Origin of the sequence: Streptomyces sp. BPTC-684 (genome assembly GCF_030028635.1) — a bacterium.
Taxonomy (GTDB): Bacteria; Actinomycetota; Actinomycetes; order Streptomycetales; family Streptomycetaceae; genus Streptomyces; species Streptomyces noboritoensis.
The window spans coordinates 1-113,440 of sequence record NZ_CP124863.1 but is presented as its reverse complement, the minus strand read 5'-3'; the positions used below and the strand labels follow the sequence as shown (position 1 = coordinate 113,440).

The following is a 113,440-nucleotide window of genomic DNA, read 5'->3' as shown; positions in this document are numbered from 1 at the left end:
ACTCCGTTCACACAGTCCTCCACGACCGCGTCGAGCGAGCGCGAGAGCTTCACCTCGGAGAGGTCGTGCTGGTACTGGCCGACGCCGATCGACTTGGGGTCGATCTTGACCAGCTCGGCGAGCGGGTCCTGGAGGCGGCGGGCGATGGAGACCGCGCCGCGCAGCGACACGTCCATGTCCGGCAGCTCCTGCGAGGCGAACGCCGACGCCGAGTACACCGAGGCGCCCGCCTCCGACACCACCACCTTGGTGAGCTTCAACTCGGGGTGCTTGGCGATCAGTTCACCGGCGAGCTTGTCGGTCTCGCGGGACGCCGTGCCGTTGCCGATGGCGATCAGCTCGACCGCGTGCTCCTTCGCCAGCCCCGCCAGCTTGGCGAGCGCCTGGTCCCACTTGTTGGCCGGGACGTGCGGGTAGATCACGTCCGTCGCCACGACCTTGCCCGTCGCGTCCACGACGGCCACCTTCACGCCCGTACGGAACCCGGGGTCGAGCCCCAGCGTCGCGCGCGTCCCGGCCGGGGCGGCGAGCAGCAGGTCGCGCAGGTTCGACGCGAAGACCCGCACCGCCTCGTCCTCGGCGGCCGTGCGCAGCCGCAGCCGCAGGTCGATGCCGAGGTGGACCAGGATCCGGGTGCGCCACGCCCAGCGGACGGTGTCCGCCAGCCACTTGTCGCCCGGCCGGCCCCGGTCCGCGATGCCGAAGCGGCGCGCCACCATGTTCTCGTACGCGGACGGGCCGGGCACGTCCGACGGCTCCTCGGGCTCCAGGACGAGGTCCAGGACCTCCTCCTTCTCGCCGCGCAGCATCGCCAGGACCCGGTGCGAGGGCAGCGCCGTGAACGGCTCGGTGAAGTCGAAGTAGTCGGCGAACTTGGCGCCCGCCTCCTCCTTGCCCTCGCGCACCTTCGCCGCGAGGCGCCCCTTCGTCCACATCCGCTCGCGCACCTCGCCGATCAGGTCGGCGTCCTCCGAGAACCGCTCGGTGAGGATGGCGCGGGCGCCCTCCAGGGCCGCCGCCGGGTCCGCGACGCCCTTGTCCGCGTCGACGAACGCGGCCGCGGCGGCCAGCGGCTCCACCGACGGGTCGGTGAGCAGCCCCTGCGCCAGCGGTTCGAGGCCCGCCTCGCGCGCGATCTGCGCCTTGGTGCGCCGCTTGGGCTTGAAGGGCAGATAGATGTCCTCCAGGCGCGCCTTGGTGTCGGCGGCGCGGATCTGCCGCTCCAGCTCCTCGGTGAGCTTGCCCTGCTCGCGTACGGAGTCGAGGACCGCCGTGCGGCGGTCCTCCAGCTCGCGCAGATACCGCAGCCGCTCCTCCAGGGTGCGCAGCTGGGCGTCGTCGAGCATCTCGGTCGCTTCCTTGCGGTAGCGCGCGATGAACGGCACGGTCGACCCGCCGTCGAGCAGCTCGACGGCGGCCTTCACCTGCCGCTCCCGTACGCCGAGTTCCTCGGCGATCCTGCCTTCGATGGACGTCGTCACGATCCCGTACCGCCTTCTCGCAGAGCTTGAGGCGCCATTGTGGCAGGCGGCACCGACAATCGGCGGTCAGCCCTTGCCGGTGAGGTCGGCCGGGAACGCGCCCGCCGCCAGCGCCGTCATCAGAAAGCCCCTGGCCAGCTCGGTCAGCCGGGCCACGCCGTCCGCGCCGAGCAGCTCGTACGGGGCCAGGTCGAGCCGGTCGGTGCGGTCCTCGACCTCGGCGCGCAGGGCGGTGCCCGCCTCGGTCAACTCGCCGTCGGCGTCCAGGATCCCGCGCTCGCGCAGCCGTCCGACGGCCGCGTCCCAGTCCGCGCGCCGCCAGCCGCGCGTGCCCAGGATCCAGCGCGGCGCCATGCCCTTGCCGGTGGCGGTGTGGCTGACCAGCGCCTCCAGCGGGTCGAGTCCCGCGTCGAGCAGCGCCATGAGATGACCGTCGCCGCGGTGCTCGCGCAGCAGCGTCGCCGCGTGCCAGTACGCCAGGTGCGGCTCCTCGGGCACCGGCAGGTCGGCGTGGGCGGCGTACAGCGGCCGGGCGTGGCGGGTGCAGCCCTCGGCGGCGCGCAGGGCGAGGCGCGCGGCCTCGGCCATCTCCGGGGAGGCCACCACGTCCTCGCCGAGCAGCCGCCGCAGGGTGCTGTCGACGGCCCGCAGCCGGGCGGCGAGGACCGCCTCGGGGGAGGCGATGTCCCAGACGGCGGGCACGTGCAGGGCGACCAGCTCGTGGTTGAAGTTGTAGAAGGTGGCGGTGACCGTGCCGGGTCCCACCGCGCCCAGCGCGGCGGCGCGCCCGGCGAAGTAGGCGGCGCGCGCGTCCTCGATGCCGATCTCCGCGAGCTCCTTGGCGAGGTCGGGGGAGAAGTAGACCGTCGAGTGCAGCGGGTTGACGGAGTTGTGGCAGTGGCGGCCGGCGCGCGGCGGGAGAGACGTCATACCCGCAGGTTACCGACTGGTCGGTACGGCGTGAAGCCCCGGGAAGGGACGGGCGCGGCATGGCAGGAAAGGTGGGGTACTCGTCATTGCGGACACCACGGGCGCCCCGAAGAATCGTGGGCATGGCACAGCGAACCGTCCTCATCGTCCTCTTCGAGGACGTCCAGAGCCTGGACGTCACCGGCCCCATGGAGGTCTTCACGGGCGCCGGCCACTTCGCCCGGGCCGTCGGCGACGAGTACCGCGTCCGCACCGCCTCGCTGGACGGCGGCCCGGTCCGCAGCTCCAGCCGGCTCACCCTCGTCCCGGACTTCGCCCTGGCCGAGGCGCCCGAGCCGCACACCCTGCTGGTGCCGGGCGGCCAAGGCACCCGCGATGCGGACCCGGCCCTGATCGCGTGGCTGCGCGAGCACGGGCCCCGCGCCGAGCGGCTGGTCTCCGTCTGCACCGGGGCCGAGCTCCTCGCGGAGGCGGGGCTGCTCGACGGGCGCCGCGCGACCACCCACTGGGCGTACTGCGAGTCCCTCGCGCGCCGCCACCCGAAGGTCACCGTCGAGCCCGACCCCATTTACGTACGGGACGGGAACGTGGCCACCTCGGCCGGGGTGACGGCCGGGATCGACCTCTCCCTCGCGCTCGTCGAGGAGGACCTGGGGCGCGAGGCCGCGCTCACGGTGGCGCGGCACCTGGTGGTGTTCCTGCGCCGCCCGGGCAACCAGGCCCAGTTCAGCGCCCAGCTCTCCGCCCAGACCGCCCGACGCGAGCCGCTGCGCGAGGTGCAGCACTGGATCACCGAGCACCCCGGCGAGGACCTCTCGGTGGAGGCGCTGGCGGCCCGTGCCCGGCTCTCGCCGCGCCACTTCGCGCGCGCCTTCCAGGCCGAGACCGGGACGACGCCCGGCCGCTACGTCGAGCGCGTCCGCGTCGAGCACGCCCGGCGGTTGCTGGAGGACACCGCCGACGGAGTCGAGGAGATCTCCCGCGCCTGCGGCTACGGCACCCCGGAAGCCATGCGCCGCGCCTTCCTCAAGTCCCTCGGAACCGCGCCCGCCGAGTACCGGCGCCGGTTCCACCCCGCCAACTGACCCCCTGCCCGACCCACTCCGAGAGGAACCCGATGCAGATCGCCATCCTGCTCTACGACCGCTTCACCTCGCTGGACGCCATCGGCCCGTACGAGATGCTCTGCCGCCTGCCCGACACCGAGACGGTCTTCGTCGCCGCGCAGGCCGGTCCGGTGACCAACGACAGGGGCAGTCTGCGCATCATCGCCGAGAAGACCCTCGACGAGGTGCGCAGCCCGGACGTCGTGGTCGTCCCGGGCGGCCCCGGCACCGGCGACATCGCCCACGACGAGGCCCTGACCGGCTGGCTGCGCGCCGTCGACGCGACCACCACCTGGACGACGTCGGTGTGCACCGGTTCGCTGCTGCTCGCGGGGGCCGGGCTGCTCACCGGCCGGCGCGCCGCCACGCACTGGCTCGCCTACGACGCCCTGGCCGCGCTGGGCGCCGAGCCGACCGCCGAACGCGTGGTCACCGACGGCAAGTACCTCACCGCCGCCGGGGTCTCCTCCGGCATCGACATGGGGCTCACCCTGGTCGGCCGCCTCGCGGGCGACGAGTACGCGCAGGCCGTGCAGCTGCTGACCGAGTACGACCCGCAGCCGCCCTACGACGCGGGCTCGGCCGCCAAGGCACCGGCCGAGCTGGTGGCCAAGCTGCGCTCGGGGGGCCACCTCGTCGTGAAGTAGCCCGGCCCGCCTCAAAGGATCCGGCTCAGCCCGAAGCGGTCCAGCCGAAGCGCGGGGCCCGGCGCTCCAGGAACGCGGCGACACCCTCGGCGGTGTCGCCGCTGCCGCGCGCCTGCTCCCTCCAGTACGCGTCCCGGTCGGTGCGGCCGTTCGCGAACTCCTTGGCCGCCGCCTGGGTCAGCTGCGAGCGGGCGGCGAGGACCCGGGTGAACTCGGCCACCCGCTTGTCCAGTTCGCCCGCCGGCAGCACCTCGTCCACCAGGCCGGTCCGCAGCGCCCGTGCCGAATCGATCAACTCGGCCGAGAACAGCAGGTACTTGGCGGTCGAAGGCCCCACCAGGGCGGCCAGGCGCCGGGTCGAGGACGACGCGTAGACGATGCCGAGCTTGGCGGGCGTGATCCCGAACGAGGCGCCCTCCTCCGCGAAGCGCAGGTCGCAGGCGGCCGCGAGCTGGCAGCCGCCGCCCACGCAGTAGCCGCGCACGGCGGCCAGCGTCGGCTTGGGGAAGGTAGCGAGCGCCTCCTCGGCCGCCACCGCGAGCGACTGGGGATCCTCGCCCGGCCCGGGCGCGCGCAGCGAGGAGATGTCCGCGCCCGCGCAGAAGGTCGGCCCGGCGCCGGTCAGCACCAGGGCCCGCACCTCCGGGTCGGCGGCCAGTTCGTCGAGCAGCGGCGGCAGCGCCCGCCACATCCCGGCCGTCATCGCGTTGCGCTTGGCGGGGTTGCTGATGACGACGGTGGCCACCCCGTCCGCCACGGTGTGCTCCAGCTGCGGCTCCATGCGCCGGATGCTATCCGGGCGGGCCGCTCCTATGATCAGGAGGGGGCCGACCGGCGATGCCACGAGGAGACGCTGATGGCCGCACCCGCTACCGCACGCGACAGCAGGAAGCTCCGCCGCAGTTTCGGACGGCTGACCGTCCTCGGCGCGGTCCTCGCGCTCGCGGGCCTGGTCGGTCTCGTCTACACCGGCGTGGCCACCCTCACCTCGATGCTCCTGTTCGGCTGGCTGCTGCTCGTAGGCGGTGTGGTCGGTCTGATGCACGCGATCCAGTCGCGCGGCGCGAACTTCTTCTGGCTCGGCGTGGTGGTCGCGGCCCTGAACATCGCGGCCGGTGTGGTGGTCATCCGCCGCCCCGAGGGCTCGGCCGAGGCGCTGACCATGTTCGCCGCCCTGCTCTTCCTCACCGGCGGGGTGTTCCGGCTCGCGGGCAGCGTGGTGGTGCGCGGGCCGCAGATGGGCTGGACGCTGCTGCAGGGCGCCTTCGGCGTGCTGCTCGGGGTGCTGGTGCTGGCGAGCTGGCCGAGCAGCAGCCGTTATGTGATCGGCTGCTTCTTCTCGCTCGGCCTGCTCTTCGACGGCCTCGGCCTGATCGCGCTCGGCGTCGGCGGCCGGCGGATCGTGGGCCTGGTGACGGACGGGCGGCCGGACACCGACGCCCGGGAGTCCGAACCCGGACCGCAGACACCCCCGCAAGCCGTGGCAAAGCAGTCAGACAGCGATCAGGGACGCTTGGGGAAGTGACATCGGCGGGCGGTTGTGAGCAGAAGGCGTCGATACGCGCTGACTACTGTTCAGTCGCCCGGTCCGGACCATCCCACTCTCAACACTCGTTACCGAAGAGCCTGACAGCCGAGTGCGAGGGTGGGTGCCGGAACATGGAGATCCGCGGGAGCGTGCCACCCGACGCCGCGCCGGCCAGGCCGTTCCCGTACGAGGGAGTCTGGCGCTTCACGGCCCCCGCGGTCGACGCCTCGGTCCCGCAGGCCCGGCACGCCGTGCGCGACCTGCTGCGCCGACAGGGCGTGCCGGTCCACGACGACCTCGTCCAGGGCCTGCTCCTGATCGTCTCCGAGCTGGTCACCAACGCGGTCAAGCACGCGGCCCTGCTCTCCCCGCAGGTGGCCGTGGAGGTCGCCATCGGCGCCGAGTGGATCCGGGTCTCGGTGGAGGACAACCATCCCTACCGCCCCAAGGCGCTGGAGACCGACTACGGGCAGACGGGCGGGCGCGGACTCCTGCTGGTGCGCGAGATCACCTGCGAGGCGGGCGGGGCCTGCGACGTCGAGCAGACCGCGAGCGGCGGCAAGATCATCTGGGTGGCTCTGCCGCTGGCCCCGGTCTCCGGCGCGGTCACCAGCCCGCGGCAGGCCCTGTGAGCTCCCTGACCGCGGGCCGGGCCGCGTCCAGGACCGTCATGAACCACGCGGAGAACGTGGCCCGCTCGTGCAGCGCGGTCAGCTCCTGCGGCGAGACGAAGGCGGTCTCGTAGACCTCCTCCGGGTCCGCCTGCACCGGCGCCTGCACCAGACCGACGAAGAGGTGGTTGTACTCCTGCTCCACCAGGCCCGAGTCCGGGTCGGGGTGGTTGTAGCGGACCGTGCCCGCCTCGGCGAGCAGCGAGGGCGAGACGCCCAGCTCCTCGTGGGTGCGCCGGGCGGCCGCCGCGAAGGGGGACTCGCCGGGGTAGGGGTGCCCGCAGCAGGTGTTCGACCAGACGCCGGGGGAGTGGTACTTGCCGAGCGCGCGGCGCTGGAGCAGCAGCTTGCCCGTGGAGTCGAAGAGGAAGACCGAGAACGCCCGGTGCAGCCTGCCGGGGGCCTGGTGGGCGGAGAGCTTCTCCGCGGTGCCGATGGTATTGCCGCTCTCGTCGACCAGTTCGAGCATGATCTCTTCGGCGGTCCCGTTCGACGAGCTGTTCGCCGTAGTGGCTGGTGTGGTCGGCATAACCATCCTTCGCTTCGGTCCTCGGCTGCCAAGTCTGCCGTACAAAAGCGGCGTGTCCGCACTTCGACGGGCGGCGCATGTCCGTAATGCGTCGGGTGCGCGGCACCGCCGAAGAAGGGATCGTGCCCAGCCGTACCGGAGCGGAATCATCGAACGTGCGAGCGAGTAGGGGTGTCCGGCCCGCCGCCGGTCAGTGGCAGAGCCCGGCCTCGTGGGCCGCGTGGCCGCTCGGCTCCAGCTGGAAGGTGCAGTGCTCCACGTCGAAGTGATCACCCAGGCAGCCCTGGAGGTCGTGCAGCAGCTTCTCGTGGCCCACCGAGTCCAGGACCTCCTGGCTGACCACCACGTGGGCGGAGAGCACCGGCATCCCGGAAGTGATCGTCCAGGCGTGCAGGTCGTGGACGTCCTCGACGCCCGGCAGGGCCACGATGTGGGCCCGCACCTCGCCCATGTCGACGCCCTTGGGCGCGGCCTCCAGGAGCACGTTCAGCGTCTCCCGCAGCAGCTTCACCGTACGCGGGACGATCATGAGGCCGATCACGAGCGAGGCGATCGGGTCGGCGGCCTGCCAGCCGGTCGACATGATGATCACCGCCGAGATCAGTACCGCCACCGAGCCGAGCGCGTCCGCGAGCACCTCCAGGAAGGCGCCGCGCACATTGAGGCTGTCCTGCTGGCCCTTGATCAGCAGCGAGAGCGAGACCATATTGGCGACGAGGCCGATCAGGCCGAAAACGATCGTTGTCGGCCCCGAGGTGTCGGCCGGCTCGACGAACCGCTGGACCGCCTCGTACAGCACGTATCCACCGACGCCGAGCAGCAGCAGACAGTTGGCGAGCGCGGCGAGGATCTCGGCGCGGGCATAGCCGAACGTCCGGTTGTGACCGGCCGGGCGGTTGGCGAAGTGGATGGCGAGCAGCGCCATCGCCAGCCCGAGGGCGTCCGTCGCCATGTGCGCCGCGTCCGCGACCAGCGCCAGCGAGTCCGCGAGCATCCCGCCGACGATCTCGACCACCATCACGCCCAGCGTGATGCCCAGGGCCACCCGCAGTCGCCCCTTGTACGCCGCGGCGGCCGTCCCGGTGGGCGCCGGTCCGCCGTGCGCGTGTCCGTGGTCGTGCCCAGCCCCCATGGAAGGCCACCTCTCAGACTGTCGGCAAAAGGTTGTGCGATCTCCGTACGAGGGGTCAGTGAACTACGGGCGGGGGGTATGGGGCAACACGGCACTGAACACCGTTGTCATGTGCTCTGACCTGCGGAAACGCGCTCGCCGCGAGGTTTGTACGCCGTTCGCACAGGCGTCGCAGGTCAGAGCGGTGCGCGGCCGTCCGGGACGGCGCGGAGCCCCGGGGCCGACGGACGGGGGGCGGTTTGTGGGGCGCGGCCTTGATCGACGATGATGATCCACGCGGCGGTCCCCCGCCGCAGGGCCCGATCGGGGGCGTAAACAGGCGATGAACTCCCGGTTCCACGCATCCGATAGCCTCCCGATAGCCTCTGCCGACGTGCCGCCCGCCGCTTGTTTCCGGGCCGGGCCGTCGGACATCAGCCATGCCAGCTCCAAGGAGTGAGTTCGTCTGTCGACCGCCATCCTGATCGGGCTTCCGGTCCCCGGGTCGCAGCTCGGGCCCGAGCTGCGCTCGCTGGGCTTCGACGTACGGTCCGCCCAGCGGCCCGAGGACCTGCCCGGCCTGCTCGCCGAGGTCCCGCCCGGTGAGCGGGTCGCCCTGGTCGATCCGTCCTTCGTGGGCCACACGCACGCCCTGCGCCTCGCCCTGACCGACCCCCGGTTCCCGGCGGCGGCGGTCACCGGTGCCATGGCGGTCCAGGCGGAGGCCCGCCCCGCGCTCGTGCGCGCGCTCGCGGACCTCGCCGGGGCGCCCGCGCCGACCGCCGCCGGTGCCTCGGTCGCCGTGAACGCCCCGTCCACCGGGACCGGCGTCCTCGTCGACCGCGTCGCCTCCGCCATGGAGGACCGGGGCACCGCCGTGCACCGCCCCGAACTCGGCTCCCTGGTGGCCACCGTGCCCGCCGGGCCCGAGGCGGCCTTCGCCGCCCGCAAGGCCGTCGACGCCGTGGACGACGAGGCCGTCCGGCTGCGTACGGCGGTGAAGTCCCGCGACGGGTTCTTCACCACCTTCTTCATCAGCCCGTACTCGCGCTACCTCGCCCGCTGGTGCGCGCGCCGCGGCCTCACCCCCAACCAGGTCACCACCGCCTCGCTGCTCACCGCGCTGATCGCGGCCGGCTGCGCGGCGACCGGCACCCGGGGCGGCTTCGTCGCGGCCGGCGCGCTGCTGCTCTTCTCCTTCGTCCTGGACTGCACCGACGGGCAGCTCGCCCGCTACTCACTGCAGTACTCCACGCTCGGCGCCTGGCTGGACGCGACCTTCGACCGGGCCAAGGAGTACGCGTACTACGCGGGCCTGGCGCTCGGCGCGGCCCGCGGCGGCGACGACGTATGGGCGCTGGCGCTCGGCGCGATGGTCCTGCAGACCTGCCGCCACGTCGTGGACTTCTCGTTCAACGAGTCCAACCACGACGCCAGCGCCAACACCAGCCCCACCGCCGCCCTCTCCGACAAGCTCGACTCGGTCGGCTGGACGGTCTGGGTGCGCCGGATGATCGTGCTGCCGATCGGCGAGCGCTGGGCGATGATCGCGGTCCTGACCGCCGTCACCACGCCCCGTACCGTCTTCTACGTCCTGCTCGTCGGGTGCGCGTTCGCGGCCTGCTACACCACGGCCGGGCGCGTGCTGCGCTCGCTGACCCGCAGGGCGACCCGTACCGACCGGGCCGCGCAGGCGCTCGCGGAGCTCGCGGACAGCGGACCGCTGGCCGAGTCGGTCGCGCGGGGCTCCACCCGCCGCGCCCCGCGCGCCGGGTTCGTGGCCCCGCTCCTCGCCGCCTTCGGCGCGGCCGTCGTGCTCGTCGACTCGGCGGTCTCGGGCCCGTCCTGGGCCTGCGTGGGCGCGGCCGCGACCTACGCGTTCTTCTCCGGCCTCGCCGTCTCCGCCCCCCTCAAGGGCGCCCTCGACTGGCTGGTGCCGCCCTTCTTCCGGGCCGCCGAATACGGCACGGTCCTGATCCTCGCCGCCCGCTCCGAGGTGAACGGGGCCTTGCCCGCGGCCTTCGGGCTGGTGGCCGCGGTCGCCTACCATCACTACGACACGGTCTACCGCATCAAGGGCGGATCCGGCGCGCCGCCGCGCTGGCTGGTGCGTCTGACCGGCGGCCACGAGGGGCGGACGCTGGTGGTCGCGGTCCTCGCGGCGGCCCTCGCCACCCGCGGCACGGACTTCACCCTGGCGCTCACCGCCCTCGCGGTGGCCATCGCGCTCCTGGTGGTCGTGGAGTCCATCCGCTTCTGGGTGTCCTCCGGAGCACCCGCAGTACATGACGAAGGAGAACCCGCATGATCGGCCTCGTACTCGCAGCCGGTGCCGGACGGCGTCTGCGCCCCTACACCGACACGCTCCCGAAGGCCCTCGTGCCCGTCGACGGCGACACCACGATCCTGGACCTCACCCTCGGCAACTTCGCCGAGATCGGTCTCACCGAGGTCGCGATCATCGTCGGCTACAAGAAGGAGGCCGTCTACGAGCGCAAGGCGGCGCTGGAGGCGAAGTACGGCCTCAAGCTGACCCTGATCGACAACGACAAGGCCGAGGAGTGGAACAACGCCTACTCCCTGTGGTGCGGCCGTGACGCGGTCAAGCACGACGTGATCCTCGCCAACGGCGACACCGTGCACCCGGTCTCCGTCGAGAGGACGCTGCTCGCCGCCCGCGGCGACGGCAAGAAGATCATCCTCGCCCTCGACACGGTGAAGAGCCTCGCCGACGAGGAGATGAAGGTCATCGTCGACGACGAGAAGGGCGTCCAGAAGATCACCAAGCTGATGGACCCGGCGACGGCCACCGGCGAGTACATCGGCGTCACCCTCATCGAGGGCTCCGCCGCCGACGAGCTCGCCGACGCGCTGAAGACCACCTTCGAGCGCGACCCCGACCTCTACTACGAGGACGGCTACCAGGAGCTCGTCAACCGCGGCTTCAAGGTCGACGTCGCGCCGATCGGCGAGGTCTCGTGGGTCGAGATCGACAACCACGACGACCTCGCGAAGGGCCGTGAGATCGCGTGCCAGTACTGACCCGGCTCATCCCGTCGCCGGTCGTCGTCGACATCAGCCGGGGCGCCCTGGACGACCTGGCGGGCGTCCTGGCCGACCAGCGGATCTCGGCCTCCGGCAAGCTGGCGATCGCGGTCAGCGGCGGCTCGGGCCAGGCGCTGAGCGAGAAGCTGGCACCGGTGCTCCCGGGCGCCGACTGGTACCCGGTCGCGGACGGCACCATCGACTCCGCCGTGCAGCTCGCCGACGACATCAAGGGCAAGCGGTACGACGCGGTCGTCGGCCTCGGCGGCGGCAAGATCATCGACGTGGCGAAGTACGCCGCGGCGCGGGTCGGGCTGCCCATGGTCGCGGTCGCCACCAACCTCTCGCACGACGGCATCTGCTCGCCGGTCTCGATCCTCGACAACGACAACGGCCGCGGCTCCTACGGCGTGCCCACGCCCATCGCCATGGTCATCGACCTCGACGTCATCCGCGAGGCACCGGTCCGGTTCGTCCGCTCCGGCATCGGCGACGCGATCTCCAACATCTCCGCGATCGCGGACTGGGAGCTCTCGCACCAGGTCAACGGCGAGCCGGTGGACGGCCTGGCCGCCGCCATGGCCCGTACCGCGGGCGAGTCGGTGCTGCGCCACCCCGGCGGCGTCGGCGACGACGAGTTCCTCACCGTCCTGTCCGAGGCGCTGGTGCTCTCCGGCATCGCCATGTCGATCAGCGGCGACACCCGCCCCTCGTCCGGCGCCTGCCACGAGATCAGCCACGCCTTCGACCTGCTGTACCCCAAGCGCTCCGCGCTCCACGGCGAGCAGGTCGGCCTCGGCGCCGCCTTCGCGATGCACCTGCGCGGCGCCGCCGAGCAGTCCGGTCTCTTCACGGAGGTACTGCGGCGGCACGGCCTGCCCGTACTCCCGCAGGAGATCGGCTTCTCCGCCGACGAGTTCGTCCGGGCGGTGGCGTACGCGCCGCAGACCCGGCCGGGCCGTTTCACGATCCTGGAACACCTCAACCTGTCCACAGCCCAGATCAAGGACGCTTACGCCGACTATGCAAAAGCCATCGGTAGCTGAACTCCGCCCGGTCGTGCACCCTCCGGGCGTCAAGGACCGGCGGAGCGGCGAGCACTGGGGAGGCCGGCTCTACATGCGCGAGGTCTCCCTGCGCGTCGACCGGCACCTGGTGACCACGAAGGTCACGCCCAACCAGCTGACCTACGTGATGACCGTCGCCGCCGCCTTCGCGGCCCCGGCCCTGCTGGTGCCGGGGATCTGGGGCGCCGTGCTCGGCGTGGTGATGGCGCAGGTCTATCTGCTCCTGGACTGCGTCGACGGCGAGGTCGCCCGCTGGAAGAAGCAGTACTCGATGGTCGGCGTCTACGTGGACCGGGTCGCCGCCTATGTGCTCGACGCCGCGGTCCTCGTCGGCTTCGGGCTGCGCGCCGCCGACATCTGGGGCACCGGGCGGATCGACTGGCTGTGGGCCTTCCTCGGCACCCTCGCCGCCCTCGGCGCCGTGCTGATCAAGTCCGAGACCGACCTCGTCGGTGTCGCCCGGCACCAGCAGGGCATGCCGCCGGTCAAGGAGGCGGCGTCCGAGCCGCGTTCGTCCGGCGTGGCGCTGGCCCGCCGGGCCGCCGGCGCGCTCAAGTTCCACCGGCTGGTCATGGGCATCGAGGCGTCCCTGCTGATCCTGGTCCTGGCGATCGTGGACCACGTGCGGGGCGACCTGTTCTTCTCCCGCCTCGGCGTCGCCGTCCTCGCGGGCATCGCACTGCTGCAGAGCGTGCTGCACCTGGTGTCCATCCTCGCCTCCAGCAGGCTCAAGTGAGCGCCCCGCTGAAGGTCGGCGCGGTCGTCATCACCATGGGCAACCGCCCCGAGGAGCTGCGCGCGCTGCTCGACTCGGTCGCCAAGCAGGACGGCGACCGGGTCGAGGTGGTGGTGGTCGGCAACGGCGCCCCGGTCCCGGACGTCCCGGCGGGCGTGCGGACCGTGGAGCTGCCCGAGAACCTGGGCATCCCCGGCGGGCGCAACGTCGGCATCGAGGCGTTCGGCCCGTCCGGCGCCGAGGTCGACATCCTGCTCTTCCTCGACGACGACGGGCTGCTGCCGAACACCGACACGGCCGAGCTGTGCCGCCGGGCGTTCGCCGCCGACCCCGAGCTCGGCATCGTCAGCTTCCGCATCGCGGACCCGGAGACCGGGGTCACCCAGCGCCGCCACGTCCCGCGGCTGCGCGCCTCCGACCCGATGCGCTCCTCGCGCGTGACGACCTTCCTGGGCGGCGCCAACGCCGTACGGACCAAGGTCATCGCCGAGGTCGGCGGGCTGCCCGACGAGTTCTTCTACGCCCACGAGGAGACCGATCTGGCCTGGCGGGCGCTGGACGCCGGCTGGATGATCGACTACCGCGCGGACATGGTCCTGTTCCACCCCACGACGGCGCCCTCCCGGCACGCGGTCTACCACCGGATGGTGGCCCGCAACCGGGTCTGGCTGGCCCGGCGCAATCTGCCGGCCCCGCTGGTTCCCGTCTATCTGGGGGTGTGGATGCTGCTCACGCTCGCCAGGAAGCCCTCCGGGCCCGCCCTCAAGGCGTGGTTCGGCGGCTTCAAGGAGGGCTGGACCACTCCGTGCGGACCGCGCCGCCCCATGAAGTGGCGCACGGTCTGGCGGCTGACCCGGCTGGGCCGTCCGCCCGTCATCTGACACTCTCGGGTCTGAGCACATCGGGTGGGGGCCGTCGGGCTCCGGGCACTTCGGTCATCGGGCGTACTTCCTTGAAAGCGAAAGTTTCCACTTGTGAGTGACACAACTCTGTCCCCGGCGGACCTCGCCGCCAAGCACGGCCTGGCGGTGAGCGGCGCCCGGCCGGGGCTGTTCGAGTACTGCCGCCAGCTCTGGGGGCGGCGCCACTTCATCCTGTCGTTCTCGCAGGCGAAGCTGACCGCCCAGTACAGCCAGGCGAAGCTCGGCCAGATCTGGCAGGTGGCGACCCCGCTGCTCAACGCGCTGGTCTACTACTTCATCTTCGGCGTGCTGATGGACGCCAAGCGGGGCATCCCGTCGGACGTGTACATCCCGTTCCTGGTGACGGGCGTGTTCGTGTTCACCTTCACCCAGAACTCGGTGAACGCGGGCGTCCGGGCGATCTCCGGCAACCTCGGCCTGGTGCGCGCGCTGCACTTCCCGCGCGCCTCGCTGCCGATCTCCTTCGCGCTCCAGCAGCTCCAGCAGCTGCTGTTCTCGATGATCGTCCTGGTCCTCGTGGTGGTCGCGTCGGGGACCATGCCGATGGCGTCGTGGCTGCTGATGGTGCCGGTCCTTGCGCTCCAGTTCGTCTTCAACACCGGACTGGCGATGATCATGGCCCGGCTCGGCAGCAAGACCCCGGACCTGGCCCAGCTGATGCCGTTCATCCTGCGCACCTGGATGTACGCGTCGGGCGTCATGTTCAGCATCAAGGTGGTCCTCCAGGGCAAGCCGCACTGGCTGGCCCAGGTCCTCCAGGTGAACCCCGCCGCGGTCTACATGGACCTGGCCCGGTTCGCCATGATCGACGGATACGGTGCCCACAACCTGCCGCCGCACGTCTGGCTGCTGGCGGTCGGCTGGGCCCTCGTCGTGGGCGCGGCGGGCTTCGTGTACTTCTGGAAGGCAGAGGAGCAGTACGGCCGTGGCTGAGGACAACAACCGGCTCGCCGACGCGAGCGGCGAGCGCATCCCGACCGTCATCGCCGACGACGTGCACATCGTGTACACGGTCAACGGCGCGGGCGGTGGCCGGGGCAGCGCCACCGCCGCGCTGAGCCGGATAGTGAGGCGCGACACCGGCGAGTCCCGCGGCATGCGCAAGGTGCACGCCGTACGGGGCGTCTCCTTCACCGCGTACCGCGGCGAGGCGATCGGCCTGATCGGCACCAACGGCTCGGGCAAGTCGACCCTGCTGCGGGCGATCGCCGGGCTGCTGCCGCCGGCCAAGGGCCGGGTGTACACCAACGGCCAGCCGTCGCTGCTCGGCGTCAACGCCGCGCTGATGAACGAGCTGACCGGCGAGCGCAACGTGATCCTGGGCGGCCTGGCCATGGGCATGTCGCGCGAGGAGATCAAGGAGCGGTACGAGGAGATCGTCGACTTCTCCGGCATCAACGAGAAGGGCGACTTCATCACCCTGCCGATGCGGACGTACTCCTCGGGCATGGCGGCCCGGCTGCGGTTCTCCATCGCCGCCGCCAAGGACCACGACGTCCTGATGATCGACGAGGCGCTCGCCACCGGTGACCGCAAGTTCCAGATCCGCTCCGAGGAGCGCATCCGCGAGCTGCGCAAGCACGCGGGCACGGTCTTCCTGGTCAGCCACAGCATCGGCTCCATCAGGGACACCTGCAACCGGGTGCTCTGGCTGGAGCGCGGCGAGCTCCTGATGGACGGCCCCACCGACGAGGTCGTCAAGGCGTACCAGAAAGAAACGGGCCGCTAGGCGTTTCGCTGAAAATGCGGTGATTTCGGGTGCGGGCCGTCTGTGGCTGGTCGCTCCCCCAAGTTCTCGGCTTCGCTCGAACAGGGGGGACCCCATCGCGGCGGAGTCGCACATGTCACGGCCCCGCGCCCCTGAGTGGCCTCCCGTGCCGCCAGGCCCGGCCGACTTCCCGTAGGCCCCCGTCGATCAACCCCGGCGGGGGCCTTCGCGTCCTTCGGGGCGGCCCGCAGGACGGCCCGGGATGTCAAGGCTCCGTCAAGTCGCCTGCGCCGGGGGAAGGTTGGCGCGGATTGAAGTGTTCTTGTAATGCGCGCAACACCCCGACGTGTTGTCAGGCGTTGTACAACGTAAGCTGTACCGGTGTTGATCGTGACGGACGGGCGGTACCGCCCCGGGCACCCCGTGCGGGAGCCGTCCTCCACTCGGGAGGCTCGGCGGCGTGTCCGAAATGGGATGTTTTGGGTCGGCGGTGTAGAACGGGAGATGTGACGGCAATGGCTACGGGAAATCTCCAGCTACGAGAGACTTCCGCCGTTCCCGTACCGGGCGGCCCCCGGTGACAGGTGTCCGGGACGTGCGCACCGACTCCCCCTCGCGCACCACGCTCGACAAGGCCACGGAGGAGAACTTCCCGGTGGCCCCCTTCTTTCTGCCGCGCGCCTGGCGCGAAGACCTGATGGCGGTGTACGGCTACGCCCGCCTGGTCGACGACATCGGCGACGGCGACCTCGCACCCGGCGGCGCCGACGCCCGGCACCTGGGCGTGGCCCGCGCCGACGCGGACGACCGGCTCGTGATGCTCGACGCCTTCGAGGCCGATCTGCGCCGCGTCTTCGACTCCACCCCGCACCATCCGCTGCTCAAGGCCCTGCAGCCCACCGTCCGCCGCCGCTCGCTCACTCCCGATCCGTTCCTCGGCCTGATCGCGGCGAACCGGCAGGACCAGCGGGTCGGGCGGTACGAGACCTACGACGACCTGGTCGCGTACTGCGAGCTGTCCGCCAATCCCGTGGGGCGCCTGGTGCTGGCGGTCACCGGCACCGAGAGCCCCGAGCGGGTCCGCCGCTCGGACGCCGTCTGCACGGCGCTCCAGATCGTCGAACACCTCCAGGACGTCACCGAGGACCTCGGCCGGAACCGCATCTACCTGCCCGCCGAGGACATGAAGCGGTTCCACGTCACGGAGGCCGATCTGGCCGCGCCGCGCGGGGGCGCGTCGGTGCGCGCCCTGGTCGCGTTCGAGGCGGAACGCGCCGCGCAGCTGCTGAATGAAGGCACCCCCCTGGTGGGTAGCGTCCACGGCAGACTCAGACTGCTGCTGGCCGGATTCGTGGCCGGGGGACGCGCCGCGCTCGACGCGGTCGCTGCCGCCGGCCACGACGTACTCCCTGGACCTCCCAAGCCCACCAAGTCCAGTTTGCTGCGCGAAGTGGGAGCCGTGTTGCGTAGAGCGCGTAGAGAGGGGTGAGCCGGACCGTGGATCCACACGCACACGTGTCCGCGCCGGTACAGGCCGCGTACAGCTACTGCGAGGCGGTGACCGGACAGCAGGCGCGCAATTTCGCGTACGGCATCAGGCTGCTGCCGACCGACAAGCGCCAGGCGATGTCCGCGCTCTACGCGTTCTCGCGGCGCGTCGACGACATCGGCGACGGCGCCCTGCCCGCCGAGGCCAAGAAGCAGCGCCTGGAGGACACCCGCGCGCTGCTCGGCCGGGTCGCCGAGGGCGCGGTCGAGGAGGACGACACCGACCCGGTGGCCGTGGCGCTCGCGGACGCGGCGCGCCGCTTCCCGATCCCGCTGGACGGGCTCGACGAGCTCATCGACGGCGTCCTGATGGACGTGCACGGCGAGACCTATGAGACCTGGGACGACCTGAAGGTCTACTGCCGGTGTGTCGCGGGTGCCATCGGCAGACTCTCGCTGGGCGTGTTCGGTACACAACCGGGCGCACCGGGCACCGAACGCGCCGCCGAGTACGCCGACACGCTGGGTCTCGCGCTGCAACTCACCAACATCCTCAGGGACGTTCGCGAGGACGCGGGCAACGGGCGCACCTATCTGCCCGCCGACGACCTGGCGAAGTTCGGGTGCGCCGCGGGCTTCCACACCCCGGTGCCGCCCGCCGGCTCCGACTTCGCGGGCCTGGTCCACTTCGAAGTGCGCCGCGCCCGGGCCCTGTTCGCCGAGGGCTACCGGCTGCTGCCCATGCTCGACCGGCGCAGCGGCGCCTGCGTCGCCGCGATGGCCGGAATCTACCGCCGGCTGCTCGACCGCATCGAGCGCGACCCGGAAGCCGTGCTGCGCGGCCGGGTCTCGCTGCCCGGCCGGGAGAAGGCGTACGTGGCGGTACGCGGACTGTCGGGGCTCGACACCCGTACCGTCTCCCGGCAGACCGCCAGGAGGCGCGCCTGATGGCCCATGGGCACCTGGACGTGCGGCCGAGGAGCATTACGCGCGGAGGGTGTGCAACCCTCGCTCCGGCCGGGGCGTCCCTGACTGCGACGGCCGGGCGTGCGCACGACACCGGCACGGCCGGAGGGGAGGGCGCATGACAGCCCCGCAGCCCGAACGCGCGGTGGTCGTCGGCGGAGGCCTGGCCGGAATCACCGCCGCGCTCGAACTGGCCGACGCCGGCCTCGGGGTGACCCTGATCGAGGGCCGCCCGCGCCTCGGCGGCCTCGCCTTCTCCTTCCGGCGCGGCGAGCTCACCGTCGACAACGGCCAGCACGTCTATCTGCGCTGCTGCACGGCCTACGGCTGGTTCCTCGACCGGGTCGGCGGTACGCACCTGGCGCCCCTCCAGGACCGCCTCGACGTGCCCGTCCTGGACGTCGCCCACCCCGGCGGGCCCCGGCTCGGCCGACTGCGCCGCAGCGCCCTGCCCGTACCGCTCCACCTGGCCAGGAGCCTCGCCACCTATCCGCACCTCTCGCTCGCCGAGCGGGCCTCGGTCGGGCGTGCCGCACTCGCGCTCAAGCGCCTGGACCCGGCCGACCCGGCGCTCGACGGGGTGGACTTCGCGACCTGGCTCGGCCGCCACGGCCAGTCCGCCCGCACCGTCGAGGCCCTGTGGGACCTGGTCGGCGTGGCGACCCTGAACGCGACCGCGCCGTACGCCTCCCTGGGGCTCGCCGCGATGGTCTTCAAGACCGGTCTGCTCTCCGAGCCGGGCGCGGCCGACATCGGCTGGGCGCACGTACCGCTGGGCGAGCTCCACGACACGCTGGCCCGCAAGGCGCTCGCCTCCGCCGGGGTGCGGGTGGAGACCCGTACCAAGGCGGACTCGCTGTCCCGTACCGAGAGCGGCGCCTGGCGGGTCGAGGCGGGCGGCGAGACGCTGGACGCCGAGGTGGTCGTCCTGGCCGTCCCGCAGCGCGAGGCGCACGACCTGCTGCCCCAGGGCGCGCTCGACGACCCGGGCAAGCTGCTCGACATCGGCACCGCGCCCATCCTCAACCTGCACGTCGTCTACGACCGCAAGGTGCTGCGGCAGCCCTTCTTCGCCGCCCTCGGCTCGCCCGTGCAGTGGGTCTTCGACCGCACCGAGTCGTCGGGCCTCGCGGACTCTCCCGGCGGGCAGGGCTGCCAGTACCTGGCGGTGTCCCAGTCGGCCGCCGAGGACGAGATCGACGAGCCGGTGGCCGCGCTGCGCGCGCGCTACCTGCCCGAGCTCGAACGGCTGCTGCCCGCCGCGCGCGGCGCGGGCGTACGGGACTTCTTCGTGACCCGGGAGCGGACAGCGACGTTCGCCCCCACCCCCGGCGTGGGACGGCTGCGGCCGGGCGCGCGCACCAATGCGCCCGGCCTGTACCTGGCGGGCGCGTGGACCGCCACCGGCTGGCCCGCGACGATGGAGAGCGCCGTACGCAGCGGATTCAGCGCCGCGGGCGCGGCTCTCGCCGTACTCGGCCGCTCTCACGCCCACCCGCTTCAGGAGGCGGCATGACCCTTAGCAGCACTGGAACAAGAGGAGAGACTGTGCCGACTGTGCCTTCGGCGAACTCGGCTGTCGACACCGTGGACGTCGCCGCGCTTCTGGAGCGCGGGCGGACGCTGTCCACACCGGTGCTGCGCACGGCCGTGGACCGGCTCGCGGCCCCCATGGACACCGTCGCGGCCTACCACTTCGGGTGGATCGACGCCCAGGGCAACCCGGCGGACGGCGACGGCGGCAAGGCGGTGCGGCCCGCGCTCGCGCTCCTGTCCGCCGAGGCGGCCGGGGCCCGGCCCGAGGTCGGCGTGCCCGGCGCGGTCGCGGTCGAGCTCGTCCACAACTTCTCGCTGCTCCACGACGACCTGATGGACGGCGACGAGCAGCGCCGCCACCGGGACACGGTGTGGAAGGTGCACGGCCCGGCGCAGGCCATCCTCGTCGGCGACGCGCTGTTCGCGCTGGCCAACGAGGTCCTGCTGGAGCTCGGCACGGTCGAGGCGGGGCGCGCCACGCGCCGGCTGACCACCGCCAGCCGCAAGCTCATCGACGGCCAGGCCCAGGACATCTCGTACGAGCACCGCGAGCGGGTCACCGTCGAGGAGTGCCTGGAGATGGAGGGCAACAAGACGGGCGCCCTGCTCGCCTGCGCCTGCTCCATCGGCGCGGTGCTCGGCGGCGCCGACGACAAGACCGCCGACACCCTTGAGGCGTACGGCTACCACCTCGGCCTCGCCTTCCAGGCCGTCGACGACCTGCTCGGCATCTGGGGCGACCCGGAGGCCACCGGCAAGCAGACCTGGAGCGACCTGCGCCAGCGCAAGAAGTCCCTGCCGGTGGTGGCCGCGCTCGCGGCCGGCGGCCCGGCCTCCGAGCGGCTGGGCGAGCTGCTCGCCGCCGACGCCAAGAGCAACGACTTCGACACCTTCTCCGAGGAGGAGTTCGCCACCCGGGCCGCGCTCATCGAGGAGGCGGGCGGCCGCGAGTGGACCTCGCAGGAGGCCCGCAGGCAGCACGCCGTGGCGATCGAGGCACTGGGAGCCGTCGACATGCCCGAGCGGGTGCGGGCGCAGCTGACCGCGCTGGCCGACTTCGTGGTCGTACGGAAGAGATGATCACCATTCGCATATGACGCGACGTCGCCGGAGCGGGCCCGCCAGGGGGCCGCGTCCGACGGAGACCCCAGCACAGCAGAAGGACCACTGCACTTGCATTAAGGGGAAGCCATGACAGCGACGACCGACGGAAGCGCCGGGGCCCCGCGGCCCCCGGCCGCCGCGGCCAGCGGACCGACCGCACCGCCCGGCGCGGACGAGGTGCTCGACGCCGCCCGGCGGGCGGCGGACCGCGCGGTCGAGCACCTGCTGGGCAGGCAGGACGCCCTCGGCTGGTGGAAGGGCGACCTGGAGACCAACGTCACCATGGACGCCGAGGACCTGCTGCTCCGTCAGTTCCTCGGGATCCAGGACGAGAAGACCGTCCAGGCGGCCGCGCTCTTCATCCGGGGCGAGCAGTGCGACGACGGCACCTGGGCCACCTTCTACGGCGGCCCCTCCGAGCTGTCCGCCACCGTCGAGGCGTACGTGGCGCTGCGGCTCGCCGGGGACCGGCCGGACGACCCGCACATGGCGCGGGCCTCGGCGTGGGTCAGGAGCCAGGGCGGCATCGCCGCCTGCCGGGTCTTCACCCGGATCTGGCTGGCCCTGTTCGGCTGGTGGAAGTGGGACGACCTGCCGGAGCTGCCGCCGGAGCTGATCTTCCTGCCCAAGTGGTTCCCGCTGAACATCTACGACTTCGGCTGCTGGGCCCGGCAGACGATCGTGCCGCTCACGGTGGTCTCCGCCAAGCGGCCGGTGCGGCCCGCGCCCTTCGCGCTCGACGAGCTGCACACCGACGCGCGCGACCCCAACCCCGCCAAGAAGCTCGCCCCGGCCGCGAGCTGGGACGGCGCCTTCCAGCGGCTCGACAAGGCGCTGCACGTCTACCACCGCCTCGCCCCGCGCAGGCTGCGCCGCGCCGCGATGAACACCGCCGCCCGCTGGATCGTCGAGCGCCAGGAGAACGACGGCTGCTGGGGCGGCATCCAGCCGCCCGCGGTCTACTCGGTGATCGCCCTGCACCTGCTCGGCTACGACCTCCAGCACCCGGTGATGCGGGCCGGGCTCGAATCCCTCGACCGGTTCGCGGTCTGGCGCGAGGACGGCGCCCGGATGATCGAGGCCTGCCAGTCCCCGGTGTGGGACACCTGCCTGGCCACCATCGCGCTCGCCGACGGAGGGCTGCCCGCCGACCACCCGGCCCTGGTCAAGGCCGTCGACTGGATGCTCGGCGAGGAGATCGTCCGGCCGGGCGACTGGGCGGTGAAGAAGCCCCAACTGCCGCCGGGCGGCTGGGCGTTCGAGTTCCACAACGACAACTACCCGGACATCGACGACACCGCCGAGGTGATCCTCGCGCTGCGCCGGGTGCGCCACCCCGACCCCGAGCGGGTCGAGGGCGCGATCGGCCGGGCCGCGCGCTGGACGCTGGGCATGCAGTCGAGGAACGGGGCGTGGGGCGCCTTCGACGCCGACAACACCAGCCCGTTCCCCAACCGGCTGCCGTTCTGCGACTTCGGCGAGGTCATCGACCCGCCGTCGGCCGACGTCACCGCGCACGTGCTTGAGATGCTGGCGGTCGAGGGCCGGGCCCACGAGCCGCGCGCCCGTCGGGGCATCGAGTGGCTGCTCGCCGAACAGGAGGCGAGCGGCGCCTGGTTCGGGCGCTGGGGCGTCAACTACGTCTACGGCACCGGCTCGGTGGTGCCGGCGCTGACGGCCGCCGGCCTGCCCGCCTCGCACCCGGCGATCCGCCGGGCCGTCGGCTGGCTGGAGTCGGTGCAGAACGAGGACGGCGGCTGGGGCGAGGACCTGCGCTCCTACCGGGAGGAGGAGTGGATCGGGCACGGCGCCTCGACCGCCTCCCAGACCGCCTGGGCGCTGCTCGCGCTGCTGGCGGCGGGGGAGCGGGACGGCAAGGCGGTCGAGCGGGGCGTGGCCTGGCTCGCCGGGACCCAGCTGGCGGACGGCTCCTGGGACGAGCCGTACTTCACCGGCACCGGGTTCCCCTGGGACTTCTCGATCAACTACCACCTCTACCGCCAGGTGTTCCCGCTCACCGCGCTCGGCCGCTACGTCCATGGAGAACCGTTCTCCCCCAACGGCCACAAGGGGAAGTGATGGACGCACTCCCCGCCCTCCCCGAGCCCGTGCCGCTGCTGGTCGCCTGCGCGCTCACCATCGAGGAGCTGGCGCTGCGCAGCGGCGGCCGGGGCCGGACACCCGGCCAGGTGGTCACCGTGCTGCGCAGCGGCATGGGCCCCAGAGCCGCCGAGCGGGCCGTGCTGCGCGGCCTGGGCACCTCGGCCAACCGGGAGGCGGCCGTGATCGCCTCCGGGTTCTGCGCCGGCCTGGCCCCCGGGATGCACCCCGGGGACCTGGTCGTCGCCTCGGAGACCCGCGACCCGCGCGGCACCACCGCCTGCGTGGGTACGGAGGTGCTGGCCAAGGCGCTGACCGCGGCGCTGCCCGGCCGCACCGTGCACACCGGTCCGCTCACCGGCTCCGACCACGTGGTGCGTGGTCACGAACGGGCCGAGCTGCGCGCGACCGGGGCGATCGCCGTGGACATGGAGTCCGCGGCGACGCTGTGGAGCGCCGTCGGGGCCGGAGAGCGTCCGGTTGCGGCCGTACGGGTGGTCGTGGACGCTCCAGAACATGAACTCGTCCGGATCGGCACGGTACGCGGTGGAATATCTGCTTTCCGCGTTCTTCGTGCCGTCCTTCCCGCTTTCTTTGAATGGCACCGTTCTTTGCCGCTCCCCAGGAGGTGAGCCAGATGGCCATGCCGCTTCGCCAGTCCATCAGGGTCGGGACCTATCTTTTTGAACAGAAGCTCCGCAAGCGTGAGAAGTTCCCGCTGATCGTCGAGCTGGAGCCGCTCTTCGCGTGCAATCTGAAGTGCGAGGGCTGCGGGAAGATCCAGCATCCGGCCGGGATCCTGAAGCAGCGCATGCCGGTGGCCCAGGCCGTGGGCGCCGTCCTGGAGTCGGGCGCCCCGATGGTCTCCATCGCGGGCGGCGAGCCCCTGATGCATCCTCAGATCGACGAGATCGTGCGCCAGTTGGTGGCGAGGAAGAAGTACGTCTTCCTCTGCACCAACGCCCTGCTGCTGCGCAAGAAGCTGGAGAAGTTCACCCCGTCCCCGTACTTCGCGTTCGCCGTGCACATCGACGGGCTGCGCGAGCGGCACGACGAGTCGGTGGCGAAGGAGGGCGTGTTCGACGAGGCGGTGGCGGCGATCAAGGAGGCCAAGCGCCGCGGCTTCCGGGTCACCACCAACTCCACCTTCTTCAACACCGACACCCCGCAGACGATCATCGAGGTGCTCAACTTCCTCAACGACGACCTCCAGGTCGACGAGATGATGATCTCGCCCGCGTACGCCTACGAGAAGGCACCCGACCAGGAGCACTTCCTGGGCGTCGAGCAGACCCGCGAGCTCTTCAAGAAGGCGTTCTCCGGCGGCAACCGGCGCCGCTGGCGGCTCAACCACTCCCCGCTCTTCCTGGACTTCCTGGAGGGCAAGGCGGACTTCCCGTGCACGGCCTGGGCGATCCCCAACTACTCGCTCTTCGGCTGGCAGCGGCCCTGCTACCTGATGAGCGACGGGTACGTACCGACGTACCGGCAGCTCGTCGAGGAGACCGACTGGGACAAGTACGGCCGGGGCAAGGACGACCGATGCGCCAACTGCATGGCGCACTGCGGCTACGAGCCCACCGCCGTCCTCGCGACCATGGGGTCGCTCAAGGAGTCGCTGCGCGCGGTCCGCGAGACCGTGCAGGGAAACCGCGGGTGACGTGATGAGGACCGGAGAGCCCGTCTCCCTGGGTCTCCCCGCGCTGCCGGCCCGGCCGCTGGCGATGCGCCGCCCCTCGCGGCGCATCCAGGTCGGGTCGGTGGCCATCGGCGGGGACGCTCCTGTTTCGGTGCAGTCGATGACGACGACGCGTACGTCGGACATCGGTGCGACGCTTCAGCAGATCGCGGAGTTGACGGCGTCGGGCTGTCAGATCGTGCGGGTGGCGTGTCCGACGCAGGATGACGCGGATGCGCTGGCGACGATTGCGAAGAAGTCGCAGATTCCGGTGATCGCGGATATTCATTTCCAGCCGAAGTACGTGTTCGCGGCGATTGATGCCGGGTGTGCGGCGGTGCGGGTGAATCCGGGCAATATCAAGCAGTTCGACGACAAGGTGAAGGAGATCGCGCGGGCGGCGAAGGATGCGGGGACGCCGATTCGTATCGGGGTGAACGCGGGGTCGCTGGATGCGCGGTTGCTGAGGAAGTACGGGAAGGCCACGCCCGAGGCGCTGGTGGAGTCGGCGCTGTGGGAGGCGTCGCTGTTCGAGGAGCACGACTTCCGGGACATCAAGATCTCGGTGAAGCACAACGACCCGGTGGTCATGGTCGAGGCGTACCGGCAGCTGGCCGCGCGGTGTGACTATCCGCTGCACCTGGGTGTGACGGAGGCGGGTCCGGCGTTCCAGGGCACGATCAAGTCGGCGGTGGCTTTTGGGGCGTTGCTGAGTCAGGGGATCGGGGACACGATCCGGGTCTCGCTGTCGGCGCCGCCGGCGGAGGAGATCAAGGTGGGGATGCAGATTCTGGAGTCGTTGAATCTGCGTCAGCGTCGTCTGGAGATCGTGTCGTGTCCGTCGTGTGGGCGGGCGCAGGTGGATGTGTACAAGCTGGCTGAGGAGGTCACGGCGGGTCTGGAGGGCATGGAGGTGCCTTTGCGGGTCGCGGTGATGGGGTGTGTGGTGAACGGGCCGGGTGAGGCGCGTGAGGCGGATCTGGGTGTCGCCTCGGGCAACGGCAAGGGGCAGATCTTCGTGAAGGGTGAGGTCATCAAGACGGTGCCCGAGTCGAAGATCGTCGAGACGCTGATCGACGAGGCGATGAAGATCGCCCAGGAGATGAAGGGGGAGGGCGTCGCCTCCGGCGTCCCGAGCGTCACCGCACGGGGCTGACCGGCACCACCGAGAGCTGAACGGGATCCGAAGGGGGCTCCAGCGTGACGATCTTGGAGAATGTTCGGGGGCCGCACGACCTCAAGGCGCTGGACGGCGCCCAACTCACCGCGCTGTCCCAGGAGATCAGGGAGTTCCTGATCCACGCGGTGGCGCGGACCGGGGGCCATCTCGGGCCCAATCTGGGGGTGGTGGAGCTCTCCATCGCCCTCCACCGGACCTTCGACTCACCGGTCGACCGCATTCTGTGGGACACCGGGCACCAGAGCTACGTACACAAACTGCTCACCGGGCGCCAGGACTTCTCCAAGCTGCGCTCCAAGGGCGGGCTCTCCGGCTACCCCTCGCGCGCCGAGTCCGAGCACGACGTCATCGAGAACTCGCACGCCTCGACCGTGCTCGGCTGGGCCGACGGGCTCGCCAAGGCCAACACCATCCTGAAGAGGGACGCCCATGTCGTCGCGGTCATCGGCGACGGCGCGCTCACCGGCGGCATGGCCTGGGAGGCCCTCAACAACATCGCGGCCGCCCGGGACCGGCCGCTGATCATCGTCGTCAACGACAACGAGCGCTCCTACGGCCCCACCATCGGCGGCCTCGCCAACCATCTGGCCACCCTGCGCACCACCGACGGGTACGAGCGGTTCCTGGCCTGGGGCAAGCAGGTGCTCCAGCAGACGCCGGTGGTGGGGCGGCCGCTGTACGAGTCGCTGCACGGCGCCAAGAAGGGGTTCAAGGACGCGTTCGCGCCGCAGGGCATGTTCGAGGACCTGGGGCTGAAGTACGTGGGGCCCATCGACGGGCACGACATCGAGGCCGTCGAGTCGGCGCTGCGGCGCGCCAAGCGCTTCCACGGCCCCGTCCTCGTGCACTGCCTCACCGAGAAGGGGCGCGGCTACCAGCCCGCCCTGGACGACGAGGCCGACCGCTTCCACGCGGTCGGCGCGATGGACCCGCTCACCTGCGAACCGCTGACGCCGTCCAACGGCCCGTCCTGGACCTCGGTGTTCGGCAAGGAGCTGGCCGCGCTCGGCGAGGAGCGGCCGGACATCGTGGCGATCACCGCCGCGATGCTCCACCCCACCGGGCTCACCGAGTTCGCCGCGCGCTTCCCCGACCGGGTCTGGGACGTGGGGATAGCCGAGCAGCACGCGGCCGTCTCGGCGGCCGGGCTCGCCACCGGCGGACTGCACCCCGTCGTCGCCGTCTACGCCACCTTCCTCAACCGCGCCTTCGACCAGGTCCTGATGGACGTCGCCCTGCACAGGTGCGGAGTGACGTTCGTGCTGGACCGGGCCGGGATCACCGGGGTCGACGGCGCCTCGCACAACGGCATGTGGGACCTCTCCGTCCTCCAGGTCGTGCCCGGGCTGCGGATCGCCGCCCCGCGTGACGCGGCGCAGCTGCGGGCCCAGCTGCGCGAGGCGGTCGAGGTCGACGACGCCCCGACGGTGCTCCGCTTCCCCAAGGAGTCGGTGGGCCCCGACATCCCCGCGCTGGAGCGCACCGGCTCCATCGACGTGCTGCGCCGCGACGAGGACGCCGAGGTGCTGCTCGTGGCGGTCGGGGTGCTCGCGCCGGTCTGCCTCCAGGCCGCCGACCTGCTCGCCGGGCGCGGCATCCGGTGCACGGTGGTGGACCCCCGCTGGGTCAAGCCCGTCGACGCGCAGCTGGCGCCGCTGGCCGAGCGGCACGCGCTGGTCGCGGTCGTGGAGGACAACAGCCGTACCGGCGGCGTCGGCTGGGCCGTCGGGCAGGCGCTGCGGGACGTCGGGGTGGACACCCCGCTGCGCACCTTCGGCATCCCCGAGCAGTTCCTCGCGCACGCCAAGCGCGCCGAGGTCCTCGCCGACATCGGGCTCACCCCGGTGGAGATCGCGGGACGGATCAGCGCCGCGCTGGCGGCGCGCCAGGACGCCGCCGCGGCGGCCGAGAAGGAGAACGACGCATGACCGACGGCGAACCCAAGGGCTTCGACCTGGCCCGGCTCCTCGCCGAGCGCGGGGCCGAGCGCTACGAGCTGCACACGAAATACCTCAACCACCAGCTGCCGCGCATGCTGCACACCATCGGCTTCGACAAGGTCTACGAGCGGGCCGAGGGCGCGTACTTCTGGGACGCGGACGGCCAGGACTACCTGGACATGCTCGCCGGCTTCGGGGTGATGGGCCTGGGCCGCCACCACCCCGTCGTACGCAAGGCGCTCCACGACGTGCTGGACGCCTCGCTCGCGGACCTCACCCGCTTCGACTGCCAGCCGCTGCCCGGCCTGCTCGCCGAGAAGCTGCTCGCCCACAGCCCGCACCTGGACCGGGTGTTCTTCGGCAACAGCGGTACGGAAGCGGTGGAGACCGCCCTGAAGTTCGCCCGGTACGCCACCGGCCGCCCCAGGGTCCTGTACTGCGCGCACGCCTTCCACGGGCTGACCACCGGCTCGCTCTCGGTCAACGGCGAGTCGGGCTTCCGCGACGGCTTCGCCCCGCTGCTGCCCGACACGGCGGTCCCGCTCGGCGATCTCGCCGCCCTGGAGCGGGAGTTGAAGCGCGGGGACGTGGCCGCGCTGATCGTCGAGCCGATCCAGGGCAAGGGCGTCCACGAGGCCCCGCCCGGCTATCTGCTCGCCGCGCAGGAGCTGCTCCACAAGCACAAGGCGCTGCTGATCGCGGACGAGGTGCAGACCGGGCTCGGCAGGACCGGCGACTTCTACGCGTACCAGCACGACGAGGGCGTCGAGCCGGACCTGGTCTGTGTCGCCAAGGCGCTCTCCGGCGGCTATGTGCCGGTCGGCGCGACCCTCGGCAAGGAGTGGATCTTCAAGAAGGTCTACTCGTCGATGGACCGCGTCCTGGTCCACTCCGCCAGCTTCGGCTCCAACGCCCAGGCGATGGCGGCGGGCCTCGCGGTGCTCTCGGTGATGGAGGACGAGGAGGTCGTCGCCAACGCGCGCGTCACCGGCGAACTCCTCAGGTCCCGGCTGGCCGCGCTGGTCGACCGCTACGAGCTGCTGCACGACGTGCGCGGGCGCGGGCTGATGGTCGGCATCGAGTTCGGCAAGCCCTCCTCGATGCGGCTGCGCGGCCGCTGGACGATGCTCCAGACCGCCCGCAAGGGACTGTTCGCGCAGATGGTCGTGGTGCCGCTGCTCCAGAAGCACCGCATCCTCACCCAGGTCTCCGGCGACCACCTGGAGGTGATCAAGCTGATCCCGCCGCTGACGATCGGCGAGCGCGAGGTGGACCGGTTCGTGGAGGCGTTCACCGCCGTGATGGACGACGCGCACGGCGGGGGAGGCCTGATGTGGGACTTCGGCAAGACCCTGGTCAAGCAGGCGGTCGCCAACCGGTAGGGGTTTTGCCTCTGGGGCAAAAAATTTGCCCCAGAGGCAACCCGCTGACTGAATGGAGTGCATGAGCACTCCCGCCGAAGGCGCCGGGGAGCCGGCCGGCCCCGCGCTCCCCGATGTCGCCCCGCGCCTGCGCGACCTGCGGCGCCGCCGGGGTCTCACCCTGGAGGCCGCCGCCCCGCGGGCCGGGCTTTCGCCGGCGCACCTCTCCCGGCTGGAGACGGGCGCCCGCCAGCCCTCGCTGCCGATGCTGCTCGCGCTCGCCCGTACCTACGGTACGACGGTCTCCGAGCTGCTCGGCGAGATGCCGCCCGAGCGCGAACCCGTCATCCGGGGCGGCCGCGCCGAGCCCGCCGAGGCCGACGGCTGGACCTACCACCGGGCGGGCCACCCGGGCCGGGCCATGCAGGCCCTGCGGGTGGAGGTCCCGTACGGCACCCAGCGCGAGCTCGTCCGCGTCCACCCGGGCGAGGAGTGGCTCCACGTCCTGTCCGGGCGGCTGCGGCTCACCCTCGGCGACGCCACGCACGAGCTCGACCCCGGCGACAGCGCGCACTTCGACTCGCTCACCCCGCACCGGATCTCCGCCGTCTCGCACGGCGGGGCCGCGTTCCTGTTCGTCCACACCCTGCTCCAGAGCCCCGATCCGCATCCGCACCACCCGCACGGCTGAGAGGTACGACATGTCGCAGAACCAGGGACGGTCCGGCGAGAGCACCCAGGAGACGAAGTTCCCCCGGGGCCTCGTGATCCGGCTCTTCGCCTACTTGATCGCGGGCCACATCTTCGCGGCCTTCCTCTACCTCCTGTTCACGGTGGGCAAGTGAGACGTCGCACGGCTTACGCGGCGTCCTCGACCAGGCGGTCCTTGAGCCGCTCGCGCGTCTCCTCCGTCAGGCCCAGGCCCTCGGTCAGGTACCGGTCCGTGCTGCCCCAGGTCTCCTCGATCGTGTCGAAGGCCGCGTGCAGATAGCTCGCGCGGGCGTCGAAGAGGGGGTTGAGCAGCTCCACGATCTCCGCGTTCAGCCCGGCCGCCGAGGTGTCGCTGCGGTGCATCTTGTAGCGGCGGTGCGGGTCGTTGGACTTCAGGTAGTCCGCCTCGATGGCCTCCCGCTCGACGCCCACCGCCAGCAGCGACACCGCGATCGACAGGCCCGCGCGGTCCTTGCCCGCCGCGCAGTGCATCAGGGCCGGGACGCTGTCCTCGGCGAGCGCGTGCAGCACCCGGCTGTGCTCGGCCGTGCGCTCGCGGATGATCGTCCGGTACGAGCGGGCCATCCGGTCGGCGCCCCGGCCGTCGGACAGGACCGACCGCAGCTGGTTGATGTCGCCGTCGCGGACCATCTTCCAGAACTCGGCCCCGTCGGCGGGGTCCGTCAGCGGTATGTTCACATTGCGCACCCCCGGCAGGTCCACGTCCGGGCCCTCCAGCCTCTGGTCCGCCGCGTTGCGGAAGTCGAAGATGGTGTGCAGCCCCAGGGTGGCGAGGAAGGCCGCGTCCTGCTCGGTCGCGTGTGCCAGGTGGCCGCTGCGGAAGAGCCGTCCGTGCCGCAGCCGGCGGCCGTCCACGGTCGGCAGTCCGCCCACATCACGGAAGTTGCGCACCCCGGAGAGCTCGGGTTCGGTCGAAGGGATCTGCGGAGTCTGCTGCGTCACGTTGGCTCCTGATGTGGTTCGAAAAAAAGATCACGCCGCCTCGATCCGACGATACGACATGGGTTCCCGGGGCAATCATCTCGACGGCCGGACCGGAAGGCGACCCCCGCGCACCCGTTGCCCTCACGGGTGCGGCACCCCGATGCTGATGGTGGTGTTCGTGCCTGTGCGTACCTGTGCGGAACTGGGGGTCGGGGATGATCGAGACCGCGGACGGCGGACGGGTGTGGCTGCTCTCCGGCCGCACCAGTGGTTATGCGCTGCACCTCACGGACCACGGGGAACTCCTGCACCTGCACTGGGGCCCGCGGCTGGCCCTCGCCGACGCCGAGGCACTGGCAGCCCAGCCCCTCCCGCCCCACTGGCCCTTCGAGTCACCACTGGATGGTCAAGAGGAGTACGTGGTGGAGGGCGGGCCCCGTTTCGCGCGCCCCACGCTCTCCGTGCGCACCCCACAGACGCGCGGCACCGAGTGGACCTTCGCAGGCTCCGCGGTCGACGGCGACGAGCTGCGGCTGCGCTTCACCGACGCCGTGCACCGCCTTGGGCTCACCCTGCACTACCGGATGCGCGACGACGCCGACGTCGTCGAGCGCTGGGCGACTGTCGCCCACGAGGGCGCGGCCGGGGACCCGGACCTGGAGCTGCTGCGGGCCGACGCCGCCGTGTGGACGCTGCCGCTGCGCGACGGCTGGCGGCTCGGCCAGCTGCACGGCCGCTGGGCGGCCGAGTCCCGGCTCGTACGGGCCGAGCTCACGCCCGGCGACAAGGTGCTCGGCAGCCGCCGCGGCCACACCGGCCACCAGCACCTGCCCTGGGTCGCCCTGGACGCCGAGGGCGCCGCCACCGAGGAGGGCGGCGAGGTGTACGGGTGCGCGCTCGGCTGGTCCGGGTCCTGGCGCATCGCCGTACAGCACCTGCCGGACGGCCGGGTGCAGATCAGCGGCGGCGCCGGGTACGACGACTCCGGGTTGCTGTCGCTGGCGCCCGGCGCGTCGTACACCACTCCGGTCTTCGCCGGGCTGTGGAGCCCGGACGGCTTCGGCGGGGCCAGCAGGGAGTGGCACGCCTGGCAGCTGGCCCGGGTGATCCCGGGCGCCGAGCGGGTGCGGCCGGTGCTCTTCAACTCCTGGGAGGCCACCGGGTTCGCCATCTCCGAGCCGCAGCAGCGGGCGCTCGCGCACCGGGCGGCCGCGATGGGCGTCGAACTGTTCGTCATCGACGACGGCTGGTTCGGGGAGCGCACCCACGACGCGGCCGGGCTCGGCGACTGGACGCCCAACGCCGACCGCTTCCCCGGCGGCCTCAAGCCGCTCGCGGACGAGGTGCACGCGCTGGGCATGCGGTTCGGGATCTGGGTCGAGCCGGAGATGGTCAACCCCGACAGCGCGCTCTACCGGGCGCACCCGGAGTGGGCGCAGCACCAGAGCGGACGCCGGCGCACCGAGTTCCGCAACCAGCTGGTGCTCAACCTCGCCCGCCCGGACGTCCAGGAGTACCTCTGGGAGCAGTTGGACGGGCTCCTTTCGAGCGCGCCCGTCGACTATGTGAAGTGGGACTTCAACCGCTGCTTCACCGACGCGGGCTGGCCCGGCGAGGAGTATCCGCAGAAGCTCTGGATCGAGCATGTCCAGGCGCTGTACGGCCTGTTGGACCGGCTGCGGGCCGCGCACCCCTCGGTCGACTTCGAGTCCTGCTCGGGCGGCGGCGGCCGGATCGACCTCGGCATCCTCTCCCGTACGGACCAGGTATGGACCTCCGACAACACCGACCCGCTGGACCGGCTCGCCATCCAGGACGGCTTCAGCCAGCTGCACCCGGCCCGGGTGATGGCCGCCTGGGTCACCGACAGCCCCAACACCCAGCTCAACGGCCGCCGCAGCAGCCTGCGCTTCCGCTTCGTGAGCGCGATGGCCGGGGTGCTCGGCATCGGCGGGGACCTCACCCGGTGGAGCGAGGCCGAACTGGCCGAGGCGCGCGGGTGGGTGGAGCTGTACAAGGCGATCCGGCCGGTGGTGCAGCTCGGGGCCCAGTACCGGCTGCGGCCGCCGCGCGGCGGGCTCAGCGCCGTCCAATACGTGCGCGGCGACGACATCGTGGTCCTCGCCCACCTCCAGGCCCAGCACTACGGGGAGCGGCCCCAGGCCGTGCGGTTGCGCGGCCTGGACCCGGCGGCGGCCTATCGGTGCCTGGACACCGGGGCCGTACACAGGGGAGCGGTATTGCTGCACCGGGGTCTGGACACCGGGCTGCGGGGCGATCTTGATGCGGCGGTGTTCCGTTTCCGGCGGCTGGGCGCGCACCCGGCATAAGGAATTCGCGCTCTTGGTGAGGGAAGGAGCCCTATCGGGATGCACTGACCGAAACTGGACAGAGTGGGGCGATAAGTGGCGTGAAGGGGTGAATGGGTTGGAGCTTTCGCCCGGATTGGGCGATTTGATGATGCCTGTCCATCTCTCCGACGGGAAAAGGAAGTTGCCCGTGAGCAGCGTCATATCCGTGACGTTCCGTGGTGGCGGCCCCGAATGAATTCCCCCGTGCGGCGGGGCGTGTTGGGAATTCCGGTCGACGCAGGGTGACCGCAATTCCCGGCTGAATTCCCGGCCGGGAATGCCGAAGGCGAATGGGCACTTGTCGTGGCCCGCCGGGCTCGCTTACGGTCACCGCAATCCGGGTGGACCGCCGAATCCTGCCACCGCTCGGAATCCGCACCCATCCACGTGTGGCAGGAGCGGGGGACCCAGGTAAGCGCCGTCCGGAGTTCCGGCACGGCTCGGGGTGAAGCCGGAGCACCGCACGCGGTGCCCGGCCGGGCAGCTCCAGCCCGAACCCGACAGCTCACCTCGCAGGCGCCGGAGAGGAATCCGCCATGCCCGCGAAGGGTAAGCACCGCCGTCCCAAGTCCAGCCCGATATCCCGGGGCATGGTCGCCGCCGGTACGGGCGGCGCCGCGCTCGCCATCCCGCTGCTGGGCGCCACCGGCGCGCACGCCGCGGTGAAGACCGCCGCCCCCGCCGCCGCCCCGCAGCAGGCCGCCCGCACCTTCGCCGCCGCTCCGGCCGCCGCCCCGCAGGCCGCGCCCACCACGTACAAGGTCAAGAGCGGCGACTGTCTGTCGCAGATCGCCGAGGACCACCGGCTCGGCGGCTGGCAGCGGCTCTACAAGGACAACCGTGAGGTCGTCGGCTCCGACCCGTCGCTGATCCGCCCGGGCATGAAGCTCGTCCTCGGCGCGAAGGCCACGGGCGGCGCCACCTCGCACGGCTCCGCCAAGACGAGCGGCTCGCACGACTCCGGTACGAAGGCGTCGGCCACCCGCACGTCGAAGTCGTCCCGGGCCGCCTCCGCCCCCGAGGCGTCCACCGCCGACACCGCCCCGTCCACCACCGCGAACCAGGGCTCCGCCTCCGGCTTCAGTGCACCGCTCGACAGCGTGAGCATTGGCACCCCGTACCGCATGGCCGGATCCATGTGGTCCAGCGGCTACCACACGGGCGTCGACTTCGCGGCCGAGACCGGCACCACGGTGAAGGCCGTCGGCGCGGGCACGGTCGTCTCGGCCGGCTGGGGCGGCGCATATGGGAACCAGGTGGTCATCCGGCACGCCGACGGCATGTACTCCCAGTACGCCCACCTCTCGCAGCTCTCCGTCTCGGCCGGGCAGACCGTGGCCGAGGGCCAGCAGCTGGGGCTCTCCGGCGCCACCGGCAACGTCACCGGGCCGCACCTGCACTTCGAGATCCGCACCACGCCCGACTACGGCTCGGACGTCGACCCGCTCGCCTATCTCCGTCGGCAGGGCGCGAGCCTCTGACGGGCGTTGCCACGTCCGTAATTGGCGTGTATTCCCGCTGCGGGGATCTGACCGGGTGGTCTATATCACCCACCGTCAACCCCTCCTTACGGTCGCGTAGGTCACACCCGTAAGGGAAAGATATGGTCTCGTGGCAGACGATTCGAGATCATTCAACAGCGGTACGTTCGGGTCGTACACGGCGATCGGCGACAGCTTCACGGAAGGCGTCGGCGACCCCGGCCCGGACGGGGCGTTCGTCGGCTGGGCGGACCGGTTCGCCGTGCTACTGGCAGACCAGCGACCGGAGGGGGCCTTTCGCTACGCCAATCTCGCTGTCCGCGGCAGGCTCCTCGACCAGATCGTCGAGGAGCAGGTGCCGCGGGCCAAGGAGCTCGCGCCCGACCTGGTGAGCTTCTGCGCGGGCGGCAACGACATCATCCGGCCGGGCAGCGACCCGGACGACGTGGCCGAGCGCTTCGAGCGCGCCGTGGCCGACCTGAAGAGCGCGATCCCGACGGTCATGGTGACCACCGGGTTCGACACGCGCGGGGTGCCGGTCTTCAAGCATCTGCGGGGCAAGGTCGCCACGTACACCGCGCACGTGCGCTCCATCGCGGACCGCTACGGGTGCCCGGTGCTCGACCTGTGGTCGCTCAAGTCCGTGCAGGACAGGCGGGCGTGGGACGAGGACCGGCTGCACCTGTCGCCGGAGGGGCACACCCGGGTCGCGCTGCGCGCCGCCCAGGTGCTGGGGCTGCCGATCCCGGCCGACCCGGACCAGTCGTGGCCCCCGCTGCCGCCGCGCGGCACCCTGGAGGTGCGGCGCGACGACATCCACTGGGCGCGCGAGCACCTGGTGCCGTGGATCGGACGACGGCTGCGCGGCGAGAGCTCGGGCGACCACGTGGAGCCGAAGAGGCCTGACCTGCTGCCGCTCTGACGGTCCATCAGGTTCTGCTCCATCTCCTGACGGACCGTCGCACGGGTGGCTCGCCGCACGTACGGCCTAGCCGTGCAGCAGCTTGCGTTCCGTCTCCGGGTCGAGGCCGACCCGGGGGCGGTCCGGCCGCTGCGGCGGCTCGCCGCCGATCGACTGGAGCCAGGCCCAGGTGTCGGCGACCGTCTCCTCGACGGGACGGCAGCGCAGCCCCGAGAGCACGGCCTTCCACACGTTCGAGCCGTGCATCGTGCCGTGCAGCTCGCCCGGCGGGATCCACACGGGCAGGTGGTTCCACGGCTCGACCCCGGCGGCCAGGATCGGCTCCGGGTCCGTCCAGCGCAGCTCGGCGCCGCCGCCGGTGACCCGGGCGCACGCCTCAAGGAGCTCGCCCATGGTGGTGTGGTCCGGCGGGGAGACCAGGTTGTACGGGCCGCAGAGCCCGAAGTCGGCCGCGCTGACGATCCACTCCGCCAGGTCCCGGGCGTCGATGAACTGGACCGGCAGATCGCGCGGCCCCGGCGCGAGCACCTCGCCGCCGCGCGCCATGCGCCCCAGCCACCACGGCAGCCGCCCGATGTTCTCCCACGGGCCGAGGATCAGCCCCGCGCGCACCAGGAGCGAGCGGTCCGGGCCGAACTCCTGGACGGCGGCCAGCTCGCCGCCGCGCTTGGCCTGCGCGTAGGCCACCTCGTCCCCGTCGTCGGGGGAGCCGTCGACCGGCGTCGCGCCCTCGTCGGCCCCGGCCGGGACCGGGTGCTCGTACACGGACCGGCTCGACACGTACACGTACCGGGCGACGCGTCCCTGCGCGAGCAGCCGCGCGGCGTCGCGCACCGCCGAGGGCGCCCCCGACCAGGTGTCCACGACCACGTCCCACCGCCCGTCGGCGAGCGCCGCCAGACCGCCCTCGGCGGTCCGGTCGCCGATCAGCGCCCGCACGCCCGCGGGCGGCTCGTGGCGGCCCCGGTGGAAGACCGTCACCTCGTGCCCGCGCGCCACCGCGGCCTCGGCCACGGCGCGGCCGACGAATTCCGTACCACCCAGTATCAGCAGCTTCATGGCCGCAACTCTGCCTGCCGGAACGGGTTATGAGAACCGTTGCATGCTGAGGGCGAAATCGCGGAGGACGTCCACGTGCGGCGCGGGAGCGTCAGGGGCGGTAGAGCTGGCCGGGCTTCGGGGCGGCGGGGGAGAGCAGCTGGGGCACGGTCACGAAGGTGAAGCCGCGCGCCTTCAGGGCGTCGATGATCCCGGGCACGGCGGGCACGGTCCCGTCGTAGATGTCGTGCAGCAGGATGATGCCGTCGCGGTCGGCCTGGTCGAGGATGCGCTCGGTGATCAGGGCCGAGTCGTTGGTGGAGTAGTCCTTGGCGGTCGCGCTCCACAGGATCTGCGAGAGCCCCAGCTCCTTGCTGACCTTGGTGACTTCCTTGTTGGTACGGCCCTGCGGCGGCCGCATCAGGACCGGCTTGCGGCCGGTCAGCGCGGCCACCGCCTCCTGGGTGCGGTTGAGTTCGGCGCGTATCTCGGCGGGCTTCAGCTTGTCCAGGCGCTCGTGCGACCAGGTGTGGTTGGCGACCTCGTGGCCCTCGGCGGCGATGCGGCGCACGGTGTCGGGGTACTTCTCGACGTGGTTCTTGCCCAGCAGGAAGAAGGTGGCGTGCACCTTCTTCTCCTTGAGCGTGTCGAGCAGTTGGGGCGTCTTCGCGCCCGGCCCGGCGTCGAAGGTCAGGGCTATGCACTTGGCCTTGCGGCAGTCCACCCCGGCCGCGCCGCCCGCGTCGGCGCCCGCCGCGGCCTTGCTGTCGAGCGCGTCGCTGCGGGCGGAGCGGGGCGAGACGGCGCCGTCGGAGCAGCCGGTCAGCGTCAGACCGAGCGCGGCCACGGCGACCAGAGCGGCGGCCGCCCGTCCCCGGGCACGACGGACTTCGGAATTGCTGCTGCGCATGACGCGCCTCCCCTTCGGCCTGGACCAGAACATGATCCGGACTATACGCGAGGTGTATACACGGGGTTCATAGTGGGGTGGCGCAAGAGCGCAGGTGGGCGGGCGGCCGGCTACTTGCGGCGGGACCCGGCCGGGCCGGAGCCCCTGCGCCGGGAGGCGCCGGGCTTGCGGGAGGGGCCGCCCTTGGGGGCCGGGGCGGCGTCCTTGCGCCCGGACGGCGCGGGTGAGGCCGAGGCGCTCCAGTGCGACGGGCGCTCCAGGCCCGCCGGCAGGACCGTGCCCGCGTCGCCCCGCGCCGCGTTGACCTGCGACTGGGTGAGGAAGAGGCAGTCGGTGAGGTCCGCGCCGCAGAGGTCGGTGTCGCGGAAGTCCGCGCCGATCACATCGGTGAGCCGCAGATCCGCCCCGCTCAGATCGGCCGCGATGAGGTACGCCCCGCGCAGGTCCGCGCCGCGCAGATCGGCGCCCTTGAGCCGGGCCCCGAACAGATCGGCGCCCCGGCGGTCCTTCTTCTTGCCCGGCACCTCGGCGCGTACCAGCTCACTGGTGCGCAGCAGCAGCGCGTTCACCTCGGCGCGGTGCGCGGCGACGTCGAGCCCGAGGAGCGTGTCCACGTCGCTGAGCGTCAGCCGCTCGATCTTCTCGTACGCCGCCGCCACCTGCTGGTGGACCGGGCGCGCGGCCGGGCGGGCCTTCGCCTCGGCGAGGTACCAGAGCAGCTCGTGGAGCTGGCGCATCACCGGGAGCGCCGCGAACATCTGCCGCGACCCGTCCGGGGCCTCGCGCCAGTTCCGGCCGACGAAGGTGACCTGGGAGATCTTCTGGCCCGCGCCGAAGCAGTCGTACACCGTGCACCCCTGGAAGCCCTTGGGGCGCAGCTTGTCGTGGATGCCGCAGCGGAAGTCCTGCCCCAGGTTGGAGCAGGGGTCCCCGGCGGCCTTGTCGACGGCGAAGTCCGTGGACCGCGAGAACGCCAGCGCGACACAGCACAGGCCGAAGCAGTTCGCACAGTCGGCCCGCAGATCCGAGCGGTCGTCCGCCGGACCGGGCGCCGCGTCGGTCCGCTCACGTACGCGGTTCTCGGATGTCTCGGACAAGGCGGGCGTTCTCCTGCGGTGTGTCGGTCGGCCGGGCGGGCGGCCGCTGTGGGGTGCGCCGCAGGCCCGGCGCGGGCATATGTGCAGGTCGAGCCTATCGCCCGGGTCGCAGCGCCCAGGGGGCGGCGGGGGCTACGCGGCTTCGTCGAGATCGGCGGTCGTGGCCGCCGCCCACAGGGTGAGCAGCCGCTCGTACTCCTCCGAGGGCCAGCCGCCGTCCGGGTCCGCGCTGTCGACGAGGTCGCGGATCGCCGCGTTGGCGGCTTCGGCGTCCGGCAGTACGGAACCAGGGACGTGGGCGGAAGTGGACATGCGTCCAGCCTAAGCGCACGGTCCGACAATCGGCCCCGAATAGTCACTGCCAGGTCCATCACACGGTCATCGGCCATCCCCCACATCCCCTTCACCGCACCCGCGCGGGCGTGGGAATCGGAGGTGCGGTCGCGCTGTTCCAGTGGCCATGACGGCATTCGACGCACCCGAGGAAGCACTGCTCAAGCTGGTCGCGGCGGAGAAGGGCGGCGTCCTCGCCACCCTCAAGCGCGACGGGCGGCCGCAGCTGTCCAACGTGAACCACGCGTACTACGCGGACGAGGGCGTGATCAAGGTCTCCCTCACCGACGACCGGGCCAAGACGAAGAACCTGCGCCGCGACCCGCGCGCCAGTTACCACGTCACCAGCGCCGACCGCTGGGCCTGGACCGTGGCCGAGGGCACGGCCGACCTCTCCCCGGTCGCCGCCGACCCCCACGACGCGACCGTCGAGGAGCTGATCCAGCTGTACCGGGACGTCCAGGGCGAGCACCCGGACTGGGACGACTACCGGCGGGCCATGGTCCGCGACCGGCGCGTGGTGCTCCGGCTGCGGGTCGAGCGCGCCTACGGGCAGCCGCGCGCCTGAGCCGTCCCCGGCGGGTCGCTGCCGCGTAACGGCGCTGTTCCCGCGTTGTCGTACCCGCCGCACATAATGGAACGACCCCCGAGCCCCAGGAGGTGCCGTGACCGGCGCTGGTTCTCTGCTCCCACTCCGCTCCCGGCTGCGCGAGCTGCGCCCCGCCGCGTTCGGGGCCGACCCGGCGGGGGAGCGCCTGGAGCGGATCCGCCGCTCGCCGAACTTCGCGGACGGGGTCTTCCAGAACCCTCAGGGCGCGCGGACGCGGCCGTCCGGCTCGATGCTGGAGTTCGCCAAGATCTACTTCGAGAAGGAGCAGCGGGCCCTGCGCGCCCCGGTGGGCAACATCCCGGTGCACGCGACGACGCTCGCCGACCTCGCCAAGCCGCCCGCCACCGGACTGCGGCTCACCTGGATGGGGCACTCCAGCGTCCTGGCCGAGATCGACGGCCGCCGGGTGCTCTTCGACCCGGTGTGGGGCGAGCGCTGCTCCCCCTTCGCCTTCGCCGGCCCCAAGCGCCTGCACCCGGTGCCCGTCCCGCTGGCCTCGCTCGGCCCCGTCGACGTGGTGGTCATCTCGCACGACCACTACGACCACCTGGACCTGCCCACCATCCGCGGCCTCGCGGGTACGGGGACGGTGTTCGCGGTCCCGCTCGGCGTCGGCGCCCACCTGGAGTACTGGGGCGTCCCGGCCGACCGCGTCCACGAGCTCGACTGGAACGAGTCGACGAAGGTCAACGGGCTCACCCTCACCGCCACCCCCGCGCGCCACTTCTGCGGCCGGGGCCTGCGCAACCAGCAGCACACGCTCTGGGCGTCCTGGGCCGTCGCCGGCCCCGAGCACCGGCTGTACCACAGCGGTGACACGGGGTACTTCGAGGGCTTCAAGGACATCGGCGCCGAGCACGGCCCGTTCGACGCCACGATGATCCAGATCGGCGCCTACAGCGAATTCTGGCCGGACATCCATATGACTCCGGCCGAAGGCATGCGGGCCCACCTCGACCTCCAGGGCGGCCGGCCGCACGGCGTGATGCTCCCGATCCACTGGGGCACCTTCAACCTCGCCCCGCACCCGTGGGCCGAGCCGGGCGAGGGGACGATGGCAGCGGCGGCAGCGGCGGGCGCCGGGATCGCGCTCCCCATCCCGGGTGCACCCTTCGAACCCACCTCGGAAAACGTGCCGACCGCGCCCTGGTGGCGCCCGGTCGCGCCGACCCCGCCGGGCGGCTGGCCGGTGCACACCCGCAAGCCCGCCAAGGCGGGAGAACAGGAGACGGCACCGGTCGTCTCCTAGGAGATGACCCGGCATTTCGCGCTGCCGTACGAGGCGTCATACCAGAGCGGGACGCGGTAGGGGGAACTTTTCCAACTGCGCACCGAGGGTGAGGGGTTGACCACTACTGTGAGTGGCCGACGATCAACGCGGGCCCGCATCGGTTGAGTTGGGCCCGGGACCACGATCTCTGGGACCCCACGTACCGAGGACGCAGATGTCTCATCTTCGCGCACCCGCCGCGCGGTCCGAACGCCGCGAGGGCGGGCGGCACGGACGTACGGCACACCGGCCGCAGCCCCCGGCCGCCCCCGCGAGCGCCCCGGCTCCGGCGAGTCGGCCGCCGAGCGGGCCGCGGCCGTCCACCGAGGGCCGCATACGACCCCAGCTGCTGCGCACCGCGGTGCTGCCCGCCGTGGCCGCCGTGGTGTGCGGCGCGGCCGCCGTCGTCTTCACCCTCCACTCCACCCACGCCCACCCCTCGGAGATGCTCTGGGCGGCGCTCGGCGGCATGGCGGTCCTCGCCGTCGCGTCCGTGGCGGCCGCCGCGGTGGGCGCCGACCGGGCCGCCAAGACCGTGCTCGGTCGCGCCAACGGGCTGCGCCGGGGCAGCGCCCGCTCGGCCGCCGACCTGCGCACCGTGGTCGAGGGGCTGCGCCGCGGCGAGGGCCCGCCCGCCCGTCGCGCGGCCGCCCAACTCTCGCCCGGCGCCGACGAGTTCGAGCTCCTGGCACACGAGCTGACCCGGTCCCACGAGGCGGCCGTGGCCGCCGTGGTGCAGGCCTCGCAGCTCTCCAGCAGCGTCGGCAACGAGCAGAAGGTCGAAGTCTTCGTCAACCTGGCCCGCCGCCTCCAGTCCCTCGTCCACCGCGAGATCCAGCTCCTGGACGAGCTGGAGAACGAGGTCGAGGACCCCGAGCTGCTCAAGGGCCTGTTCCACGTCGACCACCTCGCCACCCGCATCCGCCGGCACGCGGAGAACCTCGCCGTCCTCGGCGGCGCCATCTCCCGCCGCCAGTGGTCCCACCCGGTGACCATGACCGAGGTGCTGCGCTCCTCGATCGCCGAGGTCGAGCAGTACCCCCGGGTCAAGCTGGTGCCCCCGATCGACGGCACCCTGCGCGGCCACGCGGTCGCCGACGTCATCCACCTGCTCGCCGAACTCGTCGAGAACGCCACGCTGTTCTCCGCCCCGCACACCCAGGTGCTGCTGCGGGCCCAGCTGGTGACCGCCGGGCTCGCCGTCGAGGTCGAGGACCGCGGTCTGGGCATGCCCGTCACCGAGCAGAACAAGATGAACGCGCTGCTCTCCGACCCCGATCAGGTGAATGTGGCCCACCTCCTCCAGGACGGGCGGATCGGTCTGTTCGTGGTCTCCGCGCTGGCCCGCAGACACGGCATCGCGGTCCGGCTCCAGACCAACATCTACGGCGGCGTCCAGGCCGTACTGGTGCTGCCGCAGGGCCTGTTGGGCGCCGACTCCGAGAGCCTCAAGGAGGGGCAGACGGCCGAGCGGCAGCCCCTCCCGGAGCCCGCCAGGACCCCGCTCCCGGCGCACCCGCAGCCCCACCCCACCGCGCAGACACCGCCGCCCGCGCCCGCCCCGGCCGCCGCGCCGATGCCGCCGCCCGCACACCGCACGCCCGCGCACGGCACCGCGCTGCCGCCGCTGCCCCGCCAGCCCCAGCACGGCGAGACCGCGTCCACGCAGGGCACGACGCCGCTGCCGGTGCGCGCCGCCCACGAGGAGCGGCCCAACCCGGCCGCCGCCGTCCCCGGCCACCGGGGCACGGGGGAGGCCGCGGTGCCCCCGATACCCGTGGCGAACGGTACGGTGCGCGGCGCGGCCCGGCCCGACCTTCCCCGGCGCCGCAGCCAGGAGCACCTCGTCCCGCAGCTGCGGGACGCTCCCGCCGCGCGCAAGGAGGACGAACACGCCCTGCACGACCCGGGGTTGATGGCGGCGTTCCAGCGGGGCATCGGCCTCGCCGAGTCGCAGCCGGCCCCGCACGACAGCCCCGCCGTACCGCAGCCCCACCCGTCTCACCCCGCACAGCCGTTACACCACCCCCAGGCAGAAACTGACGCCGAACACTCCAAGGAGTAGATGCACCATGGCGAGCGATGCGCCCACCGGACACGTCTCGGACCTCGACTGGCTGCTCAGTGGACTGGTCCAGCGGGTGCCCTACACACGCAACGCGGTCCTGCTCTCCTCCGACGGGCTGGTGAAGTCCGTGCACGGTCTGGACGTCGACAGCGCCGACCACATGGCGGCCCTGGCCTCCGGGCTCTACTCGCTGGGCCGCAGCGCGGGCGCGCGCTTCGGCGACGGCGGCGAGGTCCGCCAGGTGGTGGTGGAGCTCGACTCCACGCTGCTGTTCGTCTCCACGGCCGGCTCAGGCACCTGTCTCGCCGTGCTCGCCGGACGCGAGGCCGACGCGGCGGTGCTCGGGTACGAGATGGCGATGCTGGTGAAGAGCGTACGGCCCTACCTCGTGACGCCGGCCCGGCAAGGCGCCGGGACACCGAGCGGCACGAGGCACTGAGCGTGCCGGCCCCGCAGGACGGCCCATGGCTCGACGACGCGGCCGGGCGGCTGATCCGCCCGTACACCGTGAGCAACGGCCGCACCCGGCCCACCGCCACGCTGGACCTGCTCTCCCAGGTGATGGCGACCGGGCAGCCGCCGCAGACGCACCTCGGGCCCGAGCACTCCCAGGCGCTCGGGCTGTGCGAGGGGCCGACCTCGGTCGCGGAGATCGCGGCCCATCTGCGGCTGCCCGCCGTCGTCACCAAGGTGCTGCTGTCCGACCTGGTGGACTGCGGGGCGGTGACGGCCCGCGCGCCCCGCTTCCACCACACCCCCACCGACCGTTCTCTGCTGGAGGCAGTGCTCGATGGCCTACGACGACGGCTCTGACGTCAGCCCCGCCGTGGATCTCTTCCCCACCGCGCTGAAGATCCTCGTCGCCGGCGGCTTCGGGGTCGGCAAGACGACCTTCGTGGGCGCGGTCAGCGAGATCGAACCGCTCTCCACCGAGGAGCTGCTCACCACCGTCAGCGTGGCGCACGACAGCCTCGAAGGGGTGGAGTCCAAGACCACCACGACGGTCGCCATGGACTTCGGGCGCATCACGCTCGACGAGCGGCACGTCCTGTACCTGTTCGGCACGCCCGGGCAGGAGCGGTTCTGGTTCATGTGGGACGAGCTCTCCGAGGGCGCGCTCGGCGCGGTGATCCTCGCGGACACCCGGCGCCTGGAGGACTGCTTCTCCGCCGTGGACTTCTTCGAGCGGCGCGGGATCGGCTTCCTCGTCGCGGTCAACGAGTTCGACGGGGCCTACCGCTACACCCCGGAGGAGGTCCGGTCCGCCATAGACCTCAAACCGGAGGTTCCCGTCGTGCTGTGCGACGCCCGTATCGGCAGCTCCGGGATCGGGACCCTGGTCACCCTGGTCCAGCACCTGCTGTCCACCTTCCCGGCCGCCACCAGCCATGGAGCGCACACATGACGTACGACCCGACCGGCCATCTGCTGCTCACCCCCGTCGACCGGGAGGCGCCCGTCCGCGTACAGCGGCTGCGCCAGCTCGGCATGGGGGAGCAGCCCGATCCGGCCTTCGACGAGTTCGCCCACAAACTCGCGGAGGTCACCGCGGCGCCCTATTCGATGGTCAACTTCATCGACGAGAACCAGCAGTTCTTCGCCGGGCTGCACACCCCGGAGGGGGCGCACGCGGGCACCGATCTGACCGCGGTGGCCAACTCGGGCGGGGTGAGCCGGTTCATGGCCCGCGACCACGGCTACTGCCCGCACGTGGTGGTGCGCCGCAAGGCCCTGGTCCTGGAGGACGTCTGCGACTACCCGCGCTTCGCGGGCAACCCGGTGGTCGACGAGATCGGCATCCGCTCCTACCTGGGCGCGCCGCTGATCGACCGGACCGGTATCGCGCTCGGCACCATCTGTGTCGTGGACACCGAGCCGCGGCCGTGGGGCCGGGCCGGTCTGGAGACGATCAAGTCGATGGCGGCCGAGCTGATCGAGCAGATCCACCGCCGGGAGGACGGCGGCTTCTGACCGCCGCCCTCCCGTTTCCCGTGCGGTCAGTGGGCCGCCGCGAATTCCTCCGTGCGGACGACGTCGGAGAGCCGCTGTGACCACTGGCCCTTCGTCGTGCCCAGCGCCACTTCGGCCAGCCGCAGCAGCTGGACGTCCGTGGTGCCGGCCGGGGCGAAGATGTGGTGCGCGTCCCGCAGGTACCGCTCGATCGGGCGGTCGGTGAAGAGACCGGCCGCCGCGTGGATCTCCATGGCGGCGCGCGCCGAGTCCAGCGCGGACTCCACGTTGACCACCTTGGCGTTCATCAGCTCGGCGTCGCAGGGCAGGCCCTGGTCGAGCAGGTGCACCGCGTGGTACGCGGCGAGCCGGGCCGTCATCAGCCGGGACTGCAGCTGCCCCAGCTTGATCTTGATGTTGGGCAGTTCGTAGAGCGGTTTGCCGTAGCGGATCCGCTCGGTGCAGAACTTGGTGGTCTCCTCCAGGATCGCCCGGTGGATCCCGAGCGAGACGGCCGTCAGATTGGCCCGGCCGTACAGCACGCTGGAGGAGTAGGCCACGGCGAGCCCGTCGCCCTCCTCGCCGAGCCGGCTCTCCACCGGCACCCGGCAGTTGTCGAAGTAGAGCTCGCCGAAGCTGAACCCGTGCAGGCCCATCGTGTCGCGCTCGGCGCCGAGCGAGAACCCGGGCCGGTCCGGTTCGACGAGGAAGGCGGTCAGCCCCCGGGAGCCGGGGCCGGTGCGGACGACGACGCCGTGCACATCGCCGACGTGGCTGTTGCCGACGTACACCTTGCGGCCGTTGAGGACGTAGTCGTCGCCGTCGCGGACCGCGCTCGCCGTCATCCCCAGCACATGGCCGCCGGACTCGGGCTCGGTCACGGCGATCGTCGGAAGGCAGTCACCGGCGGCGACGGCGGGCAGCCAGTGCTTCTTCTGCTCCTCGCTGCCGAAGTGGACTATCTTGGCCACTCCCAGCTGGGAGGCCTGTGCCATGGCGCCCATGGCGCCGCTGACCCGGGACAACTCCTCGATGATGATGGTCTTCCCGAGGTGTCCGACGCCCATTCCCCCGTACGACGGGCTGACGGTGGCGGCTATCCAGCCCTGCCGGGCGATCAGCCGGGACAGGTCGTACTGGACGGAACGCGCCGCCTCCATCGCCGCTATCCGGGGCCGGATCTCGCACTCCGCGAACTCCCGTACACACTCCCGTAGCTGGTGGTGCGGGCGGCTGCTGAAGTATCCGTCCATGGCGAGCCCTCCTCCGCGAAACGCCTGCTCGTAACGGTGTTCGAGCAGGTGGTGCATCGGCAGTGGTCCCCGTCCCGAAGAGGCCGACCTCATCATGTTGTTGATCATTCAGTGGCGCTTCAACATCCTTGTCAACTTTGGCCGAAACGCGGCGTGTTGACGTTTGACTACTGGCGTGTTCTGTGAGGTTGGCCTCCCCGGTTCCACTCGGTTGGCATTCCCCGGTCTCGTCTCCTTGCCACATGCCAAGGGCAAAGGTTTCGTGGGCAAACGGCACTGAGGGACAGGATTCGGTCCCGGATGTGCACGGGGATGGCATCGAGGAGCGCCCCGGGATGCGATTGGGCGCCGGGCTTGACCGCATGCGGACGCCCGTGGCCCGCCCGCCGTACGGCCTCCGCCTGTGCGAACCTGATCGCTTCCTCCCGCGAGGGGTGAAGCGCTGTTCCGGACCGGCGCGTTGGAGTGCCGCCAGGTGGCGGCGGCGCGAAACAGTTGTCCCAGGCGCGTGGTCCGGCGTGCGGTACCGGATCGGGCGCCGATGTCATCATCGGGCAGCGGACCACCCGGCACGCCGGGCCACCAGGCCAAGAACGTAAGGAAGTTGACCATGACCGACCTCCGTATCGGCGTCCTCGGTTTCGGCCTGCGCGGCAGTCTCGCCCGCGTCGCCCACCGCCCGGGCCGCGGCTCCGCCGTGACCGCGCTCGCCGACCCCGACCCCCGGGCCAGAGCGGAGGCGGCCGGGGCCTTCCCCGGCGCCGCCATGACCGGCGACCACCGCAAGGTCGTCGAGGACCCCGACCTCGACGCGCTGCTCGTCCTCACCCCCGACCGCACCCACGCCGACATCGCCTGCGCGGCCATGCGGACGGGCAAGCCCGTCTTCGTCGAGAAGCCCCTGGACATCTCGGTCGAGCGCTGCGACACGATCCTGCGCACGGCGTACGAGACCGGGGCGCGGCTGTACGTCGGCCACAACATGCGCCACATGCCGGTGGTCCGGCTGATGCGGGACCTCGTCGAGCGCGGGGCGATCGGCACGGTCAAGACGGTCTGGATCCGCCACTTCGTCGGCTACGGCGGCGACTGGTACTTCAAGGACTGGCACGCCGAGCGCGCGAACACCACCGGTCTGCTGCTCCAGAAGGCCGCCCACGACATCGACGTACTGCACTGGCTGGCCGGCGGCTACGCGCGCGACGTCCAGGCGATGGGCGACCTCATGGTCTACGGGGACAACCCGCACCGGCGCGCACAGGGCGAGCCCAAGGCGGACGACTGGTACACCAAGGACGGCCACTGGCCGCCGCACACCCAGCGCGCCCTGAACCCGGTGATCGACATCGAGGACGTCTCGCTCCTGAACATGCGCCTCGACAACGGTGTGCTCGCCGCCTACCAGCAGTGCAACTTCACCCCCGACTACTGGCGCAACTACACGGTGATCGGCGACGCGGGCCGTCTGGAGAACTTCGGCGACGGGCCGGGCAGCCGGGTCAAGGTGTGGAACGCCCGGCGCTCCCACTTCCGCGACGAGCCCGACGAGGTCCACGAGGTGCCGTCCGCCGCGGACGATTCGGGCCACGGCGGGGCCGACCCGCTCCTGATCGACGAGTTCCTGCGCTTCGTGCGCGAGGGCGGCCGTACCGACACCTCGCCGGTGGCCGCCCGGATGGCCGTGGCGGCGGGCTACCAGGCGACCATGTCGCTGCGCGACGGCGGCACGCCCCGGCGGGTCGAGCCGCTGGACCCGGAGCTCGCGGCCTATTTCGCGGCCGGTCAGGTCCGCTGAGGCGGCCCGCCGGACCGGGCGGCCGAAAGGGGTTCGTGACCACCGGTCGAAGTGCGGTATTGTTCTCGTGCTGGTTCGGCCGGGGGAAACCCCAGGTCAGACGGGCATCGGGACGTGGCGCAGCTTGGTAGCGCACTTGACTGGGGGTCAAGGGGTCGCAGGTTCAAATCCTGTCGTCCCGACCAGCGTTTTCGCAGGTCGGAAGCCGTCTTCTCCATCGGAGAAGGCGGCTTTCCGTGCGTTCGGGCGGGGAATTTCATGGGTTCCGCCGGGCCGGGCCCCTGTCCGGCCCGGGTCCGTCACGAGATATCTTGATGTCGAGCAATGTTGCATACGTGGAGTGGAGCACCCGGTGACTGACTCGACCATCATCTACACCCACACTGACGAGGCGCCCGCGCTGGCGACGTACTCGTTCCTGCCTGTGGTCCAGGCGTATGCCTCGACGGCCGGGGTCACTGTGGAGACGCGGGACATCTCGCTGGCCGGGCGGATCATCGCCCACTTCCCGGAGTACCTCCAGGAGGGGCAGCGCATCGACGACGCCCTCGCCGAGCTCGGCGAGCTGGCGAAGACGCCCGACGCGAACATCATCAAGCTGCCGAACATCTCGGCCTCGATCCCGCAGCTCAAGGCCGCCGTCGCCGAGCTGCAGGCGCAGGGCTACGCGCTGCCGGCCTACCCGGACGACCCGCAGACCGACGAGGAGCGCGACGTCCGCGCCCGCTACGACAAGGTCAAGGGCAGCGCCGTGAACCCGGTGCTGCGCGAGGGCAACTCGGACCGCCGCGCCCCCGGCTCGGTGAAGAACTACGCCAAGGCCCACCCGCACCGCATGGGCGCCTGGACCCCCGAGTCGAAGACGAACGTGGCGACCATGGGCGCCGACGACTTCCGCTCCACGGAGAAGTCCGCGGTCGTCTCCGGCGCCGGCTCGCTCCGCATCGAGCTGGCGGCCGAGGACGGCACCACCACCGTGCTGCGCGAGTCCGTACCGGTCCTCGCGGGCGAGGTCGTCGACGCCTCCGTGCTGCGCGTCGCCGCGCTGCGCGAGTTCCTGACCGAGCAGATCGCCCGCGCCAAGGCCGAGGGCGTGCTGTTCTCGGTGCACCTCAAGGCCACGATGATGAAGGTCTCCGACCCGATCGTCTTCGGCCACGTGGTGCGCGCGTTCTTCCCGAAGACGTTCGCGGCGTACGGCGAGACGCTGGCCGCGGCCGGTCTGTCGCCCAACGACGGCCTCGGCGCCATCCTGGGCGGCCTCGCCGCGCTGCCCGAGGGCGACGCGATCAAGGCGTCCTTCGAGGCCGAGCTCGCCGAGGGCCCGGCCCTCGCGATGGTCGACTCCGACAAGGGCATCACCAACCTGCACGTGCCGTCCGACGTCATCGTCGACGCCTCGATGCCGGCCATGATCCGCACGTCGGGCCACATGTGGGGCCCGGACGGCCAGGAGGCCGACACGCTCGCCGTCCTGCCGGACAGCAGCTACTCCGGTGTGTACCAGGTCGTCATCGACGACTGCCGCGCCAACGGCGCCTTCGACCCGGCGACCATGGGCTCGGTCCCGAACGTCGGCCTGATGGCGCAGAAGGCCGAGGAGTACGGCAGCCACGACAAGACCTTCGAGGTCGCCGCCGCGGGCACCGTCCGCGTCGTCGACACCGAGGGCAACGTCGTCCTGGAGCAGCCGGTCGCCGCCGGTGACATCTTCCGGATGTGCCAGGCCAAGGACCTGCCGATCCAGGACTGGGTCAAGCTCGCCGTCACCCGCGCCCGCGCGACCGGTGTCCCGGCCGTGTTCTGGCTCGACGCGGAGCGCGCGCACGACGCGCAGCTGATCGCCAAGGTCAAGACGTACCTCGCCGACCATGACACCGACGGTCTCCAGATCGAGATCCTGTCGCCGGTCGAGGCCACGAAGTTCTCCCTGGAGCGCATCCGCAAGGGCCTGGACACCATCTCGGTCACCGGCAACGTGCTCCGTGACTACCTGACCGACCTGTTCCCGATCCTGGAGCTGGGCACCAGCGCCAAGATGCTCTCGGTCGTGCCGCTGATGAACGGCGGCGGCCTCTTCGAGACGGGCGCCGGCGGCTCCGCCCCCAAGCACGTCCAGCAGCTGGTCAAGGAGAACTACCTGCGCTGGGACAGCCTGGGCGAGTTCTTCGCCCTCGCCGCCAGCTTCGAGCACCTCGCCACGACCAAGGGCAACGCGCGCGCCCAGGTCCTGGCCGACACGCTCGACCGCGCCACCGGCACCTTCCTCAACGAGGACAAGTCCCCGAGCCGCAAGCTCGGCGGCATCGACAACCGCGGCAGCCACTTCTACCTGGCCCTGTACTGGGCCCAGGAGCTGGCCAAGCAGACCGACGACGCGCAGCTCGCGGAGGCGTTCGCGCCGCTGGCCAAGACGCTGGCCGAGCAGGAGCAGAGCATCGTCGGCGAGCTGATCGCGGTCCAGGGCTCCCCGGCCGACATCGGCGGCTACTACCAGCCCGACCCGGCGAAGGCGGCGGCGGTCATGCGCCCGTCGACGACCTTCAACCAGGCCCTCGCGACCCTGGCCTGATCCGACAGCGGCACCCGTACCGCCCCGGCCGGCACCACGCCCGGCCGGGGCGGTCCCCTTTCCCGGGGCCCGCGCCCCGGATTTCCCCGGCCCGAGCTTCGCGGACCACCCGCGAAAGCGCCGCCGCGCTGGCACGATGGGGAAACTCCGGCGCGGCTCAAGGGGGAGCAATGGTCGAGTTAACCGTGGAAGAGCGTCAGCGGCTCGTCACCCTGCTGGCCGCCGTGCCGGTCCTCGGCTCCCCGTCCGGGCGCGCCGAGATCCTGAATCTGGCCGGTCTGGGCGACCTCGTCCCGCACATCGACCTCGAAGGCCCCACGCTGGTCGCGGTCAGCCGCGTCGTCACCCACCTCTCCGCGTACGGCAGGCTCTCCTACGACCACGAGGCCCTCGGCCTCCTGCTCAATCTGATCGCCACCCTCACCGGCAAGGAGCAGCAGGACTTCATCGCCGCCCTGCTGCTGCGCCACCGCATGATGGTCCCGGTCTCCCCGGCCCCCGCGGTCACCGCCTGGAAGGGCGCCACCAGCCCCGGCGGGCTCGAAGAGAAGATCATCGCCGCCAATACGCTGCGGCCGGTCCACTTCCTGGAGCTCGCCCTGGCCGCCGCCCGCCCGGTCTGCCAGATCGTGGTCGAGCACGGCACCGGCCGCTGGACCGGCACCGGCTTCCTGGTCGCCGACGACCTGCTGCTGACCAACGAACACGTACTGCCGCACGCCGATCTGCTCGACGGCGCCCGCTTCGTCTTCAACTACGAGGACGACTCGGCGGGACGGCCGCGCCCGGTCCACGAGGCCCGCGCCACCGGCCGACTGTATCTCGCCGACGCGCGCTGCGACTTCGCGCTCGTCGAGCTCGCGGAGAGCCCCGGCAGCGAGTGGGGGCACCTGGAGATATCCGGGGCGCCGCCCCGGCAGGGCGACCGCGTCAACATCGTGCAGCACCCCGCCGGGCGGCCCAAGCAGATCGCGTTCCAGAGCAACTTCGTGGAGTACGTCGACACCGACGTCGTCCAGTACGTGACGGCCACCCTGCCCGGCTCCTCCGGCGCACCCGTACTCACCGACGACTGGCGGGTCTGCGCGGTCCACCACGCCGGCGGCAACCTCCAGGAACCCGCCACCGGCAGCTACTACTACCGCAACGAGGGGATCCTGCTGAGCCGGATCCTGCGGGAGCTCCCGCCCGACGTCCGCTCCCGGCTCGGCTGAGCGCCCGGCGCACCCGGGGGAGACCGGCATGTCAGATTCCGACCGCGACGGGCTGCGCGGCAGACTCATCCAGACCCTCGCCACGCTGCCCGGTATGAACGACCCCGGGCAGCGGGCGTTCCTCCTGGAGAGCGCCGGATACGGGGAGGCGCTCCTGCACGTCGCCCCCGGCACCACCACCGTCTTCTTCTTCAACACGGTCGTCAAACGGATCGCCCTGGACGGCCCGCGCGCCCTCGCGGACTTCGTGCGCGCGCTCGCCGCGGTGGGCGTCGTCGGCGTGGACCGCCAGGAGGCGATGGACCGGCTCGCCGACGAGGTCGCCCGGCTCGACCCCGCCGGCCTCGACGCGCTCACCGCCACCGGCACCCCCTTCGCGGGGCTGCGCGAGCGGGCCCGGCGCGCCACCCTGCGGGAGATATCCGAGATCGGCTCCAAGTACCTGCGCGAGCTCTACTTCCGCCACCACGAACTGGAGGACCGGGTCGAGGAGTTCCTGGCCAACGACAGCACCTGTCTGCTGGTGGTCTCCAAGCCCGGCCGGGGCAAGACCAATCTGCTCTGCTCCCTCGCCGAGCGCCGCCTCGACGACTCGCCGGTGCTGCTGATGTCGGCGCGCGTCCCGGTCTCCGAGCCGCACGGGCTGCTCAGCCTGATCGCGACCCGCCTCGGCTACGGCGCCGACTGGCCCGGCTGCTTCGCGGACCTCGCCCGCACCGCCGCGCCCGGCCGCCCGCCGCTGCTGCTCCTGGACGCGATCAACGAGTCCCCGGCCAAGCCGGACGCGATGAAGGCGGCGCTGCACGAGCTGCTGCGGCAGGCCGAGAGCGCCGGGGTGAAGGTGGTGGTCACCTGCCGCACCGACTTCTGGCAGTTCTACCGCGCCCCGTTCTGGGCCAGTTACGTCTGGCAGCGCGAGCCCGTGCAGAACGGCCCGAGGGCCACCCCGGCGACCCGCGTCGAGGACGTGCCGCTCTTCCCCCTCGCCTCCTTCCCCGAGATCGCCGCCGCCTACTTCAACGCCTTCGGCATCCGGGGGCAGCTGCGCGGCGAGGCCGCCGAGCGCTGCCGGCACGCTTTGGTGCTGCGCATCCTGTGCGAGGCGTACCGCGACCGCGACATCGGTGTGGTCGAGGACTTCCGGCTGTTCCGCCTCTTCAAGCTGTTCTGGGAGCGCAAGGTCGAGCAGGTCGCGTACGCCACCTCGCTCAAGGGCAAGGGCGCGGTGGCCGAACTCGTGCTGGAAGTCGCCCGGTTGATGCGGCAGAGCCGCTCCACCTCGGTGCCGCGCAGCGCCGTCGCCGCCACCCTGCGCGCCACGGCGGCCGAGCTCGACAGCAGCGACTCGCTCTACAGCCGGGTCATCGACGAGGAGATCATCCTCGAGGAGAGCATCGACGACGAGATCGGGGTGCGCAACGTCGTCTTCATCTACGACCGCTTCGCGGAGTACGTGCTGGCGCTGAGCCTCTACCTCGACCACGGCTGGGAGGCCAAGCACCCCGACGACATCGCCGCCGACGCGCTCGTCCTGATGGCGCAGGAGCCCGGATTCGCCACGCTGCGCGGCGCCCTGGAGTTCCTGGTGCTGCGCCTGGAGGACCGCAGGGCGGCCGACGAGGCGCACGTCGCGGTCATCCGGGCCATGCTGGAGCGTGACTGGAAGTGGCGGGGCATCGGCACCCAGCTCGTCTTCCAGCTGGACGCGCATCAAGCTCGGTTCTGGGACTTCGTGGACGAACTCGCCTCGCAGGAGCACGACTTCGTACGCCGTATCGTCGCCGATCAGCTGGACCGGCTCGCGGCCACGGGTGGGGTGCGCGTGCTGCGGTGCCTCAACCGGCTGCTGTGGGACGGGAATGCGACGGTACGGGCGACGGCGCACCGCACCCTGCTGCGGCTGCCGCCCGAGGTGGCCGCGGAGCAGGTCGGGCTGCTGCTCGCCCGCCCGGACGGCGAGGCGGTGAAGCTCGCGGCACGGCTGCTGGTGGGCACTCCGGAGGGCGGCCCGGGGCTGCCGGCCGAGCACGTCGCGCGCCTGGCCGCCGTGCACGCCTCGCACGGGAGCCTGCCGGACGCGGTCCTCGGCGTACTGGAGGCGACCCGGAGGACCGCCTACACGGAACTGCCGTGGCTGGCCGCGTGCGAGGAGGTGTTCGCCGCGGCGCCGGGGCGGGCGGCCGAGCGCTGCCGCGAGCGCGTCCGGGCGATCAGGCTGCGGAGGGAGGCCGATCTGGAACAGGACCGGCTGTTCCTGCGGGATCTGTACGAGCGGATCGGCCGGGAGCGTGAGGCGGCCGGGCCGTCGGGGGCGCGAGGCGAGGCCTTGCTGTACGTCGTGTGGGAGCGGATGAAGGTGGAGGGCGTTCCCGGGCCCCGGCTCAACAGCCTCAAGGAGGCGTCCCGGGGTTACCTGTTCGGCTCCACCATGGCCGACCTGTGGCAGATCGGCCGCCAGGTCCTCGGCTCGCCGGGCCTGCGGCGCGGCCCGCAGGAGGGCGGCTACGAATGGGTCCACTTCTGCCTGCGTACGGCCGGTCGGGCCGGACACCAGATGGAAGAGCGCGAGGCCCTGGCGCTGGCCCACCCCGAGCAACTGGTGCTCTGGATCTGGGAGAGCGAGCAGGTCAGACAGGCGCGGGTGAGCGGCGTCGACACGCTCGTGGCGCGCCTGGAGCGCGTGCCGGTGGCGCGGCTGGCCGAGGAGTTCGAGGTGTACCAGCACCAGGAGCAACTGGCGCAGACCTCACTCGCCGACCTTCTGGAGGCGCTCTGCCGGGTGCTGCGCGGCAACCCGACGGCCCCCGCGCAGGTCCTCGCCCCGCTGGTCGTCTGGCACGAGACCCGGGACAGCCGGGCGGTCGACGCGGCCCTCGACGAGCTGCACTGGATGGACCCCGACGCGTTCTGGTTCCTCCTCCAGTCCTTCCTCAACCACCCCGACCAGCGCCTGATCGACACGGCCTCACGGGCGGGGGAGCGGGCCGAGCAGGCCGACGAGAGCGGGTCCGACCGCCGTCGGGAGATCCTGGACGGCCTTGCGGAGATCATCAACGAGATCGCCGGGATCCCCGTTGAGGACGTCCGGATGGGGGCGCGCTTCAACGAGGACCTGGACCTCGACTCGCTGTCGATGGTGGAGGTGGTGGTCGCGGCCGAGGAGCGCTTCGACCTCCGCATCCCCGACGAGGACGTCATGGGCGTACTGACCGTGCGGGAGGCCGTGGACTACATCGTCAACGCGCCTTCCCGGCGGCGCTGATGACCGCGCGCTCCGTCTCCGCCGCGGCGCGCTCCGGCGCGGCGTCCCCCGGCCACACCACCGTCGCCGCCCCCGCCGCCCCCAGCGCGATCACCCCGAGCACCCCCGCCGTCACCGGCACCCCCGCCCCCGCCGCCAGCCACCCCGCGAGCGGGTACGTCAGCAGCCAGCAGCCGTGGGAGAGGGAGAACTGGGCGGCGAACGCGGCCGGGAGGTCGGGCGTGGCCGTGCGGCGGCGGATCAGACGGCCGGCCGGGGTCAGCACCGCCGAGCTCGCCGCGCCGATCGCCGCCCAGGTCAGCAGGATCCCGGCCCAGCTCCAACTCCCGGCCGGGGCAAGGGTGGTGGCGGCCACCGCGGCCAGGACGCCGGGCAGGGCGTAGGCCGCCGGGAGCATCACCGCGCGGTCGCTCGCCCGGGCCAGGAGGCGGGGGAGCCACAGCGCGGCGGCGATGGAGCCGATCCCGTACGCGCCGAGGGCGAGCGAGACCGCGCCTGCGGGCTCGTGGAAGTGGCCCCTGACCACGACGACCGTGTTGACGAACACCATCGCGCCCGCCGCCGCGACCGCGAGGTCGAGGGCGAGCAGCGCCCGCAGCCGGGGGTCCGCCCAGAAGAGCCTGGTGCCGGACGCGGCCTTGGCGTACGCGCTCGTGGTGCGTGCCGCCGGGGTCGGCCGGGGCAGCACGGCCGACACCACGAGGGCCGCGGAGCCCAGGAAGCCGAGGGTCGTGCCCGCGAAGAGCCAGTGGTAGGAGACCACGGTGAGCAGCAGCGCGGCGAGCGCGGGGCTCAGCAGGCTCTCCAGGTCGTAGGCGAGGCGGGACAGGGACAGCGCGTGGGTGTAGTCGCGCTCGGCGGGCAGCACTTCGGGCACGGTCGCCTGGAAGACCGGGGTGAACGCAGCCGAGGCGGCCTGGAGCAGGAAGATCAGCGCGTACACCTGCCAGACCTGCGAGACGAACGGGAGCGTCAGGGCCACGGCCGCGCGGGTCAGGTCGGTCGCCACCAGCAGGGTCCGGCGCGGGATCCGGTCGGCGCAGGCTCCCACCAGCGGGGCCACTCCCACGTACGCCACCATCTTGATCGCGAGCGCGGTGCCGAGGACGGCCGAGGCGTGGCCGCCCGCCATGTCGTACGCGAGCAGGCTGAGCGCGACGGTGGCGAGGCCGGTGCCGAGGAGCGCCACGACCTGGGCGGTGAACAGGTGGCGGTAGGTGCGGTTGCGCAGTACGGACAGCATGGGACCCGTCCCGGGGCGCGAGAAGGTGCTGGGACTGCCATCGTAACCAATGTGTGCGTACCTATGCACATGTTGGCCGGATCAAGGCCCCGGGACGGGCGGTGCCGGCGTCAGTCGTGCGGCGGGAGGGCGCCGAGCTGGTGGTCGGCCACGTTCAGGGCCTCGTCGACCAGCCGCCGCAGATGGCCGTGGCGCAGCGAGTAGACCACCCGGCGGCCGTCCTTGCGGGTCGCCACCAGCCCGGCCAGGCGCAGCTTGGCCAGGTGCTGGCTGACCGACGGGCGGGCGGCCCCGCAGGCCTCGGTGAGGGTGGTGACATCGGCGTCGCCCGCACCGAGCTCCTTGAGCAGGGCGAGCCGGGTGCGGTCCGCGAGCAGCGTCAGCACGGCGACCGCGACGTCCAGGCGCTCGTCCTCGCCAGTGGTGTGCGGGTGCGGGGAGTGCGCATCTGACAGGTGCTTGCTCGCGCTCATGTCCCCATCGTAGAGGGCCGGTACGGGCCTGAGCGGTCTCGGGGAAGTGGGGCACGCCCCCACGCCGCCCGGCACGGCACCTCGCCGCACTGCCGCATCACCCAAGTACGTCCAGTACGAGGGCGATACGGCAGTACGCCGATGCACCGCACCGGACGACGCGGAAACGCACCCCACTTCCCCGAGACCGCTCAGCCGGGTGGCCCGCCCGCACCGGTTCGCCGTTCAGCGGGTCGGGATCACGCCGCCGTCGACGCGGACGACCTGTCCGGTGATGTGCCGGGCGGCGGGCGACGCCAGGAACCGTACGACCTCCGCCATGTCCTGCGGCTGTCCGGCCCGGCCCACCATGGTCTCCGCCACCCGGGCCTCGTGGAACTGCTCCGAGCGGCGGTCGCGGAAGAACTCCGTCTTCTCCACGTAGCCCGGCGCGACCACGTTGCAGGTCACCCCGCGCGGCCCGAGCTGGCGGGCGATGAAGATGTTCCAGCTGTTCATGGCCGCCTTGGCCGCGCCGTACGAGCCCGCGCCCCGGTCGGCCGCGAAGGAGCTGATGTTCACCACGGCCCCGCCGGAGACGAGCTGCTTGTCCACGGCGGCCGTGGTCAGCACGGCGCCGAGCAGATTGGCGTCCAGGTTGGCCCGCCACCGCTCGGCGAGGCTGCGCAGATCGCCCGGGGGCGGGGCGTCGAACTCCCGGTTGCCGCCCGCGTTGTTGACCAGGACGTGCAGGACGTCCGGCAGCCGCTCGCGGAAGGCCTCCAGCTGCTCGGGGTCGGTGACGTCGCAGGGCAGCGCCGTCACATGGCCGTCGAGCTCCTCGACGGCCCGCAGCAGCACGTCCTCGCGGCGGCCGCTGATGACGACGTGGTCGCCGTCGGCGAGGAACGCCGCCGCTATCGCCTTGCCGATGCCGGTGCCGCCACCGGTCACCAGGACGGTTCGAGTCATCTCCACACACTCCAGGGGTCGTTGCAGCGGGGTGGGGCGGGGTCGCGGTGCGCCTTCGCGGCGCGGGCCGCGCTCAGGCCGAGGTGCCGAAGGCCCGGGCCTCCATCAGGTCGTGGCTCAGATAGCCGTCGTGCGGACTGGTCCGGCCCGCCTGGTACGTGGGGATGGGGCCGAGCAGGACCTTGCGGATCGACCGCTCCCGCAGCGCCTCGCGCGCCAGCGGCTCGTCGCCGCCGAGGATGGTGAGCGCGAGGGTGTCCCGCAGCGGACCGAACCCCTGCTCGCGCCGCCACGGCAGGATCCACACGCACGGGAACGAGAGCTCGATCCTGGCGCCGGGGTGGTCCGGGCGGTCGCAGAGCAGCACGGCGGGGCGCAGTGCGCCCGACCCGTCGCCGAGGTCCGCCACCGGCCCCTCGGGGTAGAGCTTCGCGGCCACGTCGACGGCCCCTTCCAGCCGCCCCTCCAGGTGCTCCCGCAGCGCCCGCGCCTGAGCGAGCGGCAGCACCGGCACCTGCGCGTCGGGCGACTGGGGCGGCGCCGGGGTCAGCCGTGCCAGACGCTCGGCCACGGCCGCCGCCAGGGCCGCCGGGTCGGCGTCGGTGAACACGGCGGTCGCGTTGGTGCAGCGCATCCCCGCGTCGTAGCCGACCGACCGGCAGATCACGTCGACGGTCTGCTCGGTGATCTCGCCGGTGTGCAGCAGCTTGGAGCGGCCCGGGCCGCGCAGGATGACCCGGCGGTCCTCGCCGTAGCGCCGGGCCGCCGCGTCCCCGCCGAAGACCAGACTCAGATCGGCGGCCTCGACCAGCGCGTCCCCGGTGGCGTGGCTGCCGGGCAGCAGCGAGAGGTAGTGCGGGGCGACGCCCGCGTCCAGGAGCGCGGCGATCATCCGGGCCGGGGTGAACGGATCCCGCGTCCCCGGCCGCACCACCAGCCGGTACCCGCAGGCCAACGCGGTGAGCCACTGGGTGTGCGTACCGGGGTTGTTGCTGGGCGCGATCACGGCCAGCACATCGCCGCGCCGCGTCCACACCGTGGAGATCTCCCCGGGCACGGGCGCGGCCGAGGCGCCGGCCGGGCGCTCGGCCAGGAACCGCGCCCCCACGCCCGCGAACGTCTCCGCGACGTCGTGCAGCGAGTGCCGGGCCACCGCGACGGGCACCCCGGCGACCCGGGACTGGAGCTCGCAGTAGGCCTGCGGGGAGAGCCCGTTGAGCGTCGCCGTCTCGAAGAGCTCGCCCGCCGCCGCGATGCGCTCCGGCTCCGGTGTGCGCTCGGCCCCGGCCCGCGCGTCCGCGACGGTCAGGCGCGCCAGGAGCGGCGGGGCGAGGTGGACGAGCGCCAGCGACGTGCCGTCGACGCCCGCGAGTTCGGCGCGCTCGGCCGAGTGCCTGGGCAGGCCCGCCCGGATCAGCGGGATCTCGTGGAGGTCCTTGGCCTCGGCCATCAGTAGACCCCCTCGATCACGGAGGTGCTCGCCGACTCGTAGGGGCGGACCCCGGAGAGCTCGATGCCGGGGAACCCGTCGACCGAGGCCCGGCGGGTGGCCACGTCCCGCTCCAGGGTCGGCGGGGTGAAGTAGTCCCGGGTGAGCACGGTGATGACGACCCGGCCCTCCTCGTCGTCGGCGACGATCCGGTCGGTCTGTGCGGGGTCGACGAGTTCGACCACGGTGTACGGGTAGAACGGGCGGAACACGCACGGGGCGGCGTCGCCGGGCACGGGGGTGCGCTGCGGCGCCACGCCCATCATCGTGTTGCCGTACGCACCGGCCAGCTTGGCCTGCGGGAACAACTCCTCGTCGATCAGGCGCAGGGTCTCGCCGTCCATGCTGGTGCCGCCCCAGATGATGCCGCGCACGCTCTCGCGCAGCAGGGCGAACACGTCCTCGCGGGCGCCGATGGACTCCAGGATGCGCGGGGTGGTGGAGATGCCGCGGATGTCCTGGGTGCGCAGCACGTCCTTGACCTGGTCGAGGATGTGGTCGACGTACCGCCGGAACTCGCTCTGGCGGCCCTCGCTGACACAGCGCCGCACCCAGCGCGGGTCGAGGTCGACGAAGTAGCAGAGCATGCCGCGCAGTTCGGAGAGGGTGGTGATGTTCTTGGCCATGACGTGCGGGCCCGTCGGGCCGATGTGCAGCCAGTTGCCCTCGCCGGAGGGGAAGCCCTGCTCGTCGAGCAGCAGGCTCTGCCACTGGACGTTGCGGCGCCGGGAGGTCGCGTCCACGATCCGCTTGGGCGCACCGGTGGCCCCGCCCGACTCGTAGATCCCGTACCGCACTCCGGGCGTGCTGCCGCGCGGCACGAGTTGGTGGGCCGGTATCTGGCTCCAGTCGACCGGCACGTCCGCGAACAGGCGCAGGTCCGCGAGGCACTGGACGTCGGTGCGGGGGTCGAAGGAGAAGCCCTTGGCGCGCTCGACCCAGTACGGGCTGCCGGTCAGCGGCGAGAAGTGCCACTCCATGGTCGCGCGGACGAGGTCGTCGATGTCGGGCAACTGGTCAAGTGGGGGCTCGAACACGGAACTGAAGTCGTCGGCCATCTCGGTTCGGTCCTGTCCGTTCTGGGTGGCGTTCGGTGACCGGGCGTCGCAACGCGCGGCGGGCGTAGAACAGTTGACTGATTGTCAGAGGTGCTGATTGTTGGCAGTATGTTGAGCGCGGGAAGGGGCGTCAAGACTCCCCGCGCGCCAGTGGGGAGCTGGTCGTGCGGGTGAGACGCCCTGTTCGGCCGGGGGGCCGGGCCCGGCCCCCCGGCCTCACCCCGCGGACGGTGGCGACGGACGGGCCCTGGAGCCCGGGAGCACCGCGGCCGGCCGGATGCCGTGCCCGGCGAAGGCGGCCAGGAGCGTCTTGGTGAGCCTCGGGCGGCAGATCACGGCGAGGGGCGCGGAGCGGCCGGGGGCCGCCGGACCGGACGGTCCTCGTTGCGGACCGGGCCGCCCCTCCTGAGCCGCGGCCAGCCTGGTCACCTGCAACCCGGCCGCCTCCGCGACCCGGAACAGCGCCTCGTCGCCCCAGTCCCAGGAACCCGTGGTGTGGATGTAGGCGTCGGCGTCGCCCTGGACCACCGCCAGGGTCTTGGCGCCGGGCGAGCCCATCGGGACCAGCTCGGCCCCGGTCTGGCGCACCACCGTACGGGCGAAGGGGGCCGGGTCGCGCGTGTCGACCACCACCCGGGGCCGCTGCCGGGGCACGGGCGCGGGGTGCCGCCACCCCGCGTCCCGGTCCGCCGTGCACACCACTTCGCACAGCGCGGGGACCGCGACGGCCGCGGCCACCACACCCCGCTCGCGCTCCCACAGCGCCAGCTGCACCGACCAGTGCGGATTGCCGTCGGCGTGGTACTCCTCGGCCGAGTCCAGCGGCTCGACCAGCCACACCCGCCGTCTGCGCAGGGCGTCCGGCGGCCGGGAGACCGGGCCGGTGAGTACGCCGTCGCGCGGATAGCGGGCGCGGATCCGGTTGCGCAGGAGCAGCCCGGACCAGGTGTGGCCCAACTGCGCCATCTTGGCGCCGCCGGGTCCGAGGCCCTCCTCGTGCTGCATGCGCAGATCGAGGAGCAGCCGTCCGGCCGCCACCGTGGCGCGGGCCGCGAAGCCGGCGGCGAGGAAGTCGTCGGCCACGACGGTCCGTTCGGCGGTGCGCGGGGTCGCGGGCATCGGCTCAGCCTCCCGAGTCCGGCAGGAAATGGTGGAGGTGCGCCTTGAGGAAGTCCGCGACCTGGCGCGGCTCGTGCCCGGTGACCCGGAGCACGTCCTCGGTCACCGGCTCGCCCGCGCCCTCGCGGAACTGCCCGAAGAGCGCGTCGAGTTCGGCCTCCCAGGGCCGGTGCTCCCGGGCCAGCCACGCCGCGAGCTCCGGCCCGGCCAGCTCGCTCGCCGAGACCGGCGCGGACAACAGCCCGGCCAGCAGCTCGGCGAGCTGTGCGAAGGTGGGCGCGGCCGGGCCGGTGAGGGCGTAGGTGCGGCCCTCGTGGCCCGGCTCGGTGAGCACCCGCGCGGCCGCCTCGGCCACGTCGTGCTCGTCGACCACGCTCACGCCCCGCCCGCCCGCCGGGTCGACCAGCACCCCGCGCCGCCGCACCTCGGGCGCGTAGTGCCGGATCAGCTCCTGCATCGGGTAGTTGGGGGACAGGATGGTGTACGGCAGGTCCCGCTTGGCCAGGTACCGCTCGGTGATCCAGTGGTGCCGGGCCCCGGGCGCCGGGCTGTCCTCCCGTACCGCCGCCTGCCACGGCGACATCTTCACCAGCCGCGCGCCGACGTCGGCGGCGACGTCCACCGCGGCGCTCTGGCACTCGACGTCGCAGGAGGCAGAGAGGAACAGGCTGGCGCAGCCCTCGGCGGCTGCCCTGACCGAGGCCGGGTCCGACAGGTCCCCGGCCACCACCCGTACGCCCGGCCCGGCCGGGACCCGCTCGGGGTCCCGGGCCAGGACGGCCACCTCCACGTCACGTTCCCGCAGCGCGCGGACCACCAGCTGCCCGAGCCCGCCGGCCGCGCCGATCACGAACACTGTCACGGCCGCAGGGCCCCTTCCGCACGTACGCGCTCGGTCGGCATCGGTCAGTGCTTGTGCTCGTGGTGGTGCTTGTGGCTCTGCGGGTGGTGCCCGTGGTCGCCGTGTCCCTCGGGCAGCACACCGCCGTGCGCGGCCAGGTGGCAGGCCGGGCAGACCATGCGGCCGCGGTGGTCGTGCAGCGTCTCCACGCTGGTGGGCTCGCCGCAGTCCACGCAGAGGTCGGTGCGGGCCAGGTGCTTGACGCCCGGCGCCGCGGCCTCGACCTTCTCGGCCACCAGGATCTCCTCGTCCGCCACGCTCAGCAGCGCGGAGATCCGCTCGCCCTGCAGCCGCTCGAAGGCCGCCTGGTCCTCCAGGGTCGCGGTGCCGTCGTCGATCCGGCCGGCCAGCGCCCAGATCTCCTCGGTGCGGAAGACGATGCTGTCCGCCTTCGCCCTTATCCGCACCCCGGCGGAGCCGTCGCGCTCCCAGAGCGTGAACACGTTGCGGCCCGCGTCCTGGTGGATCAGGTTGCGCTTGCCGTACGTACAGCCCGTGAGCACCTGGAGCGCGTCGACCGCACAGGCGTCGGTCTCGGAGACCAGGACCAGGGGCGTGGCCGGGTCCTTCAGGTCGAGGGCGGTGAGGGCGGCCTCCGCGACCCGTACGCCGAAGGCGGCGCCGGGGCATTCGTGGCCGTGGAAGCGGATGACGTCGTTGTAAGCCTGGGTGCGATCCATGACGACCTCTTGATGGGTGAGAGACGGAAGGGTGCGTTGCGGGTGCGGGACGGCCGGGGCTTCAGGCCCCGGCGGTACGCATTCCGGGCAGCGGCGGGACGATGCGGACGGTCGCCTCGCGGTCGTTGTCGCCCTCGAAGAACGCCCGCAGGACCGGGCGGTGCAGATCGACGACGGACAGGATGAAGGTCCACTGGCCCGACTCGGCGGCCAGCACCCGGTCCAGATGGGTGCAGGTGTCGCGGACCGGATCGTGCGGCCAGGGCACCCGGTGGGTGTGGTAGTTGCCGAACAGCACCCAGCCGGCGTCGTCGCAGGCGTCGTCGATGTCCATCAGCTCGCGCGGATCGGCGATCCAGCCGCGCTGGTCCATCGGCGTCTCGGACGGGATGGCGTGCTCCTCGACGACCTCGTCCATCCGGGCGCGGTGGTCGCTGTCGTGGCGCAGGTTGACGATGAGCGGGAAGACGGAGCCGACCTGGATGCCGCCCGGCACCGGCCGGCCCGCGAGCATCCCGAACGCCTTGCGCTCCTCGGTCTCGCCCGCCAGGTAGTGGCCGGTGAACTTCCGTACGGCGTGGGCCACCAGGCTGGAGTAGAGCGGGCGGGGAAAGATGATCTGGCGGGCCCGGGATATCTCCCCGGTGTCCGGCTCGGCGGTCGCGGTCGCGGCGCTCATCGTGCCTCGCCGCCTTCCGCCTGCGCGGGCCGCGCCAGGGCCGCCCGGGCCCCGGCCACCGCCCGGCCGGTCAGGGCGACGGACTGGCCGAGGTAGGTCGCCGGGTCGAAGATCTCGTCGAGGGCGGCGGCGTCGAGCGGCGCGCCCGCGAGCCCGTCGCGGCCGGTCACCTCGCGCATGGAGGAGCCGTTCTCCCGCGCCGCCTGGACGAGTTCGTACACGTACTCGTGCGCGGTCTGCTTGCCGATGTGCTTGCCGAGCGCCAGCATCAGCTTCTCGGTGGCGATCTGCTCGGCGACCGCCGAGACGTTGGTACGGATCCGCTCCGGCCGCACCGCGAGGCCGCCGACGAGGTGCGTGACGATCTCGCACGCCGAGAGCGCGTAGTGCGAGGCGTCGGGCACACAGGCCCATTCGATGCGCAGGGACCGGGAGTCGCGCTCGTGGTCGCCGCCCATGCAGGCCAGCGCGTTGGCCATCTGCGCGGCCGCGAGGCGGGCCATCACGACGGCCTGCTCGCACGCCTCCGGGTTGCGCTTGTGCGGCATGGTGCTGCTGCCGACCTGGCCGTGCCGCCAGCCGATCTCCAGCTCGCCGAACTCGGGGCGGGACAGGATGCGCACCTCGTCCCCGATCCGGCCCATCGTCCCCGCGACCATGGCGAGACACGACACGAACTCCACGACCCGGTCCCGCGACACGTGCCAGCCGACCGACGGCGCCGCGAGCCCGAGGCGGGCGGCGAACGCGTCCAGGAGCGGCAGCGCGAGCTCGCCGAAGCCGGCCATGGTGCCGACGCCGCCGAAGAGCTGGGCCGCCAGCACCCTCGGCCGCAGCTGCTCGATGCGCTCCAGATGCCGGACGATCTCGTCCAGCCAGCTGGCGATCTTGACGCCGAAGCCCATCGGCAGGGCGGGCTGGGCGTGGGTGCGGCCCAGGGCCACGGTGGCGCCGTTGGCCTCGGCCAGATCGGCGAGCTGCCCGGCGAGCGCCCGCAGCAGCCTCTCCGACTCGTCCAGGACGTCCCGCATTTCGAGGACCTGCGCGGTGTCCTGGATGTCCTGGGTGGTGGCGCCGTAGTGCACGTACTCGCCGGCGCCGCCCTCGCAGGAGGCCTGGAAGACCCGCAGGAAGCCGACGAGCGAGTGGCTGGTGCGGCGGATCTCTGCCTGGATGGCGGGCAGGTCGAGCCGGTCCACATCGGCGGCGTCCGCGATCATCTTGGCGGCCGCCGCCGGGATGATGCCCAGTTCGCCCTGGCTCAGGGCGAGCGCTGCTTCGACGTCGAGCCATCGTTGGTAACGACATCGGTCACAGAAGATGCGGTGGCTGGCCTGTGTGCTGTACCGGTGCCCGTAGAACCGCGAGTCGGTGATGTGACTGCGCGCATGGGTGCACTCGGTGTCGGCCGGAGACTGGCTGGTGGCCGGGTTCTCCGGCGAGGGTGCGGTGGTCATGACGGTCGCCTCTCGGACTTCAGCGGGGTACGGACCGAACGTGCCCGGCCGCCCCGGGGCGCGGGCCGGGCCGGGCGGTAGGGGCTTGCGCCGTAGGGCTTGTCGCCGGGCGACACGATCGCCGAGGCCGCGATGCCGGCGGCCACCTGGCGGGGGCTCACCCGCCGGTCGCGCGCACCGCACAGGATGTCCCCGACGAGCTCGCGCATCATCGCCCCGATGGTGTCGAGCACCTCGGGCGCCGTCGGGGTGGCGCGGGGCCCGAAGAGCGCCTCCATCGACGCCGAGCCGCCGATCCCGCCGATGAAGTCGGGGACGACCACGACTCCCCGGTCGAGCAGGAGCTGCTCGGCGGTGGGGCTCAGCCCGCAGTTGGCGCCCACGGCGACGATCGGCACCGGCAGCACCGCCGCCTGCGAGGCGGTGACCGCGTCCTCGCCGGCCGCGAGGACGAGCACGTCGGCGGGCAGTTCGAGGAGGGCCTCGCGGGGCAGCCGCATCGGCTCGGCCAGCAGGCTCTGGACCGGGCGGCGCTGGTCGAGGGTGAGCATGCGGGCGATGTCGAGGCCGCGCGGGTCGACCGCGCAGCCGTACTCGTCGGCCACGACCGTGATGCGTACGCCCGCTTCGAGCAGGGCGAGGGCCGCGGCCCGGCCCAGGTTGCCGAAGCCCTGGAGGGCGACGCTGACCTGGCTGTCGCGGCGGCCGGTGTGGGCGGTGGCGGCGAGCGCGGAGTGGGCGAGGGCCTGGCCCGCGCGGCGCTGGCCGAGGGTGAGCAGCCCGACCCGGGTGTTGAGCAGGTCCATCCGGGCGCGGAACTCCTGCTCGGTGATCCGCTGGGCCCGCCGGACGGCGGTCTTGGCGGAGCCGATGCCGAGCGCGGCGGCCATCTTGTCGAGCTCCTCGAACCGGGTGCCCATGTCGCAGCCCATGCTGAAGCGGGTGGTCAGCTCGCCCGCCAGGAAGGCGACGAACCGGCGCAGGACCTCCTCGCGGTGCGGCCCGTGCGGGTCGTAGGCGATGCCGCACTTGGCACCGTCGACGTTGACCCCGAGCACGCGCTGCTTGAGCGTCATGCGTCCCGCGAGGGTCTTGAGGGTTTCGGCGGTGAGTCCGGCCTGCATACGGCACCCGCCCGCCGCGAGGCGGCAGTCGGTGGCGTCGTACACCAGGTAGCCGGGACAGTGCACAACCGGATCTGAATACTCGATGACGCTGACCATGGTTCCCCCGTCGGTCATGAAGAGCGCGCATCAGGAGGCGCGCAAATTGAGCAAGATAGATTGTCTGCTACAGTGACAATCAGGTGCTCTGTTGAACCGGGAGCATGGCCGACCGGTGACTGGGGAGTCAAGGGTCCTGATTCGCGGCCCTCATGATGGACCGTCACCACTGGAGGGTGAACCGAAAAAGTGGTGGCGAAGCGGGAACCGAACAGTGGGACACAACCGTTGTTCCAGGGGTTGCAAGGCTGGCACGGCTTCCTTCTCCGCAAGGCCGGCCAGCGCTTCACCGAGCAGGCCGAGCAGGCCCTGGTCCATCTGGACATCACACTGCGTCAGTTCGGGGTGCTGAACGTGGTGGACTCCGAGCCCGGGATCAACCAGCGCATGGTCGGGCAGACCCTGCGCATCGACCGGACGACCATCGTCGGGCTCGTCGACGACCTGGAGCGCAAGAACCTCCTGGAGCGCCGCCGCGGCGCCGACCGCAGAACCTTCGCGCTCTATCTGACCGACCGCGGCACCGTGTGCTTGCGGGACGCCGGGGACCTGATGGTCAAGATCCACGAGTCGTTCCTGCAGCCCCTGTCGGTGGCGGAGCGTGATGTGCTGCGTGAGCTGCTGCAAAGACTCGCGGTCGCGGACGACTCGTCGGCCCTGTAGCGGGAAGCACCGGGCCGCGCCCCAACTCCCGTATATCCCCCATCTTTTGATGATCCATCAGCCCATTGCTGTCCGTCACTCTTGCGCATCATATGCAAGTGCGTCAGTCTGGCAGTGGGCCTTTCGGTCTGCCCGCATGCCCTACGGACGCCCGTCCGCCCGGTCGCGTACGGCGTCCTGAGCGGCACCGCCCCCTGTCGGGGGTCAAGGTGGCTGCGTACATCAAAGGGTTCGGGCTCGCGGCGGACGGCCCCGGCAGACGGAAGTACCAGAACATCTCAGGTTCCCAGGGGACACCGCGGTACGCCCGCGACCCCGCGCCCGCCTACGTACGCCCCCCACCCCGGTGACCCGGGAGGTGCGCGTCACGCCATGCGCCGAATCGATTCACCGCGGGCCCGGGCGGCCGCCTCCGGATGGTGCGCGAACCCCGGCCGGAGCTCCGCCGCGTCGTAGGTGCGGTGGAACACCTCGGTGGTCGCGCCCGACATCGGCGGCACGATCCACGACCAGTCGGCGGGCACCGAGCGGCCCTTGTGCTCCTCGCGCTCCAAGTGCCGTACGAAGCGCCGGGACTCCGTGTGGTGGTCGGCCATGGTGACCCCGGCCCGGTCGAAGGAGTGCAGCACGGCCCGGTTGAGCTCCACCAGAGCGCGGTCCTTCCACAGCGAGCGGTCGTCGGCGGTGTCAAGGCCGAGCCTGCGGGCCACGCGCGGCAGCAGGTCGTACCGGTCGGTGTCGGCGAGGTTGCGGGCGCCGATCTCGGTCCCCATGTACCAGCCGTTGAAGGGCGCGGCCGGATAGTGGATGCCGCCGATCTCCAGACACATCCCCGAGATCGCGGGCACGGCGTGCCAGCGCAGCCCCCACTCCTGGCTCCACGCGTCGTCGGGGTGGTCGAGCGGCACCTCCAGGACGGCGTGCCGGGGCAGTTCGAAGACGCGCGGCTTGTCGTCGACGCCCTCCACGACCAGCGGCAGCACGTCGAACGCGGTACGCGGGCCGCCCGGCCAGCCGAGCCGCAGCGCCAGGTCGGTGAGCCCGGCGTTGCGCGGGTCGCCGAGGATACGGCCGTCCTCGGCGCGGTAGCCCGCGTACCGGATGAGCTGCTCGTTCCAGATGCGCGGGGCCGGGCGGTCCGGCGCGTCCGGGGCGAACACGGTGATCAGGGGCCGGACGCGGCCGCCGTTGGTGGCGTGGACCAGATGCTCGGCGCACGCCTCGGCGATCGGCTCGGCGTCGGTGAGGTCGCGCAGATCGCGCACCCGCAGCGAGCGCCAGTAGAGGCGGCCGATACAGCGGTTGCTGTTGCGCCAGGCCACCCGGGCGCCGAACGTCAGCTCCTCGCTGGTGTGCCGGTACGTCCCCGTGGCACGGATCTCGTCGCGCACCTCCGCCAGGCGGCGCTCCGGCCTGCCGAGCGCGGGCTCCTCCGCGTGGTGCAGCCGGACGAACTCGGCGGCCTCCCGGCACAGCGCCGCCTCGGCCGGAGTCGGACCGCCGCTCGCGGGGCGCCTCGGCCTGGCGAGGAATTTCCGTATCACGCGCGCACCTCCGGGCCCGACGACGCTCGATGGGCCCCGATGATGCCCGCGATCCGCCCGCGGCGGACGGTCGTTGGGGAGCAGTGATGGGCAATGGCGTGTTCGGATCGCGCGATGACCGCTTTCGATCGGGTGGAGGGTGGGTCGACGGCGGGGGAGAGAGCGCGCCGCGTGGGACCGGGAGCACCCCCGTGACTCCCGGCCCCACCCGCCCCGTCGGCCGGGCCCTTCCCTCCGTACATGGTGGCAAGGGCCATATGTGCCCGGCGTCAACCGTCCGTTGGGTCCGGGGTAAACCTGCGCGGTACATCGGACCCGGTCGCCGCCCGGCGCGCCCCCGGCGTGTGCCCGAACGCCCGCCGGAAGACGTCGATGAACGCGCTCGTCGACGACCAGCCGCACTCCTGGGCCACCGAGGTGACCGAGGCGTCCCCCGCGAGCAGCACCAGGGCGTGGTGCAGCCGCAGTTGGGTGCGCCACTGCGGGAACGTCATCCCCATCTCCGCGCGGAACAGCCGGGCCAGCGTGCGGGCGCTCGCCCCCACCGCCGCGCCGAGCGCGGCCAGCGACCGGGGGTCGGCCGGGTCGTCGTCCAGGATCGCGCAGAGCGCCGCGAGCCGGGGATCGCGGGCGGTGGGCAGGTGCAGCGGCTGCGCGGGCGCGTGCCGCAGCTGGTCCAGGACGACCGCCAGCATCCTGCGCGCCTCGGGCGTCTCCTTCGGACCCGGCGAGCTGTACGCGATGATCAGCTCGCGCAGCAGCGGCCCCACCGCAAGCACCGCGGGCCGGGCCAGCCCCAGCGGATCGCGGTCCACCGGAACGCCCACGGTGTGCAGGGCGGTCTCGCCGTACGCCCGGTGCTCGTGCGGCGTCCCGGCCGGCACCCAGATCGCCCGGGTGGCCGGGGCGACCCAGCTGCCCGCGTCCGTGGTCACCGACAGGACGCCCCGGCCCGCGTAGACGACCTGGTGCACCAGGTGCCGGTGCGCCCGCACGCCCGTACCGGGCGCGAGGTACCTCGTCGTGGTCGGGATGTGCGGCGGACCGTGGCGGAATATCGGCACAGCCCGGCACTTTATCGGAAGCCCGCCGACGGGCCGCGCTCGCAGGATCGAGGGGTGACGACGACAGCGCAGCCACCGGGCTCCACCGGACGACCCTCCGCGACAGCCGTGATGGCCCTCGGCCACGCCACGGTCGACTTCTACCAGGGGGCGGTGCCCGCGCTCGTCCCCTTCCTGGTCGCCGAGCGCGGCTACGGCTACCCGGCCGCCTCCGGCATCGTCCTCGCCGCGACCCTGCTCTCCTCGGTCGTGCAGCCGCTGTTCGGGGCGCTCACCGACCGCCGGACGATGCCGTGGCTGATCCCGGTGAGCAGCCTCTGCGCGGGCGTCGGCATCGCGCTGTCCGGGCTCGGCGGCTCCTACGTCCTGACCTGGCTCGCGGTCGCGCTCGCCGGGATCGGCGTCGCCGCCTACCACCCGGAGTCCGCGCGGCTCGCCCGCGCCGCAGCCCGGGGCAGCCACGTCGCCATGGGGTGGTACTCGCTGGGCGGCACCCTCGGCTTCGCGCTCGCGCCGGTCGCCGTCGGGCCGGTGCTCACGGCCGGGGGGCTCGGCGCGACGCCGTGGCTGGTGGTGCCCGCGGCGGCCGGGGTGCTGGGGACGGCGTCCGCGATCCGGGTGCTCGCGCGGCGGGCGGCGGTCGGGCGGGCCGCCGCCGCCCGGTCCGCCGCGCCGGACAACTGGCCGGTGTTCCTGCGGCTCTCGGCGGTCGTGGTCTGCCGCTCGGTGGTCTTCGTCGGGCTGAGCGCGTTCATCGGGCTGTACGCCCAGGAGCGCGTCGGCGGCGGTCCCGCGACCGGGTCGGCGGCGCTGTTCACCCTCTTCGCGGGCGGGGCGGCGGGGACGGTCGCCGGGGGACGGCTCGCGGTGCGCTGGGGCCGGGTCCGTACCGTACGGCTCGCGTACGCCGCCTCGGTCCCGGTCGTGGCGGGCGTGGTCCTGGTGCCCGGGCCCGCGCTCTTCGTCTTCGCGGCGCTGGCGGCCGCCGTGCTGTACGTACCGTTCTCCCTCCATGTGACCCTCGGGCAGGACTTCCTGCCGAGCCGGGTCGGCACGGCGAGCGGGGTCACCCTGGGGCTCGCGGTGAGCGTCGGGGGAGTGGTGTCGCCGGGGATCGGCGCGCTGGGGGAGGCGGTAGGGCTCGGGGCGGCGCTCGCCCCGCTGATCGGCCTGTGCGCGCTGGCCTGGTGGCTGGCGCAGGGGCTGCCCGAGCCGGACGCGGGCGCCTACGGGGCGAGTACCGGCAGCGCGCGCGGGACCACGTCCAGCGTGTAGCTTGCCGAGCCGGTGTACAGCAGGTCCCCGTCGTGCTCGAAGAAGAGCGGCTCGCCGTCCGTGCGCTCCACCACCACCCGGCGCCCCCGCGCGTACACCACCCCGTCCCGCCCCACGTGGCTGCCGTCCCGGGCCAGGCGCACCATGTCCCGCAGCGGCAGTTCGGCGCCCGCCACACAGATGTCGAGCAGCCCGTCGTCGAGCACCGAGCGCGGCAGCGGCATGAACTGCCCGCCCCGCCGCCGCCCGCCGCCCACCAGGACCGACACGGTCGCCCCGGACTGCACGACGACCCCGTCCACGCTGACGCGGCCCCGGTACGGCCGGAAGGCGATCATCGTCCGCGCCACCGCCGTCTGATAGCGCCGCCGCCCCGTCCCCAGCGCGTCCCGCACACTGGTGAGCGCCTGCGCGGCGAGCCCCGACGAGGCGCCGAGCAGCGCCAGTTCACCGGTCTCGGCGATCCGCGCCAGATCGACGCGGCGCACGTGCGGCGCCGACAGGGCGGCCTCCAGGGCGGCGGGCCACGGGCGGTCGGACCAGAGCTCCTGGTAGAAGGAGTTGCCGCGGCCGCCGGGCAGGACGAGCAGGGCGGCGCGCGGCTCCTCCCGCCCGGCGAGCAGACCCGTCATGATCTCGTGGGCGGTGCCGTCGCCGCCGACGCAGACCAGTACGGCCGGGCCGCCCGGCCCGCCCGCGGCGCGGGCGAGCTGACGGGCATGGCCCGGCCGCTCTGTCACAGCCAGCTCGACGGGCGTACCGGCCCCCGCGATCCGTCGCGCGACCTCGTGAGCCATCTCCCGCGAGTACGTTCCCGCGGCTGGATTGGCCACCACCAGAACGGACTTGGGGGACGGACTCATCGACGGACACCTCGGCGCGCTCGGCGAAGCAGTGCTGTGGCGGAGAGGACAGGATTTGAACCTGCGCGGGCTGCTCGTGCCCGGTCCGGACCGTGTCCGGAACCCCCGTTGGGCCTCTTCGGGTACCTCTCCCATCGTCGTACGGATGGATCCTCGCGGGGGCCGCTGAGACCCCACTGAGACGACACTGAGACGCGTGTCTTACCCGGCCCGCCGCGCTGCCACGCCGTCCGCCCGGCGCATGGCCCGATCCGCCCGCAGAACAACTGTCCCTGTGCCACGGGCAGTTGACTACCCGCTCGCCGGTCATTACGACGGCAGCGCGGGGGCGAGCGAAAGGCTGGGCTGTGCGATGGAGGACGACGATCCGCGCTGTCTGCGCCCGGGCGAGGCCCGGACCCTGCTGGCCGGCCTCCCGTGGCGGCGGGCCGTGGTGCTCAGCGGACAGGAGGGCCGGCTCGCCCGGGGCGCCGTGGTCCCCGGCTACCGGCCCCGGGTCTGGCCCGACCGGGTGGCCCGGGCGCTGCGCGAGGCCCGCCCCGGCCTCGCCTGCCTCCTGGTGCAGGCCCGGCGCGAACTCGTCCTCGCCGAGGTGCGCTCCCGCCAGCTGGCCCAGGCGCTCGCCTTCCGGGCCGACCTGGCCCTGATCGCGTGCGGCGGGCCCGATGTGCGGGCGCGCCGGTTCGACGCGGACGTGGTGGAGACCGAACTCAGCCGAATTCTCGCCTCGCTGAAGGAGACGGAATGCCGCCACACCGTGGTGGTCAGCCCCTTCGACTGGTCCGCCTCCGGCCAGGTGACCCCCGCCCAGCGCGACCGGGTGCGGTCGCGCCAGCGCCTCCTCGTGGAGCGCCTGACGATAGTGACGCTTCGTCATGGGGCGCTGCACATCGATCTGATGGGCCAGCCGGACACCGACCCCGCAACGCTGTGGAGCCCGCAGCCGGGCCGCCTGAACAGCCGGGGCCATGCGCTGGCGGCGGCGGTGGTGGTACGGACTTTGGCGGCCCGCCTCGCGCCGTAGCCCTCTCAGACTCTGGGGCGGCGGCCCCTCTCGGTGCGGCAGGACCGGTCCAGCGCCTCGTACAGATGGTCCAGATCTGCCCGGGTGAGCACGGCGGGCGGGGCGAGGCGCAGGACGTGCGGGGCTCCCGGCGCCCTGCCGGTGATCACACCGTGCCGGACCAGCTCGATCAGCAGCCCGGCCGCCGCGTCCGGGCCGGTGAACTCGATGCCGATCAGCAGCCCCCGTCCGCGCACCTCGCGCACCGCAGGGCCGTAGTGCCCGCGCACGATCCGGCCGGTCACCCGCAGGATCTCCTCGCCGAGCACCCGGGCCCGCCCGACCAGGTTGTCCTCGCGCAGCGCCGCGACCGCCCCGCGCGCGGCCGCCATCGCCAGCGGCGCCCCGGAGCAGGGGTACGGGTCGGCGTACGGGGCGTGGTCGAAGGCGGCGGACACCCCGGCCGTCGCCACCACCGCCGCCAGCGGGACCACCCCGGCGCCCAGCGCCCCGCCGACGAGGAGCAGGTCCGGTGCGACCTCCTCGATGCCCGCGCCCCACCAGGCCCCGAGCCGGCCGAGCCCCGTCGCGGTCTCGTCGAGGGCGAGGAGCGCCCCGTACTCCCGGCACAGCGCGGCGACGCCCCGCAGGAAGCCGGGCGGTGGCAGCACCACCCCGGCAGCGCACTGGACGGGCTCGACGAAGACACAGGCCCGCCCGGGCAGCCCCGCGAGCGTCCGCCGCAGCGCGGCCGCGTCGCCGTACGGGACCGCGGAGCCGCCCGAGGGCATCAATTCGTCGAGGTGCGGCTCGTATTGACTGCCCGTCATGGATATGACCCGGGTCCGGCCCCGGGCGCGGGCCATGCGGGCCGCCAGCGTCAGGGCCTGGACGGCCGAGCCCGTGAAGTGGACCCGCTCCAGGCCGGGCGGGGCGACCGAGAGGAGCGCGTCGGCGGCGAGCGCGGACTGCGGCTCCGGGAAGAGGCCGCTGGCCATCGGCCGGTGCTCCAACTGCTCGCGGACGTGGCGCAGTACGGTCGGATGGCGCGCCCCGGTCAGCGGAATGCCGAGGCCGCCGCAGTCCAGGAACCGGCCGCCCGCGTCGGTGCTGATCCAGGCGCCCTGGGACGCCACTTCCACCTGGCCGCCGAGGAGTTCGCCGAGGGCGCGCCCCTCGCCCGTCCGGGAGCGGTACAGCCTGCGCAGTGCCTCGCGGCCGGTCCGCTGCCGGACGACCGCCGCCACCGTCATCTCCCGGTTCGCCCCCTCTCCCGAAGAACACCGGAAAACTGCCACCGCCCGCTGAGAGGAATCTGAGACGGGACTGAGACGGGCGTGTCAGGGAATTGGGGCCCGCGGCTGCCAAGATGCTCATGACAGGGGGGAGTGTCATGAGCATCGGTACCTTCGCCGTTGACGGCGGCGACACGGTTTTCGGGGCGTTACGGGCCTACGGCGAGAATCCCAGCGCGTTTCTCGCGATGGACGAGGGAGAAGAGTACTTCACTGTTGCGGGCAGGCACGGAGTGATCCCTTATCGGGATACCGGCGGCCATCTGCATCAATCCGCCGGAGTGATCGCCGCCCATGACGGCCAGGAGCCGTTGCTGCGCGCCTTCACGGAATTCGCCGGGGAGCGCCGCCGTAAAGTGGTGGCCACCCGGCTGCGGCGCCCGGAGGCCCAACTGTTCGCGCGCTGCGGTTTCACGGTGAACCAGGCGGGCTCGTCCTATTCGGTCTACCTTCCCGAATTCCGGCTCGGCGGCCCGCGCCTGGCCGATCTGCGTCTCGCGGTGTCCCGGGCGTGGCTGGCGGGGCTGCAAGCGGCCGAGGCGGCGTACGAGGAGATCGCGGCCGGGACGGGGGATATGGCGGACGGGCGGCGGGTGTTCGAGGGCCGGATCGGGGACGAGGCCGTCGCGTCCATCACGTACCTGCCGGTCTTCGGCACCCGTCCGGGCTGGCTGCACCACACCGCGCACCGGGTGCCGGGCGCGCCGGAGGGCGCCCTGGAAGCGGTCAACCTGGAGGCGGTGCGGGTCTTCGCGGCCGAGGAGGCGCAGTGGCTGCACCTCGGATTCACCCCGTTCGCCGGACTGGGCGCGCAGTACGAGCTGGGGTCCGCCAGCGTGCTGGCGGCGCGGCTGCTGCGGCTGGCCGCCGAGCGCGGCGAGTGGCGGCAGGTGGCGGCCGGGCGGCTCGCCTACCAGCGGATCTGGGATCCGCATCTGGTGCAGCCCGGCTATCTGGCCTGGCAGGGCCGGGCGGCCGCCGGGGCCCTTGGCGAGCTGCTGCGGCTGGCCAAGTCGCCCTGACGGACGCCCGGGTACAAGGTCAGAGGGCGACCGGCTCCCTTCGCAGGATGTCCTGGAAGCGGGCGCGCAGCGCGTCCCCGGGCTCCAGGCCGAGGTGGTGCGAGAGCCGCTGCCGGGTGCGGTGGTAGGCGTCGAGCGCCTCGGCCTGCCGCCCCGACCGGTACAGCGCGGTGATGAGCTGCTCGCAGAACCGCTCGCGCAGCGGGTACTGGGCGTGCAGCTGCTGGAGTTCGGTGATCACCTCGCGGTGCCTGCCGAGGTCGAGCTCGGCGTCGAAGAGGGCCTCGTACGCCATCAGCCGCACCTCGGTGAGCCGGGTGTAGGCCAGCCGGCTGATCATGCCCTGGCCGGTGTCGAGGAGCGCGGGCCCGCGCCACAGGGCCAGAGCCTCGGTGAGCAGCCGGACCACGCGCTCGGGCGATGCCCGGCGCGCGGCGGTGGCCTGCCGCACCAGGGCGGTGAACAGCGAGGCGTCGACGTCCCGTTCGGGCAGCGACAGCGCATAGCCGAAGCCGGACGTCTGGACGAGGCCGCGCGGCCCGTCGCGCCCCGTGCGGGACTCGATGATGCGGCGCAGCCGGGCGACATGGCCCTGGAGCGAGTTCTCCGCGTTGCGCGGGAGTTCCTCTCCCCACAGCTCGTCGATGAGATCGTGACGTGAGACGGGCCGGTTGGGCGACAGGGCCAGTGCGGCCACGATCGCCCTGAGCTTCTCGCCGGGAATCCGGAAGGTGAGATGGCCGTCGGTGATTTCCAAAGATCCGAGCAGGCGAACTTTCAACGTGCTTCCCCCGTGCTTCGTGCTGAATCCTTCGACTCCGCCGACGCCAGATAGGGATCTTCCGGCAGCGCCGGTGGATGTGGAGATCACCGCTCGAAGAGCGGTGATCTTACCCCGTAACGAACATGGATGAAGAGTATTTGTCGCTTCTGACACGGTCAACGCAATTGAAAGTCGAGTGACCCACTGTGAGGGGGCTCACGCGGGAGCGCGCCCACGGTCCGGCGCGATTCAGCCGACGAGCCGGAGCGCGGTGTCCGACCGCCCCACGCTCACCGTCTGACCCCACGTCAACTCCAGTGCGTCCGACTCGATTCCATCGCCGAAGGCGACGAGGCGGTCCGACTCCACGGTGAGGCGCAGCCGCTCGGCACTCTCAAGTACCCCTTCCACCAGGCTCGTTCCAGTCGTCGGCGAGGGCCAGGCCTCCCGTACGAACCAGATGAGCCGGGGATCGGCCGGGCCCGGCAGCGCGAGGCTGCTGCCGCGCTGCTGCCACAGCGAGCGCAGCCAGCCCGTGGACCCGGTCCCGGTCCCCACCAGCAGGCCGGACGAGGCCTGCGGTTCCGGGGCGGCGGCCGGGTCGTCGGGGCCCAGGCGGTAGCGGGCGGTCTGGTGGCCCGGCGGGCCCAGATAGATCTCGTTCAGCGCGAGCAGCCGCTGGGTGTCGTCCGCGACCGCCTCCACCATGGTGAGCTCGTCGGCGCGGGTCGTGGCGGCGCACGGCAGCAACTTCCCCGCGTCGGAAGGGCGGTGGCGCACCAGTACGCCCGGGTTGCGGCCCGGGTCGGTGTCGATGCCGACCACGGGCTGGCCCGAGAGGTACTTGGCCGCGTTGGCGACAAGGCCGTCCTGCCCGACCACCACGACCACGTCCTCCGGCGCGAACAGGAACCGGTCCAGATCGGCGCGCTCCACCCGCGACTGCCGCCACTGGAGCGGCACGGCCGCCGCCACCTCGGCGAGCGCCCGCCGGGTGCGGTGGTGGCGCTCGGCCACCTCGTCGAGGGAGCGCCCGCGCGAGGCGAGGAAGAACGCGGCCTGGCCGTGGGTGCCGTGCCGGGCCAGCAACTCCTCGTACTCCGTGGTGCGGTGGACGAGCACCGCGCGCGGCGCGAGGCTCACCGCTCCTCCCCGCCCGGGCGGGCCAGCTTGGCGAGCAGCCCGGTGAGCACGTCGGGGGAGAGGGTGAGGCTGTCGATCCGGGGCAGGTTCTCGGCGAGCCGGGTCGCGGTGAGCGCGTGGAGCGTCGCCGTGTCGGCGTCCGCGTGCACCCGCAGCCAGGCGGCCTGCGCCTGGGCGCGGGCCTCGCCGGTCGTGCGGGCCGCCTCGGCCTCGGCCCGGGCGAGCCGGACCGTACGGGCGGCCTCCGCCTCGGCGCGCACACCGTCGGCGGCCGCGTTCTCCTCGGCCTCGCGGCGGGCGTTGGTGCCGCGCTGCTCCACCAACTGCTCTTCCCTGCGGGCGAGTTCAACCTTGCTGGCGAGCTCGTTCTCGGCGATCGTGCGCTCGCGCTCGACGGCCACCGCCCGCCGCTCGTACGTCGCCCGGTCGGCCTCCTGCTGGATCTGCTCGCGGGCCGGGGTGCGCAGCGCCCGCTCCACCTCCGGCTCGGGGCGGATGGCGACCACCCGGACCGCCACCACCTCGATGCCGGTGGCCGGCAGCCGGGGCTCGGCCGCCAGTCCGTCCGAGATCCGCCCGCGCACCGACGCCACCCCGTCGACGAGGGCCGCCGCGAGCGGGGTGCGGGCGAGCACGTCGAGCGCGTGCTGCTGGGCGGTCTCGGTGAGCAGCGTGGACAGCTGCTCCAGCGGGGCGCCGCGCCAGACGCCGCTGTCCGGGTCGATCGAGAAGTCGAGCCGGGCGGCGGCGACGGCCGGGTCACTGATCCGGTACGTGACGGTGGCCTGCACGGTGACGTCCTGGAAGTCGGACGTCCGGGCGTGGAAGGCCATCGCCAACTCCCGGTCGTCGACCGGCACTTCGGAGAGCGCGGCCGCCAGCGGCCGGAACCAGAAGCTGAGCCCGGGCCCGTCGTGGACGAGCTGGCCGCGCCTGTGGTGGCGGATGTGGGCGGTGGGCGCGGAGCGCGCGTGCCGCCAGCCGAACCGGCGGTTGATGTCGGCCATGGTGGGACCCCCTTTGTTTTCGTCATAGAGACGATATGAGGTCTGCCCAATATCGTCAAGGTGACGAAATTAGGGTCCCGGGGTCCACGGTTTTACCCGTCCGGTATCCGCGAAGCCGTTGACATGTACTGGCCGTGTCGTGAATCTTGATGCTCGAAACTCCATGGTTCCAAGCATGAATGCGCACGCACTGCACCCCTGTTGTCCGGAAAGCAGCTTCGGAAGCAGCTCGGTACGAACGGAGAACACTCCTTGCGGAATCTTCGACACCGCCGGGGGAGAGTGGCCGCCGCCGTGCTCGCGGCGGCCGCGCTCACCCTCACCGCGCTCACGGTCCCGGCCGCCTCGGCGGCCGACGCCGCCCCGCCCTCCGGCACCCTCGACGGCGCCGCCAAGAGCATCACCTGGCAGAGCCCGGTCTACCCCAAGGGCACGGTCGGCTCGCCCGACAAGTGCGGCACCGCCGCCGAGGACCCGGCCAACGCCGTCTGCGCCCGCTTCGACCTGACGGTGAACCCGCCGGCCGGTGAGTGGGACGACAACCCCGAGGGCGGGGTCCCCGTCTCCATCCAGTGGGAGAGGCCCACCGACGACTTCGACCTCTACATCTACGACTCGGCGGGCAAGAAGGTCGCCGAGAGCGCCGGGACCGCCGACCCCGAGGCGACGGTCATCCCCAAGGCGTCGGGCACGTACCACGTGGTCGTCGTCCCGTACGACGTGCACGACAACTCCTTCACGGGCAAGGCCTATCTGCCCGAGGCGAGCGACGCCGGGAACCTCACCGGCTTCACCGGCGGACACGGTACGTACGAGATCGCGGCGGGCGCGCTCAAGGCCCGCGCCGAGTTCTTCGAGGACGACACGCTGCGGCTGCAGGCCTCACCCGACGGCGTCCTCGCGGACCCGCCGGGCAGCCGCATGATCCAGCACCAGCCGAAGCCGCGGCGGGCCACCAACTCCTTCGACGCGGGCGCCTACTACGGGATCCGCGCCGGGGACACCGTCCTGCGCGTCTACAAGAAGCCCCTGCGGTTCGGGCTCTACAAGGCCGACAACCGCACCGCGATCTGGCAGGAGGCCGACCCGCTCCGCTGGACCACCGGCGGTCTGCGGCAGAGCCTGGCGCGCGGCGCCACCGAGCAGTTCTTCGGCGGCGGCGAGCAGAACGGCAGCTTCTCGCACCGCGACCAGGTCATGAACGTGGGCAACAACACCAACTGGAACGAGGGCGGCTACAACAACTCCCAGCCGTTCTACGTCTCCTCGGCCGGCTACGGCGTCTTCCGCAACACCTTCGCGCCGGGCGTCTACGACTTCGGCCCCCACGTCCGCACCGGCCAGCAGGAACGGCGCCTGGACGCCTACTACTTCACCGGTGACGTGAAGTCCGTGATCGGCAAGTACACCTCGCTGGTGGGCAAGCCGTTCATGCCGCCGGTGTACGGGCTCGAACCCGGCGACTCCGACTGCTATCTGCACAACGCCAACCGGGGCGAGCGGCACACCCTGGACGCGCTCAAGGTCGCCGACGGCTATGTGCAGAACCAGATGCCGCTCGGCTGGATGCTCGTCAACGACGGCTACGGCTGCGGCTACGAGAACCTCGCCGAGACCGGCCAGGGCCTCAACGCACGGGGCGCCCAGCTCGGCCTGTGGACCCAGGACGGCCTGGACAAGCTCGCCGACCAGGTCAAGGCGGGCCAGCGGGTCGCCAAGCTCGACGTGGCCTGGGTCGGCAACGGCTACGGCTTCGCCCTCAACGCCTGCGACCAGGCGAAGGCCGGCATCGAGGACAACAGCGACGCCCGCGGCTTCGTCTGGCTGCCGGTCTCCTGGGCGGGCGCTCAGCGCTGCGGCGTCCTGTGGAGCGGCGACCAGAAGCTGAGCTGGGACTACATCCGCTGGCAGATCCCCACCTACGCGGGCGCCACGCTCTCCGGCATCGCCTACAACACCGGCGACGTGGGCAGCATCTTCGCCCACGACCCGAAGATGTACGCCCGCGACCTCCAGTGGAAGGCGTTCCTTCCCGCGATCATGACCATGGACGGCTGGGCGAGCGACCTCACCACGCACAAGCCGCACGACCAGCAGCCGTGGCTGGACGGCGAGCCGTACACCTCCATCAACCGCAAGTACCTCCAGCTGAAGGAGCGGCTCATCCCGTACATGTACGGGCTCTCCAAGGACGCCACGAAGACCGGCGTCGGCGCGGTCCGGCCGCTGTCCCTGGAGTATCCGGACGACCCCGAGACGCTGGGCCCGAACGCCAAGTACGAGTTCCTGGCGGGCCCGGACTTCCTGGTCGCCCCGGTCTACAGCGACACCGAGGTGCGCGACGGCATCTATCTGCCCAAGGGCACCTGGACGGACTACTGGACCGGCAGGACCTACCAGGGCCCGACCACCATCAACGGCTACAAGGCGCCGCTCGACACCCTTCCCCTGTTCGTGAAGGGCGGTTCGATCGTCCCGATGTGGCCCAAGGGCACGCTGTCCTGGCAGACCCGGGACAAGAGCGAGCTGGACTACGACATCTACCCGCAGGCGGGCAGGTCCTCGTACACGCTGTACGAGGACGACGGCGTGACCCGGCAGTTCGCCCAGGGCTCCTCGGCCACGCAGAAGGTCCAGGTGAGCTCGACGGGCCGCGGCTCGGTCATCGAGGTCGGCCCCAGCGTGGGCGGTTACACGGGCAAGCCCGCCGCTCGCGCCTACCGCTTCACGGTGCACGCGAAGTCCGCGCCCGGAGCCGTCGCCGTGGGCGGCGACCGGCTGCACCGCTACGGCTCCGCGCAGGAGCTGGCGGCGGCCGGGTCGGGGTGGTTCTACGACGCCGCGACCGGTGTGACGGAGGTGAAGACCGCCTCGGTCCCGACCGCGCGCGGCTTCACGGTCACGCTCGGCTGAGACCCGGCCGTACGCCAGGGGCCGCATCGGATTCCTCCGGTGCGGCCCTTCGTCGTCAGTGCGGCGCCGTCGGGTGGGTGCGCGCGTAGTGGCGGCGGGCGCGGTCGCGGTTGCCGCAGTCGCCCGAGCTGCACCAGCGGCGGGTGCCCGCGCGCGTACGGTCCAGGAAGAACCAGCCGCAGCCGGGTCCCGCGCAGCGCCGCACCCGGGAGGCGCCGGGCCCGGCCAGCAGTTCCTCGGCGCGCAGGGCGAGGGCGTGGCGCAGATCCGTGAGGTCCCGGGTGCCGGGCTCCCACCGCAGCGGCAACTCGGGCGGCAGGGCGGCCGCCTCGCGGGCCCGCAGCAGCGCGAGCCGCAGTGCCCGCCAGGCGGGAGCGGGCGGCGGCTGCCCGTCCGTGACGGCGTCCAGGACCGCTTCGAGCGCGCCGCGAAGTTCGAGCAGCCCGGACACCTCGGCGTCTCCGGTGGGGAGTCCACCGTCCGGGACAGACGGAAAGACCTCCGCCGTCACGGCCCAGCGCAGCCAGCCCTCCGTACCGCTCACGCGCTCGACCCGGCGGGCCGGGTCGGTGCGCCAGGCCACGGTGTTGACGAAGTCGAGGACCGGATGGCCGCCGATGAAGGAGGGCTGCTTCTCGCTCACCGGCCCATCGTATGCGAGGAGCCGAAAAACTAACGAGCTAAACGGCTCATACTTGTTAATGTGCGCGCATGGACACTCAACTGCCGGACCGCGGCGGGGCGCTGCCGCGCGACCGCTTCCACGCGGGACTCAGGGCCGGGACCGGGCTCGCCGCGGCCGCGTTCCTGCTGGCCATCAGCTTCGGCGCGGTCAGCCAGGCGCAGGGCTGGGGCCCGGTCGCCCCCGTCGTCTGCTCGCTGGTCGTCTTCTCGGGCTCGGCGCAGTTCGCGCTGGCCGCGACGCTGGGCGCGGGCGGCGGAGTGGTCGCCGCCGTCGTCGCGGCGGCCCTGGTCAACGTCCGGTACGTGCCGATGGGCATAGCCGTGGCCCGGGATCTGCGCGGCGGACCGCTGCGCCGCGCGGTGGAGGGGCAGGCCGTGGTCGACGGTTCCTGGGCCGCCGCGCACCTCGGCGGCGGACGGTTCGACCGGGCGTTCCTCTTCGGTGCGACCGCCGTCCAGTGGCCCGCCTGGGTGGCGGGCACCGCGCTGGGCGTCGTCGTGGCCCCGGACCCCGCACTCGTGCACCGGCTCGGCCTCGACGTGCTCACGCCCGGCCTGTTCCTGATCCTGCTCTTCGACGAGGTGCGCCGCGACCGCGCGGGCCGGCTGCCCGCCGCCCTCGGCGGGGCCGTCGCCGGGGCGCTGCTCCTCGTCCTGCCGACCGGCCCGGCCCTGATCGGCGCGGCGGCCGCGGCGCTGCTCGCCCTGCGCACCACGCGGGAGGCCGTCCGATGACCGTCTGGACGGCGATCGGCACCGTCGCGGTGCTCGGCTTCGCGCTCAAGGGAGTCGGGCCCGCGCTGCTCGGCGGCCGTGAACTGCCCCCGCGCACCCGCTCGATGCTCGCCCAGCTGGCGCCCGCGCTGCTCGCCGGGTTCGTCGTGGTGGCGGTCGCGGGCCGGGACTGGGCGGCCGTCGACGGCACGGTCCTCGGCGGCCTCGCGGTCGCCCTCGGCCTGCGCCTCGGCCGGGCCCCGCTGCCGGTGGCCATGCTGGGCGCGGTGGCGGCGACGGCCCTGCTCAGGGCGCTGACGGGATGACGAAGTGTCAGGTGTCCTCAGACCGGCACGTGGGCCGGTTCCGGGGTACGCGGGGCCGGGCACGGGGTCGCCGGGCACGGTGATGCCGTGCGGGCCGGTTCCGGGGTGCGCGGGGCCGGGACCGGCTCCGCGCCGGTCAGCATGATCACGCCGCGCGCGGCGACCGCCGCCGCGGCCGCTGCCGTGAGCCAGCCGAGCGGTCCGCCGTGGAACCGCTCGCCGAGCAGCGCGACGCCGATCACGGCGGCCGCCGCCGGGTTGGCGAGGTTCACCACGGCGAGCGGCGCGGCGAGCCCGCCGCGGAACGCGGCCTGCGAGAGCAGCAGCCCGCCCACCGCGAACGCCGCCACAAGGACGGCCAGCAGCGTCGTCTGCCACCAGGCCATCGGCCCGCCCGGCAGTTCGTGGGCGAGCGAGGCGGTGACGGTCTGGGTGAGCGCGGAGGCCACGCCCGAGGCGACGCCGGACGCGGTGGCGTGACCGAGCCCGACGCGGCCCGCGCCGGATCCGGCGCGGGAGGCCACCGCGATCAGGAGCGCGGTGGCCGCCGCGACGGCGAGCCCCTCGCGCAGGCTCAGCGCGTCGCCGGGCGTCGCGGGTCCGGTCACCGCGATCAGACCGGTCAGCCCCGCGAGCGTCCAGGCGGCGCCGCGCCACTCGCGCCGGGTGACCCGGCGCCGCTGGTAGTACGCGCCGATCGGCAGCGCCGCGACCAGGGTGAGCGCGCCCAGCGGCTGGACCAGGGTGAGCGGGCCGTAGTGGAGGGCCGCGACGTGCATCAGCGCGCCGCCCGCGTTGAGCCCGACGGCCCACCACCACTGGGGCCGGGCGAGCAGGGTGGCGAGACCGCCGCCCCCGTTCGCGGAGGCCAGCCGGGACTGGGCGACGGCGGCGAGGGCGTACCCGGCGGCCGAGGCGAGCGAGAGCAGGATGGCGAGGACCGCGGACTCGTTCATCGCAGCGCCTCCGCGAGCTCGGGAGCGTCGGCGGCTTCAGGGACGCCCGTGCGCCCGGAGGTCAGGGCGGATTCCGGGGCACGGGCGGGTTCGGGGGCCACGGCGGGCCGGGGCGCGGGGGTCCGGCGCATGTGGACGGCGACGGTGCGACCGCCGCGTACCGGCTTCGGACGCGGTACGAAGCAGAGGGCGGCACCGAGCAGCGCGGCGGCGACGAGCGCGTCCAGCCAGTAGTGGTTGGCGGTGCCGACGATCACCAGGAGGGTGAGCGCCGGGTGCAGCAGCCACAGCCACCGCCACCGGCCGCGGGTCGCCGCGATCAGGCCGATCGCCACCATCAGCGCCCACCCGAAGTGCAGTGACGGCATCGCCGCGAACTGGTTGGCCATGGTGTCCGTGTCCGGCTTCGCCGAGTACACCGACGGCCCGTACACCTGCGCGGTGTCCACTAGCCCGGCCGACGCCAGCATCCGGGGCGGCGCCAGCGGCAGCAGGATGTGCAGGGCGAGCGCGGCCGTGGTCACCAGCGCCAGGACGCGGCGGGACCAGAGGTAGTGGGCGGGCCTGCGCACGTACAGCCAGACCAGGAAGGCGATCGTCGCGGGGAAGTGGACGGCCGCGTAGAAGGTGTTGGCGACCTGGATCAAGGTCTCGTTGTGGAGCAGCAGCCGCTGCACCGCGCCCTCGCCGGGCAGACGGAGCGCGCGCTCCCAGTCCCAGACGCGGTCGGCGTTGTGGAAGGCGCGCGTCTCGTGCCCGTTCGCCAGCTGCCTGCCGAACTTGTACACGACGAAGAGCGCGGTCACGAGCAGCAGCTCGCGCACCAGGGGCGGCCGGGAGGTACCGGTCGTCTCCGGTCCGGTGGGACGGCGGGTCCCTGGACGTATACCGGCAGCCATTCTCCGGCCCCTTTGACCAAGAAATCGAGCAGAAATCGACAAGCAAACGTAGGAAGGCTAGATCGGATTTCATCGAGACGCAAACGTCTCGATACGTTTGCGTCTCGGTTGAGCGGCGCCTACTCTCGTATGTGCACGAGCACGGCCCCACGCACCGGAGGAACGCGATGTCGACGCAGGCCGCGACGGCCGCCGCACGCCGCAGCAAGATCAGCCCCGAGCGGGAGCTGGAGCTGTACGAGGCGGTGCTCGACCTGCTGCGCGAGGGCGGCTACGACGCCGTGACCATGGAGGGCGTGGCCGCGCGCACCAAGTGCGGCAAGGCCACGCTCTACCGCCAGTGGAAGTCCAAGCCGGTCCTCGTCACGGCGGCGCTCGACCGGTGCGGCTGCCAGTTCTTCATCGGGATCGACACGGGTACGCTCGCGGGCGACCTGCGCGAGGCGGCGCTGGCCGCGTCCCGCAACAAGGGTCGCGACACCGAACTGATGGAGGCCGTCGGCCAGGCCTATGTGATGCACCCCGACCTGCGCGAGGCGCTGCGCGAGACCGTCCTGAACCCGGAGATCGCCGCGCTCGACGCGATGGTGCGGCGCGGGGTCGAGCGCGGTGAGGTCGATCCAGCGAACCGCGCCGTCGACTTCGTCGCCCCGGCTTTCATGGGCGTCCTGCGCGTCGAGCGGCTCTTCGAGGACCGGTTCGCGGAGGCGGACGCCCTGCCGGAGTTCGTGGAAGCGGTGCTGCTTCCGGCGCTGGGCCTGGGCTGATACCCAGTCAACTCGGCTGACGCTGACCGGACTTGGGGGTCCCGGCCCCCTGGGGGCGCGGGGCTGTGTCGATATGCGGCTCCGCCGCGATGGGGGTCCCCCCTGTTCGAGCGGAGTCGAGAACTTGGGGGAGCGACAAGCTCCCGCCGGCCCGCAGCCGAGCGGCAACGCTCAAACCGCGAGCACCGCGACGCCCGCCTCCGTGAACCGCGCAACCGTCTCGTCAGAGACCCCCGTGTCCGTCACCAGCGTCCCGACCTGATCCGTCGCGCAGATCCACGCGAACGTCCGCCGCCCCAACTTCGTGGAGTCCGCGGCGACCACCACCCGCTCGGCCCGCTCGCACAGCAGCCGGTTGATCCCGGCCTCGTCCTCGTCGTGCGCCGAGGCGCCGTGCGTGACGTCGAAGGCGCCGACGCCGAGCACCGCCACGTCCATGGTGATCTGGTTGAGCACGCCCCCGGCCAGCGGCCCGGTGAGCTCGTACGACTGGGGACGGGCGACCCCGCCGGTCACCACGATCTTGAACTGGGGCCGTACGGCCAGCTCGTTGGCGATGTTCAGCGCATTGGTCACGATGGTCAACGCCGGTGACCCGGAGGCGAGTTCGGGCCGTACGGCCAGGGCCCGCGCCACCTCCGTGGTCGTGGTGCCGCCGGTGAGCCCCACCGCCTCGCCGGGCGCGATCAGATCCGCCACGGCCTTCGCGATGCGCTGCTTCTCCGAGGCCTGCCGGGCCGTCTTGTAGCGCAGCGGCAGCTCGTACGACACCCCGTGCACGACCGCGCCGCCCCGGGTGCGGACCAGCATCTGCTGCTCGGCGAGCTGGTCGAAGTCGCGGCGGATGGTCGCGGCGGACACGCCGAGCGCCGTCGCCGCCTCCTCGACGTCTAGGCGGCCCTGCTCCACGAGCAGTTCGAGAAGCGCCTGCCAGCGGGCGTCGCGCGACATCCGGAACCTCTTCTCTGCCGTGCTCTTGCGCACATCTCGCCGTCGTCACCGTCGGTAATGACTTTAACCCACCCTGAGATGCTTGATTGTGCTTGAAAGCTAGCTATATTTTGCAGAAACACGCATCCGGACACGGATCCGGGCCACGGATCCAGAGTGAGTGGGAGCCCGGCATGAGCCATGTCGAGAACGAACTCAGCAGCCAGCCCGAGTGCTGGAAGCGCGCCGCCGAGCTGGCGGTGCACCACAAGGACGCCCTTCCCGCGCCGGGCGAGCGGGTCGCGATCGTCGGCTGCGGCACCTCGCTGTTCATGGCCCAGGCCGCCGCCGCGCTGCGCGAGGGCGCGGGCCAGGGCGAGACCGACGCCTTCGCCGCGTCCGAGTACCCGGCCGGCCGCTCCTACGACCGGGTGGTCGCCCTCACCCGCTCCGGCACCACCACCGAGGTCCTCGCACTCCTCGCCCAGGTGCGCGGCGGCGCCCGCACCACCGCGATCACCGCCGACCCGGAGACCCCCGTGATGCGGGCCGCCGACGACGTCGTGGTCATGGAGTTCGCGGACGAGGAGTCGGTGGTCCAGACCCGCTTCGCCACCACCGCGCTCACCCTGCTCCGCGCCCACCTGGGCCTGCACGCCGAGCAGGCCGTCGCCGACGCGCGCACCGCGCTGGCCGAGCCGCTGCCCGAAGGGCTCGTCGGGCGCACCCAGTTCACGTTCCTGGGCCGCGGCTGGACGGTCGGGCTCGCCCAGGAGGCCGCGCTGAAGATGCGCGAGGCGTCGCTGTCCTGGACCGAGGCGTACCCGGCCATGGAGTACCGCCACGGCCCGATCAGCATCTCCACCGACACCACCGCGACCTGGATGTTCGGCGAGGCCCCCGACGGGCTCGCCGAGCAGGTGCGCGCCACCGGGGCCCAGTGGGTGGCCGGACACCTCGACCCGCTGGCCGAGCTCGTACGCGCGCAGCGCCTCGCCGTCGCCGTCGCGGCCGCCCGGGGCCTGGACCCGGACCGCCCGCGCCACCTCACCCGCTCGGTGATCCTCGACGGCCAGTCGTAGAGGAAGGACCCCTGATGCCACTCGCTCGGACCGCCACCCTGGTGACCGACGCCGCCGCCAAGCGCAGCGCCGTCGCCGCTTTCAACATCATCACGCTGGAGCACGCCGAGGCCGTCATCGCGGGCGCCGAGGCCGCGCACTCGCCGGTCGTCCTGCAGATCAGCGAGAACGCGGTGAAGTTCCGCTACGGCCGGGTGCTGCCGCTCGCCCGGGCCGCCGTCGCCGCCGCCGAGGCGGCCGCCGTGCCGGTGGCGCTCCACCTCGACCACGTCAAGCGCGACGACCTGCTGCGCCAGGCGGCCGACGCCGGATTCAGCTCGGTGATGTACGACGGCGGCCATCTGCCGTACGACCAGAACCTCGCCGCGACGCGGGCCGCCGCTGATTGGGCGCACACCCAGGGCCTGTGGATCGAGGCCGAGTTGGGTGAGGTCGGCGGCAAGAACGGGCAGCCGCCGCTGGACGCGCACGCGCCCGGCGCCCGGACCGACCCCGAGGAGGCGCGCTCCTTCGTCGCCGAGTCGGGGGTCGACGCGCTCGCCGTCGCCATCGGCAACACCCACGCCATGACCACCCGCACGGCCTCCCTCGACCACGCTCTGCTCGCCCGCCTCGACGCGGCGCTGCGCGTCCCGCTGGTGCTCCACGGCTCGTCCGGCGTCCCCGACGACGAGCTGGCGGCGGCGGTCGCGGGCGGCATGGCCAAGATCAACATCGGTACGGCGCTGAACATCGCCATGACCGACGCGATCCGCGCGTATCTCGCCGCCCACCCGGAGGCGGTGGACGCCCGCAGCTATCTGACGGTCGGGCGCCAGGCGATGGTGCAGGCGGTCACCCGTCTCATCGGGGTGCTGACCACCGGAGCCTGACGCGCGCGGCGCGGCCGCCGGGCCCCCTTCCCCGGGCCCGGCGGCTGCCCGCGCCCCCTGTGGGTTACGGCCCCCGGGGCACTTCCGGCCCGACCGGTGCTCTTCCGCCGTGGACCCGCTTCGTACACGATGAGCCTGTGGACAGGCATGAGCACGCACGGCTCGACGCGCTCCAGCGCGACCCCTATCCGCACTACGCGCGCGCCCGCCGCGCCGAGGGCCTGACCTTCGTCCCCGAGCTGGACGCCTGGCTGGTCGCGCGCGACGCCGACGTACGGGAAGTGCTGCGCCGCCCCGAGGCGTTCTCGTCGGCGAACGTGCTGCGCCCGGACGTGATCCCCGGCCCCGCCGTCCTCGCCGAGCTCGGCTCGGGCTTCGGCGGCCGCCCGGTCGTGGTCACCTCGGACGGCCCCCAGCACCAGCGGCTGCGCGCCCCCATCGTCCAGGGCCTCTCGGCCGCCCGGGTGGCCGCCGTACTCCCGTACGCCACCGAGCGCGCCACCGCCCTCGTCGAGGCCTTCGCGGCGCGGGGGCGGGCGGAGCTGATGGGGGAGTACGCGATGCTGCTCCCCGGGGACGTCATCGGGCGGCTGATCGGCCTGGACCCGGTGGACGTGCCGGTGGCGGTACGCGGCGGACACCGGGCGGAGGAACTGCTGTTCCGGCCACTGGAGGAGCCGGAGCAGATCGCGGCGGCGCGGGACGTGGTGACGATGCAGCAGCTGCTCGACACGTATCTGCGGGCGAGACGGGCCCGGCCGCGCGACGACCTCTGCACGGGCCTTCTCACGGCCCTCGTGCCCGGCACCGGCGAGCTGACCCTGGAGGAGCGCCACGAGCTGGTGGCGCACCTCCAGAACTTCCTCCTGGCGGGCCACCTGACGACGACGGCGCAGATAGGCGCGACGGTCCTCCACTTGCTGCGCCACCGCACGCAATGGGAACTGCTCTGCGAGAAACCGGAGTTGATCCCGGCGGCGATCGAGGAGGCGGTGCGTTACGACACGGCGCTGCAGGGTTTTCGCCGCATCACGACGCGCCCGGTGCTGCTGTCCGGGACCGAACTCCCCACGGGGGCGGCCGTCTTCGTGGCCTTCGGCTCGGCCAACCGCGACGCGCGCCGCCACGAGCGCCCCGACGCGTTCGACATCACCCGCCCGCCGTCCCGCCACCTGTCCTTCGGCCACGGCACCCACAGCTGCCCCGGCGCCAACCTGGCCCGAGAACAACTCCGCCTGACGATCCACCTCCTGACCACCCACTTCCCAGACCTGCGCCTGGCGACCCCGGACGCACCGGTTTCGATGCGCCCGACGCTGATCCATCGGGCGCCGGAGGTGTTGGAGGTGGTGTGGTGAGGGTTCGTCTGCGGGTCGGCTGTGGCTGGTCGCGCAGTTCCCCGCGCCCCTGAAAGTGCCGCTGCGCGGCAATCCCCTGGGCGCTCCGCAGGGGCGCATCCAGGGGCGCGGGGAACTGCGCGAGCAACCCAGCACGGCCCGCAGCCAAACAGGGGTCCGGGGCGTAGCCCCGAAAGCGGGGTGCAGGGGCCGCAGGCCCCGCAACGGGGTCCGGGGGCACAGCCCCCGGGAAACCCACCTCCACCCCTACCCACCCCCGGAGGGTTTAGGCGAAGGGGCGGGGTGGGGCAACTATCCTCGGCAACATGCCCGCCCCCCACGCCCTAATCCTCGGCGGCACCGCCGAAGCCCGAGCGCTGGCCACCGCCCTCACCGCCACCGGCATGCGCGTCACCACATCCCTCGCCGGCCGCGTGGCCGAACCCAGGGCGCTCCCGGGCGAGCTCAGAACCGGCGGGTTCGGCGGAGCCGAGGGCCTGGCCCGCTGGATGCGCGAGCACCACGTCACCGCACTCCTCGACGCCACCCACCCCTTCGCCCACCGCATCAGCGAGAACGCCGCCGAAGCGGCCCACCGCACCGGCACCCAGCTCATCGCGCTGCGCCGACCGGGCTGGACCCCCGCCCCCGGCGACCGCTGGCACAGCGTGCACACCCTGGCCGAGGCCGCCGCCCTGCTGCCCACCCTCGGCCGCCGGGTCTTTCTCACCACCGGCCGCCTCGGCCTCGGCGCCTTCGTCCCGCAGGGTGACGAGCACGTCCCCGACAAACACGCCTCCCAAGCCCCCCACCCCCTCCACGACCTCTGGTTCCTCATAAGGTCGGTCGAACCCCCCGCCCCCCCGACCCCCGCCCACTGCCAAGTCCTCCTCGCCCGAGGCCCCTTCACCCTTGAAGGCGAGCGCGAGCTCCTCCGCGAGCACCGCATCGACGTCCTCGTCACCAAGGACAGCGGCGGCCCCGCCACCGCCGCCAAACTCACCGCCGCCCGCGAGCTCGGGCTGCCGGTCGTGGTGGTGCGGCGGCCCGACCCGCCCGCCGGGGTGCGGACCGTCCCCGACGTACACACGCTGCTCGCGCTGCTCAGCCCCGCCGCAGCAGATACGTATCCATGATCCACCCCTTGCGCGCCCGCGCCCGCGCCCGCAGCTCCTCGATGCGGTCGGAGACGTCCGACAGGCGCCCCTGCACCAGGATCTCGTCGGGCGTGCCGACGTACGCACCCCAGTAGATGTACAGGTCCTGGTCGAGGTGGCGGGTGAAGGCCTGGCGCGCGTCCAGCATCACCACCACGTCGTCGACCCCCTCCGGCCAGCCCTCCGCGAGCCGCCGCCCGGTGGTGATCTGCACGGGCCGGGCCACCCGGTTCAGACCCGTCCGGTGCTTGGCCAGGAGCGCCGAGACGCTGCTGATGCCCGGCACCACCTCGTAGGCGAACTCCACCGCGCCCCGCTCCAGGATCTCCTCCAGGATGCCGAGCGTGGAGTCGTACAGCGCGGGGTCGCCCCACACCAGGAACGCCCCGCACTCGTCCTCGGCGAGATCGTCCACGATGAAGCGCTCGTAGAGGTCGGCCCGGCGGCGCCGCCAGTCGTCGACGGCGGGCGAGTAGTCCGATGTCTTGCGGTCCCGCTCCGGATCCCGCGCCTCGACGAGCCGGTACGGCCGACCGGTCACGTGCGCGTCGAGAATGTCCCTGCGCAGCCCGGTCAGATCGGACTTCTCCTCGCCCTTCTCCATGATGAAGAAGGCATCCGCCTTGTTCAGCGCCTTGACGGCCTGGAGCGTCAGATGGTCGGGGTCGCCCGCCCCGATGCCGATCACATAGATCTTTCTCACGGCCCCGAGTCTGCCGCATCCGTACCAGGGCGCGAACAGCGAGGCCTACCGGGGCCGGGGCCCACCGCCTATCCTCCGACCATGCGTGTCGCACTCTTCGTCACCTGCGTCAATGACGCGGTGTACCCGGCCACGGGCATCGCGACGGTGAGACTCCTCGAACGCCTGGGCGTGGAGGTCGACTTCCCGCCCGGCCAGACGTGCTGCGGACAGGCCCAGTTCAACACCGGCTACCGCCGGGAGACCGAGCCGCTGGTGCGCCGGATGGGTACGGTCTTCGAGGGGTACGACCACGTGGTCACCCCGTCCGGATCCTGCGCGGCGATGGTCCGCGACAACTACCCGCGCATCGCCCGCAAGGCGGCCGCCGAGGGCCGGGGCACGGAGCTCGGTGAGATCGCCGGATCGCTCGTCCCGCGCGTGTACGAGCTGTCGGAGTTCCTGGTCGACGTCCTCGGCGTCACGGACGTCGGCGCGTACTTCCCGCACACCGTCACGTATCACCCCTCCTGTCACGGTCTGCGCACGCTGGGGCTCGGGGAGCGGCCGCGCCGGCTCCTGGAGGCCGTCAAGGGCCTGGAGCTGCGCGAACTGCCCGGCGCCGAGGAGTGCTGCGGCTTCGGCGGCACCTTCGCCCTCAAGAACCCGCACGTGTCGGCGGCGATGGGCACCGACAAGGCGGACAGCGCGCTCAGCACCGGCGCCGAGGTCCTCTGCGGCGCCGACAGCTCCTGTCTGATGCACCTCGGCGGCATCCTCCGCCGCCGGGGCGACCCCCTGCGCCCCCTGCACCTCGCCGAGATCCTGGCCGGCACGGAAGCGGAGCCGTACGTATGACGGATGCCGTGCGTAGGAGAGATGCCGTGGATATGACAGATGCGGAGCCCCACCCATGAGCGGCACCTTCGTCGGCATGCCCGCCTTCCCCGATGCGGCCAGGGACGCGGTCGGCAACAGCACCCTGCGCGCCAACCTCCGGCACGCCACCCACGCCATCCGCGACAAACGCGCCAAAGCGGTCGCCGAGCTCGCCGACTGGCAGCAGCTGCGCGAGGCGGGCAAACAGATCAAGAACCACACCCTGCGCCATCTCGGCCGCTATCTGGTGCAGTTGGAGGAGTCCGTCGTACGGGCCGGGGGCACCGTCCACTGGGCCGCCGACGCCGACGAGGCCAACCGCATCGTCGCGGACCTGGTCAAGGCCACGGGCGAGCGCGAGGTCGTCAAGGTCAAGTCGATGGCCACACAGGAGATCGGCCTCAACGAGGCACTCGCCGCCGAGGGCATCTCCGCGTACGAGACCGACCTCGCCGAACTGATCGTGCAGCTCGGCCACGACCGTCCGTCCCACATCCTGGTCCCCGCGATCCACCGCAACCGGGGCGAGATCCGCGACATCTTCCGCGAGGAGATGGGGAGCTGGGGCCGCCCCGCCCCGGACGGTCTGACCGACAGCCCCGCCGAGCTGGCCGAGGCGGCGCGGCTGCACCTGCGCGAGAAGTTCCTGCGCGCCAAGGTCGGCGTCTCCGGCGCGAACTTCATGGTCGCCGAGACCGGCACCCTCGTCGTCCTCGAGTCCGAGGGCAACGGCCGGATGTGCCTGACCCTCCCCGAGACGCTGATCTCCGTCGTCGGCATCGAGAAGGTGATCCCCACCTGGCAGGACCTGGAGGTCTTCCTCCAGACGCTGCCGCGCTCCTCCACGGCCGAGCGGATGAACCCGTACACCAGCATGTGGACGGGCACCACGGACGGCGACGGCCCCTCCGTCTTCCACCTGGTCCTGCTGGACAACGGCCGCACCGACACGCTCGCCGACGAGGTCGGCCGCCAGGCGCTGCGCTGCATCCGCTGCTCGGCCTGCCTCAACGTCTGCCCGGTGTACGAACGGGCCGGCGGCCACGCGTACGGCTCGGTCTACCCCGGCCCCATCGGCGCCATCCTCAGCCCCCAACTCCGGGGCACCGCGAGCGAGATCGACGCCTCGCTGCCGTACGCCTCCTCGCTCTGCGGGGCGTGTTACGAGGTGTGCCCGGTCGCGATCGACATCCCCGAGGTGCTGGTCCATCTGCGCGAGCGCGTGGCGGACCGGGGCGGCAAGGGGCACCGCCTGGAGAAGGCGGCGATGAAGGCGGCGAGTTGGGCGATGGACCGGCCCGCGGTGATGGCGGCGGCCGAACGCGCGGCGACCCGGACGCGCCGACTGCACCCGAAGAAGGTGCCGGGCGCGGCAGCGTGGACGGACAGCCGCGAGCTGCCGGAGCTGCCGGAGAAGTCGTTCCGCGACTGGTGGAAGGGGGAGGGCCGATGACGGGGCCGGTCCAGAGCGCAAGGGGTGCGGGTGGGAGCTCCCGCGACCGCATCCTGGCCCGCGTCCGCACGGCCGTGGCCGACGCCCGCGAGGCCCCCGAGGTGACCCGCGACTACCTGACCGCCCACACCCCGGACGACCCCGCCGCCGTACTCGACCTGCTGCACGAGAACCTGGCGGAGTACCGGGCGCTCGTCCACCGCACGGACGCCGAGGGCCTGCCCGCGCTCCTGGCGCGGCTGCTCGCCGACCACGGCTCGTCGACGGTCCTGGTCCCGCCCGGGCTGCCCTTGGAGTGGCTGGGCGAGGCCGGTCCCGTACGCGTCCAGGACCGGTCCGCATCCACCGCGGCCGAACTGGACACCGTGGACAGCGTCGTCACGGGGTGCGCCCTCGCCATCGCCGAGACGGGCACGATCGTCCTGGACGGCGGCCCCGACCAGGGCCGGCGCCGCATCACGCTCGTCCCCGACCACCACATCTGCGTCGTACGGGCGCCGGAACAGGTCGTGGTGTCGGTGCCCCAGGCGATGGCGCGCCTCGACCCGACCCGCCCGCTGACCTGGATCTCGGGCCCGTCCGCGACGAGCGACATCGAGCTGGACCGGGTGGAGGGGGTGCACGGCCCGCGCACGCTGGAGGTGGTCCTGGTCAGCGGCTGAGCCGAGGGGCGGCTTACCGGGTCAGCCTCGGCGCCTCGGCCCGTGCGTCCACCGGCCCCGGCAGCCGCTCGGCCAGCTCCCGCGCCCACGCCATGAGCCCGGCCAGGTCGACCCCGTACACCGGTATCCCCACATACCGTCCCAACGAGTCGGCGCCCCGCGCGAGCAGCGCGGCGCCGCCCTTGGCGTTGCCGCGTGCGGCGTGGGTGAGCCCGACGGAGAGTTGGGCGAGCCCCCGCCACAGCTCGCGCTCGCTCTGAGGCCCCGACTTCCAGGCGTCCTCGAACACCTCGTGCGCGTGGAACGGCATCCCCGCGTCCAGCAGTCGCTGCGCCTCCCGCACGGTCTCGTCCGGAGTGCGCACCACCCCCTCCGGCTGCCGCTCCACCCCGGGCACCCCGTACGGCAACGGCCGCCCGAGCCCGTCCCTGGGCCGCGCGTTGCGCGCCCGCCCCTCGGCATCCCGATCCCGCCGCGAAGAAGTCTCCATGCGCCCATTGTCCCCCGCCGCCGCTCCCCGTACCGGAACACGGCCGCGAGTGCGGTATGGTTCTCATGCACGACCGGCCAGGGGAAACCCCAGGTCAGACGGGCAACGGGACGTGGCGCAGCTTGGTAGCGCACTTGACTGGGGGTCAAGGGGTCGCAGGTTCAAATCCTGTCGTCCCGACTCTGCTTCATGCAGGTCGGAGGCCGTTCTCTCGCTAATGAGAGGGCGGCCTTTTGTGTGTCCGGGGGCGTGGTGGTCGCAGTGTGGTCGCATGTCCGGTCTGTGGCTGGTCGGCCGTAGTGCTGAAGGCCGGTGGTGCGGGGGAGCGGAGTCGGCGGACAACCTCGCGGAGCCGGTGGATGTGGTCGCGTGGTGGTCGCAGCCACGCCGCGTGGCTCGTTTGGTGGTTGGCCTTTTCGGCTCCGGTGAGGGTGTGGTCGATGGTGTCGACGGCTTCGCGGGCTGCCTGCTGGGTGAGGTGGCTGTAGACGTTGGCGGTGGTCGACAGGGTGGAGTGCCGCAGGGTCTTGGAGACGACGGTGAGCGGCACGCCGGCGGTGATGGTGATCGTGGCGGCCAGGTGGCGCAGGTCGTGCACCGTGATCCTAGGCACGCCCGCTTCGGCGGAGAGCTGGTGGAGTCGGTCCAAGACCTGGTGTGGCCCGAGCGGACGGCCGTCGGGGCGGCAGAAGACGAGTCCGGCGAACGGATCGTCAGGATCTCTGCACGTACGGGGTGTTGATAGTGCGTGGTGCCGTAGGGCGGTGGCGACGCGGGGTGAGATGGCGATCCAGCCGCGGCTGGATCGGGTCTTGGGTGTGGTGATGACGAGGCGGTTGTTGTCGATGGCTGAGAGGGTGCAGCGTACGTAGAGGACGCCTTCGGGCAGGTGGACGTCGTCCCAGTGGAGGCCGAGGGCTTCGCCCTTGCGCATGCCGGTGCCGATGAGCACCTCGAACAGGTCGGCCATCTCGGGATCGGCCTGATGGCAGTACACGAGGAAGCGGGCGGCTTCCTGCGCCGTCCAGATGCGTCGCTCCGGGGACGGTGGGCGGCGCAGGACGGGGGGACTGGCCGGGTTGTGGGGGAGGCGGTGCTGCCTGACGGCGTCGCCGAGGGCGCTGGAGAGGGTGGCAAGGCACCGGTAGAGGGTGGTTTCGCCGCGGCCGGCGGCGAGCTGGCAGGTGACGTAGGCCGAGATGTGCCGGTGGGCGAGTTGGTCGAGCTTGAGGGTGCCGAAGGCCGGGATGAGGTCGTTGCGGACGTAGTCGCGGTAGCGGGCCATTGTGGTCGGCTTCAGCACGAGGGCCTTCGCGGCCAGCCAGGTGTTGAGGTAGGCAGCGACGGTCTGGCTCGGGTCGGCGTTGTATCCGCCGGCCTCGCCCTCGAGGAACCGGCCCAGGGCCTGCTCGGCGGAGTCTTGGGTGGGGAATCCGCCTCGGCGGACGGTGGTGCGGTGGTGGTCTGGGGTGGGGACGTCGACGGCGAAGTTCCAGGTGCCGTGCTGGCTGTCGGTGGTCAGGTGGGGGCAGTGGGTGCCGAGCTGGTGGTGCTGGGGGTCTCGACAGCCGCAGCGGCGGTAGATCCGGCCGCGGCCGGCGCTGGCACGCATGGGGATCGCCTCCGGGAGGCGGGAACGGGGGGGGGTCTTCCAGCGTGCGACCACAAGCGACCACCATGCCGCCCGAAGGTGCGTGACCAGGGCGTTTCCCTTGTTGGCGCGCCAAGGGGCCTATCCGGGAGCGTGGCAGCAGATTCTTCGTCTGCTGTTGGTACAGCAGCCGCACCCATGCTGACCTGCGGAAATCGCGGCAGGCGAGGGCTCTCTGGTGAGGAATGGTCCGGATCTTGGTCCTGGTTGATCCCAGGCGGAGAAGCCGGCGCGGGATGGGAAGTTCCGGGAGCCGTCCATGTCCTGCATCCCGTGCGCTCGCCAGCCGGACCGGGGCTGTGGTCGTCCTACCGCCAAGGTGCCTGGACGCGCTGCGCCTGTTGTTGTCCGGAGGCGGCGTCTGCGCGTGCCATGGACAAGGGGGCGGGGGAGCCGCCCGGTGGCCGGCATCGACGTCACGTGCTGGGCGTCCTTGATGCCAGCACGTCGGCGGCAACGCCGAGGTTCTGGCGGCCGCTGAACCTTGAGAAGGTGCCCCGTGTAGTTCATGCGAGTGGCGCGTTGACAAAGCACGCGCACAAACTGATGATGTAATCAGTTGTGCGGAGATACTCAAACTTGCCTCGCATCGCCGCGCCTCATGTGGCGAAGTGGCTGATTCGCGACTTATGTGAAAACCCTCACGATCCTATTGATGCGGCTCTGCCGAGTCGCCGTACAGCGTCGGCCGGCGGTCGACGCCGGACCACAAGGAGAGGTGCCATGAGCGAGACCGATCTGCAAGCGAAGTTCCAGAAGCTGCCCGAGGCCGTCCGTGAGCGCGTCGAGTCGACGCTGGCGGACGCGAAGATCGCGCTCAAGCTCCGCGTTGCCGAGTTGCTGGCCGACAAGGAGGAGATGGCCGAGCATGCCGTCACCACCGCCGGCCGAATCGGAGCCAAGAGCGGTGAGGTGTCCGAGCTGACCACGATCCTGCCGCTGAAACCGAACGGCGCCGAACGCCTGCGGAAGTTCTTCAAGCTGGTCGGTGGGAATCTTGCGGGCGCCGGTCAGGTCGGCACGCTGCACAACATGCGCTTCGTGTTCCTCGACAACGACACTAAGCTGCTGTTCGCGACCGCCTTCGACGGCGAGTGGGACCCCTACATCGACGACTTCGCCACCAAGATCCCCGACTTCATGGACTACCTGTTCACCAACGTGGAGGGCTGGCCCGGCATCACCTCGCCCGACGTGAAGGACTTCATCGTCAAGTACCAGATCCCGGCGGAAGCGTGGTTCGTCGCCCATCCCAACCTCACCGTCGCGAAAGCCCACCGGCTCAAGCGGCAGGATGCCGCGGTGCAGCGCTTCCTGTCGGACCTCAACTGAGGGCAGGCGCACCATGCCTTCCCCGCTGTTCCGGCGGCTGCGCCGGCCCCCGACCCTGGATCTCGACGACATCCAGGCGACTCTGCTGTGGGCCCGGCCTGAGCCCTACTTCGGTACCCACGCGATCCTGGAGATCACCGAGCCCGCGGCGGGCAGGGAACTGCTGCGCAGACTGGCTCCGCGGGTGACCTCGGCGGCCCGCTGGGACGAACCGCAGCCGTCCTGGCTGGCCCTCGCCCTCAGCTATCAGGGACTGGTGGCGCTGGGCGTGCCGGAGACATCACTGGCCTCCTTCCCCGCCAACTTCCGTGCCGGAATGGGCGCCCGCGCCGAGCGGCTGCGCGACACCGGCGTGAACGCGCCCAAGAACTGGGAGTTCCCCTTCGGTACGTCGCGCGTGCACGTCGCCGTCACGGTGTACGCCGCGAGCGAGGACGACTGGCGTGCCGAAGTCGCCGCCTACGAGAAGGAGTTGGGTGAGGTTCCGGGTGTGCGGCTGCTGTCCCACCAGGACTTCGCGGCCGACGGGTTCAATGTGTTCGGCTACCGGGACGGCTTCAGTCAGCCGGTGGTCGAGGGCAGCGGCGCCGAACCGCTGCCCGGCGACGGGCGCCCGATCAAGGCGGGCGAGTTCGTGCTCGGGTACCCGAGCGAGACAGGCGTCCCGCTGCCCGTTCCGGCTCCGGACGTCCTCGGCCGCAACGGCACCTACGTGGTCTTCCGCAAGTACCACTCCCACGTCGCCGCCTTCAACAAGTGGCTGCACGACAACGCCCGTACAGAAGCCGAACGCGAGCTGCTGGCCGCCAAGCTCGTCGGCCGCTGGCGCAGCGGCGCACCCCTGGCCCTGGCCCCCGAGCGCGACGATCCCGCGATCGGCGAGGACCCGAGTCGGATCAACGACTTCGACTATTCCGCCGACCCACGCGGACTGCGCACACCGCTGGGCTCCCACATCCGCCGGATGAACCCGCGCGACACCAAGCTGACAGTTCTCACCGACGTCAACATCCGCCGGGTCATCCGCCGCGGTACCTCCTACGGCACCCCACTGCCCCCGGACCGGCTCAAGGATGACGGCAAGCAGCGCGGCCTGGACTTCATCGCCCTCGGCGCCCGTGCGATCGACAACGTCGAGTTCCTGCAGAGCGAGTGGGTCGGTTCCGGCAACTTCATGGGCCTGGGCAAAGAGAAGGACCCGATGATCTCCCTGCAGGACAAGGGCGCCTATTTCACCGTGCCCGGCACCCCGCCCCGCAGGGTGCAGAACATCCAGTCCTTCAACACCCTGCTCGGCGGCGAGTACTTCTTCATGCCCAGCCTTTCAGCCATCCGCTGGCTCGGCAGCATCTGACCCCCTCACCCTCGCGCGGAGGCCACCCATGACCACACCCCACACGTACGTCAAGTACCGCCCCGACCTCGAACAGCCCTTCCCTGACGAGGAGGAGCTGATCCGCCAGGTCGTCGAGGCCATGGGCAAGGCCAACCAGCAAGTTGCCGACAAACACCGGCACGGCCTGCGCGACGCCCACGCCAAGAGCCACGGCGTCCTCGCCGGCGAACTGCGTATCCAGGCCAGCCTCCCCGCCCACCTGGCCCAGGGTCTCTTCGCCGAACAGGCAACCTACCCGGTGATCGTCCGCTTCTCCTCCGCCCCCGGCGACCTGCGCTCCGACCAGGTGCCCGTCCAGCGCGGCATCGCTATCAAGGTGATCGGCGCGCCCGACCCCCGAGCCCTCGACGACGGCCACACCACCCAGGACTTCCTCCTCGTCAACCACCCCACCCTTCCCTTCGGCAACATCGCCGAGTACGCCAAACTCCAGGACCTCCTGGAAAAGCAGCCCCGCCAGAGCGACCAGCAGCTCCAACTCACCGGGCTGGCCGCCCGCGCCGCCGCCAAGGCACTCACCCGCGTGGGACGCCCGCTCCCACCGGCCGTCGAGACCCTGGCCGCCGCCAACCACCACATCCTCGGCGAGACCTTCCACTCCATGGCCGCGCTGCGCTACGGCGACCACGTCGCCAAGATCTCGGCCGCGCCGCGCTCCGCGAACGTGCGGGCCCTGACCGGCCGGCCTGTCGAGAAGAAGGCCGGCGAGTCGGCGCTGCGCGACCTCGTCGTCGACTTCTTCGCGCACAACAGCGCCGAGTACGACATCCGCGCCCAGCTGTGCACGGACATCGACCGCATGCCCGTGGAGGACGCGTCGATCCTCTGGCCCGAGGAACTGTCACCCCACGAAGTCGTGGCCGTGCTCCACCTGCCCGCCCAGGATGCCTACAGCGACGCCCGCCGCCGCTACGCGGACGACGTCCTGTCCTTCAGCCCCTGGCACGCCCTTGAGACCCACCGTCCGCTGGGCTCGATCATGCGCTCCCGCCGCGCCGCCTATCCCAGCTCCAGCGACTTCCGCCACCGGCTCAACGGGATCGACCCCCAGGAGCCGGCGAGCATCAAGGAGCTTCCCGCCTGATCAGGCAGGCCAATCCGCCGATGCGGCCTCGGATCGGGCCGGGACTCACGTGTCAGAATGGAAGTGCCCGTTCTTCGTCCGGTTTTCATCATCGAGGTTCATCCGTGTCCCAGCCCGTTGGCCGTGTGCCGCAGCGACGCAATGCACGGTCCAACCGGGCGCGCATCCTGGCCACCGCGCGCCAGGAGCTCGGACGGAACCCCGACACCACTTTGGAGGAGCTGGCTCGCGCCTCCGGTGTCGTCCGGCGCACTCTTTTCGGGCACTTCCCCGGACGGGCGGCGCTCCTGGAGGCGCTGGCCGAGGAGGCCGCCGAGGCTCTCCAGGCCGCCGCAGCGGCTGGAGTGAAGGCGACCGAGCCGGCCGAGCGGGCGCTCGCGCGCTTCTCGTTGTCGATGTGGCCGGCGGGCGACCGGTACCGGATGCTCCTGGCGCTGGCCCAGCGGGACCTGGGCATGGAACGGGTCACCGAGATCCTCGAGCCCGCCCGCGTCAAGGTCACCGCCATTCTGGAACGGGGGCAGCGGGACGGCGTCTTCCACTCCCACCTGCCGCCCGCGGTCATGGGTGCCGGCCTGGAAGCGATGACGGTCGCCCTGCTGGAAGAGGTCAACACCGGCGCGCTGGAGGACGACGGGACGCGTACAGCCGTCGCCACGCTCATCGCGGCCGGTGTGCCGGAGAAGCAGGCACGCCTCGTGGTCGATGACGTGGCCGCCGCGATCGCGGCGGAAGCCGTCGCCGATAGCTGAGTCGCAGCCAGCTGTTGGTGCAGAGGTGGAACAGACCCCGGTGCGAGGGCATCGGGGTCTTGGCACGTGTGCCCCGCCTCCGACGTTGTGGTGACGTCGAGCCCCGCGGCGCTGGAAAGCGAGGTCGCGGCGGCGGCACCGGGGGGCGTCGCCACCGAGGACGCGAGCGACGAGTCGTCGGACGACGGGACACCGGCCGGGGACAAGACGGTTGACGACACTACGACGACATCGTCGTCGACGACCGGCCCGGCATCAACAAAAAGGGACGGTGCCGGGTGTCCCCTCCCGGCACCGTCCAGGGTCGTGCGCCGCTCAGGCACGGCCCGTTCTGGGTGGAGGAGGCCGGATCGGGCTTCCGGCCTCCGGTCGGCGGTCATGGGTCGCGCCGAACCTGTGGGGCTCAGACGGCGCCCACGGTTTCGCTCTCGGCCGCTGCTTCCGCCGCCGCCGATTCCTCCTGGCGGTGCTTCCCGGTGGCCTTGCGGCCGGGCAGCACGGCAATGACGATCAGGGTGCCGGCGCCCATGATGATCGCGCCGATGAGGCTGGTGTGCGCGATGGCGTGGGCGAAGGACTCGTGCACCGCCTCGATCAGGGTCTGAGCCTGCTGGGGGCCACCGCCCGGGGTCTTGGCGATGTGCTCGGCGACCGCGAGGCCGCCGCCCACTGAGTCCTTGGCGGTGTCCATCGCCTCGGCCGGGAGGCGACCGCCGACCATGTCGGTCAGCTTGTCCTTGTAGGACGTGGCGAGGAGCGAGCCGAGCACGGCGATACCCAATGCGCAGCCGAGTTCCAGCGCCGTGTCGTTGGCGCCGCCGCCGACGCCCAGCTCGGACTCGGGGAAGGAGCCCATGATGGTGTCGGTGGCCGGGGACAGGCTCAGGCCGATCGCGAAGCCGAGCATCAGCAGGGGCGTCAGGAAGTCCGAGTACGTTGAGCCCGACTCGATCTGCGTGAGCAGGAAGACGCCCGCCGTGCCGATCACCATGCCGGCGCCCACGACCAGCTTCACGCCCAGCTTCGGGGACAGCTTGCCGGTGACCGCGGCGCCGACGAAGACGGCTCCGGCCAGCGGCAGAAGGCGTATGCCGGTCGCCAGGGCGTTGTACTCGAGAACGAACTGCAGGAACTGGGTGGAGTAGTAGATCGAACCGAAGGTGCCGAAGAAGAAGAACAGCACCGCGAGCATCGAGCCGCTGAAGGGGCGCTCCTTGAACTTGCGCACGTCCAGCATCGGGTTCGGATGCTTCAACTCCCAGGCCACGAAGGCCGCCAGGCCGACAGCGGCGACGACGGCCGCACTGATCGGGCCGGCGCCCCAACCGAAGTGCGGGCCCTCGATGGTCGCGTAGACCAGGCTGCCGATGAAGACGATCGAGAGCAGACCGCCGACGTAGTCGATCCGGCCCATGACCTCCGCCTTGGACGGCGGCACCAGGAGCAGTGCTCCGATGACGCCGAGGACCGCCAGCGGGACGTTCATGAGAAAGGTGGAGCCCCAGGCGTGCTCCTCCAGCAGCCAGCCGGCGGCCACCGGGCCGGCGGCGATGGCGAGACCGGACGTGGCGCTCCAGGCCGTGATGGCCTTGGCGCGCTCCGCCCTGGGGAAGATCGCGACCAGCAGCGAAAGGGTGGCCGGCATGACGACGGCGGCACCGACGCCCATGGTCGCGCGGGCGATGATGACCAGGTCGGTCTCGTGGACCAGGCCGCCCATCACCGAACCGCCCGCGAAGATCAGCAGGCCCAGGACGAGTGCGCCGCGGCGGCTGTATTTGTCGCCGATCGCGCCCAGGACGAGCATCAGCGCGGCGTACGGGACGGTGTAGCCGTCGATGACCCACTGGAGGTCACTGCTGGACAGCCCTAGATCCTTCGAGAGGTCCGGCGCGGCGACGACGAGCGACGTGTTCGCCATGACCACGATCAGCAGGCTCAGGCAGAGCACCAGCAGGGCCCACCAGCGCCGTGGATAGGGCACGGTCATCTTCTCGGCGGGTGTGTTCGCAATGAGCGGCATCGAAAACTCCTTGGCAGGAGGCGAAGCGGAGGCTTCGGGGTTCGCAGATGGGGTGTGAAGGGCGGACGCGGCCGTGGACCGGCGGGGCACCGGGGGCAGTTAATTGCCCACTCGTGTGCAGATTAGTTTATTGCCCATCGCTGTGCAACTATCGGGTCCATGCCCCATCGACCGGCGGCTCCGACATGACCCGCGCGCACGTCACCGACGCTTCAGGGCGCAACCGGACCCGCGCTCGCGGAGGGCCCTGCACAGGCGCTCCGGTAGGCATTCGCGGCGCCGGGGGCTCCCGCGTGGGACGCCGTCACCGCGCTGGCGCGCTTCGCCCTCCCGCGTGACGCGGCGGCGTCGATCACCGCGCGGGGCAACGGCCGCAGACGCGCCGCGACCGCCGCTCTGATCGCGATGGGCTGGACGGCGACCGCGCCGTCACCTGCGTCCGAGGGCTCGGGCCGGCGCATGCGCCCTTGGCGCCCAGCTCTCCGACGCACATTCCGAGCACTCTTCGGAGAGGACACTCCGTGTACCAGTCCCAGCCCGATGACGAACTCGTCGGTGAGCCCCGCTACAGCGGCGCCGCCGTATGCGCGAGCCCCCCGGCCCCGAGGAGGCGGCGCCGAATCATCGCCGTGTCCCTCGTGTCGTTGCTGATCGGTGGCGTCGCTGTCGACCGGGTCGCCGCAGCCCGTGCGGAGAGCCGTATGGCAAAGGTGTTCCAGGACGGCATGGGAACCGCGGAGCGGCCTTCGGTGCACGTCAGGGGCTTCCCCGTGCTGACACAGCTGGCTGAGGGCAGCCTGAGTCACGTCGACCTCACTGCCCACGACATACCTGCCGACGGCTCGACCCGGCCCCTGCCGGTGACGAAGCTGTCGGTCGGCCTCGACGGTCTGAGGACCTCGGGGAGCGCCGACGAGTCCCATGCCCGCAGGGTCGAGGCGACCGCGTTCCTGTCGTACGAGGACGTGTCGGCCGCGCTCGGCGTGAGCCTGTCGCGAGGTGACGACCCGGGCCGGATCAACGCGACGGCCAGTCTGCCGCTCGCCGGCGACGTGACCGTGAGTGCGGCAGTCTCGGCGGCGAAGGGCGACCGCATAGCCTTCACGGACGTCCGTACGGTCCAGGGTGAGCTGATCCCGCCCCTGAAGGCGCTGCTCGACAAGGCCCTGGAAGAGCCCGTCCCGCTGGAGAACGTCCCCAAGGGGCTGCACCTACGCTCGGTCACCACCACGGAGAACGGGATCGACGCCCGCGTCACCGGCCACTCGGTCACCTTCCGTCCGAGCTCGTCGTCCACCGCGTAGAGGGAGCGGACGCCGGGGATCGGTCAGGCGAGGTCGGGGAGGGGGCGCCGGGCGACCTCGTGGGCGTCGTCCGGCGGGACGCCCAGCATGCGCAGGACCATCTCGGCGAGGTTCACCGCGGCATCGTCGCCGTCCACATCGGGCCGGGCGAATCGCAGCTCCACCAGGGATAGCAGGGTCCCGCCCAGGGCAGACAAGGCGACCACCGGGTCGACGGCGGTGAAGCGGCCGGAGGCCATGCCCACCTCGACGTCCCGCAGCGCCCGCCGGGCCAGGCCGTTGTCCGAGTGGATGTGGCCCAGGCCCCGGCGGCGCAGCACCTGCATCAGCTCCGGGTGCGACTCGGCCATGCGGGCGCTGAGCCGGAAGCCCGTCGAGACGAGCTCCGCGGGGTCGTCGATCCCGGCCAAGCGCTCGTCGAAGGTCTGGCCGAACTCCTCCAGCGCGTCCCGCACCGCGGCCTCGAACAGCTCCGTCTTCGAGTCGAAGTGGTTGTAGAACGAGCCGAAGCCGACGTCGGCGCGCTCGGCGATCACCTGGATGCTGACGCTGGTGTCCCCGGTCTCGGCGAGTATCTGGCGGGCCGCGCGGACGAGAGCTCCGCGGGTCTCGGCGCGACGCCGCTCGAATCGGTTGCTGGGCGGGGCTGACGTAGGCATACGCAAAGTCTAACCGCGGAGACGATGACGATCGCAGTCCTGATGAATTCATCATTTCCTGCTGCGAACGCCTTGACGACAGAACTGTCACACTTGATGATTTCCTCATTACGGCAATGTTGCTTGGAGGACACCATGTCCGAAACCCGCATCAACGCAGTCGGCGTCCCGGACGTCAAAACGGCCCATCAGGACCTCCACAGCGCGCAGGGCGCCCTGCGCGGCGAGCATCCCGGGCGCTCCCGCAACCCCCTGATCAAGGTGGCCGACCTGGCATGGCTGGAGTTCGAGAAGCGCGACCTGGACCGGGCCGAGGTCTTCGCCCGGGACTTCGGCTTCGGTATCGCCGCCCGGAGCGAGAGCGAGCTGTGGCTGCGGGGCACCTTCGCCGGCTCGCCGTGCATGGTGATCCGGCGCGGCCGGACCTCCCGTTTCATCGGCCCGGCGTTCCGCGCCGCCGAGCGGGCCGACCTGGACCGGCTGGCCCGAGCCACGGGCACGTCCGTACGGGACGCGGACGTTCCCGGCGGCGGCAAGGCGGTCGACCTGCTCGACCCCTCCGGCTTCCCGGTCCGGGTCGTGCACTGCGCGGAGGAACTGCCGGCGCTGCCCGAGCAGCAGCCGCTGCTGCTCAACTTCGGCACCAATCACCGTCGCACGAACGTCACCCAGCGCCCGCCGCGTGAACCCTCCCGCATCCAGCGTCTGGGCCATGTGGTCCTGGAGACGCGGGTGTTCGGGCGTGCCCTCGACTGGTACCTGGACACCCTCGGGATGATCGTGTCCGACTTCCTGTTCCTGGACGGCCAGCGCGGCCGTGGCCCGACGATGGCGTTCATCCGCTGTGACCAGGGCAGCCGGGCCGTTGACCACCACACGCTGGCCATGCACCTGGGCCCGGGCAACGGCTACGTCCACTCCGCCTACCAGGTGACCGACCTCGACTCGATCGCCACCGGCGGCGAGTACCTGGCCGAGCGCGGCTACCAGCGCAGCTGGGGGATCGGCCGGCACATCCAGGGCAGCCAGCTCTTCGACTACTGGCGCGACCCCGACCGCTTCATGCTGGAGCACTTCGCCGACGGCGACCTGTTCTCCTGCGACCTGGAGCCCGGCTGGGCACCCATGTCGACCACCGGCCTCGCCCAGTGGGGACCTCCTGCCACCCGCGACTTCCTCGGCGCGAGCCCCTCCCCTCAGCGGGTCCGTGACGTCATCGAAGCCCTGCGAGGCGACAACGAGATGGACCCGGCACGCCTGCTGGGCCTGCTCAAAGCCGCCAAGTCCTGAACCCCAACCCCCTCACGAAGGTACTGATATGAGCACCAACGTCCTGCGCACCGCCGACGGATGGTGGGTCCTCCGCGGCGACCGGGCCGTCCCCGTCGACACCAAGGCCGCCACCACCGCCGAGCTGATCGCCGACCGGGCGGCCGTGCACGAGGCCGCCCTCTCCGGGGAGGCGGGCACGCCCTTCGCCGACCTGGTCGCCCTCTCGCCGGTCACCACCCCCTGCCGGGTGGTCGCCCAGATGGTCAACTACCGCAGCCACGCCCGCGACTCGGGCTTCACCGGCGACATCCCGCCCGCCTTCTTCCGCAAGGCGTCCGGGTCGGTGAGTGGCCCGGGCGAGGCGATCGTCCGGCCGTCGCACGTGAAGTTCCTCGACTACGAGATCGAACTCGGGCTCGTCATGGGCGCACCCCTGCCCGTCGGCACTGTCGTCGAGGAGCGGGACCTGCCCTCGTACGTCGCCGGACTGGTGATCACGAACGACGTCAGCGCCCGTGACGTGCAGCTCACCAAGACGCAGTTCTACGAGAGCAAGTCCTACCCGACCTTCACACCGACCGGCCCCTACCTGGCGCTGCTGGAGCCCGAGGACTTCGCCCACCTCCTCGATCTGCGGCTGCGGCTGTCGGTCAACGGCGAGCTGCGTCAGGACCGCACCCTCGCCGACATGATCGTCCGCCCGGCACAGGCGCTGACCTTGCTGGCCCGCTTCCAGACCCTCGACCCCGGCGACCTGCTGCTCACCGGGACCCCCGGCGGCACGGCCCTCAAGGCCCCGCCCAAGGCCGTCGAGAAGATCGGCGCGCTGCTGCCGCCCGCCGTGAAGTGGAAGGCGTTCTTCAAGAGCCAGGCCCGTAACCCGCACTACCTGCACACGGGTGACGTGATCACGGCGACGATCTCGACCGCGGACGGGCGGATCGACCTCGGCGAGCAGCGCACTCCCGTCACGGACGCGAAGTAAGACCCGAGGTGAGCCGCACATGACCGCCGACCAGGCCGGACCCCGGGACACCACACCCGCTCCCGCACCCGGGCCCGCACAGACAGACCCCGCACCCGTCGTGATCATCGGCGCCGGGCCGGTGGGCGTGACCGCCGCCCTCCTCCTCGCCCGGCGCGGTATCCGCACCGTCATCCTGGAACGCCACCAGGACCTCTACCCGCTCCCGCGTGCCGTCGCCACCGACGACGAGGTGCGCCGCATCCTCCAGGCCGCGGGCGTGGGCGAGGAGTTCGACGCGATCGCCCGCCCCGCGAAAGGACTTCGGCTGCTGGATGCCCGGCACCGGGTCATGGCCGAGTTCCGGCGCTCCGAGCACGGCCATCACGGCTACCCGCAGACCAGCATGTTCGACCAGCCCGAGCTGGAACGACTGCTGCGCGACGCCCTCGCCCGCAGCCCGGAGTGCGAACTGCGGGGCGGTATCGAGGTCACCGGCGTCGGCCCGGACACCACCGGCCCCGTTCGGGTGACCTACCGCGACGACGACGGTGAGCACCATCTGTGGGCCGAGGCGGTCCTCGGCTGCGACGGCGCGGGCAGCCTCACCCGCGACGCGATCGGCGCCGCATGGGAGGACCTGCGCTTCGAGGAACGCTGGACCGTCATCGACGTCCGCACGAAGGCCGACGTCCGCTGCTGGGAAGGCGTCGACCAGGTCTGCGACCCGCACCGGCCGGCGACGTTCATGCGCGTCGGTGAGGACCGCTACCGCTGGGAGTTCCGGCTGCAAGACGGGCAGCAACCGGTCCGCGAACTGATCGCCCCGTGGCTGTCGCCCTCGTACGACGGGGACTTCGAAGTCGTACGGGAGACGCAGTACACCTTCCGGGCGCGGGTGGCCGACCGGTGGCGCAGCGGACGGGTCTTGCTCCTCGGCGACGCCGCCCACCTCACCCCGCCGTTCATCGGGCAGGGGCTGTGCTCGGGCCTGCGTGATGCCCACAACCTCACCTGGAAACTGGCCCGCGTCCTGGGCCAGGGCGGCGACGAACGGCTGCTGGACACCTACGAGAGCGAGCGCAAGCCACACGCGCGGCACGCGATCCGGCTCGCGGTCGCCATGGGCTGGGCCATGACCGGCGGCCAGGACGGCGCCGCCGCACTGCGCCGCAGGATCCTGGCCGCGGCCTGCCGCATACCCGGCCTCTCGGCGGCGGCGGGCCGCGACCTCAGCCCACCCCTAGCCGCCGGGCCCCTCGTCCGGCGCCGTATGCGCAGGAGCCTCGTGGGCACCCACTGCCCGCAACCATGGGTGGTGGGACTCGACGGCCGGCGCTCCCGTCTCGACGAACTGCTCGGCGACACCTTCAGCGTCCTGACCGCCGCCGAACCCTGGCCCTCGCTGCGCGCCCTCGCCCACGGGCTCGGCGTCCCGGCGATCCCCGTCACCGACCTCCGTGACGACGGCACCCTCACTGCCTGGCTGCGCGCCGGCCGGGCGGACGCCGTCCTGCTCCGCCCCGACCGCGTCGTCATGGACATCGTCCCAGCCGGGGGCCACGGCTTCACGGACACCGTCGCCTGGGCCTCTCTCCTGCACACCACGCGCAGCCCCCACCCTTCCCCACGGACCGTCGAGAAAAGCCTGCTGAGGAGCGCCACACGATGACCAGGCCGTACCCGGAACCCTTCACGACGCCCGATCCGCAGGCCGTCGCCGACAGCCGCATTACGGACTTCGCCCGCCACTCGGGTCTCGACGGCACCGACTACGCCGCCCTGCACCACTGGTCGGTCACCGACCTGGAAGGCTTCTGGGGCGCGGTGTGGGACTACTTCGACATCGACGCGGACTCCCCGTACGACCAGGTGCTGGCCGAGGAGCGGATGCCGGGCGCCCGCTGGTTCCCGGGCGCCACCCTCAACTACACCCACCACGCCCTGCGCAACCTCACCGACGACACCGTGGCGATCATCGCCCTCGACGAGACCGGCTCCAGCCACGAGGTGACCGGCAACCGGCTGCGCGCCCAGGTCGCTTCCGTCGCCGCCACCCTGCGCGACCTGGGCGTCGGCAAGGGGGACCGGGTCGTCGGCTACCTCCCCAACACCCCGCACGCAATCGTCGCGTTTCTCGCCGCCGCGAGCCTGGGCGCGGTGTGGTCGGTCTGCGGGCAGGACTACGCCCCCAAGGCCGCCGCCGACCGCTTCGCCCAGCTCGAACCCACCGTCCTGATCTCCGCCGACGGCTACCTCTTCAACGGCACCACCCACGACCGCCGCGAGGCCGCCCTCGAACTCGCCGGCGCGCTGCCGACGCTGAAGGCCGCGCTGCTGGTGGACCACGTGGGCCTGCCGTGGCCGTCACACGCATACCCGTCACTGGTGGTGCCGTGGGAGGACGCCGCCACCCGCACCGAGGAACTCACCTGCACGCCGGTGCCGTTCGACCACCCGCTGTGGGTCGTGTTCTCCTCGGGCACCACCGGCCTGCCCAAGGGCATCGTCCACGGCCACGGCGGCGTCCTGCTCGAACACCTCAAAACCCTCGGACTGCACTCCGACCTCGGTCCCGGCGACCGCCTCCTGTGGTACACCACCACCCACTGGATGATGTGGAACCTGGTCGCCTCCACGCTGCTCACCGGCGCCACCACGTGCACCTACGACGGCAGTCCGGCGCCCTGTGCCAAGCTCGACGTCCTGTGGGAGCTGGCCGCGCGCCACCGGGTGACCGTCTTCGGCACCAGCCCCCAGTACCTGCTGGGCATGGCCAAGTACGGCATCGACCCCTCGGCGCACGACCTGTCGTCGATCCGCGTAGTCGGCTGCACCGGCTCCGCCCTGCCGGCCTCCGCCTACCCCTGGGTCCGCCACCACGTCGGCGACCACGTCCTGCTCGCGTCCATCAGCGGCGGCACGGACGTCGTCTCCGGATTCGCCGGCAGCGCCCCCAACACACCGGTCTGGGCGGGAGAGCTCTCAGCACCCCACCTGGGCGTGGCCCTGGCCGCGTACGACGCCGAGGGCGTCCCGATCGTGGACCAGGTCGGGGAGCTGGTCGTCACCCGCCCGATGCCGTCCATGCCGCTGTACTTCTGGAACGACCCCGACGGCGCCCGCTACCGCGACGCCTACTTCTCCTCCCACCCCGGCGTGTGGCGCCACGGCGACTGGATCACCCTCACCTCTCACGGCTCGGTGGTCGTCCACGGCCGCTCCGACAGCACGCTCAACCGCAACGGCGTACGCCTGGGCAGCGCCGACATCCACGACGTCGTCGAACGCCTCCCCGAGATCACCGAGGCCCTCGTCATCGGCGCGGAAGAACCCGACGGCGGCTACTGGATGCCGCTGTTCGTGGTCCTCGCTGTCGACGCGACCCTGGACGACCCGCTCCGCGAGAAGATCAAGGAGGCGATCCGGACCGGCGCCTCACCCCGCCACGTCCCCGACGAGATCCTCGAAGTCCCCGGCATCCCGCACACCCGCACCGGCAAGAAACTCGAAGTCCCCGTCAAACGCCTCCTCCAGGGCGCCCCGGTCGAGCAGGTCGTCAATCCGGCAGCCGTGGACGCCCCCGACCTCATCGACTACTTCGCCCAGATGGGCGCCGAGCGCCGGGGCCGGTCGACATGACAGCCGCGCAGATCACCCTCGCTGCCCTCCTGACCCTGGTCTTCCTGCCACTGGGAGCGGCGAAGATCGCCGCGGTGCCGTTCATGCGCCGGGCGGCAGCACACCTCGGCATGCCGCCGGGCCTCTACCGCCTCGTCGGCACCCTGGAAGTGGCCGGAGCCCTCGGACTGGTACTCGGACTGGCTTCCACCCCACTCGGGATGGCCGCCGCGATCGGGCTGGCGCTGCTGATGACCGGGGCCGCCGTGGCCCACCTGCGCCACGGCGACCCGCCCGTGCGTGCCCTGCCCGCCGTCGTCCTTGCCCTGACGGCGGTGGCGTACGCCGGAGTGGCGATCGGTACCGGCTGACGGCCCACAGCGGGGCGGCCCGTTGACGCCTTCTCGCATTCACGGTTCTCCTGTCCGCAGCGCTCGGAGCGCGGAGACGGTCCTTTCCCCGGCAGCTCCTGCGGCCACGGCGGCACCGGTATCCGCCGGCGCCGCTCGGCAGGCTGCCCCTCCGCGCTTCGAGATCGTGACCCAGCAGGTGGCGAGTGTCACAATTGAGGAAGGTTGCTCCCGTCTCGTCGGGGAGTCTTCCGGCAGTGGAGGTGCGCCTGGTTGGGGACCACATGGGGACCAGCAACGCCGCATGCTGGTGCACGGCAGGTGCGTTCACGCACGTTAGTCGCCCTCAAATAGCGGCACATGTCCCAATTGTGGCCCCGACGCAGCCATCTGGGGGTCAAGGGGTCGCAGGTTCAAATCCTGTCGTCCCGACTCTGCTTCGCGCAGGTCGGAGGCCGTTCTCTCGCTAATGAGAGGGCCGCCTTTTGTGTGTCCGGGGGCGTGGTGGTCGCAGTGTGGTCGCATGTCCGGTCTGTGGCTGATCGGCCGTAGTGCTGAAGGCCGGTGGCGCGGGGGAGCGGAGTCGGCGGACAACCTCGCGGAGCCGGTGGATGTGGTTGCGTGGTGGTCGCAGCCACGTCGTGCGGCTTGTTTGGTGGCTGGTCTTCTCGGCTCCGGTGAGGGTGTGGTCGATGGTGTCGACGGCTTCTCGGGCTGCCTGTTGGGTGAGGTGGCTGTAGATGTTGGCGGTGGTCGACAGGGTGGAGTGCCGCAGGGTCTTGGAGACGACGGTGAGCGGCACGCCGGCGGTGATGGTGATCGTGGCCGCGAGGTGGCGCAGGTCGTGGACGGTAATCCTGGGGACAGCGGCTTCGGCGGAGAGCTGGTGGGGGCGGTCCAAGACTTGGTGTGGTCCGAGCGGTCGGCCGTCGAGGAGGCAGAAGACGAGTCCGGCGAACGGGTCGTCAGGATCACCGCGTGTACGGAGCGTTGTTTGTGCCCGGTGCCCGGTGCCCGGTGCCCGGTGCCCGGTGCCCGGTGCCCGGTGCCCGGTGCCCGGTGCCCGGTGCCCGGTGCCCGGTGCCGGAGGGCGGTGGCGACGTGGGGTGAGATGGCGACCCAGCCGCGGCTTGATCGGGTCTTGGGTGTGGTGATGACGAGGCGGTTGTTGTCGATGGCGGAGAGCCCGGGAGAAGAAGGCCCGGGAAGAGGTAGCACGACTTGAAGAGGAGGCCGCTCGGGTGCAGGCCGCGCTCGAAGCAGCCCAGGCCGCGCTCGTCCGGCTGGCCGGTGCCCGCGTCACGGTGGCCGAGGTCCTGGCCGAGGAGCCCGCCAGGGACAACGGTCCGGCCCGGGGTGCGGTTTCCGGTTCGGTGGTGCCGCCACGCGCCGCGAGCATGGGTATGGAGGTCCTCGCGGTGGAGTATCAGCAGATCCTGGCGGTGCTCACCGGGCCGGAGGCGGCCGAGGGGATGTGGGGGAAGCCGATCACGCTGCGGCTGGGCGGTCAGGTGACGCCGGCCAGGATCGAGGGCGTGCGTTCGCGGGTCAAGCGTCTGGTTGCGCGGGGCTGGGCCATCGAGGTCCGGCCGAACGTGTTCAACCGCGGCGGTGCAGGCGATGTCGGCCGTCTCGGGATGAAGGCGCCTGGGCGGCGTACGGCCAGGCGGGCGGACATGAGCATGGTCATGGACCACAGCGCCATGGCCTTGTGCATGGCAGGCAGGGTCTCGTAGTCGCGCACCAGACGGCGCGAGCGGATCAGCCAGCTCAGCGTCCTCCCCACCACCCACCTCCTCGGCAGCACCACGAACCCCGCGGTGTCGTCGGAGCGTTCGACGATGTCGAGCGTGAGCCGGATTTTCTCCCTGGTCCAGCCGATGAGGCTTCCGGGATAGCCGCCGTCCGCCCAGACCAGGCGGATCGAGAAGTACCTCTGCCGCAGCCGCTCGAGCAGCGGGACGGCGGCATCGCGGTCCTGCCCGCTCGCCGCGGTCACCCGCACCACCAGGATCAGGCCGAGGCAGTCCACCACCAGGTGCCGCTTGCGGCCGCCCACCTTCTTACCGCCGTCCCATCCCGACGTTGACCTGGTGATATTCGCCGCCACCCGCACCGACTGCGAGCCGATGACCGCCGCGGTCGGGTCGATCTCGCGGCCCTCCTTCCGCTGGACGTGGTCGCGCAGCCGGTCGTGGAGCTCGGCGAGCAGTCCCGTCAGCTGCCAGCGGCGGGCGAAGGCGTGCACGCGTCGGTACGGCGGGAAGTCACGGGGCAGGTTCGCCCACTTCACGCCGTTGTCGACCACGTAGCGGACCGCATCCAGCATCACGCGGTGGCAATAGCCCTCGGGCCGGCCGCCCCGCCCCTGAAGTCATCCCGGGATGGGCAGCGCCGCCCGCACCACCTGCCATTCCGCCTTCGTCATGTCCGAGCCGTAACACGGGGTACGGTCCGGGCGGTCGGCACCACTACCGAACCTGTGCGCGAGACAATCGCACAACGGCACGCGGGAGTTGGACGCGACGGACGCGGGCACGCAAAACTGCGACAACGGGGCTTCCTCGGTGCTTGATCTTCGCAACTCCGAGCTGCCGAGGCGCCCTGCCTTCATGCGCTGGCACCGCAGCGATCACCCGATCAGGAACCCAGTTCGGCTGATCAAGCCCACCGATCGGTATGCGGATGTCTTCTGAG

At 72.1% G+C, this 113,440-nt stretch carries 101 protein-coding genes, 3 tRNA genes, 1 pseudogene and 1 riboswitch (1 of these 106 cut by a window edge); of the genes and pseudogenes, 64 read left to right on the top strand and 41 right to left on the bottom strand.

Annotated elements, in window-relative coordinates:
* Both QIY60_RS00525 and QIY60_RS00520 read right to left on the bottom strand, forming a co-directional pair.
* On the bottom strand, window positions 1–1,481 hold the 5' portion of the coding sequence (locus QIY60_RS00525; protein WP_283140557.1) for a Tex family protein. Its footprint begins 883 nt before the window's first position; 1,481 of the gene's 2,364 nt are visible here — the first part of the coding sequence; its start codon is at window positions 1,479–1,481; its stop codon lies beyond the left edge, outside the window.
* A gap of 66 nt (window positions 1,482–1,547) precedes the next feature.
* A complete protein-coding gene (locus tag QIY60_RS00520) occupies window positions 1,548–2,411 on the bottom strand; it encodes a hypothetical protein (RefSeq protein ID WP_283140556.1) in 864 nt (287 codons plus the stop codon).
* A gap of 122 nt (window positions 2,412–2,533) precedes the next feature.
* Between QIY60_RS00520 and QIY60_RS00515 the strand changes: the two genes are divergently transcribed.
* Together QIY60_RS00515 and QIY60_RS00510 are read left to right on the top strand one after the other, a co-directional pair.
* Entirely contained in the window at window positions 2,534–3,496 is a 963-nt protein-coding gene (locus QIY60_RS00515) for a GlxA family transcriptional regulator (protein WP_283140555.1), read from the top strand.
* A 32-nt stretch (window positions 3,497–3,528) separates the two neighbouring features.
* Window positions 3,529–4,164 carry a DJ-1/PfpI family protein gene (locus QIY60_RS00510; protein ID WP_283140554.1) on the top strand — a complete coding sequence of 212 codons (636 nt, stop codon included), beginning with the start codon at window positions 3,529–3,531 and terminating at the stop codon, window positions 4,162–4,164.
* Between the two features lie 25 nt (window positions 4,165–4,189).
* On the opposite strand, the gene QIY60_RS00505 is transcribed toward QIY60_RS00510, so the two are convergent.
* On the bottom strand, window positions 4,190–4,945 hold the full coding sequence (locus QIY60_RS00505) for an enoyl-CoA hydratase/isomerase family protein (protein WP_283140553.1): 756 nt from the start codon (window positions 4,943–4,945) through the stop codon (window positions 4,190–4,192).
* Window positions 4,946–5,020: 75 nt separating this feature from the next.
* On the opposite strand from QIY60_RS00505, the gene QIY60_RS00500 reads away from it, so the two are divergent.
* The gene (locus tag QIY60_RS00500) at window positions 5,021–5,689 is read left to right on the top strand and encodes a DUF308 domain-containing protein (protein WP_283140552.1); all 669 of its coding nucleotides are present in this window, start codon (window positions 5,021–5,023) and stop codon (window positions 5,687–5,689) included.
* A gap of 134 nt (window positions 5,690–5,823) precedes the next feature.
* Window positions 5,824–6,324 carry an ATP-binding protein gene (locus QIY60_RS00495; RefSeq protein WP_283140551.1) on the top strand — a complete coding sequence of 167 codons (501 nt, stop codon included), beginning with the start codon at window positions 5,824–5,826 and terminating at the stop codon, window positions 6,322–6,324.
* Here the strand turns inward: QIY60_RS00495 and idi are convergent.
* The gene (idi, locus tag QIY60_RS00490) at window positions 6,299–6,892 is read right to left on the bottom strand and encodes an isopentenyl-diphosphate Delta-isomerase (protein WP_283140550.1); all 594 of its coding nucleotides are present in this window, start codon (window positions 6,890–6,892) and stop codon (window positions 6,299–6,301) included. The two genes, QIY60_RS00495 and idi, sit on opposite strands and share 26 nt — an antisense overlap.
* A gap of 190 nt (window positions 6,893–7,082) precedes the next feature.
* Window positions 7,083–8,024, bottom strand: a complete 942-nt coding sequence (locus QIY60_RS00485) for a cation diffusion facilitator family transporter (protein WP_283140549.1) — start codon at window positions 8,022–8,024, stop codon at window positions 7,083–7,085.
* A 445-nt stretch (window positions 8,025–8,469) separates the two neighbouring features.
* Between QIY60_RS00485 and QIY60_RS00480 the strand changes: the two genes are divergently transcribed.
* The 19 genes from QIY60_RS00480 to QIY60_RS00390 all read left to right on the top strand — a co-directional run bounded on the left by QIY60_RS00480 (window position 8,470) and on the right by QIY60_RS00390 (window position 29,680).
* Window positions 8,470–10,311 (top strand): DUF5941 domain-containing protein, encoded by a 1,842-nt coding sequence (locus QIY60_RS00480; protein ID WP_283145773.1) that lies wholly within the window; start codon window positions 8,470–8,472, stop codon window positions 10,309–10,311.
* Window positions 10,308–11,045, top strand: coding sequence for a phosphocholine cytidylyltransferase family protein (locus QIY60_RS00475; protein WP_283140548.1), 738 nt, complete (start codon window positions 10,308–10,310; stop codon window positions 11,043–11,045). Before QIY60_RS00480 ends, QIY60_RS00475 begins: the two co-directional genes overlap by 4 nt.
* Complete coding sequence (locus tag QIY60_RS00470; protein WP_283140547.1) at window positions 11,033–12,094, top strand: iron-containing alcohol dehydrogenase family protein; 1,062 nt, start codon at window positions 11,033–11,035, stop codon at window positions 12,092–12,094. The genes QIY60_RS00475 and QIY60_RS00470 overlap by 13 nt, the downstream gene beginning before the upstream one ends.
* Window positions 12,072–12,851: a CDP-alcohol phosphatidyltransferase family protein gene (locus QIY60_RS00465; protein ID WP_283140546.1), complete on the top strand. Its 780-nt coding sequence runs from the start codon at window positions 12,072–12,074 to the stop codon at window positions 12,849–12,851. The genes QIY60_RS00470 and QIY60_RS00465 overlap by 23 nt, the downstream gene beginning before the upstream one ends.
* Window positions 12,848–13,732, top strand: coding sequence for a glycosyltransferase (locus tag QIY60_RS00460; protein ID WP_283140545.1), 885 nt, complete (start codon window positions 12,848–12,850; stop codon window positions 13,730–13,732). The genes QIY60_RS00465 and QIY60_RS00460 overlap by 4 nt, the downstream gene beginning before the upstream one ends.
* Before the next feature lie 93 nt (window positions 13,733–13,825).
* Window positions 13,826–14,707 (top strand): ABC transporter permease, encoded by an 882-nt coding sequence (locus tag QIY60_RS00455; protein WP_283140544.1) that lies wholly within the window; start codon window positions 13,826–13,828, stop codon window positions 14,705–14,707.
* Entirely contained in the window at window positions 14,700–15,503 is an 804-nt protein-coding gene (locus tag QIY60_RS00450; protein ID WP_283140543.1) for an ABC transporter ATP-binding protein, read from the top strand. Before QIY60_RS00455 ends, QIY60_RS00450 begins: the two co-directional genes overlap by 8 nt.
* Window positions 15,504–16,077: 574 nt before the next feature.
* The gene (gene hpnC / locus QIY60_RS00445) at window positions 16,078–16,971 is read left to right on the top strand and encodes a squalene synthase HpnC (RefSeq protein ID WP_283140542.1); all 894 of its coding nucleotides are present in this window, start codon (window positions 16,078–16,080) and stop codon (window positions 16,969–16,971) included.
* Window positions 16,968–17,918: a presqualene diphosphate synthase HpnD gene (hpnD, locus tag QIY60_RS00440; RefSeq protein ID WP_283140541.1), complete on the top strand. Its 951-nt coding sequence runs from the start codon at window positions 16,968–16,970 to the stop codon at window positions 17,916–17,918. Before hpnC ends, hpnD begins: the two co-directional genes overlap by 4 nt.
* A 136-nt stretch (window positions 17,919–18,054) precedes the next feature.
* Window positions 18,055–19,452, top strand: coding sequence for a hydroxysqualene dehydroxylase HpnE (gene hpnE / locus QIY60_RS00435; RefSeq protein WP_283140540.1), 1,398 nt, complete (start codon window positions 18,055–18,057; stop codon window positions 19,450–19,452).
* Complete coding sequence (locus tag QIY60_RS00430) at window positions 19,449–20,552, top strand: polyprenyl synthetase family protein (protein WP_283140539.1); 1,104 nt, start codon at window positions 19,449–19,451, stop codon at window positions 20,550–20,552. The genes hpnE and QIY60_RS00430 overlap by 4 nt, the downstream gene beginning before the upstream one ends.
* A 111-nt stretch (window positions 20,553–20,663) precedes the next feature.
* Window positions 20,664–22,655, top strand: a complete 1,992-nt coding sequence (gene shc / locus QIY60_RS00425; RefSeq protein WP_283140538.1) for a squalene--hopene cyclase — start codon at window positions 20,664–20,666, stop codon at window positions 22,653–22,655.
* On the top strand, window positions 22,655–23,308 hold the full coding sequence (locus QIY60_RS00420) for a 1-hydroxy-2-methyl-2-butenyl 4-diphosphate reductase (protein ID WP_283140537.1): 654 nt from the start codon (window positions 22,655–22,657) through the stop codon (window positions 23,306–23,308). The genes shc and QIY60_RS00420 overlap by 1 nt, the downstream gene beginning before the upstream one ends.
* A 5-nt stretch (window positions 23,309–23,313) precedes the next feature.
* Window positions 23,314–24,336 carry an adenosyl-hopene transferase HpnH gene (gene hpnH / locus QIY60_RS00415; RefSeq protein WP_283140536.1) on the top strand — a complete coding sequence of 341 codons (1,023 nt, stop codon included), beginning with the start codon at window positions 23,314–23,316 and terminating at the stop codon, window positions 24,334–24,336.
* Window positions 24,337–24,340: 4 nt separating this feature from the next.
* Window positions 24,341–25,510 carry a flavodoxin-dependent (E)-4-hydroxy-3-methylbut-2-enyl-diphosphate synthase gene (gene ispG / locus QIY60_RS00410; protein WP_283140535.1) on the top strand — a complete coding sequence of 390 codons (1,170 nt, stop codon included), beginning with the start codon at window positions 24,341–24,343 and terminating at the stop codon, window positions 25,508–25,510.
* 44 nt (window positions 25,511–25,554) lie between these two features.
* A complete protein-coding gene (dxs, locus tag QIY60_RS00405) occupies window positions 25,555–27,462 on the top strand; it encodes a 1-deoxy-D-xylulose-5-phosphate synthase (protein WP_283140534.1) in 1,908 nt (635 codons plus the stop codon).
* The gene (locus tag QIY60_RS00400; protein WP_283140533.1) at window positions 27,459–28,856 is read left to right on the top strand and encodes an aspartate aminotransferase family protein; all 1,398 of its coding nucleotides are present in this window, start codon (window positions 27,459–27,461) and stop codon (window positions 28,854–28,856) included. The genes dxs and QIY60_RS00400 overlap by 4 nt, the downstream gene beginning before the upstream one ends.
* 61 nt (window positions 28,857–28,917) lie before the next feature.
* On the top strand, window positions 28,918–29,526 hold the full coding sequence (locus QIY60_RS00395) for a helix-turn-helix domain-containing protein (protein WP_266985676.1): 609 nt from the start codon (window positions 28,918–28,920) through the stop codon (window positions 29,524–29,526).
* A gap of 10 nt (window positions 29,527–29,536) precedes the next feature.
* Window positions 29,537–29,680, top strand: coding sequence for a DUF6126 family protein (locus tag QIY60_RS00390; protein ID WP_283140532.1), 144 nt, complete (start codon window positions 29,537–29,539; stop codon window positions 29,678–29,680).
* 13 nt (window positions 29,681–29,693) lie between these two features.
* Here QIY60_RS00390 and QIY60_RS00385 read toward each other — a convergent pair whose 3' ends face one another.
* Window positions 29,694–30,509, bottom strand: a complete 816-nt coding sequence (locus QIY60_RS00385) for a tyrosine-protein phosphatase (RefSeq protein ID WP_283140531.1) — start codon at window positions 30,507–30,509, stop codon at window positions 29,694–29,696.
* 197 nt (window positions 30,510–30,706) lie between these two features.
* Here QIY60_RS00385 and QIY60_RS00380 point away from each other — a divergent pair, with 197 nt between their 5' ends.
* The 3 genes from QIY60_RS00380 (at window position 30,707) to QIY60_RS00370 (ending at window position 35,245) form a co-directional block, all read left to right on the top strand.
* Window positions 30,707–32,821 carry an alpha-galactosidase gene (locus tag QIY60_RS00380; protein WP_283140530.1) on the top strand — a complete coding sequence of 705 codons (2,115 nt, stop codon included), beginning with the start codon at window positions 30,707–30,709 and terminating at the stop codon, window positions 32,819–32,821.
* A 387-nt stretch (window positions 32,822–33,208) separates the two neighbouring features.
* A riboswitch (cyclic di-AMP (ydaO/yuaA leader) is annotated at window positions 33,209–33,374 on the top strand.
* A gap of 4 nt (window positions 33,375–33,378) precedes the next feature.
* Entirely contained in the window at window positions 33,379–34,323 is a 945-nt protein-coding gene (locus tag QIY60_RS00375) for a M23 family metallopeptidase (RefSeq protein ID WP_283140529.1), read from the top strand.
* Between the two features lie 130 nt (window positions 34,324–34,453).
* Entirely contained in the window at window positions 34,454–35,245 is a 792-nt protein-coding gene (locus QIY60_RS00370) for an SGNH/GDSL hydrolase family protein (RefSeq protein WP_283140528.1), read from the top strand.
* A 66-nt stretch (window positions 35,246–35,311) separates the two neighbouring features.
* On the opposite strand, the gene QIY60_RS00365 is transcribed toward QIY60_RS00370, so the two are convergent.
* From QIY60_RS00365 to QIY60_RS00350, 4 genes are all read right to left on the bottom strand, one after another.
* Window positions 35,312–36,304, bottom strand: a complete 993-nt coding sequence (locus QIY60_RS00365) for an NAD-dependent epimerase/dehydratase family protein (protein WP_283140527.1) — start codon at window positions 36,302–36,304, stop codon at window positions 35,312–35,314.
* A gap of 91 nt (window positions 36,305–36,395) precedes the next feature.
* Window positions 36,396–37,193, bottom strand: a complete 798-nt coding sequence (locus QIY60_RS00360; RefSeq protein ID WP_283140526.1) for a polysaccharide deacetylase family protein — start codon at window positions 37,191–37,193, stop codon at window positions 36,396–36,398.
* 110 nt (window positions 37,194–37,303) lie between these two features.
* Entirely contained in the window at window positions 37,304–38,215 is a 912-nt protein-coding gene (locus QIY60_RS00355; RefSeq protein WP_283145772.1) for a pentapeptide repeat-containing protein, read from the bottom strand.
* Window positions 38,216–38,422: 207 nt separating this feature from the next.
* On the bottom strand, window positions 38,423–38,602 hold the full coding sequence (locus QIY60_RS00350) for a hypothetical protein (RefSeq protein WP_266985691.1): 180 nt from the start codon (window positions 38,600–38,602) through the stop codon (window positions 38,423–38,425).
* 148 nt (window positions 38,603–38,750) lie between these two features.
* On the opposite strand from QIY60_RS00350, the gene QIY60_RS00345 reads away from it, so the two are divergent.
* The 7 genes from QIY60_RS00345 to QIY60_RS00315 all read left to right on the top strand — a co-directional run bounded on the left by QIY60_RS00345 (window position 38,751) and on the right by QIY60_RS00315 (window position 44,542).
* Window positions 38,751–39,191 carry a PPOX class F420-dependent oxidoreductase gene (locus QIY60_RS00345; protein ID WP_283140525.1) on the top strand — a complete coding sequence of 147 codons (441 nt, stop codon included), beginning with the start codon at window positions 38,751–38,753 and terminating at the stop codon, window positions 39,189–39,191.
* 97 nt (window positions 39,192–39,288) lie between these two features.
* Window positions 39,289–40,482, top strand: a complete 1,194-nt coding sequence (locus QIY60_RS00340) for an MBL fold metallo-hydrolase (RefSeq protein ID WP_283140524.1) — start codon at window positions 39,289–39,291, stop codon at window positions 40,480–40,482.
* A gap of 196 nt (window positions 40,483–40,678) precedes the next feature.
* Window positions 40,679–42,568: an ATP-binding protein gene (locus QIY60_RS00335; RefSeq protein ID WP_283140523.1), complete on the top strand. Its 1,890-nt coding sequence runs from the start codon at window positions 40,679–40,681 to the stop codon at window positions 42,566–42,568.
* A gap of 7 nt (window positions 42,569–42,575) precedes the next feature.
* On the top strand, window positions 42,576–43,010 hold the full coding sequence (locus QIY60_RS00330; RefSeq protein WP_101391062.1) for a roadblock/LC7 domain-containing protein: 435 nt from the start codon (window positions 42,576–42,578) through the stop codon (window positions 43,008–43,010).
* 2 nt (window positions 43,011–43,012) lie between these two features.
* The gene (locus QIY60_RS00325; RefSeq protein WP_067166125.1) at window positions 43,013–43,384 is read left to right on the top strand and encodes a DUF742 domain-containing protein; all 372 of its coding nucleotides are present in this window, start codon (window positions 43,013–43,015) and stop codon (window positions 43,382–43,384) included.
* The gene (locus tag QIY60_RS00320) at window positions 43,362–43,976 is read left to right on the top strand and encodes an ATP/GTP-binding protein (protein WP_101391063.1); all 615 of its coding nucleotides are present in this window, start codon (window positions 43,362–43,364) and stop codon (window positions 43,974–43,976) included. Before QIY60_RS00325 ends, QIY60_RS00320 begins: the two co-directional genes overlap by 23 nt.
* Window positions 43,973–44,542, top strand: coding sequence for a GAF domain-containing protein (locus tag QIY60_RS00315; protein WP_283140522.1), 570 nt, complete (start codon window positions 43,973–43,975; stop codon window positions 44,540–44,542). The genes QIY60_RS00320 and QIY60_RS00315 overlap by 4 nt, the downstream gene beginning before the upstream one ends.
* 26 nt (window positions 44,543–44,568) lie before the next feature.
* Here the strand turns inward: QIY60_RS00315 and QIY60_RS00310 are convergent, their stop codons facing one another.
* On the bottom strand, window positions 44,569–45,774 hold the full coding sequence (locus tag QIY60_RS00310) for an acyl-CoA dehydrogenase family protein (RefSeq protein ID WP_283140521.1): 1,206 nt from the start codon (window positions 45,772–45,774) through the stop codon (window positions 44,569–44,571).
* A gap of 610 nt (window positions 45,775–46,384) precedes the next feature.
* On the opposite strand from QIY60_RS00310, the gene QIY60_RS00305 reads away from it, so the two are divergent.
* The 5 genes from QIY60_RS00305 to QIY60_RS00285 all read left to right on the top strand — a co-directional run bounded on the left by QIY60_RS00305 (window position 46,385) and on the right by QIY60_RS00285 (window position 54,617).
* On the top strand, window positions 46,385–47,569 hold the full coding sequence (locus QIY60_RS00305; RefSeq protein ID WP_283140520.1) for a Gfo/Idh/MocA family oxidoreductase: 1,185 nt from the start codon (window positions 46,385–46,387) through the stop codon (window positions 47,567–47,569).
* A 108-nt stretch (window positions 47,570–47,677) separates the two neighbouring features.
* Window positions 47,678–47,754: transfer RNA gene (locus QIY60_RS00300), tRNA-Pro, on the top strand.
* Window positions 47,755–47,921: 167 nt separating this feature from the next.
* Complete coding sequence (locus QIY60_RS00295; protein ID WP_283140519.1) at window positions 47,922–50,141, top strand: NADP-dependent isocitrate dehydrogenase; 2,220 nt, start codon at window positions 47,922–47,924, stop codon at window positions 50,139–50,141.
* A gap of 170 nt (window positions 50,142–50,311) precedes the next feature.
* Entirely contained in the window at window positions 50,312–51,355 is a 1,044-nt protein-coding gene (locus QIY60_RS00290) for a trypsin-like peptidase domain-containing protein (protein WP_283140518.1), read from the top strand.
* A 3,025-nt stretch (window positions 51,356–54,380) separates the two neighbouring features.
* Window positions 54,381–54,617, top strand: a complete 237-nt coding sequence (locus tag QIY60_RS00285; RefSeq protein ID WP_283145771.1) for an acyl carrier protein — start codon at window positions 54,381–54,383, stop codon at window positions 54,615–54,617.
* On the opposite strand, the gene QIY60_RS00280 is transcribed toward QIY60_RS00285, so the two are convergent.
* The 11 genes from QIY60_RS00280 to QIY60_RS00230 form a co-directional block, all read right to left on the bottom strand.
* Entirely contained in the window at window positions 54,592–55,860 is a 1,269-nt protein-coding gene (locus QIY60_RS00280) for an MFS transporter (RefSeq protein WP_283140517.1), read from the bottom strand. The genes QIY60_RS00285 and QIY60_RS00280 overlap by 26 nt on opposite strands.
* 110 nt (window positions 55,861–55,970) lie before the next feature.
* The gene (locus QIY60_RS00275) at window positions 55,971–56,333 is read right to left on the bottom strand and encodes a metalloregulator ArsR/SmtB family transcription factor (RefSeq protein WP_283140516.1); all 363 of its coding nucleotides are present in this window, start codon (window positions 56,331–56,333) and stop codon (window positions 55,971–55,973) included.
* Window positions 56,334–56,558: 225 nt separating this feature from the next.
* Window positions 56,559–57,284, bottom strand: coding sequence for an SDR family NAD(P)-dependent oxidoreductase (locus QIY60_RS00270; RefSeq protein ID WP_283140515.1), 726 nt, complete (start codon window positions 57,282–57,284; stop codon window positions 56,559–56,561).
* 73 nt (window positions 57,285–57,357) lie between these two features.
* Entirely contained in the window at window positions 57,358–58,734 is a 1,377-nt protein-coding gene (locus tag QIY60_RS00265) for an aldehyde dehydrogenase family protein (protein WP_283140514.1), read from the bottom strand.
* The gene (locus QIY60_RS00260) at window positions 58,734–59,831 is read right to left on the bottom strand and encodes a phenazine biosynthesis protein (protein ID WP_283140513.1); all 1,098 of its coding nucleotides are present in this window, start codon (window positions 59,829–59,831) and stop codon (window positions 58,734–58,736) included. Before QIY60_RS00260 ends, QIY60_RS00265 begins: the two co-directional genes overlap by 1 nt.
* A 216-nt stretch (window positions 59,832–60,047) precedes the next feature.
* Window positions 60,048–60,950: an inositol monophosphatase family protein gene (locus QIY60_RS00255; RefSeq protein ID WP_283140512.1), complete on the bottom strand. Its 903-nt coding sequence runs from the start codon at window positions 60,948–60,950 to the stop codon at window positions 60,048–60,050.
* 4 nt (window positions 60,951–60,954) lie between these two features.
* Window positions 60,955–61,812: an NAD(P)H-binding protein gene (locus tag QIY60_RS00250; RefSeq protein ID WP_283140511.1), complete on the bottom strand. Its 858-nt coding sequence runs from the start codon at window positions 61,810–61,812 to the stop codon at window positions 60,955–60,957.
* Window positions 61,813–61,856: 44 nt separating this feature from the next.
* A complete protein-coding gene (locus QIY60_RS00245) occupies window positions 61,857–62,531 on the bottom strand; it encodes an FmdE family protein (RefSeq protein ID WP_266985724.1) in 675 nt (224 codons plus the stop codon).
* A 61-nt stretch (window positions 62,532–62,592) separates the two neighbouring features.
* Window positions 62,593–63,210, bottom strand: a complete 618-nt coding sequence (locus QIY60_RS00240; protein WP_283140510.1) for a hypothetical protein — start codon at window positions 63,208–63,210, stop codon at window positions 62,593–62,595.
* Window positions 63,207–64,667 carry an adenylosuccinate lyase family protein gene (locus QIY60_RS00235; RefSeq protein ID WP_283140509.1) on the bottom strand — a complete coding sequence of 487 codons (1,461 nt, stop codon included), beginning with the start codon at window positions 64,665–64,667 and terminating at the stop codon, window positions 63,207–63,209. Before QIY60_RS00235 ends, QIY60_RS00240 begins: the two co-directional genes overlap by 4 nt.
* Entirely contained in the window at window positions 64,664–65,908 is a 1,245-nt protein-coding gene (locus QIY60_RS00230; protein ID WP_283140508.1) for a Glu/Leu/Phe/Val dehydrogenase dimerization domain-containing protein, read from the bottom strand. The genes QIY60_RS00235 and QIY60_RS00230 overlap by 4 nt, the downstream gene beginning before the upstream one ends.
* A gap of 222 nt (window positions 65,909–66,130) precedes the next feature.
* On the opposite strand from QIY60_RS00230, the gene QIY60_RS00225 reads away from it, so the two are divergent.
* On the top strand, window positions 66,131–66,553 hold the full coding sequence (locus tag QIY60_RS00225) for a MarR family transcriptional regulator (RefSeq protein ID WP_283140507.1): 423 nt from the start codon (window positions 66,131–66,133) through the stop codon (window positions 66,551–66,553).
* Between the two features lie 365 nt (window positions 66,554–66,918).
* Here the strand turns inward: QIY60_RS00225 and QIY60_RS00220 are convergent, their stop codons facing one another.
* A complete protein-coding gene (locus QIY60_RS00220; protein ID WP_283145770.1) occupies window positions 66,919–68,028 on the bottom strand; it encodes a nitric oxide synthase oxygenase in 1,110 nt (369 codons plus the stop codon).
* Between the two features lie 338 nt (window positions 68,029–68,366).
* Complete coding sequence (locus QIY60_RS00215; RefSeq protein ID WP_283140506.1) at window positions 68,367–69,161, bottom strand: helix-turn-helix transcriptional regulator; 795 nt, start codon at window positions 69,159–69,161, stop codon at window positions 68,367–68,369.
* Window positions 69,162–69,272: 111 nt separating this feature from the next.
* Between QIY60_RS00215 and QIY60_RS00210 the strand changes: the two genes are divergently transcribed.
* Window positions 69,273–70,436: an MFS transporter gene (locus QIY60_RS00210; protein WP_283145769.1), complete on the top strand. Its 1,164-nt coding sequence runs from the start codon at window positions 69,273–69,275 to the stop codon at window positions 70,434–70,436.
* On the opposite strand, the gene QIY60_RS00205 is transcribed toward QIY60_RS00210, so the two are convergent.
* Both QIY60_RS00205 and QIY60_RS00200 read right to left on the bottom strand, forming a co-directional pair.
* Window positions 70,388–71,299, bottom strand: a complete 912-nt coding sequence (locus tag QIY60_RS00205; protein ID WP_283140505.1) for a diacylglycerol kinase family protein — start codon at window positions 71,297–71,299, stop codon at window positions 70,388–70,390. The genes QIY60_RS00210 and QIY60_RS00205 overlap by 49 nt on opposite strands.
* Before the next feature lie 37 nt (window positions 71,300–71,336).
* Window positions 71,337–71,431, bottom strand: a tRNA-OTHER gene (locus QIY60_RS00200).
* A gap of 220 nt (window positions 71,432–71,651) precedes the next feature.
* On the opposite strand from QIY60_RS00200, the gene QIY60_RS00195 reads away from it, so the two are divergent.
* Entirely contained in the window at window positions 71,652–72,323 is a 672-nt protein-coding gene (locus QIY60_RS00195; protein ID WP_283140504.1) for a GDSL-type esterase/lipase family protein, read from the top strand.
* Window positions 72,324–72,328: 5 nt separating this feature from the next.
* Here the strand turns inward: QIY60_RS00195 and QIY60_RS00190 are convergent, their stop codons facing one another.
* Window positions 72,329–73,555, bottom strand: a complete 1,227-nt coding sequence (locus QIY60_RS00190) for an aminotransferase class III-fold pyridoxal phosphate-dependent enzyme (protein ID WP_283140503.1) — start codon at window positions 73,553–73,555, stop codon at window positions 72,329–72,331.
* Between the two features lie 140 nt (window positions 73,556–73,695).
* Between QIY60_RS00190 and QIY60_RS00185 the strand changes: the two genes are divergently transcribed.
* Window positions 73,696–74,619: a phosphatidylglycerol lysyltransferase domain-containing protein gene (locus QIY60_RS00185; RefSeq protein ID WP_283140502.1), complete on the top strand. Its 924-nt coding sequence runs from the start codon at window positions 73,696–73,698 to the stop codon at window positions 74,617–74,619.
* A 19-nt stretch (window positions 74,620–74,638) separates the two neighbouring features.
* On the opposite strand, the gene QIY60_RS00180 is transcribed toward QIY60_RS00185, so the two are convergent.
* The 3 genes from QIY60_RS00180 to QIY60_RS00170 all read right to left on the bottom strand — a co-directional run bounded on the left by QIY60_RS00180 (window position 74,639) and on the right by QIY60_RS00170 (window position 77,532).
* Window positions 74,639–75,376, bottom strand: coding sequence for an AfsR/SARP family transcriptional regulator (locus QIY60_RS00180; protein ID WP_283140501.1), 738 nt, complete (start codon window positions 75,374–75,376; stop codon window positions 74,639–74,641).
* A gap of 255 nt (window positions 75,377–75,631) precedes the next feature.
* Window positions 75,632–76,525: a hypothetical protein gene (locus QIY60_RS00175; RefSeq protein ID WP_283140500.1), complete on the bottom strand. Its 894-nt coding sequence runs from the start codon at window positions 76,523–76,525 to the stop codon at window positions 75,632–75,634.
* Complete coding sequence (locus QIY60_RS00170) at window positions 76,522–77,532, bottom strand: SPFH domain-containing protein (protein ID WP_283140499.1); 1,011 nt, start codon at window positions 77,530–77,532, stop codon at window positions 76,522–76,524. The genes QIY60_RS00175 and QIY60_RS00170 overlap by 4 nt, the downstream gene beginning before the upstream one ends.
* 252 nt (window positions 77,533–77,784) lie before the next feature.
* Between QIY60_RS00170 and QIY60_RS00165 the strand changes: the two genes are divergently transcribed.
* Window positions 77,785–80,445, top strand: coding sequence for a TIM-barrel domain-containing protein (locus QIY60_RS00165; protein WP_283140498.1), 2,661 nt, complete (start codon window positions 77,785–77,787; stop codon window positions 80,443–80,445).
* Window positions 80,446–80,500: 55 nt separating this feature from the next.
* Here the strand turns inward: QIY60_RS00165 and QIY60_RS00160 are convergent, their stop codons facing one another.
* Complete coding sequence (locus QIY60_RS00160) at window positions 80,501–81,088, bottom strand: CGNR zinc finger domain-containing protein (protein WP_283140497.1); 588 nt, start codon at window positions 81,086–81,088, stop codon at window positions 80,501–80,503.
* Between the two features lie 68 nt (window positions 81,089–81,156).
* Here QIY60_RS00160 and QIY60_RS00155 point away from each other — a divergent pair, with 68 nt between their 5' ends.
* Together QIY60_RS00155 and QIY60_RS00150 are read left to right on the top strand one after the other, a co-directional pair.
* Complete coding sequence (locus QIY60_RS00155) at window positions 81,157–81,864, top strand: AzlC family ABC transporter permease (RefSeq protein ID WP_283140496.1); 708 nt, start codon at window positions 81,157–81,159, stop codon at window positions 81,862–81,864.
* Window positions 81,861–82,169 carry a hypothetical protein gene (locus QIY60_RS00150; RefSeq protein ID WP_283140495.1) on the top strand — a complete coding sequence of 103 codons (309 nt, stop codon included), beginning with the start codon at window positions 81,861–81,863 and terminating at the stop codon, window positions 82,167–82,169. The genes QIY60_RS00155 and QIY60_RS00150 overlap by 4 nt, the downstream gene beginning before the upstream one ends.
* A 17-nt stretch (window positions 82,170–82,186) precedes the next feature.
* Here the strand turns inward: QIY60_RS00150 and QIY60_RS00145 are convergent, their stop codons facing one another.
* Together QIY60_RS00145 and QIY60_RS00140 are read right to left on the bottom strand one after the other, a co-directional pair.
* Window positions 82,187–83,125, bottom strand: a complete 939-nt coding sequence (locus QIY60_RS00145; protein ID WP_283140494.1) for a DMT family transporter — start codon at window positions 83,123–83,125, stop codon at window positions 82,187–82,189.
* Window positions 83,122–84,024: a phosphatase PAP2 family protein gene (locus QIY60_RS00140; protein WP_283140493.1), complete on the bottom strand. Its 903-nt coding sequence runs from the start codon at window positions 84,022–84,024 to the stop codon at window positions 83,122–83,124. The genes QIY60_RS00145 and QIY60_RS00140 overlap by 4 nt, the downstream gene beginning before the upstream one ends.
* Window positions 84,025–84,191: 167 nt before the next feature.
* Between QIY60_RS00140 and QIY60_RS00135 the strand changes: the two genes are divergently transcribed.
* Window positions 84,192–84,791 carry a TetR/AcrR family transcriptional regulator gene (locus QIY60_RS00135; protein ID WP_283140492.1) on the top strand — a complete coding sequence of 200 codons (600 nt, stop codon included), beginning with the start codon at window positions 84,192–84,194 and terminating at the stop codon, window positions 84,789–84,791.
* Between the two features lie 171 nt (window positions 84,792–84,962).
* On the opposite strand, the gene QIY60_RS00130 is transcribed toward QIY60_RS00135, so the two are convergent.
* Window positions 84,963–85,742, bottom strand: a complete 780-nt coding sequence (locus QIY60_RS00130) for a DeoR/GlpR family DNA-binding transcription regulator (RefSeq protein WP_283140491.1) — start codon at window positions 85,740–85,742, stop codon at window positions 84,963–84,965.
* A 173-nt stretch (window positions 85,743–85,915) separates the two neighbouring features.
* Between QIY60_RS00130 and QIY60_RS00125 the strand changes: the two genes are divergently transcribed.
* From QIY60_RS00125 to QIY60_RS00110, 4 genes are all read left to right on the top strand, one after another.
* A complete protein-coding gene (locus QIY60_RS00125; protein ID WP_283140490.1) occupies window positions 85,916–86,803 on the top strand; it encodes an SIS domain-containing protein in 888 nt (295 codons plus the stop codon).
* 14 nt (window positions 86,804–86,817) lie between these two features.
* Window positions 86,818–87,675, top strand: a complete 858-nt coding sequence (locus QIY60_RS00120) for a ketose-bisphosphate aldolase (RefSeq protein WP_283140489.1) — start codon at window positions 86,818–86,820, stop codon at window positions 87,673–87,675.
* A 137-nt stretch (window positions 87,676–87,812) separates the two neighbouring features.
* The gene (locus QIY60_RS00115) at window positions 87,813–89,033 is read left to right on the top strand and encodes a cytochrome P450 (RefSeq protein WP_283140488.1); all 1,221 of its coding nucleotides are present in this window, start codon (window positions 87,813–87,815) and stop codon (window positions 89,031–89,033) included.
* Window positions 89,034–89,338: 305 nt separating this feature from the next.
* A complete protein-coding gene (locus QIY60_RS00110) occupies window positions 89,339–90,148 on the top strand; it encodes a cobalt-precorrin-6A reductase (protein ID WP_283140487.1) in 810 nt (269 codons plus the stop codon).
* Here QIY60_RS00110 and cobF read toward each other — a convergent pair.
* Window positions 90,117–90,872 (bottom strand): precorrin-6A synthase (deacetylating), encoded by a 756-nt coding sequence (gene cobF / locus QIY60_RS00105; RefSeq protein WP_283140486.1) that lies wholly within the window; start codon window positions 90,870–90,872, stop codon window positions 90,117–90,119. The genes QIY60_RS00110 and cobF overlap by 32 nt on opposite strands.
* Before the next feature lie 81 nt (window positions 90,873–90,953).
* On the opposite strand from cobF, the gene QIY60_RS00100 reads away from it, so the two are divergent.
* The 3 genes from QIY60_RS00100 to QIY60_RS00090 are packed head-to-tail and all read left to right on the top strand — an operon-like array spanning window position 90,954 to window position 93,845.
* Entirely contained in the window at window positions 90,954–91,709 is a 756-nt protein-coding gene (locus QIY60_RS00100) for a (Fe-S)-binding protein (RefSeq protein WP_283140485.1), read from the top strand.
* 55 nt (window positions 91,710–91,764) lie between these two features.
* Complete coding sequence (locus QIY60_RS00095; protein ID WP_283140484.1) at window positions 91,765–93,183, top strand: LutB/LldF family L-lactate oxidation iron-sulfur protein; 1,419 nt, start codon at window positions 91,765–91,767, stop codon at window positions 93,181–93,183.
* Window positions 93,180–93,845, top strand: coding sequence for an LUD domain-containing protein (locus QIY60_RS00090; RefSeq protein WP_283140483.1), 666 nt, complete (start codon window positions 93,180–93,182; stop codon window positions 93,843–93,845). Before QIY60_RS00095 ends, QIY60_RS00090 begins: the two co-directional genes overlap by 4 nt.
* Window positions 93,846–93,858: 13 nt before the next feature.
* Here the strand turns inward: QIY60_RS00090 and QIY60_RS00085 are convergent, their stop codons facing one another.
* Window positions 93,859–94,335, bottom strand: coding sequence for a DUF309 domain-containing protein (locus tag QIY60_RS00085; RefSeq protein ID WP_283140482.1), 477 nt, complete (start codon window positions 94,333–94,335; stop codon window positions 93,859–93,861).
* 106 nt (window positions 94,336–94,441) lie between these two features.
* Between QIY60_RS00085 and QIY60_RS00080 the strand changes: the two genes are divergently transcribed.
* Window positions 94,442–94,515, top strand: a tRNA-Pro gene (locus QIY60_RS00080).
* A 34-nt stretch (window positions 94,516–94,549) separates the two neighbouring features.
* Here the strand turns inward: QIY60_RS00080 and QIY60_RS00075 are convergent.
* A complete protein-coding gene (locus tag QIY60_RS00075; protein ID WP_283140481.1) occupies window positions 94,550–95,947 on the bottom strand; it encodes a site-specific integrase in 1,398 nt (465 codons plus the stop codon).
* A 762-nt stretch (window positions 95,948–96,709) separates the two neighbouring features.
* Between QIY60_RS00075 and QIY60_RS00070 the strand changes: the two genes are divergently transcribed.
* The 4 genes from QIY60_RS00070 to QIY60_RS00055 all read left to right on the top strand — a co-directional run bounded on the left by QIY60_RS00070 (window position 96,710) and on the right by QIY60_RS00055 (window position 100,550).
* A complete protein-coding gene (locus QIY60_RS00070; RefSeq protein WP_283140480.1) occupies window positions 96,710–97,318 on the top strand; it encodes a hypothetical protein in 609 nt (202 codons plus the stop codon).
* Between the two features lie 13 nt (window positions 97,319–97,331).
* On the top strand, window positions 97,332–98,672 hold the full coding sequence (locus tag QIY60_RS00065) for a peroxidase (RefSeq protein ID WP_283140479.1): 1,341 nt from the start codon (window positions 97,332–97,334) through the stop codon (window positions 98,670–98,672).
* A 28-nt stretch (window positions 98,673–98,700) separates the two neighbouring features.
* A complete protein-coding gene (locus QIY60_RS00060; RefSeq protein ID WP_283140478.1) occupies window positions 98,701–99,798 on the top strand; it encodes a catalase family protein in 1,098 nt (365 codons plus the stop codon).
* 104 nt (window positions 99,799–99,902) lie between these two features.
* Complete coding sequence (locus QIY60_RS00055) at window positions 99,903–100,550, top strand: TetR family transcriptional regulator (RefSeq protein WP_283140477.1); 648 nt, start codon at window positions 99,903–99,905, stop codon at window positions 100,548–100,550.
* A 403-nt stretch (window positions 100,551–100,953) separates the two neighbouring features.
* Here the strand turns inward: QIY60_RS00055 and QIY60_RS00050 are convergent, their stop codons facing one another.
* A complete protein-coding gene (locus QIY60_RS00050) occupies window positions 100,954–102,573 on the bottom strand; it encodes an MFS transporter (protein WP_283140476.1) in 1,620 nt (539 codons plus the stop codon).
* 629 nt (window positions 102,574–103,202) lie between these two features.
* On the opposite strand from QIY60_RS00050, the gene QIY60_RS00045 reads away from it, so the two are divergent.
* Entirely contained in the window at window positions 103,203–103,877 is a 675-nt protein-coding gene (locus tag QIY60_RS00045) for a DUF2993 domain-containing protein (protein ID WP_283140475.1), read from the top strand.
* A 23-nt stretch (window positions 103,878–103,900) separates the two neighbouring features.
* Here QIY60_RS00045 and QIY60_RS00040 read toward each other — a convergent pair whose 3' ends face one another.
* The gene (locus QIY60_RS00040) at window positions 103,901–104,536 is read right to left on the bottom strand and encodes a TetR/AcrR family transcriptional regulator (RefSeq protein ID WP_283140474.1); all 636 of its coding nucleotides are present in this window, start codon (window positions 104,534–104,536) and stop codon (window positions 103,901–103,903) included.
* Between the two features lie 135 nt (window positions 104,537–104,671).
* Between QIY60_RS00040 and QIY60_RS00035 the strand changes: the two genes are divergently transcribed.
* From QIY60_RS00035 to QIY60_RS00015, 5 genes are read left to right on the top strand one after another with little or no spacing between them, the layout of a single operon-like run.
* Window positions 104,672–105,826, top strand: a complete 1,155-nt coding sequence (locus QIY60_RS00035; protein ID WP_053788670.1) for a VOC family protein — start codon at window positions 104,672–104,674, stop codon at window positions 105,824–105,826.
* A gap of 28 nt (window positions 105,827–105,854) precedes the next feature.
* A complete protein-coding gene (locus QIY60_RS00030) occupies window positions 105,855–106,793 on the top strand; it encodes a fumarylacetoacetate hydrolase family protein (protein ID WP_119094877.1) in 939 nt (312 codons plus the stop codon).
* Window positions 106,794–106,812: 19 nt separating this feature from the next.
* Complete coding sequence (locus QIY60_RS00025; RefSeq protein WP_283140473.1) at window positions 106,813–108,444, top strand: bifunctional 3-(3-hydroxy-phenyl)propionate/3-hydroxycinnamic acid hydroxylase; 1,632 nt, start codon at window positions 106,813–106,815, stop codon at window positions 108,442–108,444.
* Entirely contained in the window at window positions 108,441–110,414 is a 1,974-nt protein-coding gene (locus QIY60_RS00020) for an acetoacetate--CoA ligase (protein WP_283140472.1), read from the top strand. Before QIY60_RS00025 ends, QIY60_RS00020 begins: the two co-directional genes overlap by 4 nt.
* Window positions 110,411–110,764, top strand: coding sequence for a DoxX family protein (locus QIY60_RS00015; protein WP_053788613.1), 354 nt, complete (start codon window positions 110,411–110,413; stop codon window positions 110,762–110,764). The genes QIY60_RS00020 and QIY60_RS00015 overlap by 4 nt, the downstream gene beginning before the upstream one ends.
* Before the next feature lie 445 nt (window positions 110,765–111,209).
* On the opposite strand, the gene QIY60_RS00010 is transcribed toward QIY60_RS00015, so the two are convergent.
* Window positions 111,210–111,644 carry a tyrosine-type recombinase/integrase gene (locus tag QIY60_RS00010; RefSeq protein ID WP_283140471.1) on the bottom strand — a complete coding sequence of 145 codons (435 nt, stop codon included), beginning with the start codon at window positions 111,642–111,644 and terminating at the stop codon, window positions 111,210–111,212.
* A 606-nt stretch (window positions 111,645–112,250) separates the two neighbouring features.
* Window positions 112,251–113,096: pseudogene (locus tag QIY60_RS00005) on the bottom strand (IS5 family transposase); the annotation flags it as partial.
* Window positions 113,097–113,440 lie beyond the last annotated feature (344 nt).

Excerpts from the sequence above, each read along its gene's own strand:
- QIY60_RS00520 (WP_283140556.1), bottom strand. The coding sequence starts at position 2,411 with ATGACGTCTCTCCCGCCGCGCGCCGGCCGCCACTGCCACAACTCCGTC.
- QIY60_RS00515 (WP_283140555.1), top strand. The coding sequence starts at position 2,534 with ATGGCACAGCGAACCGTCCTCATCGTCCTCTTCGAGGACGTCCAGAGC.
- QIY60_RS00510 (WP_283140554.1), top strand. The coding sequence starts at position 3,529 with ATGCAGATCGCCATCCTGCTCTACGACCGCTTCACCTCGCTGGACGCC.
- QIY60_RS00505 (WP_283140553.1), bottom strand. The coding sequence starts at position 4,945 with ATGGAGCCGCAGCTGGAGCACACCGTGGCGGACGGGGTGGCCACCGTC.
- QIY60_RS00500 (WP_283140552.1), top strand. The coding sequence starts at position 5,021 with ATGGCCGCACCCGCTACCGCACGCGACAGCAGGAAGCTCCGCCGCAGT.
- QIY60_RS00495 (WP_283140551.1), top strand. The coding sequence starts at position 5,824 with ATGGAGATCCGCGGGAGCGTGCCACCCGACGCCGCGCCGGCCAGGCCG.
- idi (WP_283140550.1), bottom strand. The coding sequence starts at position 6,892 with ATGCCGACCACACCAGCCACTACGGCGAACAGCTCGTCGAACGGGACC.
- QIY60_RS00485 (WP_283140549.1), bottom strand. The coding sequence starts at position 8,024 with ATGGGGGCTGGGCACGACCACGGACACGCGCACGGCGGACCGGCGCCC.
- QIY60_RS00475 (WP_283140548.1), top strand. The coding sequence starts at position 10,308 with ATGATCGGCCTCGTACTCGCAGCCGGTGCCGGACGGCGTCTGCGCCCC.
- QIY60_RS00465 (WP_283140546.1), top strand. The coding sequence starts at position 12,072 with ATGCAAAAGCCATCGGTAGCTGAACTCCGCCCGGTCGTGCACCCTCCG.
- hpnE (WP_283140540.1), top strand. The coding sequence starts at position 18,055 with ATGACAGCCCCGCAGCCCGAACGCGCGGTGGTCGTCGGCGGAGGCCTG.
- QIY60_RS00430 (WP_283140539.1), top strand. The coding sequence starts at position 19,449 with ATGACCCTTAGCAGCACTGGAACAAGAGGAGAGACTGTGCCGACTGTG.
- shc (WP_283140538.1), top strand. The coding sequence starts at position 20,664 with ATGACAGCGACGACCGACGGAAGCGCCGGGGCCCCGCGGCCCCCGGCC.
- QIY60_RS00420 (WP_283140537.1), top strand. The coding sequence starts at position 22,655 with ATGGACGCACTCCCCGCCCTCCCCGAGCCCGTGCCGCTGCTGGTCGCC.
- hpnH (WP_283140536.1), top strand. The coding sequence starts at position 23,314 with ATGGCCATGCCGCTTCGCCAGTCCATCAGGGTCGGGACCTATCTTTTT.
- ispG (WP_283140535.1), top strand. The coding sequence starts at position 24,341 with ATGAGGACCGGAGAGCCCGTCTCCCTGGGTCTCCCCGCGCTGCCGGCC.
- QIY60_RS00400 (WP_283140533.1), top strand. The coding sequence starts at position 27,459 with ATGACCGACGGCGAACCCAAGGGCTTCGACCTGGCCCGGCTCCTCGCC.
- QIY60_RS00395 (WP_266985676.1), top strand. The coding sequence starts at position 28,918 with ATGAGCACTCCCGCCGAAGGCGCCGGGGAGCCGGCCGGCCCCGCGCTC.
- QIY60_RS00390 (WP_283140532.1), top strand. The coding sequence starts at position 29,537 with ATGTCGCAGAACCAGGGACGGTCCGGCGAGAGCACCCAGGAGACGAAG.
- QIY60_RS00380 (WP_283140530.1), top strand. The coding sequence starts at position 30,707 with ATGATCGAGACCGCGGACGGCGGACGGGTGTGGCTGCTCTCCGGCCGC.
- QIY60_RS00375 (WP_283140529.1), top strand. The coding sequence starts at position 33,379 with ATGCCCGCGAAGGGTAAGCACCGCCGTCCCAAGTCCAGCCCGATATCC.
- QIY60_RS00365 (WP_283140527.1), bottom strand. The coding sequence starts at position 36,304 with ATGAAGCTGCTGATACTGGGTGGTACGGAATTCGTCGGCCGCGCCGTG.
- QIY60_RS00360 (WP_283140526.1), bottom strand. The coding sequence starts at position 37,193 with ATGCGCAGCAGCAATTCCGAAGTCCGTCGTGCCCGGGGACGGGCGGCC.
- QIY60_RS00350 (WP_266985691.1), bottom strand. The coding sequence starts at position 38,602 with ATGTCCACTTCCGCCCACGTCCCTGGTTCCGTACTGCCGGACGCCGAA.
- QIY60_RS00345 (WP_283140525.1), top strand. The coding sequence starts at position 38,751 with ATGACGGCATTCGACGCACCCGAGGAAGCACTGCTCAAGCTGGTCGCG.
- QIY60_RS00335 (WP_283140523.1), top strand. The coding sequence starts at position 40,679 with ATGTCTCATCTTCGCGCACCCGCCGCGCGGTCCGAACGCCGCGAGGGC.
- QIY60_RS00330 (WP_101391062.1), top strand. The coding sequence starts at position 42,576 with ATGGCGAGCGATGCGCCCACCGGACACGTCTCGGACCTCGACTGGCTG.
- QIY60_RS00320 (WP_101391063.1), top strand. The coding sequence starts at position 43,362 with ATGGCCTACGACGACGGCTCTGACGTCAGCCCCGCCGTGGATCTCTTC.
- QIY60_RS00315 (WP_283140522.1), top strand. The coding sequence starts at position 43,973 with ATGACGTACGACCCGACCGGCCATCTGCTGCTCACCCCCGTCGACCGG.
- QIY60_RS00310 (WP_283140521.1), bottom strand. The coding sequence starts at position 45,774 with ATGGACGGATACTTCAGCAGCCGCCCGCACCACCAGCTACGGGAGTGT.
- QIY60_RS00305 (WP_283140520.1), top strand. The coding sequence starts at position 46,385 with ATGACCGACCTCCGTATCGGCGTCCTCGGTTTCGGCCTGCGCGGCAGT.
- QIY60_RS00290 (WP_283140518.1), top strand. The coding sequence starts at position 50,312 with ATGGTCGAGTTAACCGTGGAAGAGCGTCAGCGGCTCGTCACCCTGCTG.
- QIY60_RS00280 (WP_283140517.1), bottom strand. The coding sequence starts at position 55,860 with ATGCTGTCCGTACTGCGCAACCGCACCTACCGCCACCTGTTCACCGCC.
- QIY60_RS00275 (WP_283140516.1), bottom strand. The coding sequence starts at position 56,333 with ATGAGCGCGAGCAAGCACCTGTCAGATGCGCACTCCCCGCACCCGCAC.
- QIY60_RS00270 (WP_283140515.1), bottom strand. The coding sequence starts at position 57,284 with ATGACTCGAACCGTCCTGGTGACCGGTGGCGGCACCGGCATCGGCAAG.
- QIY60_RS00265 (WP_283140514.1), bottom strand. The coding sequence starts at position 58,734 with ATGGCCGAGGCCAAGGACCTCCACGAGATCCCGCTGATCCGGGCGGGC.
- QIY60_RS00260 (WP_283140513.1), bottom strand. The coding sequence starts at position 59,831 with ATGGCCGACGACTTCAGTTCCGTGTTCGAGCCCCCACTTGACCAGTTG.
- QIY60_RS00255 (WP_283140512.1), bottom strand. The coding sequence starts at position 60,950 with ATGCCCGCGACCCCGCGCACCGCCGAACGGACCGTCGTGGCCGACGAC.
- QIY60_RS00245 (WP_266985724.1), bottom strand. The coding sequence starts at position 62,531 with ATGGATCGCACCCAGGCTTACAACGACGTCATCCGCTTCCACGGCCAC.
- QIY60_RS00240 (WP_283140510.1), bottom strand. The coding sequence starts at position 63,210 with ATGAGCGCCGCGACCGCGACCGCCGAGCCGGACACCGGGGAGATATCC.
- QIY60_RS00235 (WP_283140509.1), bottom strand. The coding sequence starts at position 64,667 with ATGACCACCGCACCCTCGCCGGAGAACCCGGCCACCAGCCAGTCTCCG.
- QIY60_RS00230 (WP_283140508.1), bottom strand. The coding sequence starts at position 65,908 with ATGACCGACGGGGGAACCATGGTCAGCGTCATCGAGTATTCAGATCCG.
- QIY60_RS00210 (WP_283145769.1), top strand. The coding sequence starts at position 69,273 with ATGGCCCTCGGCCACGCCACGGTCGACTTCTACCAGGGGGCGGTGCCC.
- QIY60_RS00205 (WP_283140505.1), bottom strand. The coding sequence starts at position 71,299 with ATGAGTCCGTCCCCCAAGTCCGTTCTGGTGGTGGCCAATCCAGCCGCG.
- QIY60_RS00195 (WP_283140504.1), top strand. The coding sequence starts at position 71,652 with ATGGAGGACGACGATCCGCGCTGTCTGCGCCCGGGCGAGGCCCGGACC.
- QIY60_RS00190 (WP_283140503.1), bottom strand. The coding sequence starts at position 73,555 with ATGACGGTGGCGGCGGTCGTCCGGCAGCGGACCGGCCGCGAGGCACTG.
- QIY60_RS00185 (WP_283140502.1), top strand. The coding sequence starts at position 73,696 with ATGAGCATCGGTACCTTCGCCGTTGACGGCGGCGACACGGTTTTCGGG.
- QIY60_RS00170 (WP_283140499.1), bottom strand. The coding sequence starts at position 77,532 with ATGGCCGACATCAACCGCCGGTTCGGCTGGCGGCACGCGCGCTCCGCG.
- QIY60_RS00155 (WP_283140496.1), top strand. The coding sequence starts at position 81,157 with ATGGACACTCAACTGCCGGACCGCGGCGGGGCGCTGCCGCGCGACCGC.
- QIY60_RS00150 (WP_283140495.1), top strand. The coding sequence starts at position 81,861 with ATGACCGTCTGGACGGCGATCGGCACCGTCGCGGTGCTCGGCTTCGCG.
- QIY60_RS00145 (WP_283140494.1), bottom strand. The coding sequence starts at position 83,125 with ATGAACGAGTCCGCGGTCCTCGCCATCCTGCTCTCGCTCGCCTCGGCC.
- QIY60_RS00140 (WP_283140493.1), bottom strand. The coding sequence starts at position 84,024 with ATGGCTGCCGGTATACGTCCAGGGACCCGCCGTCCCACCGGACCGGAG.
- QIY60_RS00135 (WP_283140492.1), top strand. The coding sequence starts at position 84,192 with ATGTCGACGCAGGCCGCGACGGCCGCCGCACGCCGCAGCAAGATCAGC.
- QIY60_RS00130 (WP_283140491.1), bottom strand. The coding sequence starts at position 85,742 with ATGTCGCGCGACGCCCGCTGGCAGGCGCTTCTCGAACTGCTCGTGGAG.
- QIY60_RS00125 (WP_283140490.1), top strand. The coding sequence starts at position 85,916 with ATGAGCCATGTCGAGAACGAACTCAGCAGCCAGCCCGAGTGCTGGAAG.
- QIY60_RS00120 (WP_283140489.1), top strand. The coding sequence starts at position 86,818 with ATGCCACTCGCTCGGACCGCCACCCTGGTGACCGACGCCGCCGCCAAG.
- QIY60_RS00110 (WP_283140487.1), top strand. The coding sequence starts at position 89,339 with ATGCCCGCCCCCCACGCCCTAATCCTCGGCGGCACCGCCGAAGCCCGA.
- QIY60_RS00100 (WP_283140485.1), top strand. The coding sequence starts at position 90,954 with ATGCGTGTCGCACTCTTCGTCACCTGCGTCAATGACGCGGTGTACCCG.
- QIY60_RS00095 (WP_283140484.1), top strand. The coding sequence starts at position 91,765 with ATGAGCGGCACCTTCGTCGGCATGCCCGCCTTCCCCGATGCGGCCAGG.
- QIY60_RS00090 (WP_283140483.1), top strand. The coding sequence starts at position 93,180 with ATGACGGGGCCGGTCCAGAGCGCAAGGGGTGCGGGTGGGAGCTCCCGC.
- QIY60_RS00085 (WP_283140482.1), bottom strand. The coding sequence starts at position 94,335 with ATGGAGACTTCTTCGCGGCGGGATCGGGATGCCGAGGGGCGGGCGCGC.
- QIY60_RS00075 (WP_283140481.1), bottom strand. The coding sequence starts at position 95,947 with ATGCGTGCCAGCGCCGGCCGCGGCCGGATCTACCGCCGCTGCGGCTGT.
- QIY60_RS00070 (WP_283140480.1), top strand. The coding sequence starts at position 96,710 with ATGAGCGAGACCGATCTGCAAGCGAAGTTCCAGAAGCTGCCCGAGGCC.
- QIY60_RS00065 (WP_283140479.1), top strand. The coding sequence starts at position 97,332 with ATGCCTTCCCCGCTGTTCCGGCGGCTGCGCCGGCCCCCGACCCTGGAT.
- QIY60_RS00060 (WP_283140478.1), top strand. The coding sequence starts at position 98,701 with ATGACCACACCCCACACGTACGTCAAGTACCGCCCCGACCTCGAACAG.
- QIY60_RS00050 (WP_283140476.1), bottom strand. The coding sequence starts at position 102,573 with ATGCCGCTCATTGCGAACACACCCGCCGAGAAGATGACCGTGCCCTAT.
- QIY60_RS00040 (WP_283140474.1), bottom strand. The coding sequence starts at position 104,536 with ATGCCTACGTCAGCCCCGCCCAGCAACCGATTCGAGCGGCGTCGCGCC.
- QIY60_RS00035 (WP_053788670.1), top strand. The coding sequence starts at position 104,672 with ATGTCCGAAACCCGCATCAACGCAGTCGGCGTCCCGGACGTCAAAACG.
- QIY60_RS00030 (WP_119094877.1), top strand. The coding sequence starts at position 105,855 with ATGAGCACCAACGTCCTGCGCACCGCCGACGGATGGTGGGTCCTCCGC.
- QIY60_RS00025 (WP_283140473.1), top strand. The coding sequence starts at position 106,813 with ATGACCGCCGACCAGGCCGGACCCCGGGACACCACACCCGCTCCCGCA.
- QIY60_RS00020 (WP_283140472.1), top strand. The coding sequence starts at position 108,441 with ATGACCAGGCCGTACCCGGAACCCTTCACGACGCCCGATCCGCAGGCC.
- QIY60_RS00015 (WP_053788613.1), top strand. The coding sequence starts at position 110,411 with ATGACAGCCGCGCAGATCACCCTCGCTGCCCTCCTGACCCTGGTCTTC.